This is a genomic window from Vibrio sp. VB16, assembly GCF_015594925.2.
GTDB lineage: Bacteria > Pseudomonadota > Gammaproteobacteria > Enterobacterales > Vibrionaceae > Vibrio.
The window spans coordinates 2,591,321-2,706,663 of sequence record NZ_CP087590.1 but is presented as its reverse complement, the minus strand read 5'-3'; the positions used below and the strand labels follow the sequence as shown (position 1 = coordinate 2,706,663).

Annotated in this window: 107 protein-coding genes, 1 tRNA gene and 2 pseudogenes (2 of these 110 running past the window's edge); 92 read left to right on the top strand and 18 right to left on the bottom strand. The window is 42.8% G+C overall.

Annotation, left to right across the window (positions count from 1 at the left end):
• Positions 1–79: the 5' end (the start) of a PTS sugar transporter subunit IIA gene (locus tag IUZ65_RS12255; RefSeq protein WP_195704002.1), read on the bottom strand. The gene continues 353 nt to the left of window position 1, outside the view; only the first 79 of its 432 coding nucleotides appear in the window; it begins with the start codon at positions 77–79; the stop codon falls past the left edge of the window.
• Positions 80–83: 4 nt separating this feature from the next.
• Entirely contained in the window at positions 84–1,958 is a 1,875-nt protein-coding gene (locus IUZ65_RS12250; RefSeq protein WP_229638048.1) for a class I mannose-6-phosphate isomerase, read from the bottom strand.
• A gap of 90 nt (positions 1,959–2,048) precedes the next feature.
• Between IUZ65_RS12250 and IUZ65_RS12245 the strand changes: the two genes are divergently transcribed.
• The gene (locus tag IUZ65_RS12245) at positions 2,049–2,933 is read left to right on the top strand and encodes a D-hexose-6-phosphate mutarotase (protein ID WP_195704001.1); all 885 of its coding nucleotides are present in this window, start codon (positions 2,049–2,051) and stop codon (positions 2,931–2,933) included.
• Between the two features lie 124 nt (positions 2,934–3,057).
• Here IUZ65_RS12245 and IUZ65_RS12240 read toward each other — a convergent pair whose 3' ends face one another.
• From IUZ65_RS12240 to IUZ65_RS12230, 3 genes are all read right to left on the bottom strand, one after another.
• On the bottom strand, positions 3,058–4,068 hold the full coding sequence (locus IUZ65_RS12240) for a LacI family DNA-binding transcriptional regulator (protein ID WP_195704000.1): 1,011 nt from the start codon (positions 4,066–4,068) through the stop codon (positions 3,058–3,060).
• A gap of 546 nt (positions 4,069–4,614) precedes the next feature.
• Positions 4,615–4,690, bottom strand: a tRNA-Arg gene (locus IUZ65_RS12235).
• Between the two features lie 120 nt (positions 4,691–4,810).
• Complete coding sequence (locus IUZ65_RS12230; RefSeq protein ID WP_195703999.1) at positions 4,811–5,782, bottom strand: KpsF/GutQ family sugar-phosphate isomerase; 972 nt, start codon at positions 5,780–5,782, stop codon at positions 4,811–4,813.
• A gap of 275 nt (positions 5,783–6,057) precedes the next feature.
• Between IUZ65_RS12230 and srlA (IUZ65_RS12225) the strand changes: the two genes are divergently transcribed.
• The 9 genes from srlA (IUZ65_RS12225) to IUZ65_RS12185 all read left to right on the top strand — a co-directional run bounded on the left by srlA (IUZ65_RS12225) (position 6,058) and on the right by IUZ65_RS12185 (position 12,263).
• Positions 6,058–6,606: a PTS glucitol/sorbitol transporter subunit IIC gene (srlA, locus tag IUZ65_RS12225; RefSeq protein WP_195703998.1), complete on the top strand. Its 549-nt coding sequence runs from the start codon at positions 6,058–6,060 to the stop codon at positions 6,604–6,606.
• A gap of 11 nt (positions 6,607–6,617) precedes the next feature.
• On the top strand, positions 6,618–7,619 hold the full coding sequence (gene srlE / locus IUZ65_RS12220; RefSeq protein WP_195703997.1) for a PTS glucitol/sorbitol transporter subunit IIB: 1,002 nt from the start codon (positions 6,618–6,620) through the stop codon (positions 7,617–7,619).
• Positions 7,620–7,629: 10 nt separating this feature from the next.
• Positions 7,630–7,986, top strand: coding sequence for a PTS glucitol/sorbitol transporter subunit IIA (locus IUZ65_RS12215; protein ID WP_195703996.1), 357 nt, complete (start codon positions 7,630–7,632; stop codon positions 7,984–7,986).
• A gap of 58 nt (positions 7,987–8,044) precedes the next feature.
• On the top strand, positions 8,045–8,821 hold the full coding sequence (gene srlD / locus IUZ65_RS12210) for a sorbitol-6-phosphate dehydrogenase (protein ID WP_195703995.1): 777 nt from the start codon (positions 8,045–8,047) through the stop codon (positions 8,819–8,821).
• 157 nt (positions 8,822–8,978) lie between these two features.
• A complete protein-coding gene (locus IUZ65_RS12205; RefSeq protein WP_195703994.1) occupies positions 8,979–9,332 on the top strand; it encodes a transcriptional regulator GutM in 354 nt (117 codons plus the stop codon).
• Positions 9,333–9,410: 78 nt separating this feature from the next.
• On the top strand, positions 9,411–10,181 hold the full coding sequence (gene srlR, locus IUZ65_RS12200) for a glucitol operon DNA-binding transcriptional repressor SrlR (protein ID WP_195703993.1): 771 nt from the start codon (positions 9,411–9,413) through the stop codon (positions 10,179–10,181).
• Positions 10,182–10,356: 175 nt separating this feature from the next.
• Positions 10,357–10,914, top strand: a complete 558-nt coding sequence (gene srlA, locus IUZ65_RS12195; RefSeq protein WP_195703992.1) for a PTS glucitol/sorbitol transporter subunit IIC — start codon at positions 10,357–10,359, stop codon at positions 10,912–10,914.
• A gap of 3 nt (positions 10,915–10,917) precedes the next feature.
• Positions 10,918–11,895, top strand: a complete 978-nt coding sequence (gene srlE, locus IUZ65_RS12190) for a PTS glucitol/sorbitol transporter subunit IIB (protein WP_195703991.1) — start codon at positions 10,918–10,920, stop codon at positions 11,893–11,895.
• An 8-nt stretch (positions 11,896–11,903) separates the two neighbouring features.
• Entirely contained in the window at positions 11,904–12,263 is a 360-nt protein-coding gene (locus tag IUZ65_RS12185) for a PTS glucitol/sorbitol transporter subunit IIA (protein ID WP_195703990.1), read from the top strand.
• A gap of 43 nt (positions 12,264–12,306) precedes the next feature.
• Here the strand turns inward: IUZ65_RS12185 and IUZ65_RS12180 are convergent.
• Positions 12,307–12,642: pseudogene (locus IUZ65_RS12180) on the bottom strand (IS5/IS1182 family transposase); the annotation flags it as partial.
• 675 nt (positions 12,643–13,317) lie between these two features.
• Between IUZ65_RS12180 and IUZ65_RS23505 the strand changes: the two are divergent.
• From IUZ65_RS23505 to IUZ65_RS12170, 3 genes and pseudogenes are all read left to right on the top strand, one after another.
• Positions 13,318–13,572: pseudogene (locus IUZ65_RS23505) on the top strand (methyl-accepting chemotaxis protein); the annotation flags it as partial.
• A 39-nt stretch (positions 13,573–13,611) separates the two neighbouring features.
• Positions 13,612–13,989, top strand: coding sequence for a CZB domain-containing protein (locus IUZ65_RS23500; protein WP_443083742.1), 378 nt, complete (start codon positions 13,612–13,614; stop codon positions 13,987–13,989).
• Positions 13,990–14,335: 346 nt separating this feature from the next.
• Complete coding sequence (locus IUZ65_RS12170; RefSeq protein ID WP_195703988.1) at positions 14,336–16,309, top strand: methyl-accepting chemotaxis protein; 1,974 nt, start codon at positions 14,336–14,338, stop codon at positions 16,307–16,309.
• 95 nt (positions 16,310–16,404) lie between these two features.
• Here IUZ65_RS12170 and IUZ65_RS12165 read toward each other — a convergent pair whose 3' ends face one another.
• The gene (locus tag IUZ65_RS12165) at positions 16,405–17,541 is read right to left on the bottom strand and encodes a flagellar assembly protein FlgT (protein WP_195703987.1); all 1,137 of its coding nucleotides are present in this window, start codon (positions 17,539–17,541) and stop codon (positions 16,405–16,407) included.
• A gap of 171 nt (positions 17,542–17,712) precedes the next feature.
• Here IUZ65_RS12165 and IUZ65_RS12160 point away from each other — a divergent pair, with 171 nt between their 5' ends.
• Both IUZ65_RS12160 and IUZ65_RS12155 read left to right on the top strand, forming a co-directional pair.
• Positions 17,713–18,348 (top strand): FlgO family outer membrane protein, encoded by a 636-nt coding sequence (locus IUZ65_RS12160; RefSeq protein ID WP_195703986.1) that lies wholly within the window; start codon positions 17,713–17,715, stop codon positions 18,346–18,348.
• A 9-nt stretch (positions 18,349–18,357) separates the two neighbouring features.
• Positions 18,358–18,795 carry an LPP20 family lipoprotein gene (locus IUZ65_RS12155; RefSeq protein ID WP_443083711.1) on the top strand — a complete coding sequence of 146 codons (438 nt, stop codon included), beginning with the start codon at positions 18,358–18,360 and terminating at the stop codon, positions 18,793–18,795.
• Positions 18,796–18,869: 74 nt separating this feature from the next.
• Here IUZ65_RS12155 and IUZ65_RS12150 read toward each other — a convergent pair whose 3' ends face one another.
• The 3 genes from IUZ65_RS12150 to flgA all read right to left on the bottom strand — a co-directional run bounded on the left by IUZ65_RS12150 (position 18,870) and on the right by flgA (position 20,484).
• Positions 18,870–19,295 (bottom strand): flagella synthesis protein FlgN, encoded by a 426-nt coding sequence (locus IUZ65_RS12150; protein WP_195703985.1) that lies wholly within the window; start codon positions 19,293–19,295, stop codon positions 18,870–18,872.
• 21 nt (positions 19,296–19,316) lie between these two features.
• The gene (flgM, locus tag IUZ65_RS12145) at positions 19,317–19,625 is read right to left on the bottom strand and encodes a flagellar biosynthesis anti-sigma factor FlgM (protein WP_195703984.1); all 309 of its coding nucleotides are present in this window, start codon (positions 19,623–19,625) and stop codon (positions 19,317–19,319) included.
• Between the two features lie 139 nt (positions 19,626–19,764).
• A complete protein-coding gene (gene flgA, locus IUZ65_RS12140; RefSeq protein WP_195703983.1) occupies positions 19,765–20,484 on the bottom strand; it encodes a flagellar basal body P-ring formation chaperone FlgA in 720 nt (239 codons plus the stop codon).
• A 103-nt stretch (positions 20,485–20,587) separates the two neighbouring features.
• Here flgA and IUZ65_RS12135 point away from each other — a divergent pair, with 103 nt between their 5' ends.
• From IUZ65_RS12135 to IUZ65_RS12070, 14 genes are all read left to right on the top strand, one after another.
• On the top strand, positions 20,588–21,520 hold the full coding sequence (locus IUZ65_RS12135) for a chemotaxis protein CheV (RefSeq protein WP_195703982.1): 933 nt from the start codon (positions 20,588–20,590) through the stop codon (positions 21,518–21,520).
• Between the two features lie 13 nt (positions 21,521–21,533).
• Positions 21,534–22,361 carry a CheR family methyltransferase gene (locus IUZ65_RS12130; RefSeq protein ID WP_195703981.1) on the top strand — a complete coding sequence of 276 codons (828 nt, stop codon included), beginning with the start codon at positions 21,534–21,536 and terminating at the stop codon, positions 22,359–22,361.
• Positions 22,362–22,720: 359 nt separating this feature from the next.
• Complete coding sequence (gene flgB / locus IUZ65_RS12125; protein ID WP_195703980.1) at positions 22,721–23,116, top strand: flagellar basal body rod protein FlgB; 396 nt, start codon at positions 22,721–22,723, stop codon at positions 23,114–23,116.
• 4 nt (positions 23,117–23,120) lie between these two features.
• Complete coding sequence (gene flgC / locus IUZ65_RS12120; protein WP_195703979.1) at positions 23,121–23,537, top strand: flagellar basal body rod protein FlgC; 417 nt, start codon at positions 23,121–23,123, stop codon at positions 23,535–23,537.
• Between the two features lie 18 nt (positions 23,538–23,555).
• Entirely contained in the window at positions 23,556–24,260 is a 705-nt protein-coding gene (locus tag IUZ65_RS12115) for a flagellar hook assembly protein FlgD (RefSeq protein ID WP_195703978.1), read from the top strand.
• A 27-nt stretch (positions 24,261–24,287) separates the two neighbouring features.
• A complete protein-coding gene (gene flgE / locus IUZ65_RS12110) occupies positions 24,288–25,592 on the top strand; it encodes a flagellar hook protein FlgE (RefSeq protein ID WP_195703977.1) in 1,305 nt (434 codons plus the stop codon).
• Between the two features lie 197 nt (positions 25,593–25,789).
• A complete protein-coding gene (locus IUZ65_RS12105) occupies positions 25,790–26,539 on the top strand; it encodes a flagellar basal body rod protein FlgF (protein WP_195703976.1) in 750 nt (249 codons plus the stop codon).
• A gap of 24 nt (positions 26,540–26,563) precedes the next feature.
• Complete coding sequence (gene flgG, locus IUZ65_RS12100; protein WP_195703975.1) at positions 26,564–27,352, top strand: flagellar basal-body rod protein FlgG; 789 nt, start codon at positions 26,564–26,566, stop codon at positions 27,350–27,352.
• A gap of 32 nt (positions 27,353–27,384) precedes the next feature.
• Positions 27,385–28,164 carry a flagellar basal body L-ring protein FlgH gene (gene flgH, locus IUZ65_RS12095; RefSeq protein WP_195703974.1) on the top strand — a complete coding sequence of 260 codons (780 nt, stop codon included), beginning with the start codon at positions 27,385–27,387 and terminating at the stop codon, positions 28,162–28,164.
• 47 nt (positions 28,165–28,211) lie between these two features.
• Positions 28,212–29,303 carry a flagellar basal body P-ring protein FlgI gene (locus IUZ65_RS12090; RefSeq protein ID WP_195703973.1) on the top strand — a complete coding sequence of 364 codons (1,092 nt, stop codon included), beginning with the start codon at positions 28,212–28,214 and terminating at the stop codon, positions 29,301–29,303.
• A 10-nt stretch (positions 29,304–29,313) separates the two neighbouring features.
• On the top strand, positions 29,314–30,237 hold the full coding sequence (flgJ, locus tag IUZ65_RS12085; protein WP_195705098.1) for a flagellar assembly peptidoglycan hydrolase FlgJ: 924 nt from the start codon (positions 29,314–29,316) through the stop codon (positions 30,235–30,237).
• A gap of 186 nt (positions 30,238–30,423) precedes the next feature.
• Entirely contained in the window at positions 30,424–32,298 is a 1,875-nt protein-coding gene (gene flgK, locus IUZ65_RS12080) for a flagellar hook-associated protein FlgK (protein ID WP_195703972.1), read from the top strand.
• A gap of 12 nt (positions 32,299–32,310) precedes the next feature.
• Complete coding sequence (gene flgL / locus IUZ65_RS12075; protein ID WP_195703971.1) at positions 32,311–33,504, top strand: flagellar hook-associated protein FlgL; 1,194 nt, start codon at positions 32,311–32,313, stop codon at positions 33,502–33,504.
• A gap of 387 nt (positions 33,505–33,891) precedes the next feature.
• Positions 33,892–35,046, top strand: coding sequence for a flagellin (locus IUZ65_RS12070; RefSeq protein ID WP_195703970.1), 1,155 nt, complete (start codon positions 33,892–33,894; stop codon positions 35,044–35,046).
• Between the two features lie 426 nt (positions 35,047–35,472).
• Here the strand turns inward: IUZ65_RS12070 and IUZ65_RS12065 are convergent, their stop codons facing one another.
• On the bottom strand, positions 35,473–36,738 hold the full coding sequence (locus tag IUZ65_RS12065; RefSeq protein ID WP_195703969.1) for a RidA family protein: 1,266 nt from the start codon (positions 36,736–36,738) through the stop codon (positions 35,473–35,475).
• Between the two features lie 858 nt (positions 36,739–37,596).
• Between IUZ65_RS12065 and IUZ65_RS12060 the strand changes: the two genes are divergently transcribed.
• The 46 genes from IUZ65_RS12060 (at position 37,597) to IUZ65_RS11835 (ending at position 82,493) form a co-directional block, all read left to right on the top strand.
• Complete coding sequence (locus IUZ65_RS12060) at positions 37,597–38,727, top strand: flagellin (RefSeq protein WP_195703968.1); 1,131 nt, start codon at positions 37,597–37,599, stop codon at positions 38,725–38,727.
• A gap of 439 nt (positions 38,728–39,166) precedes the next feature.
• Positions 39,167–40,303: a flagellin gene (locus IUZ65_RS12055; protein ID WP_195703967.1), complete on the top strand. Its 1,137-nt coding sequence runs from the start codon at positions 39,167–39,169 to the stop codon at positions 40,301–40,303.
• A 77-nt stretch (positions 40,304–40,380) separates the two neighbouring features.
• Positions 40,381–40,839 carry a flagellar protein FlaG gene (locus IUZ65_RS12050; protein WP_195703966.1) on the top strand — a complete coding sequence of 153 codons (459 nt, stop codon included), beginning with the start codon at positions 40,381–40,383 and terminating at the stop codon, positions 40,837–40,839.
• Between the two features lie 20 nt (positions 40,840–40,859).
• A complete protein-coding gene (gene fliD, locus IUZ65_RS12045) occupies positions 40,860–42,881 on the top strand; it encodes a flagellar filament capping protein FliD (protein ID WP_195703965.1) in 2,022 nt (673 codons plus the stop codon).
• A gap of 4 nt (positions 42,882–42,885) precedes the next feature.
• Positions 42,886–43,191 (top strand): flagellar protein FliT, encoded by a 306-nt coding sequence (locus tag IUZ65_RS12040; RefSeq protein WP_195703964.1) that lies wholly within the window; start codon positions 42,886–42,888, stop codon positions 43,189–43,191.
• Positions 43,192–43,204: 13 nt separating this feature from the next.
• On the top strand, positions 43,205–43,615 hold the full coding sequence (gene fliS, locus IUZ65_RS12035) for a flagellar export chaperone FliS (RefSeq protein WP_195703963.1): 411 nt from the start codon (positions 43,205–43,207) through the stop codon (positions 43,613–43,615).
• Positions 43,616–43,844: 229 nt separating this feature from the next.
• A complete protein-coding gene (locus IUZ65_RS12030; protein WP_195703962.1) occupies positions 43,845–45,305 on the top strand; it encodes a sigma-54 dependent transcriptional regulator in 1,461 nt (486 codons plus the stop codon).
• 135 nt (positions 45,306–45,440) lie between these two features.
• Positions 45,441–46,478 (top strand): sensor histidine kinase, encoded by a 1,038-nt coding sequence (locus tag IUZ65_RS12025; RefSeq protein WP_195703961.1) that lies wholly within the window; start codon positions 45,441–45,443, stop codon positions 46,476–46,478.
• Positions 46,478–47,920, top strand: a complete 1,443-nt coding sequence (locus IUZ65_RS12020; protein ID WP_195703960.1) for a sigma-54-dependent transcriptional regulator — start codon at positions 46,478–46,480, stop codon at positions 47,918–47,920. The genes IUZ65_RS12025 and IUZ65_RS12020 overlap by 1 nt, the downstream gene beginning before the upstream one ends.
• 202 nt (positions 47,921–48,122) lie before the next feature.
• Positions 48,123–48,434: a flagellar hook-basal body complex protein FliE gene (fliE, locus tag IUZ65_RS12015; protein WP_195703959.1), complete on the top strand. Its 312-nt coding sequence runs from the start codon at positions 48,123–48,125 to the stop codon at positions 48,432–48,434.
• Positions 48,435–48,449: 15 nt separating this feature from the next.
• Positions 48,450–50,198: a flagellar basal-body MS-ring/collar protein FliF gene (gene fliF, locus IUZ65_RS12010; RefSeq protein WP_195703958.1), complete on the top strand. Its 1,749-nt coding sequence runs from the start codon at positions 48,450–48,452 to the stop codon at positions 50,196–50,198.
• A complete protein-coding gene (gene fliG / locus IUZ65_RS12005; RefSeq protein WP_195703957.1) occupies positions 50,191–51,249 on the top strand; it encodes a flagellar motor switch protein FliG in 1,059 nt (352 codons plus the stop codon). Before fliF ends, fliG begins: the two co-directional genes overlap by 8 nt.
• A gap of 26 nt (positions 51,250–51,275) precedes the next feature.
• Positions 51,276–52,076 carry a flagellar assembly protein FliH gene (fliH, locus tag IUZ65_RS12000; RefSeq protein ID WP_195703956.1) on the top strand — a complete coding sequence of 267 codons (801 nt, stop codon included), beginning with the start codon at positions 51,276–51,278 and terminating at the stop codon, positions 52,074–52,076.
• Positions 52,076–53,407 carry a flagellar protein export ATPase FliI gene (fliI, locus tag IUZ65_RS11995; protein ID WP_195703955.1) on the top strand — a complete coding sequence of 444 codons (1,332 nt, stop codon included), beginning with the start codon at positions 52,076–52,078 and terminating at the stop codon, positions 53,405–53,407. The genes fliH and fliI overlap by 1 nt, the downstream gene beginning before the upstream one ends.
• The gene (fliJ, locus tag IUZ65_RS11990) at positions 53,407–53,850 is read left to right on the top strand and encodes a flagellar export protein FliJ (protein WP_195703954.1); all 444 of its coding nucleotides are present in this window, start codon (positions 53,407–53,409) and stop codon (positions 53,848–53,850) included. Before fliI ends, fliJ begins: the two co-directional genes overlap by 1 nt.
• A 155-nt stretch (positions 53,851–54,005) precedes the next feature.
• A complete protein-coding gene (locus tag IUZ65_RS11985; protein WP_195703953.1) occupies positions 54,006–56,003 on the top strand; it encodes a flagellar hook-length control protein FliK in 1,998 nt (665 codons plus the stop codon).
• Positions 56,004–56,070: 67 nt separating this feature from the next.
• Positions 56,071–56,574, top strand: a complete 504-nt coding sequence (gene fliL / locus IUZ65_RS11980; RefSeq protein WP_195703952.1) for a flagellar basal body-associated protein FliL — start codon at positions 56,071–56,073, stop codon at positions 56,572–56,574.
• Positions 56,575–56,581: 7 nt separating this feature from the next.
• Complete coding sequence (fliM, locus tag IUZ65_RS11975) at positions 56,582–57,634, top strand: flagellar motor switch protein FliM (RefSeq protein ID WP_195703951.1); 1,053 nt, start codon at positions 56,582–56,584, stop codon at positions 57,632–57,634.
• 33 nt (positions 57,635–57,667) lie between these two features.
• Positions 57,668–58,075 carry a flagellar motor switch protein FliN gene (gene fliN, locus IUZ65_RS11970; RefSeq protein WP_195703950.1) on the top strand — a complete coding sequence of 136 codons (408 nt, stop codon included), beginning with the start codon at positions 57,668–57,670 and terminating at the stop codon, positions 58,073–58,075.
• 21 nt (positions 58,076–58,096) lie between these two features.
• On the top strand, positions 58,097–58,489 hold the full coding sequence (gene fliO / locus IUZ65_RS11965; RefSeq protein WP_195703949.1) for a flagellar biosynthetic protein FliO: 393 nt from the start codon (positions 58,097–58,099) through the stop codon (positions 58,487–58,489).
• Positions 58,490–58,517: 28 nt separating this feature from the next.
• On the top strand, positions 58,518–59,348 hold the full coding sequence (gene fliP / locus IUZ65_RS11960; protein ID WP_443083741.1) for a flagellar type III secretion system pore protein FliP: 831 nt from the start codon (positions 58,518–58,520) through the stop codon (positions 59,346–59,348).
• Between the two features lie 12 nt (positions 59,349–59,360).
• Complete coding sequence (gene fliQ, locus IUZ65_RS11955; RefSeq protein WP_195703947.1) at positions 59,361–59,630, top strand: flagellar biosynthesis protein FliQ; 270 nt, start codon at positions 59,361–59,363, stop codon at positions 59,628–59,630.
• An 8-nt stretch (positions 59,631–59,638) separates the two neighbouring features.
• Positions 59,639–60,421 carry a flagellar biosynthetic protein FliR gene (gene fliR, locus IUZ65_RS11950; protein WP_195703946.1) on the top strand — a complete coding sequence of 261 codons (783 nt, stop codon included), beginning with the start codon at positions 59,639–59,641 and terminating at the stop codon, positions 60,419–60,421.
• A gap of 9 nt (positions 60,422–60,430) precedes the next feature.
• On the top strand, positions 60,431–61,561 hold the full coding sequence (flhB, locus tag IUZ65_RS11945; protein WP_195703945.1) for a flagellar biosynthesis protein FlhB: 1,131 nt from the start codon (positions 60,431–60,433) through the stop codon (positions 61,559–61,561).
• Positions 61,562–61,691: 130 nt separating this feature from the next.
• Positions 61,692–63,785, top strand: a complete 2,094-nt coding sequence (gene flhA, locus IUZ65_RS11940; protein ID WP_195703944.1) for a flagellar biosynthesis protein FlhA — start codon at positions 61,692–61,694, stop codon at positions 63,783–63,785.
• Between the two features lie 59 nt (positions 63,786–63,844).
• A complete protein-coding gene (gene flhF, locus IUZ65_RS11935) occupies positions 63,845–65,341 on the top strand; it encodes a flagellar biosynthesis protein FlhF (protein ID WP_195703943.1) in 1,497 nt (498 codons plus the stop codon).
• 13 nt (positions 65,342–65,354) lie between these two features.
• On the top strand, positions 65,355–66,242 hold the full coding sequence (locus IUZ65_RS11930; protein WP_195703942.1) for a MinD/ParA family protein: 888 nt from the start codon (positions 65,355–65,357) through the stop codon (positions 66,240–66,242).
• Complete coding sequence (locus tag IUZ65_RS11925) at positions 66,235–66,969, top strand: RNA polymerase sigma factor FliA (RefSeq protein ID WP_195703941.1); 735 nt, start codon at positions 66,235–66,237, stop codon at positions 66,967–66,969. The genes IUZ65_RS11930 and IUZ65_RS11925 overlap by 8 nt, the downstream gene beginning before the upstream one ends.
• Before the next feature lie 43 nt (positions 66,970–67,012).
• Entirely contained in the window at positions 67,013–67,381 is a 369-nt protein-coding gene (gene cheY / locus IUZ65_RS11920; protein WP_195705097.1) for a chemotaxis response regulator CheY, read from the top strand.
• 51 nt (positions 67,382–67,432) lie between these two features.
• Positions 67,433–68,152: a protein phosphatase CheZ gene (locus IUZ65_RS11915; protein ID WP_195703940.1), complete on the top strand. Its 720-nt coding sequence runs from the start codon at positions 67,433–67,435 to the stop codon at positions 68,150–68,152.
• A 9-nt stretch (positions 68,153–68,161) separates the two neighbouring features.
• Positions 68,162–70,387, top strand: a complete 2,226-nt coding sequence (locus IUZ65_RS11910) for a chemotaxis protein CheA (protein WP_195703939.1) — start codon at positions 68,162–68,164, stop codon at positions 70,385–70,387.
• Positions 70,388–70,397: 10 nt separating this feature from the next.
• Entirely contained in the window at positions 70,398–71,537 is a 1,140-nt protein-coding gene (locus IUZ65_RS11905; protein WP_195703938.1) for a protein-glutamate methylesterase/protein-glutamine glutaminase, read from the top strand.
• A gap of 8 nt (positions 71,538–71,545) precedes the next feature.
• Positions 71,546–72,325 carry a ParA family protein gene (locus IUZ65_RS11900; RefSeq protein WP_195703937.1) on the top strand — a complete coding sequence of 260 codons (780 nt, stop codon included), beginning with the start codon at positions 71,546–71,548 and terminating at the stop codon, positions 72,323–72,325.
• A complete protein-coding gene (locus tag IUZ65_RS11895; protein WP_195703936.1) occupies positions 72,315–73,334 on the top strand; it encodes a chemotaxis protein CheW in 1,020 nt (339 codons plus the stop codon). The genes IUZ65_RS11900 and IUZ65_RS11895 overlap by 11 nt, the downstream gene beginning before the upstream one ends.
• Before the next feature lie 38 nt (positions 73,335–73,372).
• Entirely contained in the window at positions 73,373–73,867 is a 495-nt protein-coding gene (locus IUZ65_RS11890; RefSeq protein ID WP_195703935.1) for a chemotaxis protein CheW, read from the top strand.
• Positions 73,867–74,328 (top strand): DUF2802 domain-containing protein, encoded by a 462-nt coding sequence (locus IUZ65_RS11885; protein WP_269213762.1) that lies wholly within the window; start codon positions 73,867–73,869, stop codon positions 74,326–74,328. The genes IUZ65_RS11890 and IUZ65_RS11885 overlap by 1 nt, the downstream gene beginning before the upstream one ends.
• A 251-nt stretch (positions 74,329–74,579) precedes the next feature.
• Complete coding sequence (gene ccmA / locus IUZ65_RS11880) at positions 74,580–75,197, top strand: cytochrome c biogenesis heme-transporting ATPase CcmA (RefSeq protein WP_195703933.1); 618 nt, start codon at positions 74,580–74,582, stop codon at positions 75,195–75,197.
• Position 75,198: 1 nt separating this feature from the next.
• Entirely contained in the window at positions 75,199–75,867 is a 669-nt protein-coding gene (gene ccmB / locus IUZ65_RS11875) for a heme exporter protein CcmB (protein ID WP_195703932.1), read from the top strand.
• Between the two features lie 131 nt (positions 75,868–75,998).
• Positions 75,999–76,736, top strand: a complete 738-nt coding sequence (locus tag IUZ65_RS11870) for a heme ABC transporter permease (RefSeq protein WP_195703931.1) — start codon at positions 75,999–76,001, stop codon at positions 76,734–76,736.
• 5 nt (positions 76,737–76,741) lie between these two features.
• On the top strand, positions 76,742–76,948 hold the full coding sequence (gene ccmD / locus IUZ65_RS11865) for a heme exporter protein CcmD (protein ID WP_195703930.1): 207 nt from the start codon (positions 76,742–76,744) through the stop codon (positions 76,946–76,948).
• Entirely contained in the window at positions 76,945–77,430 is a 486-nt protein-coding gene (gene ccmE, locus IUZ65_RS11860) for a cytochrome c maturation protein CcmE (RefSeq protein ID WP_195703929.1), read from the top strand. The genes ccmD and ccmE overlap by 4 nt, the downstream gene beginning before the upstream one ends.
• Positions 77,431–79,389 carry a heme lyase CcmF/NrfE family subunit gene (locus IUZ65_RS11855; RefSeq protein ID WP_195703928.1) on the top strand — a complete coding sequence of 653 codons (1,959 nt, stop codon included), beginning with the start codon at positions 77,431–77,433 and terminating at the stop codon, positions 79,387–79,389.
• A 3-nt stretch (positions 79,390–79,392) separates the two neighbouring features.
• Positions 79,393–79,944: a DsbE family thiol:disulfide interchange protein gene (locus tag IUZ65_RS11850; RefSeq protein WP_195703927.1), complete on the top strand. Its 552-nt coding sequence runs from the start codon at positions 79,393–79,395 to the stop codon at positions 79,942–79,944.
• Entirely contained in the window at positions 79,944–80,417 is a 474-nt protein-coding gene (locus IUZ65_RS11845; protein WP_195703926.1) for a cytochrome c-type biogenesis protein, read from the top strand. Before IUZ65_RS11850 ends, IUZ65_RS11845 begins: the two co-directional genes overlap by 1 nt.
• Positions 80,417–81,631 (top strand): c-type cytochrome biogenesis protein CcmI, encoded by a 1,215-nt coding sequence (gene ccmI, locus IUZ65_RS11840; RefSeq protein WP_195703925.1) that lies wholly within the window; start codon positions 80,417–80,419, stop codon positions 81,629–81,631. Before IUZ65_RS11845 ends, ccmI begins: the two co-directional genes overlap by 1 nt.
• 76 nt (positions 81,632–81,707) lie before the next feature.
• The gene (locus IUZ65_RS11835) at positions 81,708–82,493 is read left to right on the top strand and encodes an MlaA family lipoprotein (protein ID WP_195703924.1); all 786 of its coding nucleotides are present in this window, start codon (positions 81,708–81,710) and stop codon (positions 82,491–82,493) included.
• 54 nt (positions 82,494–82,547) lie between these two features.
• Here the strand turns inward: IUZ65_RS11835 and IUZ65_RS11830 are convergent, their stop codons facing one another.
• The 4 genes from IUZ65_RS11830 to IUZ65_RS11815 all read right to left on the bottom strand — a co-directional run bounded on the left by IUZ65_RS11830 (position 82,548) and on the right by IUZ65_RS11815 (position 87,040).
• Complete coding sequence (locus IUZ65_RS11830; RefSeq protein ID WP_195703923.1) at positions 82,548–83,831, bottom strand: outer membrane protein transport protein; 1,284 nt, start codon at positions 83,829–83,831, stop codon at positions 82,548–82,550.
• A gap of 316 nt (positions 83,832–84,147) precedes the next feature.
• On the bottom strand, positions 84,148–85,440 hold the full coding sequence (locus tag IUZ65_RS11825; protein WP_195703922.1) for an outer membrane protein transport protein: 1,293 nt from the start codon (positions 85,438–85,440) through the stop codon (positions 84,148–84,150).
• A 314-nt stretch (positions 85,441–85,754) separates the two neighbouring features.
• The gene (locus IUZ65_RS11820; protein ID WP_195703921.1) at positions 85,755–86,471 is read right to left on the bottom strand and encodes a DUF3379 family protein; all 717 of its coding nucleotides are present in this window, start codon (positions 86,469–86,471) and stop codon (positions 85,755–85,757) included.
• The gene (locus tag IUZ65_RS11815; protein ID WP_231363586.1) at positions 86,471–87,040 is read right to left on the bottom strand and encodes a sigma-70 family RNA polymerase sigma factor; all 570 of its coding nucleotides are present in this window, start codon (positions 87,038–87,040) and stop codon (positions 86,471–86,473) included. Before IUZ65_RS11815 ends, IUZ65_RS11820 begins: the two co-directional genes overlap by 1 nt.
• 642 nt (positions 87,041–87,682) lie before the next feature.
• Here IUZ65_RS11815 and fadI point away from each other — a divergent pair.
• Both fadI and fadJ read left to right on the top strand, forming a co-directional pair.
• The gene (gene fadI / locus IUZ65_RS11810) at positions 87,683–88,990 is read left to right on the top strand and encodes an acetyl-CoA C-acyltransferase FadI (RefSeq protein ID WP_195703920.1); all 1,308 of its coding nucleotides are present in this window, start codon (positions 87,683–87,685) and stop codon (positions 88,988–88,990) included.
• Positions 88,990–91,098: a fatty acid oxidation complex subunit alpha FadJ gene (gene fadJ, locus IUZ65_RS11805; RefSeq protein ID WP_195703919.1), complete on the top strand. Its 2,109-nt coding sequence runs from the start codon at positions 88,990–88,992 to the stop codon at positions 91,096–91,098. The genes fadI and fadJ overlap by 1 nt, the downstream gene beginning before the upstream one ends.
• A gap of 85 nt (positions 91,099–91,183) precedes the next feature.
• On the opposite strand, the gene IUZ65_RS11800 is transcribed toward fadJ, so the two are convergent.
• Entirely contained in the window at positions 91,184–93,964 is a 2,781-nt protein-coding gene (locus tag IUZ65_RS11800; protein WP_195703918.1) for an insulinase family protein, read from the bottom strand.
• A 349-nt stretch (positions 93,965–94,313) separates the two neighbouring features.
• Between IUZ65_RS11800 and sixA the strand changes: the two genes are divergently transcribed.
• The gene (gene sixA, locus IUZ65_RS11795; RefSeq protein WP_195703917.1) at positions 94,314–94,778 is read left to right on the top strand and encodes a phosphohistidine phosphatase SixA; all 465 of its coding nucleotides are present in this window, start codon (positions 94,314–94,316) and stop codon (positions 94,776–94,778) included.
• A gap of 56 nt (positions 94,779–94,834) precedes the next feature.
• Here sixA and smrB read toward each other — a convergent pair whose 3' ends face one another.
• A complete protein-coding gene (gene smrB, locus IUZ65_RS11790) occupies positions 94,835–95,365 on the bottom strand; it encodes an endonuclease SmrB (protein ID WP_195703916.1) in 531 nt (176 codons plus the stop codon).
• A 253-nt stretch (positions 95,366–95,618) separates the two neighbouring features.
• On the opposite strand from smrB, the gene prmB reads away from it, so the two are divergent.
• From prmB to glgA, 5 genes are all read left to right on the top strand, one after another.
• Positions 95,619–96,554: a 50S ribosomal protein L3 N(5)-glutamine methyltransferase gene (gene prmB / locus IUZ65_RS11785; RefSeq protein WP_195703915.1), complete on the top strand. Its 936-nt coding sequence runs from the start codon at positions 95,619–95,621 to the stop codon at positions 96,552–96,554.
• A gap of 179 nt (positions 96,555–96,733) precedes the next feature.
• Positions 96,734–97,819, top strand: a complete 1,086-nt coding sequence (gene aroC / locus IUZ65_RS11780; RefSeq protein ID WP_195703914.1) for a chorismate synthase — start codon at positions 96,734–96,736, stop codon at positions 97,817–97,819.
• 57 nt (positions 97,820–97,876) lie between these two features.
• A complete protein-coding gene (locus tag IUZ65_RS11775; RefSeq protein ID WP_195703913.1) occupies positions 97,877–98,407 on the top strand; it encodes an elongation factor P hydroxylase in 531 nt (176 codons plus the stop codon).
• 45 nt (positions 98,408–98,452) lie between these two features.
• Complete coding sequence (locus tag IUZ65_RS11770; RefSeq protein ID WP_195703912.1) at positions 98,453–98,713, top strand: YfcL family protein; 261 nt, start codon at positions 98,453–98,455, stop codon at positions 98,711–98,713.
• Between the two features lie 210 nt (positions 98,714–98,923).
• Positions 98,924–100,399 carry a glycogen synthase GlgA gene (gene glgA / locus IUZ65_RS11765; protein ID WP_195703911.1) on the top strand — a complete coding sequence of 492 codons (1,476 nt, stop codon included), beginning with the start codon at positions 98,924–98,926 and terminating at the stop codon, positions 100,397–100,399.
• A 57-nt stretch (positions 100,400–100,456) separates the two neighbouring features.
• Here glgA and mnmC read toward each other — a convergent pair whose 3' ends face one another.
• The gene (gene mnmC / locus IUZ65_RS11760; RefSeq protein WP_195703910.1) at positions 100,457–102,463 is read right to left on the bottom strand and encodes a bifunctional tRNA (5-methylaminomethyl-2-thiouridine)(34)-methyltransferase MnmD/FAD-dependent 5-carboxymethylaminomethyl-2-thiouridine(34) oxidoreductase MnmC; all 2,007 of its coding nucleotides are present in this window, start codon (positions 102,461–102,463) and stop codon (positions 100,457–100,459) included.
• Between the two features lie 143 nt (positions 102,464–102,606).
• Between mnmC and fabB the strand changes: the two genes are divergently transcribed.
• The 9 genes from fabB to IUZ65_RS11715 form a co-directional block, all read left to right on the top strand.
• Entirely contained in the window at positions 102,607–103,818 is a 1,212-nt protein-coding gene (fabB, locus tag IUZ65_RS11755) for a beta-ketoacyl-ACP synthase I (RefSeq protein ID WP_195703909.1), read from the top strand.
• 285 nt (positions 103,819–104,103) lie between these two features.
• Positions 104,104–105,258, top strand: coding sequence for a 4-phosphoerythronate dehydrogenase (locus IUZ65_RS11750; protein ID WP_195703908.1), 1,155 nt, complete (start codon positions 104,104–104,106; stop codon positions 105,256–105,258).
• Complete coding sequence (locus IUZ65_RS11745; protein WP_195703907.1) at positions 105,255–106,268, top strand: aspartate-semialdehyde dehydrogenase; 1,014 nt, start codon at positions 105,255–105,257, stop codon at positions 106,266–106,268. Before IUZ65_RS11750 ends, IUZ65_RS11745 begins: the two co-directional genes overlap by 4 nt.
• A 310-nt stretch (positions 106,269–106,578) precedes the next feature.
• A complete protein-coding gene (locus IUZ65_RS11740; RefSeq protein WP_195703906.1) occupies positions 106,579–110,868 on the top strand; it encodes a FimV/HubP family polar landmark protein in 4,290 nt (1,429 codons plus the stop codon).
• Between the two features lie 191 nt (positions 110,869–111,059).
• The gene (gene truA, locus IUZ65_RS11735; RefSeq protein ID WP_195703905.1) at positions 111,060–111,854 is read left to right on the top strand and encodes a tRNA pseudouridine(38-40) synthase TruA; all 795 of its coding nucleotides are present in this window, start codon (positions 111,060–111,062) and stop codon (positions 111,852–111,854) included.
• A 197-nt stretch (positions 111,855–112,051) separates the two neighbouring features.
• Positions 112,052–112,987 carry an acetyl-CoA carboxylase, carboxyltransferase subunit beta gene (accD, locus tag IUZ65_RS11730; protein WP_195703904.1) on the top strand — a complete coding sequence of 312 codons (936 nt, stop codon included), beginning with the start codon at positions 112,052–112,054 and terminating at the stop codon, positions 112,985–112,987.
• Between the two features lie 40 nt (positions 112,988–113,027).
• Positions 113,028–114,302, top strand: coding sequence for a bifunctional tetrahydrofolate synthase/dihydrofolate synthase (gene folC, locus IUZ65_RS11725; RefSeq protein ID WP_195703903.1), 1,275 nt, complete (start codon positions 113,028–113,030; stop codon positions 114,300–114,302).
• The gene (locus IUZ65_RS11720; RefSeq protein WP_195703902.1) at positions 114,292–114,819 is read left to right on the top strand and encodes an SPOR domain-containing protein; all 528 of its coding nucleotides are present in this window, start codon (positions 114,292–114,294) and stop codon (positions 114,817–114,819) included. The genes folC and IUZ65_RS11720 overlap by 11 nt, the downstream gene beginning before the upstream one ends.
• Before the next feature lie 62 nt (positions 114,820–114,881).
• On the top strand, positions 114,882–115,343 hold the 5' portion of the coding sequence (locus IUZ65_RS11715) for a CvpA family protein (RefSeq protein WP_195703901.1). Its footprint extends 30 nt past the window's final position; 462 of the gene's 492 nt are visible here — the first part of the coding sequence; the start codon lies at positions 114,882–114,884; its stop codon lies off the right edge, out of view.

Genomic DNA, 115,343 nt, shown 5'->3' with positions numbered 1-115,343 from the left:
GTTCTCCAAAAACCATGTTTGCACACTGAATTAAGGCAGCTGCTAACGGTCCATGTGTTGCTACTAAAAAATGAAGCATGTTGTTAACCTCTCACATAAGCTTTAATGGTGGCGATTTCTTTACCTTGGCTCGCGCCGTACGGGCGAATGACATATTCGCGAACACCAGCAGGAATAATGAAGGTTTCTGCGTAATGAACTATGTATGGTTTAAATGCATGAGTAGGGCTCTCAATAATGGCTTCTTCTCCTTCAATCAAATTGAGAACATTGAGGTTGCCTTCCGTACTGTGAATCACTGGTTTAGTAAACCAATGGCGACGTGTTTCTATAAATTCACGTTCATGTAGGCCTGTACGCTCTTCACGCCATCCATCACCTTCTGCGATATGAGTGACAGCATTAACGAGGTTTTCTTTCGTCCATTCAGTTGTTCGTTCCCATTGAATCACTTCCTTGCCGTGTTCTAAGTGGACAGGTCGAGGAAGGCCATCAAGACCCATACGATCCCAATCCCACAATTTGAAGGTAAATATATAAGGAGTCGCGCTAATTTCTAATACCATAGCGCCGGAACCTGAACAGTGAACCGTTCCCGCTGGAATAAGGAAATGGTCGTGCTTCTTTGCCGGAAACTTGTTGATGAATTTTTCATCATCAAACGATTTTTCGCCTCTTTGAGCTGCTTGAAGATCTTCAAACATCTCTTCTGCATCAATTCCTGTTTTGGTACCAAGATATACGGTCGCATTTTCAGCAGCGTCTAGCATGTAGTAGCTTTCGTCCTGCGTATAGTGCATACCAAATTCTTGTTGAATATATTCAGTGAGCGGGTGGACCTGAAGACTAAGGTTTTGGCCTTCCATAGTATCTAGGAAATCGAATCTAATCGGGAACTCAGCACCGAACCGAGAGTGAACTTTATCGCCTAATAACTGCTTAGGTTTTTGCAACACCAAGTTCTGTGAGGGTATTTCAACGCGGACATCGCCATATTGAAGATATAGGCTATTTTCTTCGGGTACACAGTCAAAACACCAAGCAAAGTTGTCTTTAGATTTATCGAGGTCACAAACTTCTCTCATCCACTGCCCTCCCCAAACTCCCGGGTCGAAGAATGGTACAACCCGAAATGGTTGAGTAGTCGCAACTTCGAGCCCTTCTAGCAGTGCCTTACCTGTGACAAATTTCGGGTCACCAGCGGTATTTGTATCTAATAAAAAATCCACTTTGGGAAGAATTTTCGTTTTGTAACGATCGAATACACGCCATTCGATAAAGAATGAACGTTTGTATCTGCGCAAAACATCTTCGTTAAAATTGTCAACACCCCAATTGCCTAATTCGCCTCTGCGGAATCGTTGTTGAATTTCCCATCGTGCCAGATCGGCATAAATGGACACATCGCCGTCGTGAATCAATGACGCTCCGGGACCATAGATGACAACTAAACCAGATTTTATTGATTCCACTTCCTCTCTTTGGGCGTGGATATCCGACGCGCTGAAGAACTCTTCCATTTGATGAGGGGCGATAACACCGAAAACGCGGTCACTCGTGATATGACGCTCAAGCATATCGAAGATTTTGCTCTCAGGAAGTTTTGCAACTTCAGAATTAATTGCCGATACATAATCTAAGTGGTCAACAAGTTCGTGCTTTAGCTCATCAATATTGACGCCATGGTACGTATCGATGACAAGAACGACCTTCTTAGCTTCAACTGCGCTGATTGCAGTACTCACCTGTTTGATGATTGCTTTCCAACCTTGCCAAGCGCTATTGTCACATCCCAGTACATGCACGACCGGTTCTTTGTCGTAGTTCGGTGTATGTTTTGCGTAGTTCACTTTTTTATCTCTTAGTTTTAATCTTGACGAGAAGATATAACGATTAACCAATATTGACAATGCGATAGATGAGATGAATGTCACATAAAGGATCGATTGATCCGACATAAGTCACACTGTGGTGCTAAAAAGTGGTTAATCGTTATATCAGCGTTAATTGATGTGATATAGATCTTGTTTTTACTATTAGGAGAGATCATGAACTTACAAAATTGCAACATTACCAAATCATTAACAGGTTCAATATCTATTTGCCAAGTTGATCGTGTAGAGGTTCTTTATATTAAGCACAAAAGTGTTGAAGCTGGGATTTCGCTCTTTGGTGGACATTTATTGTGGTTTAAACCCAAAGGTCAGAATGAGCTATTATGGTTGAGTGATAACGCCATATTCAATGGTGAGAAAGCTATCAGAGGTGGTGTTCCAATTTGTTTTCCATGGTTTGGAAATGCGGGTGGGGAGCAAACTCATGGTTTTGCAAGAAACATAAAGTGGGATCTTATTGACGTTCAAGAATTAGAAGAAGGAGTTCAAGTTGTGTTAGAACTTGTTGATAATGAGGAGACCAGATTAATGTGGCCTCACAAATTCAAAAACACGCTTACATTCGTCCTTACTAATACCGTCACGATAAGCTTGTTAACAGAAAATACGGATGAACACTTGTGGTCATACAGTGGCGCTATTCATACTTATTTTGGTGTCGGAGATATAGCGAATACAAGTATTTCTGGTGTTGGTACCACGTATTTAGATGGAACAGAAAATTACGTGAAAACGAGAGGAGAAAATGTACTATCAATTGACAGGGAAGTTATTCGTGTGTGCACGGCACCAGATGAATCAATTGTCGTTTGTGATTCTAGTAACCAGCGCGATATTGTAGTGAAAAATAATGGCCACAATACTGCTGTTGTGTGGAATCCTTGGAAAGAAATGACCAAGGGCATGACGGACATGCCAGATGAAGATTATAAAAAAATGCTTTGTGTGGAATCGACGATATTCGGCACGGTTCCAGTATCCTTAAAACCTGGGGAATCTCATGCATTAGAGACGACGTTATCGATTATAAATTCATGATGTATATTCATTGAAAGTGGCTAAACTTTAAATGGTTAGAAACGAATAGGTTCGAATAGTGATAAGGGGAAAGGCTTCAGTTCCCCTTAACTGAATAGATGGTTTTGATTTTCGATCTCGGGTATTAGAATTCTGCTTTACCCGCAGATTCCCCAATAATCAATTTAGGTTGAATTATAATATGTTCTAGATCGGTACTGTTACCATCAATTTTATCAAACAGCAATTGGCCTGCCTTTTCGCCCATCTCTTTGGCTGAAAATGAAACTGATGTCAAAGATGGAGATAAGGTCATTGAATCTTCGGTTCCGTCTAAACTAATTATTGATATGTCTTTTCCAGCGATAATGTCATTCGCTTTTAAATACTCCATAGCCCCTATCGCGATAATATCTTGGTAGAAGACACAAGCCGTTACATCCTTATGTTTCTGAAGAATCAATTCGATTGCTGATACACCTGACTCTTTGTCTGCTGGCGTAGGGAAATTAATTGCGTCGTCATAATCAATTTCATGTTTATTCAGAGCTGAGGTATAGCCTGCGATTCTGTGCTCACGGTTTTTTGTTCCAACAGAGCCACCAACAAACGCTATTCTTTTGTGGCCTAATTCTAATAGGAACTCTGTGGCCATCCTTCCACCAACAATATTATCAGTACCAACAAAATTCATCTCTTTATCTGAATGTCTGGTTACCAAAATAACCGGCGTTTTACCCGCTTTCAGACTTTCAAAGTAACTATCTGGAGAGTCGTTGGTTGCGCAAATAATAATCCCAGCAGAACCATTTTGAATCAATGCTTTAGTGAACTTTTCTTGTTTTTCTAACACATCTTCAGTGTTGGACAAGAACAGCATGTTATCGCGTTTATCCAAAACTCTAGCAATACTCGCAGCCATTTCACCATAAAACGGGTTTGAAATGTCATGAACCAAAAAGCCCACCTGATTAGATTTTTTCTGACGTAGGTTTGCAGCGTTTTGATTGTAAACGTAACCTAATTTATCTAGTGCTTCTTTGACTCTTTCGCGCGTAGCATCAGATATTCTCCCTTTATTTGTGAGAACCTGAGACACTGTGGCGTTAGACACACCAGCAAATTTTGCCACATCTTTAATGCCTATGCTCGACAACTTAACATCTCCTAAAAGTAATGAATTAAAATATTCCACATTGATACGAAAGGCTCTTAGGAAACACTATGTTGAGACATTTTTGGTGCAATAACTATTTTACAGAGCCGACTCTGGAATCAAACTGTTGGAGTTGCACTATCATAACCTAAACAGTTAGTTCTTGGTACTTCGTTTAACCAGTTACGTTTTCCTCTTGTTTATTCGAGGTTGCTATCAACTTTAATGTCATTGGGTTCAGATGTTTAAGCGTAAATAAATCCATAAAATTTGGATGATTAATAACTGTAAATAAAAGAGACGTATATTCTTAAGAGGTAACATCGCTCATCCTCATTTAAGAAGGTGGGTTGATAGGTTAACTACGTATAAATCATGAAGCGCGGTTTTCTGATTGAATAAAATGAGAGACATTTATCAATAACCATATAGCAATTTCTTTTTGTCGCATTCAGATGCAGTTTATACAGGGTTGATAGGACTAAAGAGGAAGAGAAAACGCAATAAGAGAGATTTTGTTGATTTTAATAGAATAAACAGAAGAAGTGGTGTCCCCTACAGGATTCGAACCTGTGTCTAAGACTTAGGAGGTCCTTGTTCTATCCAGCTGAACTAAGGGGACTTTTTGTCTGAGGCGTCATTGTATACTAATCACGTTACGCATTAAATACTCACACTGCCGTTCGCTTAAAATATGAACGGCAATAAGAGTCAACAATGCTTTAATACTTCATTTTCTGTTTTATCGAATACCGGCAGCATGAATTTGAGCAACACTCACGATCCCGATCAGGTGATGATTTTGGTGCAGCACAGGTAAGGCAGTAATGTGGTTTGTATTCATAGAGTCTAAGGCGTGTGTGCACATCGCGTTAGCATAGATGTAATGGAAGTTCTTTGACATATATTGATCAACATTTTCGTTGAGATCTGCTTTATTAGCGATAGCTCGCCTAAAATCACCATCAGAAAATACACCAACAACTTGGTTATCATCGATGATTGCAATTAACCCTTTTCCACTGAGGCATAAACAATCCACCGCATCCAATAACGAACTGTATGTAAAACAGTGCATCCCTTCAATTTGATTATCTAATACATCTATTACTGTGGTGAGCAGTTTGGCCCCCAAGCTACCTGCAGGGTGGCTGCGAGCAAAATCATTTTGATTGAATCCTATTTGGCTCATGACGGTTAAAGCCAGTGCGTCACCCATCATCAATGTGCATAGCGCACTGGATGTAGGAGCAAGTCCTAGTGGGCAGGCTTCTTGATTTATTGCCACATTTAATGCCGCGTCTGAACTTATCGAAAGGGTAGAGTTTTTGTTACCAGTAATGCTGATGACTTTATTTCCCTGTGCGGCCAATAGTGGCAATAATATCCTGAACTCGTTGGCCTCTCCGCTGTAACTGATAAGTAACGTGCTGTCATCTTTTCCAACCATGCCCAAATCACCATGTAAAGCCTCTGTGGGATGAATAAAAAATGCTTGGGTACCTGTACTTGCGAATGTCGCCGCGATTTTCTTCCCTATGTGGCCACTTTTTCCTATCCCCATAACCACGACCTTACCTTTGGTCGTTGAAAGTATGCGACAAGCATTCACAAATTCATCATCAATTCTTTCAAGCATATGGTTTGCTTCAATAAGTTCATCTCTAAGGAAGGTAATTCCTAGTTTTTGTATATTTTCACTTTCATTGTTCATTATTACCCCTTCAATACTTTCATTGTGAAAGCTTAGTTTGGTCTTGTATTGTTCAATTAACACGCATTTTCTAATAATTTCTCTTTGAAAGCAAATGCCGCGTCAGTTGAAAGCTTTGTGTCAATTAAATGATGTAAAACTGAGCCGATCGTGTATTTATTCTATCGATATAAAAGCATATTAATCACTAATGATAATTATTGTGAAAGAGATCACTTTCAAACTAAAAGTTGAAGTGCATAATTCAGCCACCAAACAACAAAGAGGTAAAACAAATGGAAACTGTAATTTTCGGGGCTGAATGGTTTATTGGACTGTTCCAAAAAGGGGGAGAGGTCATGCTTGGCATGATGTCTGGTATTTTACCATTACTTATTGCGCTTCTCTGTGCGATGAATGCGTTGATCGCCTTCGTTGGTGAACATCGCGTTGAAAACTTGGCGAGTAAGTGTGCAAGTAATCCTGTGTCTCGTTACCTAATTCTCCCTGTGGTGGGCACATTCATTTTTTGCAACCCTATGACCTTGTCACTTGGGAAGTTTCTACCAGAATGCTACAAACCGAGCTATTACGCAGCAGGCTCATATTCTTGCCATTCGTTGAACGGTCTATTCCCACACGTGAATCCTGGCGAACTGTTTGTTTACCTCGGTATAGCGAGTGGATTGACAACACTTGGTTTGCCGCTCGCTCCACTTGCTGTGTCTTACCTTCTCGTCGGTGCTGTTTCTAATTTCTTCCGTGGTTGGGTGACTGACTTCACCACGATGATGGTTGAAAAGCAGCAAGGTATCACTCTAGAACGTGAAGTTAAATTTGGTTAATCGGGGGATTTATGACAAAGACACTTAAAGTACGCGCTGGAAAAGGCGGTTGGGGTAACGAGTTAGTAATCGACTTCCCTAAACACAAGAAAATCATGTACATGGTTGGCGGAACTCGTCCAGCATTGGTTGATCGCTTGGTGGAATTAACGGGTCTAGAAGCCGTTGATGGATTTAAAGAAAGTTGTGATTACAGCGAAATGGCCTGTGCTGTTATTGACTGTGGTGGTTCGATGCGATGTGGTTTGTATCCAAAGAATAATATCCCAACATTGAATGTCATGCCGACAGGTAAATCTGGAGTAATGGCAAAACATATAAACGAAAGCAATTATATTTCAAATGTTGATGAACACTGCGTCAGTATTGCGGGAGAAGCAGAGGCAGCAACGGTTTATGCGGAGAATATTTCAATAGATGCTGGAGGTGCCGGAACGATGTCTGGTGGATATATTGATACAAGCAAAAAGCTAACTGAGCAATCAGATGGCATGCTTGCACGAATTGGTATGGGCATGGGTAATGTTATGGCCACCTTTTTCCAAGCAGGACGTGACACGATCGATACAGTCATGTCTACAATTATCCCATTTATGGCCTTTGTTTCCATGCTCATCGGGGTCATTTTGGCAAGCGGAATCGGCGACAGTATTGCCCATGTACTTGTCCCTTTAGCAACAAATCCGATTGGTCTTGTTGTACTAGCACTTATCTGTTCATTCCCATTCTTGTCGCCATTTTTAGGCCCTGGTGCGGTTATCGCGCAGGTTATTGGTGTGCTTATTGGTACTCAAATCGGTTTGGGCAATATCCCTCCCCAGTTAGCGTTACCGGCTTTATTTGCAATCAATGCTCAGGCCGCATGTGACTTTATTCCTGTCGGTTTGGGCCTGGCAGAAGCCAAGCCTGAAACGGTTCGCGTAGGTGTTCCTTCCGTATTATATGGACGCTTCTTAACGGGTGCGCCAACCGTATTGTTAGCGTGGTTTGTGTCCATGTTCATCTACAACTAAGGACTGAAAAATGAGTTTGTACAATATTTCGATTATCAAAGTTGGCGAATGTGCATTGGAAGCGCTTAGTGAAGACATGTTGATTCTGTTTAATGAGTCGGTTCCTGAAGATGCTGCTGAGTATTGCTTTATCCATAACCATGACACATTGAAAGGTGACATCGCTGTTGGGGGGAAAGTGGACATTGATGGAGTTAACTATCCCATCACCGCGGTTGGTGATGCGGTTAATCAAAACTTAGGCAACCTTGGCCACATTACACTGCGATTTGATGGTGCGAATACGGCAGATTTTATAGGGAGCCTCCATTTGTCGGGTGCTCAACCAAGAACGCTGGTTACAGGCTCCACCTTTACGTTTAGTTAGTTTTTAAGGGGTTTAACACCTTGTTTAAGCCCCGTTTTATTTTGTAGGAGATATCGTTATGAGAACAGCAGTAGTAATCGGTGGTGGTCAGACACTCGGTGAGTATATTTGTGAAGGGTTGGCTGCTGACGGTTATAACGTTGGCATAGCGGACTTAAATGGTCAAAATGCGGCAAGAGTGGCAGATAAAATCAATACGACATACGGTCGGACACAGGCTTTTGGTACGTCAGTTGATGCCACGGATGAGATGAGTGTAAAAGCATGTTTTGAGGCAATCAATGATAATTTAGGTAGCATCGATGTATTGGTCTATAGCGCGGGCGTCGCGAAAGCCGCAAAAGTGACGGATTTTACTCTAGATGATTTTAATTTTAACGTAGGTGTGAATTTAAATGGCTATTTTTTGTGCGCTAGAGAAGCCGCACGATATATGGTTGCTCAAGGAATCGGTGGTCGCATACTACAGATCAACAGCAAGTCTGGAAAAGTGGGTAGCAAACATAACGCAGGTTATAGTTCAGCCAAGTTTGCAGGCATTGGTCTGACACAATCTATAGCACTAGATTTAGCTGATGATAATATTACTGTTAACAGCTTAATGTTAGGTAATTTACTCGAATCGCCAATGTTTCAAAGTCTTATCCCACAGTATGCTCAAAAGCTGGGCCTTCCGGAAGATCAAGTGATGAAACACTATATAGATAAAGTGCCACTTAAAGCGGGCTGCGGCTATGATGATGTGTTGAACGTACTTAAATTTTATGCGAGTGATGGTGCGAAATATTGCACGGGGCAGTCGATTAATATTACTGGTGGACAAGTAATGTTTTAATGTTAGTAGGGGAGCTAGTCATAGCTCCTTTTTTAATTGGTGATAATATGGATGCGATTTATGTGCTTATCTTCATCTTCGGAATGAGTTGGGCAACTAAAAAATTTCTTGAGTACATGAAAGCAAGAGCTTTTAAACAACGATAAAAAGGTGATGTATGGATTCGATTTCAACTCTGATAGTGATTGCAATTATTGCGTGGGCTTTACAGATCGGGTTTACATTTTTCCAAATCAGAGCATTTAATCATATGTTGCAAGCCATGGCGGTCAAAGGCACAGTTAAAATGGGGAAAACGACAAGTCGCTGGAAGGCCCGTACTATAGTCGTTTTGGTTGAATCCGAAGATAAGCGCATTGTCGATGCTAAAGTATTTAAAGGATGGACTGTTTTTGCTCGACCTAAAGTTTTACCTAATGTTATTGGTGAGCGTTATCCATTTTCACAGCACGTCACTCTAGGTTTTGATAACGGAATTCAAGAAGCGTTAGAGGTTGCATTTTCAAAGTGACTGCCTTAGATTTTTATTTTTTTAATATGAAAGCTTTTTCGTGTATTATAAAAGCTATCGCATAAAAATGAGACAGCAATGAATATTATTGATAGAAGAAATGAGTTGGTTGCTTATTTAAAAGAGAATGGCAAAACGGCTGTAAATGAATTAGCCGACATTTTTGATACCTCTGGTGCCACAATCAGAACGGATTTACGAAAGCTTGAAGAAGATGGTGTTGTGGTTCGCCGTTATGGCAGTGCAGAAGCATGTTTACCACAAGTTGTTGCTGCTGAAGAGTTCGCCATGGATGAAAAAAAGACCATCAATCTTGATAAAAAAATACGAATTGCAAAAAAAGCGGTTCAGCTTGTGAACGATGGGGATTCGATAATACTCGATTGTGGTAGCACGACACTTCAGATGGTGCCCGAGTTGGATAACTTTATGTCATTGACATTAATGACAAATAGCATGGATATTGTTAATACGATGGCAGAACTAGATTCTGATCACACGATTATAATGCCCGGAGGATCATACCGAAAAAAATCAGCTTCATTTCATGGGGGGTTAGCGGAGCGTGCCTTTAGTCAGTTTTCATTTGATAAACTGTTTATTGGTGCTGATGGCTTTGATCTGTCTCAAGGATGTACTACATACAATGAAGCCTATCAGGTTAGTCAAGCTATGTGCCAGTCAGCCAAAAATATTATTGTAGTGATAGATTCATCAAAATTTGGCCGTCGAAGTCCTAATGTTGTGGTTCCTTTGGATCGCATTGATGCTGTCATTACAGACACAGATTTTAGCGAAGAAGAGGCTTTGGGTCTTGAAGATAAAGGTATAAATGTCTACCGAGTATAGTTGATGCCATTATTTTTTGGATGAATTGATACTTAAAATTGTCAATGAGTGGCTAATTTGCATTCACTTTGAAAGTTAATAAGCGTCATTGTTCACAAAATGAAAGTGATGACTATCCAAAGCGAACATTATATTTAATAATCATACGCACTACTCTTTATTTGTTGTGGATGTTATGGATTTTGTTATTTTTGGGGCTGAGTGGTTTATAGGGTTGTTTGAAAAAGGCGGCGAAATTTTTGTCGGAATGGTTACCGGTATTCTGCCTTTATTAATCTGCTTACTGGTCGCTATGAATGCGACTATCCGCTTTATAGGACAAAAGAGAATAGAAGCTATTGCACAAAAATGCGGTAGCAATCCTGTTTCTCGATATCTTATTTTACCCTTCATTGGAACGTTCATATTTTGTAACCCTATGACATTAAGTTTAGGGAAGTTTTTGCCTGAGCGTTATAAACCATCCTACTACGCTTCGGCTTCCTATAGTTGCCATTCAATGAATGGATTGTTCCCTCATGTGAACCCCGGTGAACTGTTTATTTACTTAGGCATAGCCAGTGGCATAACTCAGCTAGGTTTACCATTAGGTCCTTTAGCCGTTAGTTATCTATTGGTCGGTTTAGTGACAAATTTTTTCAGAGGGTGGGTGACAGATTTTACCACTGTATTGGTTAGTAAGCAGCAGGGTAAAGCACTGTCCAAAGTCGTTAATTTTTCGGAGAAGGAGTAGTTGATGAGTCAGTTGCTATATGTAACCTCCGGTGATGGTGGTTGGGGAGGGCCGTTGTCTATTCCCGTCGAATCTGGAAAGAAAATACTCTATATCACAGCAGGAATCAGACCAAGTCTGGTTGATCACATCTGTACATTAACGAGATTAGAAGCCGTCGATGGTTTTAAGACAGTAGTGCCAGATGAAGACGTAGCATTAGTCATCATCGACTGTGGAGGGACACTACGTTGTGGTTTATATCCGAAGAAAAATATTTTCACGTTGAACATACATGCGACTGGGAAAAGTGGCCCATTGGCTGAATTTATCCATGAAGATATATATGTTTCATCAGTAAAAATAAGCGGTATCCAAATTATTAATGACGACGTGAGCTCTACAACTTCACATAGGACTACAAATTCAACAATACCAAAGTATGATGAGACAAAAAAAATAAGTCAGCAAAGTACGGGGATGGTTGCAAAAGTCGGTGTCGGTATGGGCAGTGTTATGGCTACTTTTTATCAAGCTGGACGCGACACCATCGACACAGTATTAAAAACTATTCTGCCATTCATGGCATTTGTGGCTATGTTAATTGGTGTCATTATGGCTTCTGGTATCGGAGATTGGATTGCGCATGCGCTTACACCGTTGGCACAAAACCCCCTTGGCTTAATGACCTTAGCATTAATTTGTTCCTTTCCTCTTCTCTCCCCTTTTCTTGGACCTGGTGCCGTTATTGCACAAGTCATTGGTGTTTTAATCGGAGTTCAAATTGGCGTTGGAAATATCCCCCCACATTTGGCGCTGCCTGCTTTATTTGCGATCAACGCCCAAGCGGCGTGCGATTTCATTCCCGTCGGATTGGGGCTTGCGGAAGCAAAACAAGAGACGATCGAGATCGGTGTGCCATCGGTTCTCTATTCTCGTTTTCTCACGGGAGCACCAACCGTATTAGTTGCGTGGTTTGTGTCGATGTTTATTTACCAATAAGAATTAATATGGCATTTCAGTTTAGAGCGACTATCACTCAAATAGGTAAATATGCAGAAAGTGCTTTGGAGGATAATATGCTGATATTATTCAATAAAAGTGCACCTGAAGATGTGGCAGAGTACTGTATTATTCACGATCAAGGCAAGGATGTTGGATTGATTACGACAGAAAGCACATTGCTACTTGCGGGTAAGGACTACATAGTGACGGCGGTGGGTTCGGTAGCAAACCAAAACCTTGAGATGTTAGGGCATATTACCATTAAATTTGATGCTCAGTCGGTCGCTGAGTATCCTGGGACCATACATGTAATAGGCCGTCAGCCAACTTCATTAAAATGTGGTGACTGTATTTTATTTGGTTGAATACTATTGAGGTAATTATTAGCAGATTGGGAGCAAGTGCGGTTCAAGTGGACCGAAGTCCTGTGAGCTGATTCAATGCTTTGATCATGGCGTAAATTTCACCAGCCTGAACATTATAATTTCTTAAGCTTAATCTCCCACCAAACAATGTATTTTCGCTGAACATCGCCGCCTCTGAGAGCGAGCGTTTATGGTCATCATACTTTTTTCCAATGTTTATTTAAACCGTATAACTCCTGGTAAGTGGTCGCCAAATTACGAGGATGACCCTCCCTCAAAAAGCAGCCCATTCTCTTGGTGGAATAAGTGGAACGGCTCGTTTAATACATATGGCTTCGTAGTATGATCTTGTGTCGTAAGCACCATTCGCAGATATCTCATCAACCCATAATGTCAGTGAACCACGATTGATTAGAGCTTGATTATATTGTTTCCAGTTCGTTGTTTTATAGCGAAGCTTTGCATTGGTCTGAGCATGTGAGTATGCCATTGACTAAAATGCGTGAATATTTGGTAAATATGAAGTAGGTCAATAAGAAAAACACGCTCGCCTGTATAGGTCACTGAATTCATATGATTGGCGTGTTAAGTTGCATAGATATAATAACAATGCAGAATGGCTTAGAGTGGGCGAATTATGTTTATATCAAGAAAACTAAAACTTGAAAATGACGTTTTGAGGCAAGAATTAGCATCGTTAAAAACTCAATATCAAGATGAGGTCGAATCCTTACAAAAACAACTGAAAACGTCGTCATTAGAAGTGACCGTTGCTAAGGGAAAATGTGATTTAGGAACGGAGTTGATGCTAAGCAGCTTGAAAGGCGGCGCCATGCTTGAAGCCATCCGAGCAGGAATGGCGACAAGTGCCGAATCGCTTGAACAGGAAAACCATGAGCTTACATTACTTGATGACATGTTTAGCCAAACTCATCAGGCGCTAGCTCGACTAGAGAATCGATCGGAAAAAATAAGTAGTCAAGCCAGCAGCAGTATGGAAGCCGTGACAGTCTTGGACGATACTGCAAACTCGATTGGACACCTTGTATCGGCAATACAAGAAATATCAGATCAAACGAATTTGCTTGCACTTAATGCCGCCATAGAAGCGGCAAGGGCAGGAGAAGCGGGCAGAGGATTTGCAGTAGTCGCGGATGAAGTTAGGACGTTAGCAGGGAAAGCCCATGATGCGAGCAAGCAGATTGATAAGCTCGTTAACCAAGTACTCACTCAGGTAGGTTCAATCAAAAACACTATTGATGAAAACCATGTTTGTGCCGAGGAGGTTTCCGCATCATCTGCCCAAATTGGCTCGATAGTTAATGAGGTCATTTTAAAATCTGAACATATGCAAGATGTGATTCATGTTGCCTCAACAAGGGCGTTTTTAGACACCGTTAAACTTGACCATGCCGTGTGGAAAAGCAATATATACAGTCATCTAGAAAAGAAAGCGTTTAACGAAACGGTAAATACTCACACTGAATGCAGGTTAGGAAAATGGTATTACAACGGTGGTGGTGTCCAATATAAGAACCTTCGCAGTTATTCTTTGCTTGAGGAGCCGCATCGTTTGGTGCACGAACATGGCAGGGAAGCGATGCAATCGGGTAACAAGACGAATATTGGCAAGATAATCAGTTCAGTGCACGCGATGGAAGATGCCAGTACCCAAGTCGTTTATCAACTCGATGGTTTGATGGACGAAATAATCAATTCGAAATAGTATTTGAATGCAGAAATAATAAAACCATTCTTCGACTGCGTGTAAATACACATCTATACCGCAGGGTATCCGGTTCTTGGATATCCTAGTTCAGACGTGTCCGTCTGGATTACTTCCATTAAAACAACCCACTTAAGTCATGATGCTATCGTTATTGAATGCTTAGGTGAGTTAATTACCCGCGACATACGCAAATTTTTCAGATCTAAACTAAAGTGTATTAGCGGATTTGCGCAACGCTAGGCTTTAGTAAAAAATCATAAGTAAATCCCACTTTATATATAGCTATTAATGGAATAAAAAATTCGGTCGCTAATAGATTGAATGAACAACAACGGAAAATTACATGCACTTCAACGTCAAACAAAAGCTCATGCTGGTCATTCTGCCTTTACTGGTAACTTTATGCTATTTTTCAGGTACAAAAATAGTCGTCACCAATCATTCTAAAAACTCCGCTTCAGAGATTTATAACTTCGTAGAGCTATCAGCCTTCAACAGTCGGCTTGTTCATGAGCTGCAAAAAGAGAGAGGAATGTCTGCAGGATACTTAGGTTCGAAAGGCAATAAGTTTGTTTCAAAACTACCCATTCAGAGACAGGAGACCGACAAACGCCTCTTGGATTTACAAGGATACCTTAACGAAAATGAAGTAAACCTAAAGCGCCATCCAGAGCTTTGGTCCGTTGTTGAAAAAGCAAATGGAATGATTGCTGATATCCAGTCGATGAGAAGCGGCATTACAGCGTTATCAACACCACTTGGAGACGCACTTAAGTATTACACTACATTGAATGCGAGGTTGCTATCTGTGCCTGGGTTGGCAGTACGGATATCACATGTCGCAGATATTAGTCGGTCACTCGCTGCCTATTACGAGTTTCTTCAAGGAAAAGAGCGGGCTGGCATCGAGAGAGCAGTATTAAGTAATACCTTTGGACAAGGACAGTTTTCTCCGGGAATGTTTAAAAAATTTGTTCAGTTAGTTAGTGAGCAAAATAGCTATTTAAGCACTTTTCAAATTTACGCGACTGACGATCATATCACCTCTTTCAAGCAGTTAGAAAAACAACAACCATTTGGTGAGGTTGACGAATATCGGGCCAAAGCCTATGCGAATGAACTGAACCAAAATGCAGAGTCATGGTTTGCCGCTTCAACCAACAGAATAAATTTACTGAAAGAGCAAGAAGAGAAGTTAACCTCTGAAATACTGTATTTTTCTGAAAATATAGTGAGTAATGAAACGAAAGCATTCTGGTTTTATCTTATTTTCTCTTCGGTATTAGTGTTATTGACAAGTTACTTTAGCCTGTTATTAATGAGAAGCCTTTCAAAGCAGGTGTTAGATTTGAATAGCACTATGGCCTATGCCGCTGAAAAAAACTTGGTGTTACGTTGTGAGGTTACGGGGAACGATGAGTTAAGTACTATCGCTAAAAACCTAAATGTGATGCTGGATTCTTTAACGGATGCGGTACATGTAATTGCGAGCTCTAGTGATCAATTAGCGACGGCAGCAGAAGAGTCGGAAGTGATTGTAAATGAGAGTGCATCTATTCTTAAAGATGAACAAAAACAAGTTTTGCAGGTGGTCAGTGCGATAGAAGAGATGAGTGTATCGGTAAAAGAGGTGGCGTTAAATATTCACGCAGCATCAGATGAAGCGAATCTTGCCAATAATTTAATATCTGAAAGTAGCCGGATTGTCGAAGAATCATCAGGGTCGATCAATCAGGTATCGTTAAAAATTGATCGTATTTCCTCTACCATTAACCAACTGCATGAAAGTAGCAGTAATATATCTAGTGTTGTCGATGTGATTCATGGCATTGCCGAGCAAACGAACTTGCTGGCCTTGAATGCGGCAATTGAAGCGGCACGAGCGGGCGAATATGGCCGGGGATTTGCGGTTGTTGCCGATGAAGTACGTTCTTTGGCTCAGCGTACTCAAGACTCAACTCAAGAGATAGAAGCGATGGTGAAGAAGCTTCAATCAGACAGTGATAGCGCGTTTGAACAAGTGAGTGATACAAAAGAGCTTGCACAGTCTAGCGTAACAAAGTCGTCAGAGGTACAAGAAACGTTAAACGCGGTGGTGGCTTCTATCGACAAAATACGACAAATGGCTACTGGAATAGCAACCGCTGCGGAACAACAAGTTATTGTAAGTACAGATATTTCGTCTAATGCGCAAAGCATAAGTAATAGCGTTCAAATTAGTGTGAAAAGTGGTGAGCAAATCGCTTTGGCCGCCAAAGAACAGACGGTACTTGCAGACAAGTTACAAAGTCTCTCTAATCAATTCAAAACTCAGTAAAATCAAAAAGGCCAAGTGGAGAGAGATCTACTCGGCCTTCTAATTCACCTTATTTACAAGTTGACGCACTTTTTCGCAAAATCATCACAGATAACTCAACGAATTTCTTTGTGCATGACATCCCCAATCTGAATGCTCTGCGCTAACTGTGGTTGATCAATATTGAGCTCCGCTTCTTGATCAAATATTCTTGCAACGGTAAGTGTGATCTCGCTTTGGGATACTCGGTTTCTAGGAAGCCCGGCTTGGTCGATAAACGACCCGGTATGCCATAGCTGCAACTTATCACCTACTTTAACACCATGTATTCTACCCAAATTTATCATGACTTTGTCGCCACGGATGTCGACCACTTCAGGTAGCGTGATTTTACACGAGAGTTCTGATTCTAGGTCAAGCATGATATTGCGACTCACCCTTAAGAGCATTTGACCATATGTTGATGCCCAGAACCGAGCACTCCGCGTATCGACCTGACTGGTTTTGGGAAAACCCCATACCGCCACTTCTCTATAAGCACGGCGATACACCTCTTGTCCGGTCTTACCGTCATAGATCTGCATTTCCAAAGCAAACTGGCGGTTGGTGATGTCATCTTTTAACAACTTCTGATCAACGGTTGCCGTTAAGTCAGTGATTTTTCCACCAATGATATATTGCGCATTGGCGTCTTGAGCAATCATTTGGAGCATTGAAGGATTGCGTTTATCTATTTCGTAATCGGTGGTTCCAACGGAGACAAAGCTGATGGACTCTTGGTCCAACTGCCGGTTGACGACATGGCTAAAGTCGTCACCTATGTCGTAGATCTGCCCCATAACAGCCTGCTGAGGTGAAATAAGATCAATATTACCCACTAGGAACGTCTTTTTGTATTGGTCAACATGGCAACCCGTTGCCGAAGGGTAGATGTCTAATTGAACACGTAACGTCATGTTGCCGTCATTAGATTTCGAATTTAGTACTCGAATGTATCTCACTTCATGGTTAGTAAATTGATATTCGTTTCTTTTCTCTTCCAGAAATGGACGCAACGTACTCAGTGAGCCTATGTCTGCTCCAGAGAATTTCATCGCCTGGTATATGGCATCTTCTAACGCATAGATTCTTGCCGTTTCTTCAGAAGACACATAGGTTGAAGAACCATTGACTTCGTACCACTCTGCGAAGACGAACTTGCTAAACAATAGCGATATTAAAAACAAGAAAGTACTGATTTTTAGTTTTTTCATTTGTGTTTCCCAAGTGGGTATAGTTCTTGCAACTTGTTTGGTTAGTTGATTTAAGATGTCAATTTTCATTATAAGCAAATATTGAAAAGCAAAGATTGTTCCACAATGGTTTATGAGAGTTAAACTTTGTTAAAGAACATACGGCATCAAGTATATCTGGAGATGAAGACAATGAAAAAATGGTTTATTGCAGTAGTGAGTGTGCTTATCGCATCGTGCTCATATGCACCCATTTATAACGGTAAAGAACCCTACGCTGGAAGTCGTTTTATGCTGATGGAGAATCCTCGACATACAATGGACTTTTTTGTAGAAAGCCTGACCGATGAATTAATTGTAACCAATACCAGCATTTCTGCACGAACGCCTATCGCGGTGACATCGTTTGTGGATTTGCAAGAGTTAGATACCTCTAGTTGGCTAGGGAACTCAGTGTCTGAAGCATTTATATACCAGCTTCAACAACGTGGTTTTCAGGTGGTGGATTTCAAAACAACCGGGTCGATAAGAGTTACACAACAAGGCGATTTCGCGTTAAGTCGTGATTGGCAAGATCTAGCTCAAGAACAACAGGTAACCTATGTCTTGACAGGAACGATGTTGCGTCAAGAAGGTGGCGTGTTAGTGAATGCAAGGGTTGTGGCAATGCGTAGCCGTATTGTGGTCGCAACGGCACAAGGTTTCCTACCTGCGGATCGAATTGGCCGTGATTTAGATACCTTGAACACTATTCGAACCGAAGATGGGTTAATTATTCGTTCTGATCCTACTCGTTCATCTAAAAATACCATCATTTTGCGCCCATAGGAGCTTATTATGTATTTGAAAAAGTTTTTGCTGATAGCGTCTGTGTTGATTGCGACAGGATGCCAACCGCTCCAAAAGATGAATGCGGATAATGTATTAACGGCAGTGGGCTACGCCAGTGTTAGTGAGCAGAAGGGCGAAAGTGTCGAAGAGCAACGCATTCGAGCGATGCGAGCCTCCAAAATCGATGCCTATCGAGAACTAGCAGAGCAAATCTACGGTATGCGGGTAAGTGGCCGAGCAAGCCTACAGGATCAAAGGTTAGGCACGGAACTGACAACTGGCTCCGTAGATGGCGTAATCCGTGGTGCTGAAGTTGTGCGTAGTTATCCCGTTGGCGACAGTTATGTCACAGAGCTTGAACTGGACGTGACCAAAATGGACAGATTAAAAGATTACGGTGAAGTGCAACAAGTGCCGTCTAAGCGGCAGCAAACTCTCTTTTAATTATCAACGTCTTCTCCAGATGCAAAAAAACGGCAATATATGCCGTTTTTTTTCGAATTTGATATATTAAAAAACTACGCCTTAATATTGGTTCCGAGAGTAGAGACTGTCGATGTGTGACCATCAGAGGTATAGGTCATTCCTATTTTCCCTCTGCTTTGTTGCATCAAATTATTCAGCTTATTATAGCTTAGTTGCGCGCGCTGAAGCGCTTCGCCATTAACTTCGTTTGCTTGTTGGCAGTCATGTATCACAGAGCGAATTAGTTCAACCTTCGACTTTAATGATTCATCCGTTTGTAACTGCTCGATATCGGTGTGATTAGCAATACGTTGATCGCTTTGTTGAAGTTGAGTAATCAGCTGGAGTTTTTCTTTAGCCAGTACTTCTATATCGGAAGATGTGCGTGAGGTGATCGCCACTTTCTCCTTTTCTAAAAGGATAGAAAGCTGTTGCGCGTTTTCTAATTGGTAATTAACTAAATCAACAAGTTTTGCCATGGGATTATAAGTTGGGCTGAATTACAGCCCACCTAATTCATTTTCAAATTTCATCATATTCTCCGCCAACTTTTCTGGGTCGACACGGTAAGAGCCGTTAGCAATGGCATCTTTTATCGCGGCTACTTTAGCACTATCGAAGCTTGGCTGAGAAGCCATGTCTTGATGAAGTTGTCCGATGGCTTTTCCTTGCTGGCTTAGGGAAACGGAATCTTTACTACTCTTAGGTTCTGTAACAGAACTAGAGCTAGAAGATCCAGATTCAGAGCGAGTCGCACTACGACCAGTTGTCATTGTGTGGCTCGATCGAATATTGTCTATACCTGCCATAATTGAAGCCTTTTCGCGTATTTAGTAAATGTCATGTATGAGATATCGGCCAACTTAGCACGAACTTTAATTATTTGTTGCGTTTTTTCTGACTTTTCTCTCATTATTCTTTGTATCGGCCAGTTTGTTAGAAAGTGAACTAAAAATACACCGTTATTTCTGAAATTCCGGTTACCACACCTTCTATTATACGTTTAGATTTGTCGTTTTTCACTCTTATTTGGTCACCAGTGGAACCATCAGAGAGTGCCGTGCCTTTTGTTGTAATCGTTAGTTCGCCTTTGAAGGCTTTAATGATGACTTTTTCATTTCTGCATACGACACAAATATCATTTCGTTCAATTACTTCACCGATACGAACGTTTTTTTTCATTTTTGCTCCCGCGACGTTTTTTATTGCATCAAAACCTTGTCGGCGATAAGAATTCAGTTCTATCATTGATATGGTGAGATCAAATTTATCGATAATTTCGCCGCGAACCAACGAACGATTTGCCGTCACTAGTGGTAATGATAGTTTGGTGCGAACGGGTACATAAACGCGCCAGTTGTCTTCTTTACACTCAACTAAAACGGTTATATTGCTGGTGGAGTGACCTTTAGAAGTGGAAGAGGTGGTTAAGAGGGTTGGGCAGGTGGTCGCTTTTATTCTAGAATCGATATTCGCCGCGACAACCACTAGGGCACCGTCAGCAGGTACTTGAGTAACCTGAATAACGTGATCTTCCGCTGCTTTTTGAATTAACTCTATCTGTTCAGTGGTGGCGGCATATGAAAAAATGCTAAAGAAAAAGACAAAAAGACCGATAGATTTATCAAGAGAGTTATATAATGCCTTGCATACATAGATAAAATACATATTAGAATTCCCTTATTACAGCATCCATATTGTGCTTTCTTGTAAAATGGCTCAATTAGGTTAACATTTTTTTATTCAGAAGTTTTTAAATGGAGTTGAGTTTATGACCGGTATTATGGATTCAGTGAATCAACGTACACAATTAGTAGGTCAGAATAGATTAGAGCTACTGACATTTCGACTTATGGGACGTCAAAGATACGGTATAAACGTATTTAAAGTGAAAGAAGTGCTCCAATGCCCTAGACTTACATCAATGCCTAACTTGAATCCACTCGTTGTTGGGGTTGCGCATATACGTGGGAATACGATTTCAGTTATAGACTTAAGCTTGGCGATTGGTGGACGACCTACAACCGATCTAGCAAATTGTTTTGTCGTTATTTCTGAGTTTAACAGAACGGTACAGGGTTTCTTGGTCACGTCTGTTGAACGCATTATAAATATGCATTGGGAAGCCATACTTCCTCCACCAGACGGTGCAGGTAGTGCTCATTACCTCACAGCCGTAACCAATATAGACAACGAGCTTGTAGAGATATTAGATGTCGAAAAAATCTTGGCTGAGATCTCGCCAGTAGAAGAAGAAATGAGCACGGATATAGCGCAAGAAATTGCCGACGCAGAACAAAAAGCAGAAAAACAAATTGTTCGCCGTATATTGATAGCGGATGACTCGACCGTTGCACGAAAACAGGTGCAAAGAGCGGTTGAATCTATCGGATTTGAAGCCGTTTTAGTTAAAGATGGTAAAGAAGCGTATGATAAACTCGTGGAAATGGCCTCAGAAGGTAGTATTTACGAACAGATTTCTCTGGTTATCTCTGATATCGAAATGCCTGAAATGGATGGTTATACGTTAACGGCGGAAGTTCGAAGACACCCAGACCTAAAAGATCTACATATCATTTTGCATACCTCTCTGAGTGGTGTATTTAACCAAGCTATGGTAGAACGTGTAGGTGCCAATGAATTTATCGCTAAGTTTAACCCTGATGAGTTGGGTGCAGCAGTAAAAGCAGCAGTAGTAAAATAATAAAGAGAAATTAATGACAGCTATTACGATAAGTGATCAAGAGTACCGTGACTTTAGCCGCTTTCTGGAATCGCAATGCGGCATCGTATTAGGTGACAGCAAGCAATACCTTGTGCGTAGCCGTTTGAGCCCCCTAGTTAATAAGTTTAAGCTCGATTCGTTATCTGATTTATTGAGAAATGTGGTCACAGGTAGAAACCGCGAATTGCGGATTGCAGCAGTAGACGCAATGACAACGAATGAAACGCTATGGTTTCGTGATGGTTATCCTTTTACTGTATTGGCAGAGAAGCTTTTACCAGAAGTCGCTGAGCGTAAAAGACCAATTAAGATCTGGTCAGCAGCGAGCTCTTCTGGCCAAGAAGCGTATTCAATGGCAATGACAATATTGGAGACCCAGCAAAAGAGACCGGGTTTGATTCCAAATGTTTCTATAACTGCGACGGATATTTCCGCCAGTATGCTCGATATGTGCCGTGCTGGTGTCTACGATAGCTTAGCGCTGGGAAGGGGGCTTTCCCCTGAACGTCGACGTACCTATTTTGAAGATGCAGGCGACGGCAGAATGAAGGTCAAAGATAACGTTAAGCGATTCGTTAATTTTCGGCCTCAGAATTTAATGGAAAGCTATGTGTTACTAGGAAAGTTTGACATTGTTTTTTGTCGAAATGTTCTGATCTATTTTTCGCCTGACATGAAGTCTCAAGTTCTTAACTCAATAGCCAACTCGCTGAACCCTGGAGGGTATTTGTTACTGGGTGCTTCAGAATCGTTAACTGGGCTCACTGACCGTTTTGAAATGGTAAGGTGTAATCCGGGTATTATTTATAGACTTAAATAGATTGAAATGTAATAACACTGAAGATTAAAAAGATAGGAGTGGCCATTATGCCACTCCTATCTTTTTTGATCAGTTCGTAGAATCGAATTCATTTTGATCGCATAATTATTGGAATTGATATCATTGGCTACTAAAGCCTAAATACGATTTTGTTAACATTCGCCCTTCTTGCTACATTCCGCTATTCTTAGATCGACATTTCAAATAGAGTTCAATTTCTTGGCTTAATTGTTGCAAATGTTTACTTGCAACAATTCGTTGCATCACTGAGAAAAGAAGAAATTGACGTGTTTTTATTTATTGGCATGAAGATTGCTTTTAATTTCAGTAGTAAGTCATTTTTATGGTAGAGGTACGGCATGGCCATTTCTTTTAACAACGCTTTAGGTATTCACCAACATACTGTTGGTACACGTGAACGCAATGCAGAGATAATCTCTACAAACATTGCGCAAGCGAATACGCCGGGCTATAAGTCAAAAGGAATGGATTTTCAAAGAGCACTTCAGGCGGCAACGTCAGAGGCAAACTTTGGTCTTAACCGTACCAACGAGCGGCATATCGCTGCCTCTTCCAATGTGACTGGGGATGTGAAGTACCGAGTTCCTACACAGCCTGACACTGGTGATGGCAATACTGTAGATGTGGATCTGGAGCGTAACTTGTTTATGCAGAACCAGATCAGACACCAAGCATCACTAGATTTCTTAGGTGGTAAATTTAAGAATTTAACCAAGGCAATAAGAGGGGAGTAATTAGATGAGTTTATTTAACGTATTCAATGTAACGGGTTCTGCGATGAGTGCTGAGTCTGTTCGTCTAAATACAACCTCAAGTAACCTTGCCAATGCAGACAGCATTAGTGGCTCAGCAAAAGAGACATATAGAGCTCGTCATGCTGTATTTGGTGCAGAGTTAAATAAGGCCGGTTTTAACCGTGACCATAATGTTCCGGTTAAGGTGTTAGGAATTGTCGAGAGCGATAAGCCTCTTCAAGCGGAGTATAACCCCGAACATCCACTCGCTAACGATGAAGGCTATATTTACAAGCCAAACGTTAATGTAATGGAAGAAATGGCAAACATGATTTCTGCTTCCCGTTCATATCAAACGAATGTTCAGGTTGCAGATGCAAGTAAACAAATGCTGCTGCGTACGCTGCAGATGGGTCAATAAGGATAAGGAGATAGCGTAATGGCAATCAACGACGTTGGTCAGAGCGGCTTGTCCTATGTAGACCAGCTTAAAGCGCTTCAAGATCAAAAAAAGCCTACTGAGACAACAGGTAAGCAAGAACTCAAACAAGAGGACTTCTTATCACTGCTCACTAAGCAACTTGCTCAACAAGACCCCTTTAAGCCGGTCGGCAATGACCAGATGATTGCGCAAATGGCTTCATTTGCGACCGTTGATGGCATCAATCAGATGAATGGACAGTTTGAAAACTTAAATTCATCGATGACCTCTAATCAAGCATTACAAGCTTCAACGCTAGTAGGGCGTGATGTATTGGTTCCTGGTGTCGCAGGCCTTAAAGCGGAAAACGCTGGCATGGCGGCCATGGTTAAGTTACCTCAGTCTGTCGATAATCTTTTCGTCAGAATCGAGAATGAACTTGGCCAGTTAGTACGAACACTTGATGTTGGTGCTACCCCTGCGGGTGATAGCCGTGTTGAATGGGACGGTAAAGACGAAAACGGTGTTCCGACGCCAGCCGGTAAATATAATGTTAAAGCCGGTGGCCTAATGGAAGGACAAAGCACAGAGTTTCAAGTTTCGACTTATGCGAATGTGAATAGTGTTCTTTTAGGTAAAGGCGATGGGAATGTACTGCTCAATCTGGCTGGCTTTGAATCGCCAGTTAAACTTGCTGAAGTACTAGAAGTTGGCAAAGCGTAAACGCTAGCTAGATAAGAGGAAATTGAAATGTCATATGTAGCTTTAAGCGGTTTATCCGCTGCTCAATTGGATCTAAATACAACCAGTAACAACATTGCTAACGCAAACACTTTTGGCTTTAAAGAGTCACGTGCAGAATTTGGTGATGTGTATTCGAGTTCAGTATTTACTAACGCAAAAACCACGCCTGGTGGTGGTGTTCAACCAAGTAAGGTTGCTCAACAATTCCATGAAGGTTCTAGTGTTTATACTAACAACCCTATGGACTTACGCATTGGTGGTACAGGTTTCTTTGCTGTATCAAAAGATCGTATGGTTCCACAGCAAAATGAAATAACTCGAAATGGCGCTTTTCATCTGAACAAAGATAACTATATGGTCACTTCTGATGAAGAGTTCCTACTCGGTTATCAAGTGAATAAGGATACTGGTGATGTATTGTCCTATGAGCCGTCGCCTCTTCAAGTTCCGCCTGAGTTTGGTAAACCAAAGCAGACGGCGAACGTAGAAGTGGGTGTGAATTTGCCGGCGAATGGTGACTTAAAAGATCCAGCTCTTTTTGATTTTTCAGATAAAGAGACATATAACCGTTCAACTTCTTCAACTATCTATGATTCGATGGGTCAGTCTTACAAATTGTCATCGTATTATTTGAAAGATATGACTCAACCCAACACATGGCAAACGTATTATACGGTCACGGATAAAGTGGGTGAAAAACCGCTGAACATTACCGGTGGTGATGCGCAAAATGCGGCCGGTCATATTGGACATACAGTTAAGTTCAATACAGACGGTACACTTGCTAGTATCAACGGCGGTAATAATATTGTTACTGAACAGCTAGGTGTAGGGCCAAATGCAATAGACTTGAATGGTGCCGATACGACGCAATTAATGTCATTTAAACTGGATGGAGCGACACAGTTTGCTGCCCCATTTGAATTGACCAAATTTGATGAAGATGGCGCAACAACAGGTTTCCTTACTAAGCTAGACTTTGATGAAACTGGCAGTATTTTAGGGACTTATTCTAACGGTGAGAATGTCACGTTAGGCAGAGTCGCACTAGTACGCGTTGCTAACGAACAAGGTCTAGACAAAAAAGGTGGCACTCAGTGGGATTCCACTCAGTTCTCTGGTGACAAAATCTGGGGTGAGTCTAACAAAGGGTCATATGGCACAATTTCTAATGGTACATTAGAGCAGTCAAACATTGATATGACACAAGAGTTAGTGGATTTGATTTCTGCGCAACGTAACTTCCAAGCAAACTCCCGTTCGCTAGAAGTACATAACCAGACTCAACAGACTATCTTACAAATCCGTTAACGCAATCTTCTGAGGCACCCAATCGTTTTATAGCGTTTGGGTGTCGTTGCCGCTCAGGCAGCAAACTTCCCTTCTCATCTGCCATGTTGTGACTCTTTTCTAGTTCCTGTGCTTATCTTGTTGTTTTATAACAGTAAAAATAATTGGCACGTCTATTGCTTTATTAGGTTCAGTAACTGAATTTTTGGAGCAAAATTATGGATCGTGCACTGTTTCTTGCCATGAGTGGCGCTAAGCAAAACATGCAAGAGATGCAATTAAGAGCGAACAACCTAGCAAACGTGAGTACGACAGGTTTTCGTGCCGATCTCGCACAAGCTCGTTCTATGCAAGCCTACGGTGAGGGTTTGCCGTCTCGTGTATTTAGCATGACAGAACGCCCAGGCCAAAATTTTGCTCAAGGTAGTGTTATTACCACAGGCCGTGACCTCGATGTCACGATTGAGGGTGATGGCTGGATATCGGTAATAGATAAAACGGGTAAAGAAGGCTTAACTCGTAACGGCAATCTACATATTGATGAGTCAGGACTGTTGACGAATGGTACGGGTCATCTAGTACTCGGTGAATCTGGCGCGCCAATAACCTTACCGGTTCCAATTGCGAAGATTGAGATTGGTCGTGATGGTACGATTTCTGTATTGCCTAAAGGTGCGCCACCAAATGCAATGGAAGAGGTGGACCGTATTAAGTTGTCACGTCCAAACAACCGCGACCTATTCAAAGATTCTAATGGTTTATTCAAAGCAAAAGATCCAAACCAGTTTTTCGAAGCAGATGCAGGTGTGAGCATTATGACTGGTGCTGTCGAAGGCAGTAACGTAAGCGCCATTGGCGAAATGACAAGTTTGATCGATATACAGCGTCAGTTTGAGATGCAAGTAAAACTGATGAGCAGCGCAGAAGAGATGGATAAAGCATCTGACTCTCTGCTACGTATGAGCTAACGGATTGAGTGAAGGGGATTAGTTATGCATCCGGCATTATGGGTAAGTAAAACAGGTTTAGATGCTCAACAAACGAACATCTCGACCATATCAAACAACTTGGCTAACGCCTCAACCATTGGCTACAAAAAGAGCCGACCTGTTTTTGAGGATCTCTTTTACCAGAATATTAATCAGCCCGGTGGCCAATCATCACAAAACACTGAGTTGCCGAGTGGCCTCATGTTAGGTGCAGGTTCTAAAGTCGTCGCAACGCAAAAAATACATACCAATGGTAATGCGCAAACCACGACAAACTCGCTGGATATGATGATAGAAGGGGATGGTTTCTTCCAAATCGTCTTGCCAGACGGCAACATGGGTTATAGCCGAAATGGTCAGTTCACACTCAATGACGAAGGGGCGATTGTCACCTCAGGGTCTGGCTATTCGTTGGATCCAGAAATTATCATTCCCGATGACTCTATCTCTATCACTATCGGTAATGACGGTGAAGTGTCTGTTCGACTTAGAGGGCAGCAAGATAACCAAGTCGTTGGTCAAATAACAACGGTCGATTTTATTAACCCAGGTGGTTTAGAGCCGATTGGTCAGAACCTTTATTTACCGACCGGAGCAAGTGGTGAGCCAACCGAGGGTGTACCCGGACTAGATGGTTTAGGCTCAGTTCGTCAATCGATGCTAGAGACCTCCAACGTGAATGTGACGGAAGAGTTGGTGAACATGATTGAGGCTCAACGCGTTTACGAAATGAATTCAAAAGTCATCTCTGCGGTAGATAAGATGCAAAGCTTTGTGAATCAACAGTTATAACGTAAGTCATAAATTGAGATGAGTAAGTCGCTATGAAACGTATATTTGGGTTAGTTTTGATCATGACAATGTCGGGTTGCACTATGTTATCGCCAACTGACGAAGGCACCGACGTAGAACAGAGTACAACCTTAGTTGACGCCGTTGAAGGTGATCAATCAGAAGCAGAAGACTCTGGTCTTATTGATGTATTGAGAACTCGAGATGACCCTATTGCGGGTGATCCTGCTTGGGCTCCTATTCATCCAAAAGATAAGCCTGAACACTATGCAGCGGCGACGGGATCGCTTTTTAATACCGGTTTTGCTACCAATCTATACGATGATTCTAAACCTCGCGGTATTGGCGATATTGTCACGGTTATGATGGAAGAACAGACCAAAGCGGCGAAAAGTGCCGATGCGGATCTTACCAAGAGCAATGACTCGTCAATGGACCCACTTTCGGTTGGTGGCAAGCCGCTGACGATTGGCGACTATGATTTTTCCTATGAGTTAAGCAACGACAATAATTTCAGTGGTGAGGCGACAGCCAATCAAAGTAACAGCTTAAGTGGCTCGATTACGGTAGAAGTTATTGAGGTATTGGCCAACGGCAACTTGGTTATTCGCGGAGAAAAATGGTTAACATTGAACGCTGGAGATGAATACATTCGCTTAAGTGGCACCATTCGACCGGATGATATTAGCTTTGACAATACCATTGCATCAAATCGAATTTCTAACGCTCGAATTCGTTATTCTGGTACCGGAACACAACAAGATATGCAAGAACCTGGCTTCTTGGCACGATTCTTTAATGTCTCTCTATAATAGAGCAACATAGTCGAAGAATTGACGGTTAACATAAGGCTTATGCGATGAACAAATTAGTGGTAATGGTAGTAGGTATAGCAATGATGGCAACATCTGCTTATGCCGCACGAATTAAAGATGTCGCAGAGGTAGCGGGGGTTCGTAGTAACCAATTAGTCGGTTATGGTTTGGTCACTGGTTTACCGGGTACGGGTGAGTCTACACCGTTTACCGACCAGAGCTTCAACGCGATGCTGCAAAATTTTGGCATACAATTGCCACCCGGCACCAAGCCTAAAACGAAGAATGTGGCCGCCGTTATCGTGACGGCTGAATTACCTGCCTTTTCAAAGCAAGGTCAAAAAGTGGATGTCACGGTATCGTCTATCGGCTCCGCAAAAAGTTTACGCGGTGGAACACTAATCCAAACCTTCCTAAAAGGTCTGGATGGTGAAGTCTATGCGATTGCTCAAGGTAATCTTGTGGTCAGTGGATTCAGTGCGGAAGGCGCTGATGGTTCAAAATTGGTGGGGAATAACCCAACGGTTGGTCTGATATCCAGTGGCGCAAGTGTGGAACGTGAAATTCCAAGCCCATTTGGCCGTGGTGACTTTATAACGTTTAATTTGGTTGAGTCAGATTTTACTACGGCTCAACGTTTGGCGGATGCCGTGAATAGTTTCCTTGGCCCGCAAATGGCGTCGGCTATTGATTCTACGTCTGTTCGTGTTAGAGCACCTCGTGATGTAAGTCAGCGTGTCGCATTTCTTTCTGCTATCGAGAATCTTGAATTTAACCCAGCAGACGGTGCCGCCAAGATCATTGTTAATTCAAGAACAGGAACGATCGTTGTCGGGCAGCACGTAAGGCTAAAAGCCGCTGCCGTTACGCATGGTGGCATGACGGTTGCGATCAAAGAGAATCTAAATGTGAGTCAACCGAACGCATTCGCTGGCGGTCAAACGGTGGTTACACCGGACTCAACGATTGAAGTGACAGAGAAGCAAGGCAAGATGTTTAATTTTCAGCCGGGGCTAACACTGGATGATTTGGTGAGAGCGGTGAATGAAGTGGGTGCGGCACCGTCTGATTTAATGGCCATTTTACAGGCATTGAAGCAAGCGGGTGCGATCGAAGGTCAGCTCATTATTATTTAAGGATAACATGATGATAAATAATGCAAATGACATCGGTTTTATTCACGATATTGCAAGCTTAGACAAGCTTCGTCAAGACGCAGTGAGCAGCGATGATGGTGATAAGAAAGAGGCGCTAAAAGCGGCGGCAAAACAGTTTGAATCCATTTTTACCGCTATGCTTTTCAAGTCAATGCGTGACGCTAACTCTGCTTTTGAATCTGATTTGATGAAAAGCCAAAACCAAGATTTCTATCGTCAAATGCAAGATGAACAGATGGCCAGTGAGCTCAGTTCCACAGGTTCTTTGGGGCTTGCGGATATGATTGTCGCTCAATTAAGTTCTGGTGCAAAAACCGATGATAGTGAATTGGTTATGCGTAATGCCGCTCTTGATACGTCGTTACGCTTGCCGGTAGACCAATCAAAAGCAGGTGAAGTGGCAGATGAAGCACTTTCCGTTATGGCGGCTAAAAAGGTTCAATCCAATGGTCGTTTTGATAGCCCAGAGCATTTTGTGCAGTCTCTGCAACCTTACGCTGATAGAGCAGCCAAAGCGCTTGGCGTCGATCCTTCTATCCTTATCGCTCAAGCCGCGTTGGAAACCGGTTGGGGTAATAAAGTGATTCAAAACTCCCTTGGTAGTAGTAACAATCTTTTTAATATCAAAGCGGATAGAAGCTGGAAAGGCAATAAAATTGCAACTCAAACCTTAGAGTTTCATGACAATGTACCAGTGAAAGAGAAAGCGGCGTTCCGATCTTACGATACCTACGAAGAGAGTTTTAACGATTTCGTACGTTTTCTTAACCAGAATCCACGATACGAAACAACGCTTTCACAGAATAATAACTCTGAGTCGTTTATCAGAGGCTTGCATCAAGCGGGTTATGCAACGGATCCGGCGTATGCGGACAAAGTTCTGCAGGTTAAAGAACGAATCGACAAGATGTAACGAAAAGAAGCGGCAACGCTTCTTTTTTTATTGTATTGCTCTTCCTCTGATTTTACAGATTCCGATGTTTATTTCCTCCTTAAATTGATGCAACGACCGCAAATTAAGAACTTGGCACACACCTTGCTACATACTCATTAAGTTAATCAAAAACATCCATTTTAAGTAGTTTCACTTGGGGGCATTATGGCGTCGGACTTGTTGAATGTTGGTACTCAGAGCGTATTAACCGCTCAGAGACAACTCAACACCACTGGTCATAACATATCGAATGCGAATACCGAAGGCTATAGTCGACAATCGGTAATCCAGGGGACAAATTCGCCTCGCCAATATGGTGGTGAAACTTATGGTATGGGTGTACATGTGGAAAATGTTCGCCGCTCTTGGGATCAATTTGCCGTCAACGAACTTAATGTTTCGACAACAAGCAAAGCGTTACGTGAAGACGATGAAGAAAACTTGGGCATGTTGACGAGTATGCTCTCTTCGCTTGCTTCGAAAAAAATACCAGAAAATATTAATGAGTGGTTCGATTCAGTCAAAACGCTAGCCGATTCCCCTAATGACATGGGTGCACGTAAAGTGGTGTTAGATAAGGCAGGGCTGGTCAGCCAAAACCTTAATACGTTTTACGAAACGGTGCGCCAGCAGTCTTCAAATATTAATAAAAAACTTGACCTATCTGTTGAAAGAATAAATCAAATAGGCAGTGATATCAAAGATCTACATAGGTTAATGATGCGCACTCCTGGCCCGCACAATGACCTGATGGATAAGCATGAAAAGTTAGTAAAAGAGCTATCTGAATACACAAAAGTAACGGTTACGCCGCGCAACAATAACGAAGGTTTCAATATACATATTGGTAGCGGACATAATCTCGTTTCTGGGGTGGAATCGAGTCGGTTGACCATGATTGATGGTTCACCCGATCCACAGCAGCGCGAACTCGCGTTAATCGAAGGCAAGGGAATAAAAGCAATAAATCACAAAGGCATAGACGGCAAACTAGAGTCTCTTTTTAGAGTGAGAGATGAGTTTATTCCTTATGTGCAGGATGAATTAGGCCGTGTTGCTACCTCTATTTCTTATGCCGTTAATGAGCTACAAGCTCAAGGCCTAGATTTAAAAGGCGATATCGGTTCTCTTGTGTTTACCGATGTGAACTCCGAACGTGTCGCAAAATCTCGAGTTACGTTAGAGAAAGACTCAAAAGCCGATTTGGCTGTTTATATTGATGATATTTCGAAGATAAATCCAGGTGATTACCATCTTAGATATGACGGTAGTGACTACACCGTGATTAAGCCAACCGGAGAGGTTGTTCAGGTAGAGCCTAAAGATTCTGCGCTGTATATCGATGGTATGAGAGTTGAAATGAATAACTCTCCTCGTGCAGGTGAAAAAATAATTTTGCGTCCGGTAAGATTTGGCGCGGAGCAGATGAAAGTCGTCATGAATGATCCGGCAACCATTGCCGCTCAAAGTTACGAGAGTTCGGTGACTTTTGAACAAGGTGATGCCGACTTCCACGTGTTAGTTGCTGGCGAACTAAAAGAATTTCAAGTGGTGATATCTCCAAAAGGTGATCAGTTTGCCGTATTGGATATGGATGGAAAGGTATTGCTAAAACCACAAGATTACCCATCTTCTGGGCCTGTTACCGTTCAGGGGACAACCTTTGAACTAACAAAAGGTGCTATTGCAAATGATAGATTTGCGGCAAACCTTACTGCTTCAGAAGGTGATAACGGCAATCTACGCAAAATGCAGGATCTTCAGACAGCAAAAAACTTGAACGACAATAACTCTACGATTTTACAGCTCTATCATGACCTCAATACCAATATGGGATTGAAGATGTCTACCGCCTCTAGACTGTCAGATGTGGCACGTCTAGAAAACGAATCGGCCCAAGAACGTGTTGCCGAAATCTCCGGTGTAAATTTAGATGAAGAAGCGGCCAATATGATGAAATTTCAGCAATCGTATATGGCTTCATCTCGTATCATGCAAGCAGCAAACGATACGTTTAACACCATTTTGGCATTGCGGTAGGAGGGTAATTAGATGGTAGGAAGAATATCAAGTTTTCATAATTACCAAGCGGTTCAAAACGATCTCCGTAGGCAAGAGGCAAAGATTGTCCACAACCAAGCGCAATTAGCCTCAGGTAAGAAACTACTCAACGCAAGTGATGACCCACTTGCCACGCACTATATTCAAAATCTTGGGCAGCAATCAGAACAGCTTCGCCAATATATGGATGCGATCGTACTTACCCGCAACCGCCTTGAACACCATGAAGTATTGGTAGCGAACTCTGAAGAGTACGCGGATCAGGCAAAAAGAACGGTTATGGAGATGATCAATGGTTCGCATTCAAAGGAAGATCGATTAGCGAAAACCCGAGAGATACAAGAAACATTTAGCAATCTGCTTAACCTAGCGAATAGCCAAGATGAGTCAGGTAACTATATTTTTGCAGGTACGAAACCTAAAAATCAGCCTTTCTTTCGAGACAATGAAAACAATGTCACTTATTCCGGTGATGATTATCAGCGCAAGATGAGAATTTCGAATCAATTGGAAATGGCATTGAATGACCCTGGTAGTAAGTTGTATATGGAGGTGGATAATCCATTTGGTGATTACAAACCGAGTTACCAGTTACAACCTGCATCAGAATTGTTGCTCGAGCGCGCGACCAATCTAGACAGTACGGATGATGCCCAATATACGATTACCTTTGTTGATATGGGTACGGGGAAATACGGTTACCAACTAGACAAAGATGGTAGCGCGGTACAAACAGAAGAGTTTGACCCGAGAAAAGGGATCAAATATGAAGGTTTATCGATCCTGATTCGTGGGCAGATAACGGCGGGTGATTCTTTTACATTAGAACCCAAAGAAACCGTGAACCTTTTTGATAGCTTCAAACAAGTTATCGAACTGTCGGATGCCTCCGTATCCGATGCGTCGGCAACGGCTGAATTGCATAGATTGACCAAAGAATTTGACGCCGCATTTATTCATCTTGGCAAAGCTAGGACGGATGTTGGTGCGCGTCTGAATACGCTCGATATTCAAACGGATTTGCACGAAGATTTTAAGCTAACACTCGCAAAGTCAAAAAGTGCGTTTGAAGATCTCGATTATTCACAAGCGGTGATCGAATTTAACGAAAACTCGCTTGCACTGGAAGCATCACAAAAAGCCTTTGGTAAAACGAAAGACCTGACGTTATTTAACTATATCTAATTTCCTTTGCCATATGTGCTAGAGCCATATGTGCGGAATAATGAGCAGTTATTTGGCAATAAGCTAAAGAGGCAATAATTGTCATGGTATGAAAAGACAGCAAATTATTGCCGTTTTATAAAGTGCCACCATGAATAAATAGAGGTAAATTTCAAGTAGTGCCTGATGTAACTGTATGAAAATAAATAATAAATTTAATTTTTCAGATAAATCAAGAAAAGTGGCACACTACTTGAATATATACAAGTATACAAAACAATTGGTAATGGATTAAGTGAGAACTGTGGCACTTAGTTCAGCAAGTTAATATACGGTCAGTGCTTATCCAAATGAGACTAAAGCTGACCGCTTCGCAGAAATCTTGCGAACTCAATAGGAGAGCATAAAATGGCTGTAACAGTAAGTACTAACGTCGCGGCGATGACGACTCAGCGCTATTTAAATAAGGCGACTGAAAACCTAAACACGTCAATGGAACGTTTGTCATCTGGTCACAAAATAAATAGTGCTAAAGATGATGCAGCGGGCCTACAAATTTCGAATCGATTGAATTCGCAATCTCGCGGTCTTGATGTTGCTATGCGTAATGCCAACGATGGTATTTCCATTGCACAAACGGCAGAAGGTGCGATGAATGAGTCATCGGCAATTCTAACCCGTATGCGTGATTTGTCACTTCAATCGGCTAACGGTTCTAACTCTTTGTCTGAACGCGTTGCGATAAACGAAGAAGTGACCGCTCTGCAAGATGAACTTAACCGTATTGCAGAAACCACCTCGTTTGGTGGCCGTCGACTTCTGAATGGTTCCTTCGGTGAAGCGGCATTCCAGATAGGCGCTAACTCGGGTGAAGCTATGATCATGGGATTGACCAGCATTCGTGCTGATGATTTCCGCATGGGTGGCGAGACATTCAATGCTGAACTTCCTGAAGGGAAGATCATCGGCAGCGATTGGGGTGTACCGGCTGATAAACTTGATATCAAGTTTACCTTCGCGGCTGACGCCAATAATGAAGAGTTGGTAATAGATATCCAAGCGAAAGCGGGTGATGATATCGAAGAGCTTGCGACCTACATAAATGGTCAGACAGACAAATTGTCGGCATCCGTTGGAGAGGGAGGTAACTTGCAGCTCTTTGTGGCGAATCCGAAAATTGCGGGTGGTCTTGATATTTCAGGCTCACTAGCTTCAGAGATTGGTATCGCTGGCTCAGAAGCGCGCGTTACCACTGCACAAGATATTGATGTGACAAGCGTTAAGGGTTCACAAAATGCAGTTGGTGTCATTGATGCCGCCCTCACCTATGTTGACAGCCAGCGTGCTGATCTAGGTGCACAACAAAACAGGCTTAGTCACAGCATTAATAACTTGTCCAATATTCAAGAAAACGTGGAATCGTCGAAGAGCCGGATCAAAGATACTGATTTTGCTAAAGAAACGACGGAACTTACGAAAAACCAAATTTTGCAACAGGCAGGTACTTCCATACTTGCTCAAGCAAAACAATTGCCAAACTCTGCATTGTCGCTGCTTCAGTAGTCGATATTACAGATTTAGCATTACTCTGCATTAGTTGGCGCAGACGTGAACCGACGTTGAGTAAAGTTATATTGGCAATGGCATTTTAAAAAGAAGTCTGGCGGCTCTCTCACTCTCACTGCCAAAGGACAGAAAGTTAAAATGTTATCGTTAAGCCAGTTATGTGTTATTTCTCTCGATCTCCACATAGGCAATCTGGCTTGCGACCTGACCGGCCCCAGTTCTCTCAAAGGAAATGGGGCTTTTCTCTACCTGAAATTCAAGCTCGATTTACGAATTTGTTTGAGAAAAGCGCGGTGTTAGGTTTTCTCACATTTTAAACAACAAAGCCTCGACAAATGTCGAGGCTTTGTTGTTTCTACAATAATCTAAAATTTAATTCAACTTATTGCCATGGAGAACGATTCAGTGGCAATTAAATGCTGATTATACCTGCGGCGGTGTTCCTTCACAGTTAGAAACCACGGCATCAACCTGAATCAAAGCATCCATTGGGATAGCGGAAACACCAACGGTTGTTCTTGCTGGAAGGTCACCATTGAAGAATGTGGTGTACACCTCGTCGACGGTATCAATATCGGTGACATCTTTAAGCTGAATATTAATTTTCACAATGTCATCCATCACGTGATCGACACTTTCCACAATGGCCTTGATATTTTCTAGGCATTGTCTTGCCTGGTCATTCACATCACCCGAAACTATCTCACTGTTTTTTACATCTAAAGGCAACTGGCCTGAAATATGATTGTAATGAGAAAAAGCGACCGTTTGCGTATGTAGAGTGCTTTTTGGTGCATTTTCCGTATTGTGTGCTCTGATAATTAGACCATGCCTGTCTTCAACCGCTTGAGGAGGAGTCCCATCTCCGTGAGACACAACGGCATCAATTTGTATCAACGCACCCATCGGTAAAGCGGACGCGGCAACCGTTGTTCGCGCAGGCACATAGGCTACGCTCCGAGCGATTGACGAGTCGGGGAAAAATGTGGAATAGACGTCGTTTACCGCATCCATATCCGAAAGGTCTTTAAGAAAGAGATTGATTTTGACAATGTCGTCAAAAGGAACATCGATACTGGTTAAGACTTCCTTGATATTTTGTAGACACTGCTTAGTCTGAGCTTTTATACCACCTCCAACAATTTCGCCCGTTTTAGGGTCCACAGGTAGCTGCGCTGAAATATTGTTGTAATGAGAAAAAGCGACGGTTTGCGTCGATACAGAGCTTATTGGTGCATTCTCAGTGTTGTTTGATAGTTTAATAAGGTCGCAAGGATCTTGTGGTGCTGTGCCTTCGCCGTTCGAAATTAGGGCGTCCATTTGCACTAAAGCATCACTCATAGGCAAAGCCGCAACCGCGACCGTGGTACGGGTAGGGAAATCGTCTTGGAAGAAAGTGGCGTAGACATCGTTTACAGCGTCAGTATCTGAGATGTTTTTAAGGAATACATTGATTTTAACAACGTCGCCCATCACGTGATCGATGCTTTCTACAATGGCTTTAATATTCGCTAAACATTGCCTTGCCTGATCTTTTACACTCCCCGTGACAAGTTCTCCTGTTTCAGGGTCGACAGGTAATTGCGCTGAAATATTGTTGTAATGAGAGAAAGCGACGGTTTGTGTAGAGGCACTACGCTTCGGTGCATTGTCTGTGTTTCTTGAAACTTTTATGATATTTCCACTCATATCTATATTTCTCCTATTTGATATAAAATGTTCACGTGAATGTCAGTTCGACTGTGTGTTAAATGAATAGTAAATTGAATAATCAAAATCTTTTAAATAAGAATTGATGTGTTGCAAGTCTTTGCGGTCTAAATTAGGAGGCCATAAATATCAAATTAACATTTCAAATAAAACAATTAAAAAAAATAAATCAAAGTGAGTTGATTAAAAGCAAATATCGGCACTTTGGTAGAAATGTCGTATATAAATCAGATGTTTATACAAGAAGGCCATTACTTTTGTTTATTCTTTTCAATAAGTGGTTCTGATCTCGGAATAAGTCAAAAATATCGCTAAACTGAAGTAGTGTCAGGTTGATTCTTGATGGTATTGAATTTAAAGTGATTTTCAATATAGGCCCAAAAAATCCGTTCGGTGTTGCTAATTGTATTCATTATATTAAGTCTATTTACTCCTTCCTCAAATTAAATATATTCAAAGGTTGCTGAGTCTACCTTCTGTTGAGCCGTCAAGAATGCTACTCAGTGTTCGTTATCTACCTATCTATTGAAGAGACAAAGACACAAACTTAATGCATTAGGACTGCTGATTTGTGGCGCTATCTTATCCCAATATTTTTTTTAAAACCCCTTCGTCTCGGCAATTTAAATAAAATCTTTAGCTCTATCGGTAGGCTTTATTTGATTTTTATGAGTAAGGTCACATTTATAGGTGGATAGAAATAATTAGTAAAAAAAAATGAATTTTTTTCTAAAGGATTCTACATATGAGCCGTTAATGAAAGTAACTTTGAGAGAACTACTTGGTTTTCTGAGACGTCGGAAACCGCTTTAACGGAAAATCAATTGGAGAATCACCATGGCAGTAAATGTAAATACAAACGTAGCCGCAATGACAGCACAACGTCACTTGTCTGGCGCCGCGAGCGACCTAAACAGCTCAATGGAACGCCTATCTTCTGGCTTTAAAATTAACAACGCAAAAGACGATGCCGCGGGTCTACAAATCTCGAATCGTTTGAATGCACAAAGCCGTGGCTTAGACGTAGCAGTACGAAATGCAAACGACGGTATTTCGATTGCCCAAACCGCTGAAGGTGCGATGAAAGAAACATCGAACATCCTTCAACGTGTTCGTGACTTGTCACTTCAATCTGCCAACGGCTCTAACTCAAAACAAGAGCGTGTTGCGATTCAAGAAGAAGTAACGGCACTGAACGACGAATTAAACCGAATAGCGGAAACCACATCATTTGGTGGTAACAAACTGCTTAACGGCACGCACGGAACGAAATCTTTCCAAATCGGTTCGGATAATGGTGAAGCGGTCATGCTTAGCCTAAAAGACATGCGTTCAGACAATGCGATGATGGGCGGTACCGCTTACAAAGCAGAGAATGGTCAAGGTAAAGACTGGGCTGTATCTAAAGATGCAACGATGGTTATCGGCTTGACGAACAAATCTGGCGATGTACAAGAATTTACTGTTAATGCGAAAGCTGGCGATGATATTGAAGAACTAGCCACGTACATCAATGGTCAGCAAGATGCCGTGAGCGCTTCTGTTGATGAAGAAGGTCGTCTACAAGTTTTTGCTGGTAACAACAATGTTGAAGGCGCAGTGTCATTCAGTGGAACCTTAGCGGGTGAGCTTGGTATGGGGCCAGCAACAGCGGTAACAGTTGATACTCTTGACGTAACTTCTGTCGGTGGAGCGCAAGAAGCGGTCGCCGTTGTTGATGCTGCGATGAAGTATGTGGACAGCCATCGAAGTGAGCTTGGTGCATTCCAAAACCGTTTCGACCACGCAATCAATAACCTAGACAATATTAACGAGAATGTTAACGCGTCTAACAGCCGAATCAAGGACACGGACTTCGCGAAAGAAACCACCGCGATGACTAAGTCTCAAATTCTGCAACAGGCGTCAACGTCTATACTTGCTCAAGCGAAGCAAGCACCACAGACAGCACTTAGCCTACTCGGTTAATTCTGACAGCAACATCCGTTGTCATCTCTTTGAACCCGGCCTATATGGCTGGGTTTTGTTGTTTTAGGAGCACAAGAAAGTGACCTGAGCGTTGAATCGAGGTAGGGGTATCATCCCAATGAAAATTGGCCTATTTTCACGAAAACCGACGTCATCCCCATGAAAATGGGGATCTAATATCACCAAGATTCCCGTTTGCACGGAAATGACGATGAATACATTTTCTTAAATGATCGGCATTACTTATAAGGGTGGTTACTTTTTATACATATTGTGATCAAATTCACACCATTGTTTATTTCAGAAGAAATTTAAATAATTTCCTAAAGGTATTTCTTGTTCCGCCGTTACAAGGGACGAGAGAAATAAAACTAGATGTGCCTAAGCGAGGTGAGAGACGCGACGGCCCATCACCCTATTATGCCTAAGGAGATCAATTATGGCTATGAATGTGAACACTAACGTGTCTGCAATGACCGCTCAACGACACCTGTCGGGTGCTGCTGACGGACTCAATAAATCGATGGAACGCCTGTCTTCAGGCTATAAGATTAATGGCGCGAAAGATGATGCCGCTGGTCTACAGATTTCCAACCGACTTACCGCTCAAAGCCGTGGCTTAGACATGGCTGTCCGTAATGCAAATGATGGTATTTCTATTGCTCAAACCGCTGAAGGTGCGATGAAAGAAACGACCAATATTATGCAACGTATGCGTGACCTTTCCTTACAATCGTCTAATGGTTCGAATTCTCGTTCTGAACGTGTTGCGATTCAAGAAGAGATCTCTGCGCTTAACGACGAACTTAATCGTATTGCGGAAACAACGTCATTTGGTGGTAACAAACTGCTGAATGGCTCTTACGGAACCAAATCATTCCAAATTGGTGCTGATTCCGGTGAAGCTGTCATTTTATCTATGGGTAATATGCGCTCGGATGATTCGGCTATGGCTGGGAAGAGCTATACTGCGACCGAAGGTAAAGATGAAAATTGGGCTGTGCAAGCGGGTTCCAACGACCTTATTATCTCCTATAATGATGAGTCAGGCGAAGCGAAAGAGATAACCGTTAATGCAAAAGCCGGAAATGATTTGGAAGAACTAGCCACGTACATTAATGGTCAAAATAACGACGTTAAAGCCTCGGTTGGTGAAGAAGGAAAGCTTCAAGTGTTTGCTTCCAATCAAAGTGTCCAGAATGGTGATGTGAGCTTTAGTGGCGCATTAGCCGGTGAACTTAACATAGGGGCGGGTACTGAACAGAGCGTCGATGATATCGATGTAACAACCGTTGCTGGGTCTCAGCAAGCCGTTGCTATATTAGATGGTGCATTGAAAAATGTAGACAGTCATCGTGCGGGTCTTGGTGCATTCCAGAATCGTTTTAATCATGCGATCAGCAATTTGGATAACATTAACGAAAATGTTAATGCTTCCAGAAGTCGGATTATGGATACCGATTTTGCTAAAGAGACGACCCAGATGACGAAATCTCAAATTCTTCAGAATGCGAGTACATCGGTGCTAGCTCAGGCGAAGCAAGCACCATCAGCCGCGCTAAGTTTGTTGGGATAAGTAAGTGTAGGCTTCGAGCCTGTGCTTACCGTCAATAGTGATTAATCGCTTACCAACTAGGTGGAAGGGAGATCGGTATGGATATATCCACATACACATCGAACATCCAATCGTATGGCGAACCAAACGGGAAGTTTGGTAACGCCAGCGGTAATAATGGTGGCATAAATCTTGCTTTGGATAGTGATAGCGCGACTAATAAATCAGTGTCTACTCAAAAGGATGTCGGTAAAGCAGTGAGCGAAACTGACATGGCAGAAAAAACGAAAGCAGTTGAAGAATTGGTTCAAAAAAGAATTGATATCAACAAAGTACAACTTGAAATGATGGTAGAGAAGATGGATGAATTTGTTAACTCTATCAATAAAGGGCTTTCGTTTCGAGTCGATGAGGAGTTAGGAAGAAATGTTGTGACGATTTATGAAGCCAGTACTGGCGACATAATACGACAGATCCCTGACGAAGAGATGTTAATTATACTTAGGCGCTTAGCTGCTGCTTCTTCTTCTGGATTTATTATAGAAGAATCAGTTTAACTGTCTTATAGGTGAGTTGAATGAGTTTAGGCCCTTTGGGTATGTCATCTGGTATGGATATCAATTCCATGGTCAGCAAAATTGTTGATTCCGAGCGCGTGCCTAAGCAAGCTCGGATCGATAATGATCGTGCGCAAATTGGTACCGATATTAGTGCATACGGCCGGCTCAGAGAGTCACTGGATACGATGAAAAGTCTGATGGCAAACTTTCGTCAGGAAAAAGCTTTTGCGGTACGAACCGTAGAGTCTACCGATGATGATGTTGTGTCTGCCTCAGCGACAACAGAAGCAATTGCTGGCCGATATGCTATCGATGTGCTGCAGCTTGCTCAGAGCCATAAAGTCGCCTCAGAAGCTATTTCTGAGGATACGGAATTTGGTCCGGGTAAGCTGCAAATTGCTCTAGGTAATGACAATTTTACGGTTGATGTAAAAGACCGTTCAAGCATGATAGATGTTGTACGTGGCATCAATGGAGCAGGGAACAACCCTGGAGTCAGAGCCTCAATCATAAATGATGCGAATGGCAAACGTTTAATCGTTGCGTCAGATCGGTCAGGTGTAGACAACGACATTAAATTGTCGGTTGAATCAAAATCAGGTAATCCACTCAAAAAATTTGAATTTAAAACACTTGAAGAGCGAATCAGCGCGCTTGAAGTGGCAAAAACTGCGGCGGCAAATGCGCTTGCCGCACCTATTCTCGGGCAAGAAATTGCCAATCAAATTGGCACGGCTTTACAGCAAGACGAAAATGGCCAACTCGATCAAGCAGCGTCTAATGAGATGACACCAGACGAGGCGAGGGGTAAGGCCGCAGCAGAAGCCTTAGTCACGACACGAGATGCAGACGGAAATATCGTTCCGTCTTTTGTTAAACCAGAAGACTCTATTCCCGGATGGTCAGAAACTGCCTCGGGAACGTTGCTCGACTCCTATGAACCCCCCGTGCCTGAACTGGACGAGAAAGCATTGAGCAAAATGGGTGATGTTCCAGGTTGGAATAACACAGCATCGGGTACATTGACCGACTCTTACCTCACACCCGAAGAAGCACTGATTGCAGAGAATTTGAGAATCAGTCAAATGGATGCAGACACGGTGGCCGAGAAAGCGGAACAAGATGCAAAACTTGCTGAGCAAAGAACGAAAATTGATGACTCTGTAATAATGGGAACGATGACAGAGGAGCAAGCCTATCAAGCAAAGCTTGACTTGTTGCCACCAGAAGAACGTGCACGACAAGTCAAGATTGATGATACGCAATCGGCGCTACAAAGTGCGCTAGATTCAATGGCAGGTTATGTTGGCATGACTGAGGTTCAATCGGCGCAAGACTCCGTCGTCATGCTTGATGGTATTGCCCAATTAAGCAGTGAAAACAATGTGATTGAAAATGCCATTGATGGCATCGATATTACCGTGAAAGGGGTAACTGACCCGACGGAAAAGAGAACCGAGATTGGTGTTGAATATGACCGGCAAAGTGTGCGAGAAGATATCGAACAGTTTGTTAATGCCTATAATCAGTTTCATCAAATCTCAAGTGATTTAGCGGCGGTTGACCCACAAACTGGTGCCGCTGGCCCATTGGCGGGCGACAGTATAGTTCGCTCAGCACAATCACGCCTGAAAACGGCATTTTCGACCGCAGTAGAAAATGCCCCGGAAGATCTGAAAACATTGACGGAGTTCGGGATCACGAGTACGAGACAAGGTACACTAGAGATTAATGATAAGATGCTCGATAGGCAACTTAACAAGAATTTTACTAAGCTAGAGGCATTCTTTGGTGGTAACCAAGGGTTTGCAAAAAAAGTAGAAGATGCTATCCAGTCAATGACGGGGGTAACGGGAACCATAAGAACCCGAGAAAACTCATTACGAGAACAAAATTTCAGATTAAGCGATCAACAAACACAACTCGATCGTAGGATGGTTAGCTTAGAAGACAGAACCAAAAATAAATTTATGGCCATGCAAGACGCTACGACTAAAATGCAAGGGCAACTTTCGGGCATGATGAACGCGTTGGGATAATAAATTGACTCAATTATTAGACAACTTAAAAGCCTTAGATTTCAGCTTGATCGCTTTACTCCAAGAAAATGAGATAGATAGCGATGAAATCCTTTCACTGATAAATGAAAGGGAACATATTTTGCAAGAGATTATGTCAACGTTTAAGTCTGTTCCAGATGGTGAGAATTCACAAGATTGGCAAGACGCGATTTCGCGGACGAAACAAATTGTCGGATTGGTTCAAACGGAAACCACCCAGTTAGGTGAGCAGCTTAAGAAGTATCGTCACGGTAACAAATCGGTTCAACGTTACCAACAGTTTTTATAAGAAGAGGAATACCATGCGCGGTTCATTACAAGCATATAAAAAGGTATCTGTAGATAGTCAATTGAGTGCGGCTTCTCCACACAAAGTGATTCAGATGCTGATGGCAGGTGCAATTGAACGCTTGGTGCAGGGCAAAGCCGCGATGGCTCAAGGCAATATCGCCGTTAAAGGTGAGCGCTTGGGTAAGGCACTTGATATTGTTATTAGCCTACGCACCTGTCTTTCTATGGATGAAGGTGGTGATGTGGCCCAAAACCTGGACCAGCTATATGAATTCATGATTACTCAGATAGCATTAGCCAATGTGGAGAGCAATCCTCAAGCTATTGATGACGTGGTTGATATCCTTAGAGAGATAAAATCCGCGTGGGATCAGATACCAAATGAATATCATAACCTGACGGCTGCGGAACTAGGACAGTGATGATTTAATGAATATTAGGTTAAAATACAGCCAATACTGACATTTAGTTTGTTGCCTTATTTCACAGATACCATAAAATAACGCCCATTAGAGCAGAGTTCACTCATCTAGTGGGCTTTTTTTGTTACTGTTCTCACTCAATTGGCTATCGTTAGAAGAAACTTTGTCTAGATTACTCAGCCGATAAGACATCACATTGGAAAATAGATAAAGGCACTTTATTAACGCTATGGATAGATTAGCTAAACTTTTGGTAATTGAAGATGATGAAAAGTTGCAGCTTCAGCTAGCCACAATTCTGGAATTCATCGGAGAGCAAGCTCATATTGTCAAATCGAATCAACTCGATTCTGTCAAATGGTCAACTGAATGGTCTGCCTGTATCTTGGGTTCTATAAACGACAAAAAAGCGGAGATGATCGTTGCTGGAAAGATTCAAAAATCAATCCATATCCCAACCCTTACTCTAGGGAAAAAAATAGATTCTATGTGTGAGTACCCACATTTTATTGGTGAACTTTTTTCTCCCCTCAATTACACACAACTTACCGATGCTCTTCACCACTGCGCCATATTTTCAGGCAAACAGAGCAGTGAGTTTGTCAGTGGGCGTAAAAGCACGCTATTTAGAAGCTTAGTGGGTGAAAGCGCAGGAATAAAAGAAGTCCGCCATCTGATTGAGCAAGTCGCCATCACAGATGCAAACGTTCTTATTCTTGGCGAGTCAGGAACCGGTAAAGAAGTTGTCGCAAGAAATGTTCATTACCATTCATCAAGACGAAAAGGACCATTTGTGCCGATTAACTGTGGTGCAATCCCCGCCGATCTTTTGGAAAGTGAACTTTTTGGCCATGAAAAAGGCGCATTTACTGGTGCGATCACCGCTAGAAAGGGACGATTCGAACTAGCAGAAGGCGGTACTATATTTCTTGACGAAATTGGTGATATGCCAATGTCAATGCAGGTAAAGTTACTGCGTGTTTTACAAGAGCGATGTTTTGAGCGTGTTGGTGGTAATAGCACCATTAAGGTAAACGTTAGAATTGTTGCAGCGACCCATCGAAATTTGGATGAGATGATCAACGACGGTGGATTTAGAGAGGATCTTTATTACCGTTTAAACGTATTTCCAATCGAAATGCCCGCATTGCGAGAACGAAGCGAAGATATACCATTGTTGCTGTCTGAGCTCATGTCGAGAATGGAAGCGGAAGGGAGTCAAGCGATCAGGTTTGCCCCAAGAGCCGTTGACTCACTTATGGATCATACTTGGCCGGGAAATGTTCGTGAGTTGGCAAATTTGGTTGAACGTATGGTTATCTTGTATCCGAATAAATTGGTTGATGTGACCAACTTACCAACCAAATATCGCTATAGTGATATTCCGGAATTTCAACCAGAATACAGTTCAAATTCAGAGAGTATTGAAGAACAAGAGCGTGATGTATTGAGCAGCATTTTCTCACCCAATTTTTCATCACAAGAACTTAGTGATGACAACTGCTCGGATGCCTACAGTTTGCCTACAGAAGGGCTAAATCTTAAAGAATACCTTGCTGATCTTGAAGTAGACTTGATCAACCAAGCATTGAATATGCAAGATGGTGTGGTAGCAAGAGCGGCTGATATGTTAGAAATCAGACGAACTACCTTGGTTGAAAAAATGAAGAAGTACAATCTCCAAAGATAATCTGTCAAAAACCCACTTTCTTTTGTCAATAAAATGACGCTCGATAATATATGTAACCATTTGATATATAACAAATAATGGCTTGGCCTGCTAATTGCATGCTAAGCCATTGTTCTATTTATCAGAGATATCGACATGGCATCACTTTCCGTTGGGGAAAATCAAACTCACTTAGGTTCGCTTGAAGAACAGGTGGCAAGGTATAAGCAAGTCTTAGATGTCATGCCTGCTGGAGTGATTTTGTTAGATACTCAAGGCGAAGTGAAAGAGGCCAATCCAGAAGCGCAAAAATTACTGGAAGTCCCGTTAGTAGGGCAGAAATGGTACGCGGTCATTCAAAGCGCTTTCTCTCCCAAAGATGATGATGGTCACGAGATCTCATTAAGAAACGGTCGAAAAGTTAGGTTGGCCATTTCAGCCTCATCAACAGGACAACTTATCCTCATCACCGACCTAACGGAAACGCGTTTATTGCAATCTCGAGTGGGTGATTTACAAAGATTGTCATCGCTTGGTCGAATGGTAGCTTCATTGGCTCATCAAGTTCGTACCCCACTTTCCAGTGCAATGTTATACGCGTCAAATCTTGGTGCTGCCAACCTTCCCATTCCAACAAGGGAAAGGTTTCAGACCAAATTGATGGACCGTTTACATGACCTAGAAAAACAAGTCAATGACATGTTGTTGTTTGCCAAAGGTGGTGATAATAAAGTCGTTAATGCGTTTACGGTGAGTGAACTCGTCTCTGAGTTTCAACCAATGATAGAAACTGCGGTAAAAAACAATCAGATAGATTACTTTCTGGAAGTAGAAAAAGAAGACTTACAGTTACTGGGTAATGCGAATGCGATTGCGTCTGCGCTGAGTAATTTGGTCATAAATGCGATACAAATTGCGGGCAAAGAATCGCAAGTAGATGTGTTTCTTAGACCAGTAAATAATGAACTGAAAATCTCTGTTCAAGATAGTGGACCAGGTGTACCTCAAGAGCTACAAGCTAAAATTATGGAACCCTTCTTTACTACTCGGTCTCAAGGCACTGGCTTAGGTTTAGCGGTGGTTCAGATGGTTTGTCGTGCTCATAAAGGCCGCTTAGAATTAATATCAGAAGAAGGGGATGGTGCATGCTTCACTATGTGCCTTCCTATCGAAACTCACTCTGGAGAAGAATAATGGCTCAAAGCAAAGTGTTAATCGTTGAAGACGACGAGGGTCTACGCGAAGCGTTGGTGGATACTTTAGCCTTAGCTGGTTACGAGTGGATCGAAGCCGATTGTGCTGAAGATGCACTTGTGAAACTAAAATCTCAAGAGGTTGATATTGTCGTTTCAGATGTGCAAATGGCTGGTATGGGTGGTTTAGCTCTGTTAAGAAATATCAAGCAGCATCGACCAAATCTCCCCGTTCTTCTTATGACAGCGTACGCAAATATTGAAGATGCAGTCGCCGCGATGAAAGAGGGCGCTATTGATTATATGGCCAAACCATTCGCACCTGAAGTGCTCTTAAATATGGTTTCGCGATACGCACCAGTTAAAAACGACGATAATGGTGACGCGATTGTCGCCGATGAAAAAAGTTTAAAACTGCTGTTATTGGCAGATAAGGTCGCAAAAACAGACGCAAACGTGATGATATTAGGCCCAAGTGGCTCAGGAAAAGAAGTGATGTCACGTTATATTCATAATGCTTCAAATCGAAAAAATGGTCCATTTGTTGCCATTAACTGTGCCGCTATTCCAGACAACATGTTAGAAGCCACCTTGTTTGGTTATGAAAAAGGGGCGTTTACTGGCGCGATTCAAGCCTGTCCGGGTAAATTTGAACAAGCTCAAGGTGGTACGATACTACTCGACGAAATCAGCGAGATGGATTTGAGCCTACAAGCGAAACTCTTACGCGTTCTGCAAGAGCGAGAAGTGGAACGCCTTGGCAGTAGAAAAAGCATCAAGCTTGATGTTCGTGTGCTTGCAACGAGTAACCGAGATTTGAAGCAGTATGTATCGGAAGGTAATTTTCGGGAAGACTTATATTATCGCCTGAACGTATTTCCAATTTCTTGGCCTCCTCTGACACAACGAAAAGACGACATAGAACCGCTTGCCAAACATTTGGCGGAACGACACTGCCAAAAATTAGGATCGCCTGTCCCTTCTATTTCAATTAGCGCCATGGCTAAGTTATTAAGCTATCCGTGGCCGGGTAATGTGCGTGAACTAGACAACGTCATTCAGCGTGCACTTATTCTAAGTGAATATGGTGATATTCAAGGTGACCACATTCTACTAGAGGGGGTTGATTGGCACGACGCTAGCAGCCTACAAAGTGTTGTGGAAGCAAGTGGTGTTAATGCAAATGGTGTGGCTCCGACGGTTCGTCCTATCGCCGAAGTAAACCCCGATGTTCCAGTGTCGGTACCTTTTACTAAAAGTACTTTGTCTGGTGAAGGATTAGGCACTGAGCTAAGGGATCAAGAATTTGCCATCATACTTGAGACCTTAGTTGAGTGTAATGGGCGACGAAAAGAGATAGCCGAAAAGCTGGGCGTCAGTCCTAGAACTTTGCGTTATAAATTGGCTAAAATGCGTGATGCAGGTATAGAACTTCCTAGCTGATCAACCATCGCCCTTTGGTGTCTGATCCCTACTTCTGGATTGCTGGTTCGTTCATTTTACCGCTGGCTATAGCCTTGAATTTTCACAAGGAATGCAAAAGGGTTTGTTAGCATTATTGCTTGCATCTAGTTGCTGGCATGCTAATTGCAAATTTGATCTCAGATCAGAATGAAAAGTCAAAAAATTGGCTGGTGGAGATGAAATGAATATTAGTGGAATTCAAGGCGAAATGCAGGCGATGATGCTAGAAGCATCGAATAGTAATCCATTAGCGACAAGTCAGACAGTCAGCGCTGATTTTGGAAAACTACTTAACTCTGCCATTAACAACGTAAACTCTCTGCAAAAAGCATCTAGTGACGTTCAAATGCGTTTCGATAGAGGAGACGAAAATGTGTCTCTCTCGGACGTCATGATCGCAAAAAATAAATCAAGCGTCGCTTTTGACGCAACCATCCAAGTTAGAAATAAGCTTGTCGAATCTTATAAACAATTAATGAACATGCCAGTTTAGGTTGGGTGAAAAATAGTGGCTGACGAAAAACAATCAACAGATTTGGCAGTAAGTGATTCAAGTGGTAGCGCATTATTGGCTGGCGCAGGTGGCATGGATAGCTCAATACAAGACCCAGATTTGCATGAAAAAAGTTCCTCAAAGGCCGATTTGGCAATGGGTGATTTAGATCTGCTTCGTCAGGTGGTATTGGTGTTATCCATTTCTATCTGTGTTGCTCTCATTGTCATGCTTTTTTTCTGGGTCAAAGAGCCAGAATTGCGTCCTCTCGGGTCATACGAAACCGAAGAATTGATTCCAATTCTTGATTATCTCGATCAGCAAAAGCAAGATTACAAACTGGATGGCAACACCATTTCCATACCAGCAGCTGAATATAGTCAGTTAAAATTGAACTTGGCACGAGCTGGTCTGAATCAGAGCAGTGATGCGGGGGACGACATTCTTCTTAATGATATGGGGTTTGGTGTTTCTCAGCGCCTTGAAAAAGAAAGGTTAAAACTCAGCCGAGAGAGACAATTAGCCGAAGCGATTGAACAGATGCGTCAGATCCGAAAGGCTTCGGTTCTACTTGCATTGCCTCAACAAAGTGTTTTTGTGCGCCACAATCAGGATGCGTCTGCAACGGTATTTGTTACTTTAGCGACAGGCTCTAGCCTGAAGCAGGAAGAGGTCGACTCTATCGTTGATATGGTAGGGAGTGCCGTTCCTGGCATGAAGCCGACACGAGTTACAGTAACCGATCAACATGGACGACTCTTGAGTTCAGGTTCTCAAGACCCTTTAGCGACAGCGCGACGTAAAGAACAAGATATAGAAAGAAAACAAGAACAGGCATTAAGAGACAAAATTGATTCTGTTTTAATGCCCATTTTAGGCATTGGAAATTATACCGCTCAAGTGGATGTTCAACTCAATTTTAGTGCGATTGAACAGACGCGTAGACAATATGACCCACAAACTCCAGCAACGCGAAGTGAGTACACATTAGAAGATTACAATAACGGCAATGTTGTTGCTGGTGTACCGGGGGCGTTGAGCAATCAACCGCCTGCGGATGCTTCCATACCACAAGATGTTGCCCAGATGAAAGACGGATCTATGCTTGGTCAAGGATCTGTCCATAAAGAAGCGACGCGTAATTTCGAATTAGATACCACCATCAGCCATGAGCGACGTCAGACGGGTGTCATTGACCGTCAAACGGTTTCGGTTGCAATTAAAAATCGCGCGATTACAAACCCTGATACCGGTGAGGTGACTTATCAGCCATTATCAGGGGGTGAAATCAACGCGATTAAGCAAGTGATTATTGGCGCGGTAGGGTTTAGTGAGCAACGTGGTGATCTACTGAATGTACTGAGTGTTAAGTTTGCTGAACCTGAATTTGCTGAAGTAGCAGAATCTGCCATCTGGGATCACCCTAACTTTAATGAGTGGGTCCGTTGGGCAGCAAGTGCTTTGGTTATCATTATTGTTGTTATCGTGTTAATTCGTCCAGCAATGAAGAAATTACTTAATCCACATGATGATGACGAGGCTGTGCAATATGGCCCTGATGGATTGCCAATCAATGCAGACGGTGAAACCAGCTTAATCGGCAGTGATATTGAAAGTGGTGAAGCGTTTGAATTTGGGTCTGGTATTGATTTACCAAACCTACATAAAGATGAAGATGTGCTCAAAGCCGTTCGAGCATTGGTCGCAAATGAACCTGAGTTAGCGGCTCAGGTCGTTAAAAATTGGTTAATAGCAGATGCCTGATGAAATTGTAAAACGTGAAGAGGGTGGACCTCTAGCGACAACAGAACCCGTTGATATAGCCAATATACTTGGTGATGAACGAGCGGCAATACTACTACTGAGCTTAAGTGAGGAGGATGCCGCTGGCATCATTCGTCACTTAGAACCAAAGCAGGTTCAGCGCGTAGGTAGTGCGATGGCACGAGCAAGTGACCTAAATAACGATAAAGTTACAGCCGTACACAGAGCCTTTTTAGAAGATATCCAGAAGTACACCAATATCGGTATGGGTAGTGAAGACTTTATGCGGAAAGCGCTGGTTGCTGCTCTTGGTGAAGACAAAGCAGGTAACCTAGTCGATCAAATCCTATTGGGAACCGGCTCTAAAGGTTTGGATTCATTAAAATGGATGGACCCACGACAGGTTGCCACCATTATTATTAATGAGCACCCACAGATTCAAACGATCGTTCTGTCTTACTTGGATGCTGATCAGTCCGCCGAAATTTTATCTCAGTTCCCAGAACGAGTCAGGCTAGATCTTATGATGCGTATTGCTAATTTAGAGGAAGTCCAACCATCTGCGTTAGCCGAATTGAACGAGATCATGGAGAAACAATTTGCTGGTCAAGCTGGTGCTCAAGCTGCGAAAATTGGTGGCCTGAAAGCCGCGGCAGAAATCATGAACTATATGGACAATAGCGTTGAAGGTGTCTTAATCGACCAGATTAGAGACCAAGATGAAGATATGGCCACTCAAATTCAAGACCTGATGTTCGTATTCGAAAACTTAATCGAAGTGGACGATCAAGGCGTACAGAAACTATTGCGCGACGTACCGCAAGATGTTCTCCAAAAAGCACTAAAAGGTGCCGACGAAGGGCTACGCGAGAAGATATTCAAGAACATGTCCAAGCGTGCAGCAGAGATGATGCGCGACGATATAGAAGCGATGCCTCCAGTGCGGGTTGCCGATGTAGAATCCGCTCAGAAAGAGATCTTGAGCGTGGCAAGAAAGCTGGCCGACAGCGGCGAGATTATGCTGTCTGGCGGTGCCGACGAGTTCTTATAATGGTCATTAAACAAAGCAGGTAATGTATGTCTCTTGAACGGAAAAGAGGATTTCTGCGTCCGGATGAAGACGGCGCATCGGTTAAGCCTGAAAAATGGGGTCTGCCAGATTACACCTCAGAGACGCATAAAAACGCTAAAGAGACGGCGTTTAATTACGATCCAGGTTGGATACCCGATTTCGATGAACCAGTAACAGCAATACCCGTTGAATTGACCGAATCTGCCATTGAAGAGATAAAGAAAGACGCGCATCAAGAAGGCTATCATCAAGGGCAAGAAGCGGGATTTAACGCCGGGTATGAGAAAGGCAAAGAACAAGGTGTACAAGAAGGCCAAATAGAAGGGCTAGAACTTGGTAAAGCAGAAGGTATTCAAGAAGGACAAGCATTTATAAAGCAACAAGTTGACCACTTCATGGACCTAGCAAATCAGTTTGCTCAACCACTAGAGTTGATGAATGCCCAAGTAGAAAAACAGTTGGTTGACATGGTGCTGACATTAACCAAAGAGGTGGTGCGTATTGAAGTGCAAACCAACCCTCAAGTTATCTTAGACACCATTAAAGAATCGGTAGAAGCATTACCGATTTCGGGGCACGCCATAACTTTTAAGCTTAACCCAGAGGACGTCTCTATCGTTCAATCGGCCTACGGTGACGAAGAGCTTAATTGTCGCAATTGGACTTTAGCGAGCGAACCTTCGCTCAACCGAGGTGATGTCCAAATAGAAGCGGGTGAATCCAGTGTAAGTTTTAAAATGGAAGAGCGTATTCGTTCTGTTATTCACTCTTTCTGCAGTGCAAATCGCTTTCAGGGAAATGAGTAATGTTAGCGCTTGCTGAACGACTATCTAACTATAAAACTCAAGGTTTAACCACGCGAGCCATTGCCTCAGGAAAACTGGTACGAGTTGTCGGATTAACCCTAGAGGCTACCGGTTGTCGGGCACCGATAGGCAGTTTGTGTCAGGTAGAAACATTGAATGGCGTAATGGAAGCCGAAGTGGTTGGTTTTTCAGGCGAAAATCTATATTTAATGCCTAGTGAACAGATCGCCGGTATCTTACCCGGAGCCAAAGTGACCCCAATTACAACTGAAGGCGGGTTAGCGGTAGGAATGGAGTTGCTGGGTCGTGTTCTTGACGGTGTTGGCAATCCGATTGATGGGCTAGGAGAAATCTACACAGAACAGCGCGCCTCATTTACCTCTGAACCTATTAACCCACTGCTGCGAAAACCGATCACGGAACCTTTGGATGTAGGTTTAAAAGCAATAAACGGCTTATTGACGGTGGGCAAAGGGCAGCGAATTGGGCTTTTTGCCGGTTCTGGTGTGGGTAAATCTGTCACGTTAGGAATGATGACCAGAGGCACCACTGCACAGGTTGTAGTGGTTGGATTGATTGGTGAACGTGGCCGAGAAGTTAAAGAGTTTATAGAAGAAATACTTGGTGAAGATGGCCGAAGGCGTTCAGTTGTTGTCGCCGCTCCAGCTGATTCCTCACCGCTGATGCGCCTAAAAGGCTGTCAAACTGCGCTCACAATAGCGGAATACTTTCGTGATCAAGGCCTCGATGTCCTGCTCTTGATGGATTCATTGACTCGTTTTGCTCAAGCTCAAAGGGAGATCGCCCTATCTGTTGGCGAGCCGCCAGCCACAAAGGGTTACCCACCTTCTGTATTTGCTAAGTTACCTGCCTTGGTCGAAAGAGCAGGAAATGGTAGCCCTGAACAGGGTTCCATCACCGCATTCTTTACTGTTTTAACCGAAGGTGATGACCTTCAAGACCCTATTGCTGATGCCTCAAGGGCGATACTCGATGGGCATATTGTGCTGTCTAGAGAGATGGCCGACGCTGGTCATTATCCCGCTATTGATGTCGAAAAATCAGTAAGTCGTGTCATGCCTCAGATTACTGATGATGAACATATGTTGATGTCGAAAACCGTTCGCCAAATACTCTCTATTTGTCGCAAAAACCAAGATTTGGTTTCTATCGGTGCTTATAAACCAGGGACCAATCCTGCGATAGATAGCGCGTTTACTATTAAGCCGACGCTAGATCAGTATCTACAACAGAGTATGAAAGAGTCTGTCCCTTACGGTATGTGCGTGCATATGTTGCGCAACATCTTGCAATCATCGGACAATAACTGATGGAAAATGCATTAGATTTTTTGTTAGAGCAGGCCAGCGAACGCGAAAATAACGCGGTACTTGCACTCAATAAAGCGCGCTCAGAATTAGAAGACTATTACAAACAAGTTGCTCAGATCGAACGCTACCGTTTGGATTATTGCCACCAGTTGATTGACCGTGGAAAAAATGGCCTATCGGCGAGTGAATACGGGCATCTCAACCGCTTTTTGACTCAGTTGGATAACACACTTAAAAAACAACGTGAGGCAGAAGGCCACTTCAAATCTCAAGTCGATAACTGCCAAGAGCATTGGCTAGAGACAAGAAAACAGAAGCGCTCGTATGACTGGATGATAGAGAAAAAGCGCAAAGAGAAACAGAAAATAGAAAACTATCTCGAACAGAAACAGATGGACGAATTTACGACACTGCAGTATGCCCGTGGAAAGACACATTTATAAATCATAAACCAGCCATCTAAGTGGTTCTCTATTGCTTGGTCTGATTTTTGCATTTCTACTCTGTTAAGAGTGACAAGCGGCAACAAGACGTTTTGGCCATAAGTTGGAACCGAGTAACCGTTCCTTTGTAGAAAAACGCGTAAGAGACTGTTTATATGAATCAAACCTCCTTATCTGTAAGTGATGTCGGAAAAACCAGCACACGCCCGCAATCAGGCGCAAGTGACGCAATTACATCTTCTGATTCTGCTGAATCAGGAAGTTTTTTGAGTGCTCTAGGTGCTATTTTTCAATCTGAAACGGAATCGACCGAGGAAACTCAGTCGCCGAAGACTGATGCGTCAGAAGCGGAAGTGAGTGTGCAGAGTGTTGATGCGCTTATTGACGGTGACGTCGCCATTGAAGGCGAGGGTGAGGAAAGCACAAAAGCAAAGCCTGACTCAGAGAGTTCTCAATTATTATCCTCTGCTGAGAGTGATGAAGCCGTAAACAAATTGCCGCTTAGCGACACCTCGCCTGATCAAGAAAAAGTAGCAAAGACAATGAGCGAAGGCAATGAGCTTCTAGAAAGACTTGACGATTCTAGTCAGGCACTTAAAAATGAAGACGGCAAACTTTTTCCTCAGGGATCTAAAAGTGCGGAAGAAGCCCTCCATAAACCAGAAGAAGATCCGGCCTTAAGCCAATTTATAGAGAAATCGGCACCCAAAAATCAAGACGCAAAAGTGACCGGTCAATTACCGGAAAAACCATTGGTTCAGAGTGGCTCACTCGACTCGTCGTCTCAATCTATTCCCTCTCTAGAACATAACAGTCAAGAAGATAATTTGGAACGAGATCAAGTGGTCTTGATGAGCAAACAGTATCAACAGAAAGATGAAAATGCCTCTACGGATGAGGTGGTTGGTGCGAGTGGGAATCAAGGCATATCAAGTGAATTACAAAAAGAGCTTGTTCTACAAAATGAAAAGGATGCTAATCAACAACTGAAACATGGTGCAACTCAGCAATCCTTAAAGGAACAAATGGTACCTGTTGAAGGGGCAGCCGCATCTGAAGGAAAACCAATACCACAATCCACAGAAGAACTGATCTGGGGTAATACTCAAACGGATGTCGAAAAAGAAGAGGGACTTGCCACTATCGGTGTCGCTTCAGTAGGAACCGTATTGGCGAAAGCAGATAAAGCGCAAATAGAAGCTACGATGGCTCAGTTGAATCTGAGCGATGCAGATATAGAAGCGTTATCGCCAGAAGAGTTAGAATATTTAATTCAGGTAACCAATTCTAACGTGCAACCGGAGCATCTAAAAGCGTCCGCAGAGTTAGCCAAGCCAACGGCTGTTGCAACGGCCGCAGCGCAGCAGTTACATACACCACAGTATTTACAACAACATGCTGTTCAAGCACAAGCCCTAGACAAGGCACCTTTGCTCGCTCAAACACCGGTGACCGCTGCGGAGCTTAACAACGCTCAGTTGCACCAAACACAACCTTTTAATCCAACTCAGGTTATGGTTGCAAATAATGCAAACTCTCAGCAACACATGATGAAGACCGTATTGGCTACTGCCGGCGTTGCAGGAGCGATGAAATCTGGCAGCAAGAGCGACGATAAAGAGAGTGGACTGTCTCAACAACTCTCTGGGCTGGCGGCACAACAAGGATTACAACAGGCACAGCTTAAGACCGGTATTCAACAAGCGGTACAACAATCGCCATTACAACTCTCTCGTGAAGTCGCCGGAGAGAAGCTGTCAGATCAAGTGCAAATGATGCTGTCTAAAAATCTTAAAAACATTGATATTCGCCTCGACCCACCGGAATTGGGTAGAATGCAGATTAGAATGACGATGAACGGAGATGCAGCCTCAGTTCAATTTACTGTTGCAAACCAACAAGCCAGAGATATGGTGGAACAAGCGATGCCACGGTTAAGAGAGATGCTTGCTCAACAAGGTTTGCAATTGTCTGATTCATCCGTTCACCAACAAAATTCTGGTCAGCAGCAAGGGCAATATGCGTCAAATGAGTCGAATAATTCGAACGGTACGAATGGATTATTGGGAGAGAGTGGTGCAAATGTTGACGAAAGCATCAATCTTGACGTGAATATTAAATCAAAAGATGATGGAATCAGTTTTTACGCTTAATATTTTGGTATCCCCTATGGATTTATCAGTGTATAAGTCTTTGAAAATGGAATAATTTGAGATTGTTATGGCAGATGCGCAACAAGTAAACGGTGGAGATGCACCGAAAGGTAAAAGCAAAATGATGATTATCATCATTGCTGTAGTGGTATTGATTGCCGTTGGTGGAGGTGCCGCGTTCTTTTTTCTAGGCTCCGATAGTTCTGATTCGTCGAATGCTCAACTCAGCGCAAGCCAAATGGGACTACCAGAACCCGCATCTTATGTGAATATTCCGCAGGCTTTCCTCTTTAGTGCACCCGGAAAACAGCGAGATAGGTTAGTACAGATTAAAGTTCAAGTAATGGTACGTGGTATAAAAAATGAAGATCTCGCAAGACATCATTCGCCATTAATTGAAAGCACAATTTTAAACTCCTTGGCCGCAACGACAGTTGAGCAGCTTAGAACGCCGACAGGTCGAACTGAGCTACGTAACCAAGCGACGGAAAATATTCGAGCAACCATGACGGAATTAGTTGGGCAACCTGTTATCGAAAAGGTGCTATTCACTGATTTTGTAATTCAATAGGTTTCAAGTGACAGACTTATTATCCCAAGACGAAATTGATGCGCTACTGCACGGCGTTGACGATGTAGATGACGCAGAAGACGAACTGGATACGGACGTTGAAGGAACAGTCAGTTTCGACTTTTCTTCACAAGACAGAATCGTTCGTGGTCGAATGCCGACCCTGGAGCTTATCAATGAACGTTTTGCTCGCCACATGCGGGTCAGCTTATTCAATATGTTACGAAAAACGGCGGAGGTTTCGATCAACGGCGTTCAAATGATGAAGTTTGGTGAATACCAAAACACATTATACGTACCAACGAGTCTTAATATGGTTCGATTTAGACCATTAAAAGGGACGGCGTTGGTTACCATGGAAGCGCGCTTGGTTTTCATCTTGGTAGAGAACTTTTTTGGTGGCGATGGCCGGTTTCACGCTAAGATTGAAGGGCGGGAATTCACACCAACGGAACGACGAATTATTCAACTGCTGTTAAAGGTTGTCTTTGAGGACTACAAAGAGGCTTGGTCTCCAGTCATGGGGGTTGAATTTGAATACCTAGATTCCGAAGTTAACCCAAGTATGGCAAACATTGTTAGTCCGACAGAAGTTATTGTCGTCAGTTCGTTCCATATTGAAGTTGATGGTGGTGGCGGTGATTTTCATGTCGTGATGCCTTACTCTATGGTCGAGCCTATACGTGAATTACTCGATGCGGGTGTTCAGTCCGATAAGATGGAAACGGATATTCGTTGGAGCTCTGCGCTTCGAGATGAAATTATGGATGTGCCGGTTAATTTTAGGGTTAATCTGCTTGAAAAGGATATTTCATTGAGAGATCTCATGGAGTTGAGGCCTGGCGATGTTATTCCCATCGACATGCCTGAAAATGCAACTATGTTCGTGGAAGAACTGCCTACCTATCGAGTGAAGATGGGGCGTTCAAGCGAGAAACTGGCTGTACAGGTATCTGAAAAGATAAAACGACCGGATGTTGTTAAGACGGATATTGCTTTCTTAGGAAAAGATATCATGTCAGAAATTGGTAGTGCTTCGTCTGATTCGGACGACGATTAGAAAATAAGTAAATAAAATAATAGGTAGATGACAATGGAACCGAGTGACGACCAAAAACTAGCAGACGAATGGGCAGCCGCACTGGGTGAAGACCCCGCAGCGATGGGCGGTTCAAATGAAGCGGAACTCGCTCCGTTAGAAGAGCTGTCTGACCAATCAACGCCAATTTCAGAAGATGAGCGTCGTAAACTTGATACGATAATGGATATTCCGGTGACGATTTCTATGGAAGTAGGTCGCTCACAAATTAGTATCCGTAACCTTCTTCAATTGAACCAAGGCTCAGTGGTAGAGCTAGACAGAATCGCGGGAGAGTCGCTAGACGTAATGGTCAACGGTACTTTGATTGCCCATGGAGAAGTCGTCGTCGTCAATGATAAATTTGGTATTCGGTTAACCGATGTAATCAGTCAAACTGAACGAATCAAGAAACTTAGATAGTATTGTGATGAAACGAATATTATGACAATAAACAGAACGCTGGCCAGTACATTATTTTTTCTACCTTTTCCTGTACTGGCGGCGGGAGCACCACAGCTGGATTTACTAACGACATTTGGTTCTCTTGCTGTCGTTATCGCGATTATTTTTGCGTTGGCGTGGTTACTAAAAAAAATGCGTTTACCTACAATGGGAAATCAAAAAGGACTTTCCGTTGTCAGGCAAATTTCAGTAGGGACGCGGGAACGTATTGCGGTCATAAAAGTTGGGGAAGAACAGTTTCTTGTTGGTATTACCTCACAAGCCATCAATCTGATTTCTCGATTGGATAAACCCATTGATGATGAGCAAATAGAAACAAGTCAATTTGCCAGTCAATTTAGCCAGTTATTAAAAAAAAATGATAAAAAATAACGTTGTCGCTGCTGCTATAGCAGCGTTTATGTTTCTTCTATACGCACCGATTTCCGTGGCTCAAGAAGAACTTGAAACGCCCATATCAGCGAATGCTTTGGGTGCTGAGAACATCCTTGTGACTGCGCTTGAGCAAAGTAGTGGCGGGTCCAGTACGAGTGCCTCTGGTAGTGTGTCTGGCGGAACGGGTATCCCAGCGTTTACCATGACAACGAACCCTGACGGCAGTGAAGATTATTCCGTTAATCTTCAGATACTGGCGCTGATGACTATGCTCGGTTTCTTGCCGGCGATGGTCATTTTGATGACCTCATTTACCCGAATTGTCGTGGTCATGTCAATCCTTCGGCAAGCGATGGGATTGCAGCAAACTCCCTCTAATCAAGTTATCGTTGGCATCGCTATCTTTTTGACCTTTTTCATCATGTCTCCCGTTATCGACGAGGTAAATAAAACGGCGGTTCAACCTTATTTGAACGAACAAATTTCAGCACGAGAGGCATTTGATTCCGCACAGGAACCAATGAGATCTTTCATGCTTAAACAGACTCGACTCAAGGACCTTGAAACGTTCGTTAATATCTCAGGTTCTCAAGCCGAGAACCCGGAAGATGTTTCGTTGGCAGTTCTTATCCCTGCGTTTATTACTTCTGAGCTCAAGACCGCTTTCCAGATTGGCTTTATGCTATTTCTGCCATTTTTGATTATTGATTTAGTGGTTGCTTCGATACTGATGGCAATGGGTATGATGATGTTGTCACCCATGATTGTTTCATTGCCATTCAAATTGATGCTCTTTGTCTTGGTCGATGGGTGGAACCTAATTCTTTCTACCCTAGCGGGCAGTTTTGCGTTATAGCGAGGGTAACCGATGACGCCTGAAATTTTTGTTGAGATATTTCGCAGTGCATTATGGATAGTCATAATGCTTGTGTGCGCGATAATTATTCCGAGCTTGTTGATTGGTCTTATTGTGGCCGTTTTCCAAGCGGCGACCTCTATCAACGAACAGACCTTAAGCTTCCTTCCGCGCTTAATTGTTACATTGCTTGCACTGATGTTTGGTGCGCACTGGATGACACAGACCATGATTGAATTTTTCTATGAAATGGTCGAACGATTACCACAAGTGTTGTATTAGGTAACGTGATGGAATTTCCTACGGGCATAATATTAGAGTGGATAGCCAACTATTTCTGGCCTTTTAGCCGTATATCCGCGATGTTTATGGTCATGACGGTTACCGGTGCTCGTTTTGTGTCGACTCGAATTCGATTGTACCTTGCATTAGCGGTAACCCTAGCCGTGTCGCCAGCCATACCGGCGGTGACGGACACAATAGCGCTTTTTTCGCTCGAAGGTTTCCTTACCACGCTAGAACAGATCATCATTGGTGTTGCCATGGGGATGGTGACACAATTTGTCGTGCAAACATTTGTCATGCTGGGACAGATCTTAGGTATGCAATCAAGTTTGGGCTTCGCGTCAATGGTAGACCCTGCCAATGGACAGAATACCCCCGTGCTTGGTCAGATCTTTATGTTTCTTGCCATTATGTTTTTTTTAGCAACAGACGGTCATCTTAAGATGATTAATCTGGTTGTAATCAGCTTTAAAACGTTGCCAATTGGCAGTGGGTCACTGACCACGACCGATTTCAGAGAGCTTTCACTTTGGTTAGGAACGATGTTTAAGACCGCGCTTAGTATGTCGTTATCTGGCATCATCGCATTGCTTACTGTGAATCTTTCTTTCGGGGTGATGACGCGAGCAGCACCGCAGCTTAATATATTCTCATTAGGATTCGCCTTCGCTCTTATGGTCGGTCTGTTATTGTGTTGGTACATCATGCTTGGATTATATGGACATTACGAGCTTTACTGGGTAGAAGGTGAGCAACAAGTGTGTCGAATAATTCGACTAGATTGCTAAAGGAATTCAATGGCAGATTCAGACGGACAAGAAAGAACCGAAGACGCCACGCCCAAACGGCTACAACAGGCGCGTGAAAAGGGACAGATTGCACGCTCAAAAGAACTGGCTTCTGTCTCTGTGCTTGTTGTCGGTTCGGTATCTTTAATGATATTTGGTAAAACATTAGCGAAGAGCTTGTGGGCCGCGATGTCGCGTTTTTTTACACTAAGTCGCGATGAAATATTCGATGTTAGTAAGTTATTTGATATCGCTTCTGGCGCCATTGGCCAATTAATTCTTCCTCTTTTGATGATTCTGATTACTCTTTTTGTTGCGGCTGTAGTGGGTACAACAGGTATTGGTGGGATAAACTTCTCGGTAGAAGCTGCGATGCCTAAAATGTCTAAGATGAATCCATTAAGTGGTATCAAGCGTATGTTCGGCTTGCAAAGTTGGGTTGAGCTGCTTAAATCCATCTTGAAAGTGGCACTAGTAGCAGGCATGGCTTTTTACCTCATCAATGCATCTAAGGTCGATCTTTTTCAATTAAGTACCGATGTTTATCCACAAAACATCTATCACTCGTTAGAGACTCTTCTTAACTTCGTTTTGTTAATAAGTTGCACGTTGCTCATTGTCGTCGCTATTGATATTCCTTTTCAGATCTGGCAACACGCGAATCAATTGAAAATGACAAAACAGGAGATCAAAGACGAGTATAAAGAAACGGAGGGGAAACCCGAGGTCAAAGGTCGTATTAGAATGCTGCAAAGAGAAGCGGCACAGCGTCGAATGATGTCTGATGTACCTACCGCCGATGTTATTGTGACCAATCCAGAGCACTTTTCAGTCGCACTTAGGTACAACACGACAACAGATAAAGCCCCTATCGTCGTGGCGAAAGGGATAGATCATATGGCTCTCAAAATCAGAGAGGTAGCACGTGAGCATGATATCTACATTATTCCTGCACCACCTTTAGCTCGAGCGCTCTATCATTCAACCGAACTGGAACAGCAGATCCCCGATGGGTTGTTTACTGCAGTAGCCCAAGTCTTAGCCTATGTATTTCAATTGAAACAGTTTAGGAAACGCGGTGGACAAAAACCGACACTCAAGGGCGAAAATATGCCAATTCCACCGGACTATCGACACTAGATTTTACTCGTGTCTTAGGTTTTATCCTTGGAGTCAGTTTTTTGACTTATTCCCATGGACTAATAATTGCATAGTAACAGCAACATGTTGATTTATTTCCCTTTCAATCAAAATTGAAGCCTTGCTATCTATGAAATTTAACCTGCCATTTTCTGAAAGAATGCCTTCTATCCCGATGAGAGCTATTCCGGCCATTGGGGCGCCGATCATCGTTCTTTCTACGTTGGGAATGGTCGTACTTCCAGTACCGCCATTTTTACTCGATCTGTTTTTTACTTTCAATATCGCGCTGTCTTTGGTGGTTTTACTGGTTACCATTTACACTCGAAGGCCTCTTGATTTTGCTGCCTTCCCAACGGTTTTGTTAGTCGCAACTTTACTTCGCTTAGCACTGAACGTGGCCTCCACCCGAGTGGTTTTACTCTATGGACATGAAGGAGGAGATGCGGCAGGTAGTGTTATCGAAGCCTTTGGTAGTGTCGTTATTGGAGGTAACTATGCGGTTGGTCTCATCGTATTCCTTATCTTAATGATCATTAACTTTATGGTTGTGACAAAAGGTGCAGGACGTATTTCTGAAGTAAGTGCTCGCTTTACCTTGGACGCTTTGCCCGGCAAGCAAATGGCAATCGATGCAGATTTAAATGCAGGCTTGATTGATCAAGAGGCCGCAAGGACTCGTCGTTTTGAAGTGACCAAAGAAGCCGATTTTTACGGTTCGATGGACGGTGCATCCAAATTTGTTAAAGGGGATGCAATAGCCGGTATTTTAATCCTATTTATTAACATCATCGGTGGTCTATTCATCGGTATGTTGCAATTTGATTTGTCTTTCCAAGACGCAATTAAAATCTACACACTGTTAACTATTGGTGATGGCTTGGTTGCTCAAATACCGTCATTATTGTTATCCATTGGTGCTGCTATCATGGTGACTCGTCAAAATACCGATGAGGATATGGGTGAAGTGATGGTGTTCCAGCTGTTTGATAACCCAAAAGCCCTAACCATCACCGCCATCATTATGGGTGTGATGGGCGTGGTTCCAGGCATGCCTCATTTCTCATTTTTACTGTTAAGCTCATTAGCGGTTGGAGCGGTATATTATCAAAAGCGTAAACAGAAAAAAGCAGCAGAGAAGCCTAATTTACCCGTCACTAAAGATCCAGAGAGTACGGCACTTAAAGAGCTGTCTTGGGATGATGTGCAACCTGTAGATATCATTGGGTTAGAGGTTGGATATCGGCTTATTCCCATGGTGGATAAAGAGCAAGGCGGTGAATTACTTGATAGGGTTAAAGGGGTCCGTAAGAAGCTTTCCCAAGACTTTGGTTTCCTTGTCCCCGCAGTACATATACGCGATAACCTTGAATTAACACCAAATAGTTACCGGATCACGTTGATGGGTGTCGCGGTCGGTGAAGCCGAGATTCGTCCTGACCAAGAGCTGGCGATAAATCCAGGTCAAGTCTATGGAATGGTTGAGGGTGAGCCAACAGTGGACCCAGCCTTTGGGTTGGAGGCGGTTTGGATTAAAGATGATCGACGAGAGCATGCTCAAGCACTCGGTTACACAGTGGTTGACTCTGCAACGGTACTGGCGACGCATTTGAGTCAATTATTAACCAATAATGCCTCACAATTAATAGGTCATGAGGAAGTTCAGAACTTGCTTGAGATGCTTGGGCGATCAACACCGAAACTGGTCGAAGGGTTTGTACCTGATCAGCTGCCACTAGGTATTGTTGTGAAGGTGCTCCAGAATCTGCTTAACGAAGCCATCCCTATCAGAGATGTTCGAACTATCGTTCAAACCATGTCTGAGTATGCGAGCAAGAGTCAAGAACCTGACATATTAACGGCCGCGGTTCGGATTGCACTAAAACGACTTATAGTTCAAGAAATCAATGGTATAGAGCCAGAATTACCTGTAATTACCCTTATTCCTGAATTGGAACAAATATTGCATCAAACTATGCAGGCGTCGGGTGGTGAATCCACCGGAATTGAGCCAGGGTTAGCTGAACGGCTTCAGTCCTCGCTAAGTCAAGCAACACAAGAACAAGAATTGAAAGGTGAGCCTGCGGTATTGCTTACATCAGGTGTGTTAAGAACGACATTGGCGAAGTTTGTTAAGAACACTATTCCTAATCTTAGAGTGCTATCGTATCAAGAAATTCCGGATGAGAAGCAGATTAGGATAGTACAAGCAGTGGGTAACTAAAACTGCACAGCCTGACCAAACTACATACGAGCTACGCCAATAAACCTTGGACGAATACATTGAAGATAAAACGATTTTTTGCCAAAGATATGAGACTAGCTCTTCTTCAAGTGAAAGAAGAACTTGGGTCTGAAGCTGTCATCATGTCTAACAAAAAGGTGGCCGGTGGAGTAGAGATCGTTGCCGCTATCGATGGAGAACCCGTTGAAAGAACCACTCATCAAAGTCCTTCCCGTGTTCAGTCACGTTATGATGGGGGCTCAGCTAAGGTAGATGAGCGTCAGTATAGCCGAGACCTACAAGAGGATCGTGTGAGTTTACAGGCCAACACGCATTCAGGTTCGACGACGAAACGTTTCGCCAATATGCTTAAGCAATATAGCAGTAACGAAGAAGAGAGTGGCACCAGAACGACAGAGGCTGATTCGCTCTCTGCCTTATTGAAGCGTCAATCCAATCCACAGCAATCGTCTCAGTCTCAAGCTCACCGAGGCGCAATCTCCTCTTCATTGGCACAAGATTCAGGGTTGGCGAAGCTAATTTCAGATGATACGAGAAACCCTAGACCGACGCCAAAGCTTGATCCTACGCGATATGACCGTAGTCGAGGTCCGTCGGGGCCAGAAGCCGAAACGAATCAAGAACTGAATTTAATGCGTGACGAGATGATGTCCATTCGTCGTCTTTTAGAGCATCAGGTCTCTGGGCTTATGTGGCAAGAAGTTGAGCGAAGAGAACCGCTAAGAGCTATGCTTATTAAACGCCTAGAAAGGATGGGGTTATCCTCTGATTTAGCCGATCAACTTGCTTGCTATATTTCGGAAGATACACCACCAGCTCAAGCATGGAAGGAGCTGCTGTCTCTGGTTTCTGATCAAGTTGTTGTTACAAAAACAGACATACTCAAACGTGGTGGTGTTGTTGCGCTACTCGGTCCTACTGGCGTAGGGAAAACGACCACAATAGCAAAATTGGCAGCAAGAGCCGCAATGGAATACGGAGCAGACAATGTCGCTTTAGTGACAACCGACACTTTTAGGATTGGTGCTCATGAACAGCTTGCTATTTATGGTAGAATTATGGGATGTCCTGTAAAAATAGCTAAAGATTCCGAGGAGTTGGCCGAAGCAATTTATCAATTACGTAATCGTAGATTGGTATTGGTTGATACGGCTGGAATGGGTCAACGAGATGTACGATTGACAGAACAATTGGATACGTTGATGCAGGATAGCGGTTCAGTGATAAATAGTTATTTGGTGCTACCTGCGACTGCACAACGAAGAGTATTACAAGAGACCATTGATCACTTCAAACGTATACCTCTATCCGGGTGTATCCTGACTAAGATCGATGAATCTTTAAGTTTAGGCGAATTTATAAGCGTTATAGTCCAGAACTCACTACCAGTAGCTTATGTGGCTAATGGTCAAAGGGTACCGGAAGACATAGTGATTGCTCAGCCGAAGTATCTGGTTGCAAAAGCCAACGAGTTACTTGAGAAATCAACTGAAGATGAACCCCACTACTGGACCAGTGAAACTGATGGATTCTAAGTGACGATAGATTATGACAGATAATAATATGCACGACCAAGCAAGCGGCTTGCGCAGACTCACTCAGCCAAGTTTAACTAAAGTAATTTCGGTCACAGGCGGTAAAGGTGGGGTCGGTAAGTCAAATGTCACGTTAAGTTTGGCAATATGTATGGCTCGTCAAGGAAAGAAAGTCATGGTTTTAGATGCTGACCTCGGGTTGGCAAATGTCGATATCATGCTTGGACTAAGAGTGAAGCGTAACTTAGGTCATGTTTTGGCGGGTGAATGTGAGCTAAAAGACGCCATGGTTGAAGGTCCCCACGGCATTAAGATAATTCCTGCAACTTCTGGCACACAAAGTATGACTGAATTAAGCCACGCACAACATGCCGGTTTAATACGCGCTTTTGGTTCTTTAGAAGAAGAAGTCGATGTATTATTAGTGGATACTGCCGCCGGTATTTCCGATATGGTGGTTAGTTTTTCGCGTGCGGCTCAAGATGTCCTCGTTGTTGTTTGTGATGAACCGACTTCCATTACCGATGCCTATGCTCTGATCAAATTACTCAGTCGTGAACATGGCGTACAGAGATTTAAAATTGTTGCAAATATGGTCAGGAGCTATCGAGAAGGGCGAGAATTGTTTGCAAAGTTGACCATGGTCACAGAACGCTTCTTGAATGTTAGCATTGAGCTCGTCGCATGTGTTCCTTTAGATGATAAAGTACGACAGTCCGTAAAGAGACAAAGAATTGTTGTTGATGCATATCCGCGCTCGCCAGCTGCTTTAGCATTGAGCTCATTAGCGAATAAAGCATTAACATGGCCGATACCAAAAACACCTAGTGGGCATTTGGAGTTTTTTGTGGAAAGATTATTGAATAAACCAGAACCTTTAGAGGAATCACTTAGTGAATAAGGCGCTAACCTATGACCAATATGCAAATGTAGATAGCCAAAAATCATTTTTGGAGAAGTACTCGAATTTGGTCAAACGTATCGCGCACCACCTTATGGGACGTCTACCACCTAGTGTTCAGGTTGACGACTTAATTCAAGCAGGAATGATTGGCCTTCTAGAAGCTCAGCAAAACTACGATAATTCAAAAGGTGCAAGTTTCGAAACCTACGCCGGAATACGAATTCGTGGCTCTATGCTAGATGAAGTACGCAAAGGAGATTGGGTCCCTCGTTCGGTCCATCGAAATAATCGAACGATTAGCCAAGCAATAAATGAATTAGAGGCTCAACTTTCTCGAGACCCTGCCGATATAGAAATTGCTAAGCACTTAAACATGACGATAGAGCAATATCATTCCGCTCTATCAGACATAAGTTGTTCGCGCTTAGTAGGTATAGAGGATTTAGGTGTTTCAGAAGACGTTATCTCTACTCATGAAGATTCTTACTCGAATACACCGTTTCAAGGTGTTGCCGACGAGCATTTTCGTAATGCTTTGATCGAATCGATCAAAACATTACCCGAAAGAGAAGCATTGGTTCTTTCTCTTTATTATGATGAAGAACTAAACCTAAAAGAAATTGGAGAAGTACTGGGTGTCAGCGAATCTCGCGTCAGTCAAATACATAGCCAATCGATGCAACGTTTACGCGCCAAATTAAGCGAGTGGACACGAGAAGACTAATACACTGAATTGAACCTCAGTGGAGGTAATTTTGAATAAAAACATGAAGATCCTGATTGTTGATGATTTTTCAACAATGCGCCGTATAGTTAAAAACCTTTTACGTGATTTGGGTTTCAATAATACCCAAGAAGCCGATGATGGTTTGACCGCGCTACCAATGCTGAAAAAAGGTGAGTTTGACTTTGTGGTGACTGATTGGAATATGCCAGGCATGCAAGGTATCGATCTGCTTAAGAATATTCGAGCTGATGCGGGACTCAAACATTTACCCGTTTTGATGATCACTGCAGAAGCGAAACGCGAACAGATTATTGAAGCTGCTCAAGCAGGTGTAAATGGTTACATTGTTAAGCCATTTACTGCCGCTACTCTAAAAGAGAAGCTAGATAAAATCTTTGAGCGTTTATAAGTCGTTATACGCAAATAACCAATAATAAATCGCGTAGAAAGGACTTTCACTATGATTTCATTAGAACAAGCACAACAACTCGTTGCTCTACTTGAAGTTGGTAAGCAAGAAGATGCTAACGATATCGTATTGTCGATATTAAAAAGTAGAGATAACCCCATTGTCAATGAGGTTGGCTCTCTGGCCCGTGACCTTCACGATGCACTTGATCAGTTTAAGTTTGATCCAAGAATGAGTGTCATAGCAACTGAAGAGATACCGGACGCACGTGACAGGCTAGAATATGTCATTACGAAGACCGAACTCGCAGCCAATAAAACAATGGATGCCGTTGAACGTTCTCTACCGATTGCAGATAAACTTCATGAAAGCTTGCTTGAAGTCAGGCCAACATGGAATGAACTGATGAAAGGCCGGATTGAACTATCGGAATTTAAATCACTTTGCTTACACATTGATGATTTACTCAGTCAAATCGAGGGCGATAGCACAGAGCTTCGCAGTCAATTAACTGAAATTTTGATGGCACAAGATTTTCAAGATCTTACGGGACAAATAATAAAGCGCGTAATAACGCTGGTTCGTGAGGTTGAAGAAGGATTAGTCGATATTTTAACCGTATTTGGGGTAGAAGAAATCGATGAAGAGCCTGGCGTTACTAAGAAAGCATCTACCAATGCAGAAGGACCAATACTAAATCCTCATGAAAGGGAAGATGCGGTTTCATCTCAGGACGATGTCGACGACCTATTGTCGAGTCTTGGATTCTAAGGGTAAACTATGAGCTATGAATTAGACGAAGAAATTCTACAGGATTTTTTAGTAGAAGCGGGTGAGATACTTGAACTGCTTTCAGAGCAGTTGATTGAACTTGAGAATAACCCCAACGATAAAGAACTGTTAAATGCCATTTTCCGCGGCTTCCATACCGTAAAAGGTGGGGCTGGTTTCCTCTCATTAACAGAACTTGTCGATGCGTGTCACGGTGCAGAAAACGTTTTTGATATTTTAAGAAATGGTCAACGTTCTGTCACCGCAGAGTTGATGGATACGATTTTACAGTCGCTTGACGCCGTAAACGTCATGTTTGTTTCTGTGCAAAACGGCGAAGCCTTGATACCTGCAGATCCTGCAATAATTGCTCAGCTTCATCGTTTGAGTAAGCCTGCTAGCGCGGACGAAGTCACAATAGAGGTTGTTGAAGAGGTTGTTGAAGAGGTTGTTGTTGAAGTTGCATCAGAACCCGTTATCGAAAGTAACTTCGTTGAAAATAGCTCCAACGGCTCCCTAGATGATATTTCTCAAGATGAATTTGAGAAACTCCTTGATGAGTTACATGGTAAAGGTACAGCCCCCAGTGCGAGCACGAGTAAACCAGTCGCGGTAGAAGCACCAATAACGCCTACCTCTATTCCTGAGACTGGTGATATAACAGATGATGAATTCGAAAAACTCCTTGATGAATTACACGGTAAGGGAAGTGCTCCAACAAGCAGCATCGCAGCAACACCGACACCAGCATCGCCAGCAATAAGCAGCTCTTCCATTGAAGAAGATGTCATGTCTGACGTCGAGTTTGAAAAGCTCCTCGACCAGTTACACGGTGCAGGTAAAGGCCCTTCTCCTGAAGAGTTAGACGCTGCCACGAAATCTGCAAATGTGCAGGCACCCGTAGCGCAAGCGAAACCTACTCCTACTACTAAACCTGCTGTTACACTAAAAGCCGTCGCACCCAAAACTCCGGCTAAACCAAGTGAGACGGCAAAACCCGTTGCTGCGGAAAAATCAGCCCCGAAAGTAAATAAACCAGCAGCTCAAAAGCCGCAAGCGGAAGCAACGGTTCGTGTTGATACCTCGACGCTAGATATCATAATGAATATGGTGGGTGAACTGGTATTGGTTCGAAATCGATTGGTGAGCCTCGGGCTAAGCCGCAATGATGAAGAGATGTCTAAAGCGGTCGCGAACTTAGATATTGTTACTGCTGATCTTCAAGGCGCGGTAATGAAAACGCGCATGCAACCTATTAAAAAGGTATTTGGCCGATTCCCTCGTGTTGTACGTGATTTGGCTCGAACACTAAACAAAGATATTGTGCTTGAAATGCGTGGCGAAGACACGGATCTGGATAAGAATCTAGTAGAAGCGTTGGCCGATCCACTTATTCACTTGGTTCGAAATTCCGTAGACCACGGAATTGAAATGCCAGATGATCGTGAAAAGTCGGGTAAGTCCAGAACCGGTAAAGTTATTCTATCTGCCTCTCAAGAAGGTGATCATATTGAGCTTGCTATCGTTGATGATGGCGGTGGTATGGACCCTAATAAGCTTCGAGACATTGCGGTTAATCGTGGATTGATGGATACCGAAGCGGCTTCTCGTTTAACCGATAAAGAGTGCTTCAATCTCATTTTTGCCCCAGGATTTTCTTCAAAAGAAAAAATTTCAGATATCTCAGGTCGTGGTGTTGGCATGGATGTGGTTAAAACCGCTATCAATACTTTGAATGGTTCTGTGGATGTTGACTCTGAATTAGGGAAAGGGACCAAGATAACCATCAAGGTACCACTAACACTCGCTATTTTGCCAACGCTTATGGTTGGTGTTTGTGATCAGCCATTTGCGTTACCACTCGCCAGCGTTAATGAGATATTTAACTTAGATTTAAGTAAGACTAACGTTGTCGATGGTCAGTTAACGATTATCGTTCGAGAGAAGTCGATTCCACTGTTCTACTTGCAAAACTGGCTGGTTCCAAAAGCGGGCTCTGTCGATCAACGTGAAGGTCACGGACATGTTGTTATCGTTCAATTGGGCAGCCAACGAGTTGGTTTCGTTGTGGATAATTTGATTGGTCAAGAAGAAGTGGTCATCAAACCATTAGATAAGCTATTGCAAGGCACACCTGGCATGGCCGGTGCGACGATTACCAGTGATGGACATATCGCACTGATACTGGATGTACCTAACCTATTGAAGCAGTACGCGATGCGTTCGCGTATGTAAGAAGGATGATATGGCTGTAAAAGTATTAGTTGTTGACGATTCAAGTTTTTTTCGCCGGAGAGTGAGTGAGATCATTAATGCTGACCCACGTCTAGAGGTAGTTGATGTCGCAACGAACGGTAAGGAAGCGATAGAAAAAGTCGCTCAAGTTAAACCCGATGTGATTACGATGGATATCGAAATGCCTATTATGGATGGCATTACAGCGGTACGTGAAATCATGAAGGTAAATCCGACGCCTATCTTAATGTTCTCTTCATTAACACATGACGGTGCGCGTGCGACGCTTGATGCCCTTGATGCAGGTGCATTGGATTTCTTACCGAAAAAATTTGAAGATATTGCGCGTAATCGAGATGAAGCAACTCAGCTGTTACAGCAAAGAGTGGTTGAGATTGCCCGTAAGAAAATGCAGGTTCGCCGCAGAGCAACAACCCCTACCACAACACCCACTAGTTCTGGGTTACGTAGGCCAGCGGTGGCTGGAACAACGAGCGCTACATTAGCTACGGGGGCAAATCGCGCGCCAGTAGCGGACAGAAAGCTTGCGGGGAAATTTCGCGCGAGTGGTAAGAAGTATCAATTGACGGCTATTGGTACGTCAACAGGTGGTCCGGTTGCATTGCAAAAAATATTGACTAAATTACCAAAAAATTATCCGCATCCCATTGTCCTCGTTCAACATATGCCCGCCACTTTTACGGCCGCCTTTGCGAGTCGTTTAAATACCCTTTGCCACATTGAAGTCAAAGAAGCAGCGGATGGTGACGTATTGCGTCCAGGTGTTGCTTATTTGGCTCCCGGTGGTATGCAGATGATGATTGAAGGTCGACCAGGTATGGCCAAATTACGCATCGTAGACGGTGGTGATAGGATGAATTATAAACCTTGCGTTGATGTTACATTTGGTTCCGCCGCTAAGGTTTATAGCGATAAAGTGCTATCAATGATATTAACAGGTATGGGCGCAGACGGTCGAGAAGGTGCACGAATGTTGAAAACAGCGGGTGCAACGATATGGGCTCAAGATGAAGATAGCTGTGTGGTTTACGGCATGCCGCAAGCAGTTGCTAAAGCGGCTATCTCAACCGAAGACTTACCATTAGATCGTATCGCTGAGCGTATGCTTGTCGAAGTCGGCCTAGCATAGGGGGCCGTATGATTGTCTGGAGTGTCGCAAACCAAAAAGGTGGCGTAGGTAAAACGACAACGACCATCACTCTTGCTGGCTTACTCGCGAAGAAAGATAAGCGAGTACTGCTAGTGGATACCGATCCACATGGCTCCTTAACAACCTATCTTGGATACGATTCAGATACTGTAGCGAAAAGTTTATTCGATCTATTTCAGTTGTCGGAAATAAATAAAGAATCAGTTAGGCCACTAATATTGGCTTCTGATGTAGACAATATTGATATCATTCCCGCTCACATGTCACTCGCGACCCTTGATCGAGTGATGGGTAATCGAAGTGGTATGGGATTGATCCTTAAGCGCGCTTTACTCGCCTTACATGGTGATTATGATTACGTGCTTATTGATTGCCCGCCTATACTGGGTGTGATGATGGTCAATGCGTTAGCCGCAAGTGATCGTATCCTTATCCCTGTGCAAACCGAATTTCTCGCGATGAAAGGGTTGGAACGCATGGTTCGCACGTTAACCATTATGCAAAAGTCACGTAACAGAGCGTTTAAAACAACGATTGTGCCGACTATGTATGACAAGCGAACTAGAGCATCACTAACGACGTTGAATCAGCTTAAAAAAGACTATCCTGATCACGTGTGGAGTTCCGCAGTACCTATTGATACGAAGTTTAGAGACGCAAGTTTAAAACGTTTGCCAGCTTCTCATTTCGCGGAAGGCAGCCGGGGTGTATTTGCATACAAGCAACTGTTGATCTACCTAGAGAGGTTAGCGTTAGATGATCAGTAAACAAGCACATAAACTGACGGGTGCTGAGGCACTAGATGAATATTTCACGGCACTTCTTGATGAAGAGTGGGATTTTGCAGATACCCCAAGTATTGAATCAACACCTTTAGTGGCGGTTGACTCCGCCCTCATTTCCGAATTAAATGAGCAGAGTCAAGAACCGTCACTCGCGCTTCAACCGCAAACAGATCATGAGTCATCCTATACGACATTGGGATACAATGAGTTTGAGGTTCCAGATTTAGAAGACGTTCAAAAGCTTCTTGATAAAATGGAGAGGACGGATCTTGTCGCCGAACCAGAGATTGTCAGCTTAATTGAACAGAATACGGTCAGCATCAATCAAGTAGAAGATGACGTACTTGTTGCTCCCATGCAAGAGGTTGAAGAGGTTCAGGAATGGGCAGTAGAGACCCAGGTGAATCCTGTTTTTGAAGCCGTTGTTGAAGAACCTGAAGTTTATGTAGAGCAGGAAATAGACCAAGCTGTTGACGTTGAATCGGAAATTGAAACTGCGTATTCTCCATCCGTGTTTGATGACTGGAAAAGTACGGAAAGAAGTGTTGATTTTCAAGTACTCTATTTTGATGTGAATGGCGTACTTTTTGCGGTTCCTTTAGATGAATTAGGCGGTATTCACAAAACGACGGAGATGAGCCACCTGATAGGTCGACCGAATTGGTATCTGGGTCTTCAAACCAATAAAGACAATCAATATGATGTTGTCGATACAGCAAAATGGGTAATGGCTGACAAGTTAAAAGATGAGTCCCATAAAGAGGCTTATCAATATATTGTAATGCTAGGTGACAGTAGTTGGGGCTTAGCAGCAAGCGAACTGAAGGGCACCGAATCGCTTAATGTACGGAGTGTACGTTGGCGAGAGCAAGCAGGCAAAAGGCCTTGGCTTGCAGGTATGGTCAAAGAAAAAATGTGTGCTTTGATTCACGTCGAGGCAATGATAACAATGATAACTGCTGGACTAGACGTAAAGTCTTTAAATAGTTGATAAAAGGTTTGTCGATAGCGACACAAAGAGGATAAGACATGTCTCAAGTGAATGAAGTAGATTTAAAAAAAGATCAAGCAAGTGACGAAGTGCTTCAATGGGTAACTTTCCAGCTCGAAGAAGAAACTTATGGCATTAATGTAATGCAGGTTAGAGAAGTACTTCGCTATTCTGAAATTGCTCCAGTACCGGGCGCACCCGACTATGTCTTGGGTATCATTAATCTGCGTGGCAACGTCGTTACGGTTATCGATACGCGTTCACGATTTGGTTTGATGCAGGGTGAGATCTCTGATAATACTCGTATCATCGTGATTGAATCAGAACGTCAAGTTATCGGTATCCTGGTAGACAGCGTTGCTGAGGTAGTTTACTTACGCTCATCTGAGATCGATACCACACCGAGTGTTGGTACTGATGAAAGCGCCAAGTTTATCCAAGGCGTAAGTAATCGTGAAGGTAAATTATTAATTTTGGTCGACCTTAACAAGCTTCTTTCAGATGATGAATGGAACGAGATGGCACATCTGTAATGATTGAACAGTTCGATTCAATGACGCTGTATGCACTGATAGGTGGGAGTCTGTTTTTGGCTCTTATTCTTGGTGTTATTTTGCTGCGTAATGGCAAGCAAATGCGAGGAAGCCTCGAGCACCATAGACAGGCCGCCAGAAATCTAGAAAAAGAGATCACAAAAGCGAATAATCAATTGCTTGAGGTTCGCTCTGTTGTGATTGGTCTGGGTCAAAAGGTATCGGAACAACAAGAGCTAATTCTACATTTGTCGGAAAGAATTACAGAATTAGAGCATGTTGACTCTGATAGCCGTTTGTATTCTAGAGCAAGTAAAATGGTAGAACTCGGCGCTGGTGTAGATGAATTGATCGAAGAGTGCGAATTGCCCAAAGCAGAAGCGGAGTTGATGATGGCATTACAAAACAAGATTTCTGGAAAGGAAAAAGTTCCCCCTATGAGGCCGAGTAATAAGAAATAGTAAAGCCATAAATAGATGGAACGGAGTTTGTGTTTTGTAAAGTAAAAAAGAGAAGCGTTTCTGCTTCTCTTTTTTTTGTGTCTTACTGATTAATAGATCGAAAAAATAGTGGGTTGTATAAAGAATTTTGTCATTATGTGACGGTACTGAGTCGTCAAATTGAAAAAAGTCAGTTTCTTGTTATTTATGCCCTACGTAGGGTGATAAAGCCTATGCTAATATGGCAGTTAAATTTATAAATAGTAGTAATCATGTTAGAAGTCTCAAATCTTACCGCTATTCGTGACGAAAGAGTTCTTTTTGAAGGGCTGTCGTTCAAGATCGGCAAAGGCGAAATTGTTCAAATTGAAGGCCGTAATGGCACAGGGAAAACGACATTACTGAGAATTATTGCAGGTCTCGGTGACTGTGAAGGTGGTGAAATTCGTTGGAACGACAGCATCACAGTAAGTAATCGAGATCTTTTCCACCAAGATTTACTTTTTTTAGGCCATCAGACGGGTGTAAAAAGAGAGCTCACCGGGTTTGAAAATCTCTCTTTTTATCAATCGATTCATCAATCAGAAATTGATAGAGACAAAATTTGGTCTGTACTTGCTCAAGTTGGCCTTGCAGGGAGAGAAGATGTGCCTGTCGCACAACTGTCCGCAGGTCAACAACGCAGAGTAGCACTAGCAAGGTTATGGCTAAGTACGCAGGTTTTGTGGATTCTAGATGAACCACTTACAGCCATTGATAAACAAGGTGTGAAAGTATTGGAAAATTTGTTTCTCAAGCACGCCGAAGAAGGGGGAATAGTGGTGCTTACGACTCACCAAGATATGTTTATTGATTCACCGAAACTTCGCAAAATTAAGTTGGGTGATTAATATGATCCAACCTATGTTAATGATTGTCCGCCGAGAGCTACTGATTGCCTTCCGTCGTCAAGCCGATATTTTTAACCCACTGTGGTTTTTTATTATCGTCATTACGCTGTTTCCTCTAAGTATTGGCCCTGAGCCAAATTTATTGGCGAGAATAGCCGCAGGTATTATCTGGGTAGCCGCATTGCTCTCTGCTTTACTCTCCTTAGAGAGATTGTTCCGAGACGACTTTCAAGACGGCTCTTTAGAACAAATGATGCTTATGCCCATTCCTTTACAACTCGTGGTCATCTCAAAAGTGGTTGCTCACTGGTTGTTAACGGGGTTGCCATTGATATTGATAAGTCCTCTTTTAGCTGTGTTGTTATCATTAGACTTTTACACGTGGCAAACCGTTGTTCTGACATTGTTAGTCGGGACTCCGACATTAAGCTTCATTGGCGCTATCGGTGTGGCATTAACCGTTGGGTTACAAAAAGGGGGGGTATTACTGAGTCTTCTTGTCCTACCGCTCTATATACCTATATTGATATTTGCGACGTCAGCGATCGATGCAGCAAGTTTAGGCATGCCATATAACGGTCAACTGGCTATAATGGCAGCGATGCTTGCTGGCTCAATGACTTTAACTCCATTTGCAATAAGTGCTGCACTTAGAGTTAGTGTGAATTAGCACGACAAACTACCTCTTTATGGGTATTGTTTTGCAGGTGGCAGAGAATACGATCGTCCCTTGCGCTGTCTTTAGTTTAGCCCAGTATAAAAACATATTATAAAAACACGAATCAAGAGCGAGATATCACCATGTGGAAATGGCTTCATCCCTATTCTAAGCCCGAAGTGACCTATAATTTATGTAATAAATTGTTACCATACTTCGCGCTATTAACAATACTGTTTTTAGGCGCGGGTACGGTGTGGGGGTTAGCTTTTGCGCCTTCTGATTACCAACAAGGGGATAGTTTTAGAATTATCTATATCCATGTTCCTTCCGCTATCTGGTCTATGGGTGCCTATATGTCGATGGCAATCGCTGCGTTTGTTGGTATCGTATGGCAGCATAGATTATCGAATATGGCTGCGGCGGCAATGGCACCAATAGGTGCTGTATTTACATTCATTGCATTGTTCACTGGTGCCGTTTGGGGCAAACCTATGTGGGGCGCTTGGTGGGTATGGGATGCAAGGCTAACATCTGAACTGGTATTACTATTTTTGTACTTAGGTGTGATAGCACTTTATCATGCCTTTGATGACCAAAAAACAGCGGCTAAAGCCGCGGGTATTTTGGCTATTGTCGGTGTTATTAATCTTCCTATTATTCATTTCTCTGTAGAGTGGTGGAATACACTACACCAAGGAGCCAGCATTACTAAATTTGCTAAACCGTCTATTTCGGGCGACATGTTATGGGCACTGCTCTTGAACATATTTGGTTTCTTGTTCTTTTTTGTTACGTTGACTTTAGTACGATTTAAAAATGAGATTTTGTCTAAGGAGAGTCATCGTCCTTGGGTGCAAACGCTCATTTCCGGGAGATAATAGATATGTATTTTGAAAGCTTTAGTGACCTAATCGCTATGGGTGGCTACGGGGCCTATGTATGGGGTGCATTTGGGGTTACGTTTCTGTCACTTTTCATCCTTACAGTGAGCAGTTTAATGACGGGCAAAAAAATCATTCGTGAAGTTAAAAGTAAACAGGAACGCCAAGCCCGAATAGAAGCGGCGAAGCATTTGGAGAATACATTATGACCCCAAGACGCAAAAAAAGAATGGGTCTGTTGCTGGCACTGTTTTTAGGTCTTAGTGCTACGATTGGACTTGTGTTGTACGCACTAAATCAAAACATGGATCTTTTCTATACACCAACAGAACTGGTGTATGGCAAGCCAGATGGTTCAAAACCAGAAGTGGGTCAAAGACTGCGTATAGGTGGCATGGTTGTAAAAGGGTCGGTTAGCCGAGATCCTGAGTCTCTAAAAGTGTCGTTTAAGCTCGCCGATGTTGGTCCTCAGGTGACCATCGAATTTGAAGGAATACTGCCAGACCTTTTCCGTGAAGGACAAGGTATCGTCGCACAAGGTGTCTTAACAACAGCGACATCTATTGAAGCTTTTGAAGTGCTAGCAAAGCATGATGAAGACTATATGCCACCAGAAATAGCTGAAGCGATGGAAAAAGTGCATGAGCCAATGGGTTACACGGAAGAGCAGTTAAAAGGGGGCGACAAGTAAATGGTTGCTGAAATTGGTCATTTTGCGCTTATTGTCTCTCTAGGGTTTGCGGTACTTTTAAGTATTTTGCCTCTGGTTGGTGCTGCAAAGCAGTCTCATATGTTAATGGCAACCGCTCGACCACTCTCGTGGGGCATGTTTTCATTCTTATTACTTTCATTTTGTATTCTACTTTGGGCATTTTATACCAACGATTTTACTATCAGCTATGTCGCGAGTAACTCTAACTCCGCGCTTCCTTGGTATTATCGTCTTACTGCGGTTTGGGGAGCTCACGAAGGTTCGCTACTGCTATGGGTGCTAATTCAAGCGGGTTGGACAGTTGCTGTCGCCTCGTTTAGTCGAGGTATGCCTCCAGAGTCGATCAGTCGTGTGCTTGCGGTGATGGGGATTATTACGATTGGATTCCTTCTGTTTATTATCGTGACTTCGAATCCTTTTTTAAGAACGTTGCCTTTCTTTCCTATCGATGGCCGTGACCTTAACCCGTTATTGCAAGATCCCGGTCTGATTATTCACCCACCTATGTTGTATATGGGATATGTTGGCTTCTCTGTTGCTTTCTCGTTTGCGATAGCATCGTTAATGACGGGTCGTTTAGATACGGCTTGGGCAAGATGGTCTCGTCCTTGGACAACGGCGGCATGGGTATTTTTGACTTTAGGTATCGCACTAGGTTCATGGTGGGCCTATTACGAACTCGGTTGGGGTGGTTGGTGGTTCTGGGACCCGGTAGAAAACGCATCGTTTATGCCTTGGCTAGCGGGTACAGCATTAATGCACTCACTGGCTGTCACAGAGAAGCGTGGTACGTTTAAAGCATGGACCGTTCTATTGGCGATCTCTGCATTCTCGCTCAGTCTGCTCGGAACCTTCCTAGTTCGTTCTGGTATCTTGGTTTCGGTGCATGCATTCGCTTCAGATCCTGCTCGCGGTATGTTTATTCTTGGATTCCTGATCGTTGTTATCGGTGGTTCATTGTTGCTCTTTGCGCTGAAAGGCTCCGCCATCCGTGTTCGCAGCAACGTTGCGCTGTTTTCGCGTGAGAATGGTTTACTTGCCAATAATATTTTACTAATCGCGGCTCTGGTTGTCGTATTAGTGGGTACATTGCTACCACTTGTTCATAAGCAGATTGGTTTAGGTTCGGTTTCCATAGGCGCACCTTTCTTCAATATGTTATTTACTTGGTTGATGATTCCCTTTTCTTTCCTAATTGGCGTTGGTCCACTGATTCGCTGGAAACGAGATGATATCTCCTCGTTGATAAAACCGATGTTGTTCGGCGGCGTTATTTCATTCGTATTTGCTGGCCTGTTTGTGTCAATTCTTGGTGACAAGTTTACTGGAATGGCCTACCTAGGCTGGGTCATGGCGCTTTGGATTATCACGATGCACTGTTATGAAATTCATCAACGTGCAACCCATAGACACCGTTTTTTGGTTGGTATCCGTAAGCTTCAAAGAACCCATTGGTCTATGGTTCTTGGGCATGTAGGTCTTGCCGTTACGGTTATTGGTATCGCGATGACACAGAACTATAGTGTTGAGCGTGATGTGCGTTTAGCACCAGGTGAAAACTTTGAGATTGAAGGCTATAACTTTTACTTCAAAGGCCTAAGAGACAAAAATGGCCCCAACTATGATGGCTATGTAGCAGATTTCGAAATTACAGAAGATGGTAAATACGTCAATACGCTGCATGCGGAAAAACGATTCTACACTACGTCTGGATCGATGATGACGGAAGCGGCGCTGGATGTTGGTGTGACACGCGATCTTTATATCGCAATGGGCGAGCAACTCGGTGACGATGGTTCGTGGGCGGTTAGGTTGTATTACAAACCGTTTATACGTTGGATCTGGGCGGGGAGTATCTTTATGGCGCTAGGTGGACTTCTTGCGATGAGTGATAAACGCTATCGTTTCAGAAGCAAGTCTAAAGAAGTGAAGGCCTAAAATATGAATAAGAAAATTCTGTTTATACCATTCGCTATGTTTCTTGTACTTGTGGCTGTTTTTGTGGTGCAACTGTCTCGTAATGCAGAAGGCGAAGACCCGACAAAGCTAGAATCAGTACTAGTTGGCAAACCCGTACCTGAGTTCCGTTTGGAAGACTTGGCCGAGCCCGGTAAGTTGCACGATCAAGCGATCTTTAGAGGTGAACCTTTACTGCTGAATGTTTGGGCCACATGGTGTCCTACCTGTTATGCCGAACATCAAACGTTAAATGAGCTCGCAGCCAAGGGTGTAAAAATCATTGGTTTAAACTATAAAGATGACCGTGCTAAAGCGACGGGTTGGCTAAATGACTTAGGTAATCCTTATCTTATCAGCCTGTTTGACGGTGACGGAATGCTAGGGCTGGATCTAGGCGTTTACGGCGCACCAGAAACCTACTTAATCGACGCAAAAGGCATTATTCGTTATCGCCATGTAGGCAATGTCACTTTAGGGAACTGGGCAGAAGTACTAGAGCCTATGTACTTGCAGATGATTGAGGAAGCTAAATAATGAAAAAATTATTTGTGATTTTATTTAGCGCTTTATTAATGTCATTCACCGCATATGCGGCGATTGATGTTTTCGAGTTTGATAATGAACAGCAAGAAGAGCAGTTTAAAGAATTAAGCCACACGTTACGCTGCCCTAAATGTCAGAATAATACCATTAGTGATTCAAACGCTGAGCTTGCAAAAGACCTTAGAGTAAAAGTGTATGAGATGACAAAAGCTGGCAAATCTAAGGACGAAATTGTCGACTACATGATTGCGCGTTATGGCAATTTTGTAACCTACAAACCGCCGTTCACCATAGCGACATCTGTTCTTTGGCTTGGGCCTTTATTTGTTGTTCTACTTGGATTCAGTATCATTGTATTTAATAGCAAGAAAAAAGCGCAGAAAGTGAATCAATCAAAAGAATGGGATGCAGAAAAAGAAGCCCGCTTAAAAGCAATATTAGAAGAAAATGGAGATAAACAATAATGGCAATTTTTTGGTTATCTACCGTCGTTTTGACCTTGGCGGGTATTGTTTTTATTGCACTACCGCTTTTTAGAAAACAACGATTTGATGATGAAGCGCGTCGAGATGAACTTAACAAAGCTTTTTACAAAGATCGATTAGAAGAACTTGAAGTTGAAGCAGAAGCGGGCGTGGTCACCGATCAAGAGGATTTGATTGTCGATTTGAAGCAACTGCTGCTAGAAGACATCCCGGCTGAAGAGAACAAGGCAAAGTCATTCTCTATCTCTCCAATGGCCGTGTTTATTCCATCAGCCTTGGTTTTGGTCGTTATTTCTTATGCGGTCTACTCAATTTTTGGCAGTTTAGATAAAGTGTCGCATTGGCAAAGCATTAACGACCAATTGCCCGCTTTGACACAAAAACTTATGTCACCTGAGCAAGAGTCGCTAACTGAAGACGAGCTGAAAGATCTCAAACTTGCCTTGCGTACAAGATTACATTATCAACCAGATGATGCTCAAGGTTGGCTGCTGTTGGGCCGGATAGCGATGGCAGATAGAGACGCGGATACGGCGACAGGTGCGATGAAAAAAGCGCACAAGCTCGACGCAGATGACCCGGATGTGAGATTAGGTTACGCGCAATCACTAATGATGTCAGAAGATGAAAGGCAGCAACAACTTGCTCGCTCGATTCTAATCGGTTTACTACAGGATGATTATGTTGATCTACGTGTTTATTCATTGTTAGCGTTTAACGCTTATCAAAGAGGAGAATACGAAGAATCGATTCGATTCTGGCGTACCATGCAGAAACTCATTGGCCCTGATGACAACCGCTATTCAATGCTTGATCGAAGTATTGAAAATGCGGAAAAAATGTTAGGTAAAGCCGTCACTACAAGCAGTGTTCCGATTACTATTACGGTGGGTCAGGATATTCAGTTACCTGAGCAGGGATTGCTGATTGTATCGATTCATGATGGAAATGGGTCACCAGTGCCCGTTGCCGCAGCACGTTACCCGATTGGTGCTTTTCCACGAACCGTCGTACTTGATGATGCGAATGTAATGATGCAAGGGCAAAGTATCACTCAACTAGAAAGTTTACTTGTCAAAGCACGAATTGATACTGATGGTAATGTCAGTACCAAAGAAGGTGACTGGTATGGTGAGAGCCAAGTTGTGAAAATGGGTGATCAGGTTGCAATAATGATTGATAAACAGTATTAATATGTCCTTCGTTAAATAGTTAGGGGTTGACGCTGGTCAACCTCTTTTTTTTAAACTTAAGGATAAGTATTTCATTATGTTAGTAACACGCTTTAAAGGTGTGTTGGTTATTTTAATCACCTTATTGGCTGTTGGTTGTTCTTCTACTCCCGAACAAACCGCACAAGACGCAGAAATTAATCAGCAGGTGTTAGGCAGCGAATCTCATCCTAATGACCCCTTAGAAGGCTTTAACCGGGCGATGTGGTCATTTAACTATGATTTCGTTGACCCGTATTTATTTCGGCCAGTCGCGCTCGCATACGTCGGTTACACGCCAGCGCCTTTGCGCAAAGGTATCGCTAACTTTTTGTCTAACCTCGACGAGCCTTCAAGCATGATCAATGACCTTATTATGGGGAATGGCGAAGAGGCGGTGAATCATTTTAACCGATTTTGGATCAACTCCACATTCGGTATCCTAGGGTTATTCGATATTGCAGGCGCGGCAGGTATTGTTGAAGACGATAGAGCATTTAGTGATGCCCTCGGCCACTATGGCGTTGGTAACGGTCCCTATTTCATGGTTCCAGCGTACGGTCCAGTGACGACCCGTGAGGTAACCGATTTAGTTGATGGTATGTACTCACCGCTTTCCTATTTGAACATCTGGGGATCTTTGGGCAAATGGGCACTTGAAGGGTTAGAGAGCCGAGCGGCGTTGGTTTCGCAAGAGCCGATGTTGGAAGCATCACCAGACCCATATGCATTTACGCGAGATATCTATCTACAGCGTCGTGACTATAAAGCGCAAGTTGAACCAGAAGAGGTCAATGAGCAAGAAGAAGACTACCTTGATGACTATCTGGATGAAGAGTTCTAACTAAAAATGCCCCGTTAAAGCGGGGCATTTTTTTGTCAGCAATAATTACTGTAATTAGAAGCGGTAGTTAGCCTGAACACCGAGCAACCAAACGTTGCCTGATGTTTCGCCTTCGAATTTCCCTCCAATTGCTTCAGCTTCTCTATCGCCGGTGTAAGAGCCCCGAGGTTCACTAATGGTGGCATCTTTTGCAATAATATAGGTAAACCCAGCATCAAAAGTTAACTGCGGTGACCACGTGTAACCAGCCCCTATGCTAAGCCATGTCCGATCGGTTTCCGGGATAGTCGCAGAACGGTTTTTATCACTTACCGCAGACGTATCATAAGCAATACCTGTTCTGACTAACCATTCAGCATCTATTTGATATTCTGCGCCGACTGCGAAACGGTAGTTGTCTTCCCAATTTTCATCTTTTACGTTTGATGTACCTGAGGCACCTAGATCCGCCTCTAGCTTTTCAAAGCTGCTCCAGTCAGTCCAGTTGACGCTTGCGGTTATTGTCGTCTGTTCTGAAAGCTGATACATACTGGCTAACTCAGCCGTCGCAGGAAGTGTTAATGCTAACGAACCAGGAGCGGATGTGCCTGGAACCAACCCAAAACCAACGCCTTTAACTGTGCCTTCAAGGTTGAGTTCGACTTCAGATTTGTAGGCAAATCCAACGCGATGATGGTCATTAATTTGCCATGCTGCACCAAGCTGCCAAGCCCATTCAGTGGTATCACCTTCCATATATTTCAATGTTTGTTTTGGATAGGCTAAGCCGTGCGCAGGAGATGTTGCACCAAAATGGCCTTCTGCCATCACGTATCGTACACCACCACCCATACTCAACGCTTCGGTTAACTGATAAGCGATATTTAGGTTCGCTTCCTGAGTCATTACTTCGGCACTGTCACCATAGTGGCTGGCCGCATAATCATTACCTAGATCGGTACTCATGCCGTAGTTTGTACCAAGAGCAAAACCCAAGCCGACTTTTTCATTTAATTTATGCGAAAGATAAAAGTTGGGAATAATGGCGTCATCCGCATAGTCTTTGGTATTGACGTCATATTTGCTTCCATAAGAGGAAACATTGCCCGTTACATCAATGTTAGGGTTGGCGTAAATAGCGCCACCAGAAACCTGTGTACCTTCAAGATAAGTCAGTAAGGCAGGGTTGCGCCACTGAGATCCTGCATTGTCGGCTATTGCTGCCTCGCCGGCATACGCTCGACCAAGTCCTGTTGCGGAATACTCCGCTAACTGAAAGCCGGCCGCTAGCGTGCTGCTGCTGTATGTTGCTATGCTACTCAGAATAGCGATGGAGAGAAGGTTTTTATTTGTTTTCATTAATTTATTCGCTGAATTAGTTAAACCGGATATGTCTACAGTGAGGTATTTTACGAATAGAGTATTTACTTTAATAATAAAAATTGCAAAATTGTTACAATTTGAATTAATACTCTATTATTCGAAAAATTAGAGAGTATTATCTTGGTATTGTGGTCTGACCATTGCGTTTTTCAGCGTACAAGTGTGGTGTGAAAGGGGCTTAAATCGATATGGGAGTGCACTGGATTACGTGAGTGATTAATAACAGAAATAGAAAAAGGGCCGGAGAATCCGACCCTTTTTGAAAGGTTATTTTTAAGTGTTTACACGACGTTTAGAAAGTACGGCTGTATTGTAAACCAACTAAGATAGCATCCGCGTGTGTGGTGCCTGTCATCGATGAAATATATTCAGGTTGTCCCGGTTGGCCGAAGTTAGGGTTAGCGGTTTTCTCTGTTACATCAACATCCGAACCAATCAAGTATGTGAAACCAAAGTCAATATTGGATTTAGGAGACATGTGATAAGTAAAGCCCGTAGATAACCAATTTCGGTCTGAATCTGGGACCGAGAACGATGTCGTCTTATCCTGAGCGGATTCGTCAAACATATAACCAGCACGAAGTGTCCAATCTTGGTTTAAGTAATACGTACCACCTAATGAGATGTGATATGTGTTTTTCCAATTGTATTCTTTTATGGCTACATTATTAAGCTTAAGGTCCTCGAAGGCCTTCCAACCGATCCATTGAGCACTATAGTGTACTGCAAATTTTGAATTTTCTAGACGGTGGTAGCCAGAAAACTCAGCCATATCAGGTAGCGGTAATTTAATTTTTTGATCACCGTCTTCAGCTGTAATTTCAGGGCTGTAACGATAAGCTAAACCAAATCTATTATTTTCATCTAGTTCATAAACAGTACCGATGTTGAACCCTACGCCCCAACCATCGGCGCTGTCAACATCCAATCGACTTGAACCATTTTGACTATCTAAGTAAGAGGTTTGACCGCCATCAATATTTGCTGGGTATACTGGCCCGTCGTAAAAACTATCACTAAGTGATCTTTTTAACGTACCTTGACCATAAATAAAATCTAGCCCGGCACCCACACTCCATTGTTTATCAATACGGTATGAACCAGCAAGTCCAAAGTTCACACTCAGGATCTCAGTTTGTCCTCCGTACTCTGAACCGACAAATGAGTCGCCGAAGTCGGTTTTTGTACCAAAGTTTGAATAGGCATTAACACCCCAGGCAAACTTGTCATTTACAGGTACGATGATGTGTAGGTTTGGCACTATAGATGTTGCTCCAGCATCATCATAGTTTGATGAGAGCTGTGAACCATTAATATTATTATAAGTTGCATCTTTCACTTCGATCATAGAAGTAATAGAAACAAAACCCAACGACATAGCGGTTTCATCAAAAAGCGCCATGGTTGCAGGGTTACGAGCCATTGAAGAAGCGTTATCTGCTATAACAGCATCACCGGCAAATGCTCGGCCTAGGCCAGTAGCAGATTGTGCATTTAATTGAAAACCGGCAGCTACTGCTTGTTGAGAAGCAAGCGCTATAGTTGCTGCGATTATCGTTTTTTTAAACAGACGCGTTTTATTCATTAGTAATTCCTTTTGTAAAAAATCGCCTCTTAAAATGGGCGTTATGCCAGAGTGGAGACTCTGTTTTGGTTTTTAATGAGAGCAATTGCTCAGTTTGTTGGCTGATAATAGAGGTTATTATATAGAGTAGAAATCCGACCATTGGCTAATTTGACGGGAAAATACTAAAAGTGGCGGGTAACTAACGTGAAATGGTAACAAAACGCCATATTTTAGAGTTTGTACTCTAAACGCTTGTTTGAAAGTTAATGTTATGTTAATGCATTGTTAATTGTCGAGTATAAAAGCCCTCATTGCTGAGGACTTTTATTAGACTAAAGTGTAGGTTTGATGATAGAGGTTAGATTTGCAGCGATTTTCTGGATGTCTTCACCTTCCTCGCCAACAAGGATGACACTTGAACCCTCAATTGGAACGACGATACCAGACATGCCATCTTTATTAAAATCAATAGCTTGTTCTGTACCAATGTTGGTAACAAACAGTGTTATTCGCCCTTGCTCGCCTTGAAAAACCATATGTAATGCGTTTGAGTTTCCAAAACCACAGTGATTTAAGTAATAAACGTGATAGGGGAATGTTTCGCTAAATTGATAAGCAAACGGTCGCAATTTTGCGTTTATCTGCGTCGAATTTACCTTTTCATCTAGGTTATTTACAAATGGTGATTCATGAATAACATGCTCTACGGCCGTGTCTGCCAAACTGGCGTGGGCTGAGCCGATGAGCAGCGGAGTCCAATTTACTTGGCCGATAATCAGCCCAGCAGCGAAAGCGGCAGAAGCGGCCATCGCTAACATCTGTTTAGTGAAACTCTTCTTTTCAGAACGTGTACTGTGATTAAACAAGATGCGGTCAGCAAGATCATCTGGCACATCCACTTTCATGGCCTGTTCTATTTTGTTGTCGAAGCTCAGTATATCATCAGCAAACAATTGATTTGCCTCTGAGTTTTGTATGGCTTCATTTATTTCTTTATTACGGAGCTTGGGCTCTGAAAGTAGCATTCGACGAAATTCTAAATCATCCATTATTCAGCCCCCCTTATATTTGTGACTTTATTGTCTGATTCGTCAATCATGTCTTTAAGTTGGTTTCTGGCTCTAAAGAGCCGAGTCATAACGGTGTTCTTATTGAGATCAAGTATATTACCTATCTCTTCACCGCTAAACCCACCAACAACCTGCAGAAAAAGAGGTTCTCGATACTCTGCGTCGAGTTTCATTATCTGCGCCTGCATCCATTCTTGCTGATGATGATGATCATCACTGACCTTTGCTTCATGGCCGTAATCATCTATATCAACCAGCTCCAATCTTTTACGCTCGAAGCGTCTTGCATTTTCTCGCCGAAGAATGGTGATCAGCCAAGATTTTGCTGCTTTTTCATCGAGTAGACTATCCAAGGATTTCCAAGCCCTTAGGCATGTTTCCTGAACGAGATCTTCTGCTACCGTCCTATCTTTGCATAGCCAATAAGCGTAGCGAAATAGGTCTTTATGATAAGCGCGCACAAGTGCTTCGTATTTTCTTTGTTTATCCATATCCAAGTTGACCGTGGAAGTCGGCTTTTTCTTTCCAAAAATATTAGATATCGACACATGAGCCTCCGGTTTGCTCTTTGTCGTTTGTAAATTTCTATATGACAAATCGCTAAAAAATGAGATATAGACTGGTTTATGCTTACGTCGCTTTAACGATCTTTGTTGTTTTTTTATTTTGCAGCACTGGGCTGTTGTCTTAATTAACAATAAATTGATCTACTTCAAAACCTCACCTTCATAACGGGTTATAGTGGCATCTGTTATCTAGCTAACCCTTGTGGTTAGTGTGTTGAGCAAGATAACACTTCCTTTTGAAGGCTGACTTTACTTTCTCCTAATCAGGAAACTGATTATTTCAATTGGCGCAAGTTAATTGTTTTTTATATGAACATTCCAACCACACCATATCGTGTGGTTTTTTTTTACCTGCTATTTTAGATTAAAGCTTAACCGTATTCGTTTAACTATTTATCTAAAACTATTCTCTTATTACCTATCATTCTATCCGCCTTTGAAACGCTTTAGTAGTAACAAATAACTGGTTGGTTCTCTTGTTTGTCTCCAATGCAGCTGATTTCCTTGTTCACCGCTTAAGGGCTATTTGTTAATGCGCTTCACGTTTATTTAAACGGTTGTTTGAATTATTTAACATTTTCGTTACAATGCACTCAGGTCAGACCTCATGGTGAAGGAGAAAAAATGAGCCGACAAGATGTCAAAACGCGTTCAGGCGAAAGAATCGCGATAGTCGCGGGACTTCGAACCCCTTTCGCTCGACAAAGTACAGAATTTGCAAAAGTGCCCGCCGTCGATTTGGGCAAGATAGTTGTAAGTGAAATGCTTGCGCGTACCGAAATCGATCCAAAGCTGATAGAGCAAGTCGTTTACGGACAAGTAGTACAAATGCCAACCGCCCCTAATATTGCTCGAGAAATTGTTTTGGGCACTGGGATGAATGTTGCTACGGATGCTTACAGTGTAACAAGAGCGTGTGCCACCAGTTTTCAAGCCTCTGTGAATGTAGCGGAAAGCATCATGGCTGGCAGCATTGATATTGGTATCGCGGGTGGTGCTGATTCTTCATCCGTATTGCCTATTGGTGTGTCCAAAAAGCTGGCGGCGAGTTTACTTGCACTCAGTAAAGCAAGAACATTTAGCCAAAAAGTGAATATTGCACGTCAACTTTCTCTTAAAGATCTTGCTCCTGTTCCCCCAGCCGTTGCTGAATATTCGACGGGAATATCGATGGGTCAAACCGCGGAGCAGATGGCGAAAACTTATGGAATATCTCGTGCAGACCAAGATGCATTGGCCCATCGTTCTCACTCATTAGCATCTCAGGCATGGAAAGAAGGCAAAATTCGTGACGAGGTGATGACGGTATTTCCTGAACCATATAAAAAATGGATCGATCAGGATAATAATATCCGTCACGACTCAACCCTAGAAGGTTACGCCAAATTACGTCCTGCATTTGACCGCAAGTTTGGTACCGTAACTGCGGCAAACAGTACCCCGTTAACCGATGGTGGCGCAGCAGTAATGCTGATGCGAGAAGGGCGCGCAAAAGAGCTTGGCTTGGAGATCATGGGCTACATTCGCTCCTATGCCTTTTCTGCGATTCAGGTTGAATACGATATGCTCATGGGGCCTTCTTACGCCACACCGATGGCCTTAGACAAAGCGGGACTTACTTTGGGTGATATTGATGTTATTGAAATGCATGAAGCGTTTGCAGCTCAGACATTAGCGAACGTAAAAATGTTCTCGAGTGATAAATTTGCACAGGATAAGCTGGGTCGTTCAAAGGCGATCGGTGAAATAGACATGGACAAGTTCAATGTCCTCGGCAGTTCGATTGCCTATGGACATCCTTTTGCCGCAACGGGCGCAAGAATGATGGTGCAAACATTGCGAGAGCTAAAAAGAAGAGGCGGTGGATTCGGTCTTAATACAGCATGTGCCGCTGGCGGTCTTGGCGCTGCGATGATTTTGGAGGTTGAATAATGAGCGAGAATAAATCCTTTCAGTTGACGATCGATGATGACAAGATCGCGTGGCTTGCCATCGATGTTGCTAACGAAACCATGAACGTGCTCAAATCGGATCTCATAGAGGATATTGAGTTTCTATTGACCGATTTTGAAGCCAACGTCGAAGGTATCCAAGGCGTAGTGATTTGTTCAGGTAAGCCAGACAGCTTTATCGCTGGTGCTGACGTTAAGATGTTAGATGCATGCCAGTCAGAAAGTGAAGCACAAGCGCTTGCGCAGAAAGGGCAAGCGGTATTCAATCGACTGTCAGCCCTTAAATTCCCGGTGGTTTCAGCCATTCATGGTGTCTGTCTAGGAGGTGGTTTAGAGCTATCTTTAGCTTGTGATTATCGTGTGTGTTCCGATGACGACAAAACGCGTCTCGGTCTACCAGAAGTACAACTAGGGCTACTACCAGGCTCAGGTGGCACACAACGTTTACCTCGATTGATTGGTTTGCTCCCATCTTTAGACATTATCTTAACGGGTAAGCAGGTGAGGGCGAAAAAAGCACTGAAGCTTGGGATGGTTGATGCATGTGTACCTAACACTATTTTATTCGATGTCGCGAAAACCTATGCGCAAAAAAATAAGCGCAAAATAAAAACCGCAGGTAAAGAAAAATTACTCTCTAGGAATAGCCTAGGAAGGATGATCATTTTTGACCAAGCGAGTAAGAAAGCGAAGCAAAAGACACGTGGAAACTACCCAGCAGCCGACGCCATTCTAAATGTGATTAAGGTTGGATTAGAGAAGGGATTGAAAAAGGGCTTAGAATTTGAAGCTCAGGAATTTGCTAAGCTTGTTATGACGAGCGAATCTAAGGCGCTTCGTTCTATTTTCTTCGCTACGACAGAAATGAAGAAAGACAATGGCTCAGATGCCACTCCTCGTAATGTTGCTAAGGTTGGGGTGTTAGGTGGGGGACTGATGGGAGCGGGTATAAGCCATGTTAGCGTTGCGAAGGCTAAGGTTCCTGTTCGCATTAAAGATGTGTCCAATGATGGCGTGCTTCACGCGTTGAATTACAACTTCAAACTATTTTCAAAGCAACGTAAACGCCGCATCTTATCTAATGCACAACTGCAAGCTAAGATGTTACAGCTATCAGGCGGAACGGATTTTTTGACCTTTAATCAGGCTGATGTGGTAATAGAAGCTGTTTTTGAAGATCTTAACCTAAAGCAACAGATGGTCAGTGATATAGAAGAGAACGCGAAATCTGATACTATTTTTGCAACGAATACCTCTTCTCTACCGATACATAAAATAGCAGAGAAAGCGACACGACCAGAAAATGTGGTTGGACTTCACTATTTTAGCCCAGCAGAAAAAATGCCTTTGGTTGAGGTTATTCCTCATGAAACAACATCAGATGAAACCATTGCGACCGTGGTTGACTTTGCTCGCAAACAAGGCAAAACACCGATTGTAGTAAAAGACAGAGCCGGGTTTTATGTGAATAGGATTTTGGCCCCGTATATGAATGAAGCTGCGCATGTATTAATGAGTGGTGAGCCGATAGAATCTTTAGATAATGCCTTGCTCGATTTTGGCTTCCCGGTAGGCCCAATTACGTTATTAGATGAGGTTGGTGTAGATGTCGGTGCGAAGATAATGCCTATTTTGGTTGGTGAATTAGGGGCACGATTCCAAGGGCCGGATGTGTTTGATACCCTTTTGAATGACAATCGAAAAGGTCGTAAAAGCGGTAAAGGTTTTTATACCTACAAAGGCAAAAAGAAAGAAGTCGATAAGTCGGTATATAAGCTGCTTAAAGTGACGCCTGAAGCCAAAATGGCAGAAGCCGACATCGCGCTACGCTGCGTATTGCCTATGTTAAATGAAGCCGTACGTTGTTTGGATGACGGAATAATTCGTAGCGCCAGAGATGGCGATATCGGTGCTATTTTCGGTATCGGTTTCTCTCCATTCTTGGGTGGACCATTTCGCTATATGGACCAATTTGGGATTAAAGAATTGGTTGAGAAGATGAATGAGTTTGCTCAGAAATATGGTGACCGGTTTGCACCTTGTGATGGACTGGTTAACCGTGCGGGTAGCGGTGAAGGTTTTTACTAACTAGCGAGTTTTTCTAATAAAAGCGGTACAAAATCGGATGAATGTAGATTTTGCACCGTTTTTTTAGTTTTTGATAAGCGTGTATTTACCCCAAATCCAAATCTTTCGTTCTTAGCTGAAACTCATCAATACTGTCAATTTCATGACCAATGCTCAGAGAGTTGGCTTCTTGGTGCTTATTGCCTTTCGAGTGTAATATTAGTCGCGTTGAGGTTCTGGGTTTTAATATGTTAATTACAAACCGAATCATGTCGACTCTGGACACGTCTTTAAGTTCTTCAAGAACTTTGTCTCTTTGGTCAAAGGTTAAGTCTTTATTGCCTATGGCAACCCAAAATCGTTGTGCTCGGCTTCTGAGATTGTTATCTGGTGTTGAGATTTGATTCCAAAGTCCTTTCTTACTGCTCTGCCATTGGCCTTCATTTAATTCAAGTAGAACCATGTAAAAAGCATTTAAGAAGTCATCGATAGCAGAAAGTAGATCTTTCGGCGAGAATTTCGGTGACTGAACATATAAAACTAAGCCGGGGTGGCGGTTAAGGGGCATATTACCGGTACCAACCATGTAACCCATCTGCTGTTTGGTTCTAATGTCATTAAAAAATGCAGCAGACATTAAATGGTTAGCCAGGGTATATATGGCAATGTTTTTTGGCGAAATATCCTGAGACTGATAGTAGACAACGATAGCGGAGTCTTCTTGATCGCAAGAAACACTTCGGTGGAATGTACCAGAGCTTTCACCAAGCATAATAAGAGGTCGAAGGGACTCTTCATATTGTTGATTCTGCATGTGCATGGCCGATTTTACGGTCTCGGCTACCGTAATCGCTTGATCTCGTTTCCAATCCCCATAAACAAACATTTCGATATGCAGTTCAGCAAGCAATGCCTCTACAAAATTGGACAGTTCATCAACTTCAATGCTTTCCAATGCCTCAATTAATGCCAAATAAGGTGGATTGTTGGGTTGTAATATTCCTGTCATCGCGTTGAATAGCTGAGAGATAGGGCGGTCTTTGGCCGCATTACGCCAGTTGCGTAACATCTGTTTTTTGATCAATTTGAAACGGTCAGGTTTGAAATCACGTTTGGCAAATTGCGCCAGAATCATCTTGAGCAATTCAGGCTGTTTTTGACTGAACCCTGAAATGGAAAGTGTGACACCACCCTGATGCGCGTAAATGTTGTAGCCCATGCCCGCTATCTCAGCAGGGTAGGTTCGTTTCGCTAACGAATCTAAAAACATCTCTACACATAAACGCATTTTGACGATTTTTCTTGAGGTAGAGACGGCGTGTGGACTATCGATAGCGATGTAAATAACGCCTTTAGGCACTCTAAATTCGGTTTCTTGCAAGTGCCACAATCTAAAACCAGGTTGTGCATCAATGAGTGCTGGCTCTTTTGTCTTGTTTTCAAGTTTTTGGGGATCTAATTCATAGCAAACAAACGGATTGATTTCTGGCAGACTTAATTCTGAATTTAAGGCTGGTTGAGTCCAATTATTGAGTTGTTGTTGTGATAATTTGGCTACCGAGTAAGGGGTAAAATACCATTTTGCCTCTCGGTCGAAGTCGTCTCCTTTGGCTATCAAGGTAACGCGTAAGTTATCGGGTGTTAGACAATCGAGCAAGGTCGTGAGTAGCGATTCGTCATAATGCGACATCTTGTAATCACCATAGATGACATCCTCCTCAGGGTAATGCTGGAGATTCATGACTAAATGGCTGACCATATCGAGTGGACGCGTTTTTTCTTGGTATCGAAATGCGGATTCGAGTACCGCTTGTTTTTCATCAAAGCGCCATTTCGCAATGCCATCTTGTTTAATAAGCTCGATAAATTCAAATATGGTTTGGATTATTTCATCGTGGTGTCTTAACCCGCGACCTGTCAGATTAACGCTGACAGTAAATTCTCTGAAATTACTTCCACTAACCCCCCCTCCTGCGGCTAAAGAGGTGACCCATTTCTTCTCTTTTAGAAAGAGCATTAGACTGCCTTCACCTTCAAACCCTAGGAGGTGTGCAAAGTAAGAAAGAGGTTTGGTGCTGTAGTGCCCTGACATACTTGGAAAGTTGAAGGACAGGATGAGCTTTTTGGAATCTTTGATCGGCTTAACTTTGACAAAGATCCCCTTGTCTTGTTCTCGAACTATCTCTTGTGGTAAAGATTTTGTGGCGAGGTTCTTATTTTTGATTGGGGAGAATTTTTGTCTAATCCACGCTTCGATTTCGTTGAGTTCTGAAGGCGCGACAATGGTCAACGTCATTAGATCCGCGGAATACTGTTGTTCATAAAATGCGACAATTTCGTCACGAATGGATTGACCGTCTCTATCACCGAGAGTTTCAGTATTACCAACAGAAAATTTGGCGAACGGATGCGCTGGATTGATGACTTCTTTGTGAACCTGGTATAGACGACGCATGTCATCTTTGAGTTTCATCTGATATTCAGAATCAACGGCTTGCAGTTCTTTGCCCAAAGCCTCGGGATTGAATAAAGGGGCGATAAAAAATTGGCTAAAACGATTTAACGCCTTTTCCATTAACGCGGGGGAGATATCAAAGAAGAAACAAGTGTGTTCCGTTCCAGTCCAGGCGTTATTGCTCCCACCATGTTGGCTTATAAAACTTTGAAAACCACCAATCTTAGGAAATGGTTCAGTGCCGAGAAACAGCATGTGCTCTAGGTAATGAGCAAGACCTTCACGTTCGCTAGGATCATCATAATGGCCCACATTGACCGCGAGGGCTGCTGCCGCTTTTGTTGCAGAAAGATCTTCAATGAGAAGTGCGCGTAACCCATTATCTAATGTCACATAGCGGTATTTATTGCTGTCATTTGGGCTTAAATGCACAAGCGGTCTCCAAGTAGAGCGTGTAGGTTAATTATGGTGTGGATATGAATAGGTGCAAACGTCGCACTTACAATTTGTTGTTTATTTGCAATGGTGCAAGCTATTCTAGAAGAGAAGTACGAAAAACGGTCTTTTTTCACACTTCTCACTTAATTTTGATTTGCTTCAACTATAATGCCAGACTTTTTGTGCAAGGTAATTGATATATTTATAATAATTTGCTTTGCTAAACAGTAGACTGTTGTTCTGATTTGGGTTTGCGTTAATCATCCTATTCAAGAAAATTAACCATTACGTTTAAATAACAACACTCTTGAGCCTAGACGAAACTGCAATAAAGGACCAGAAAATGAAAGTATTCATAATGCGCCATGGTGAAGCTGAACACTATGCTGCAAGTGATGCAGAACGAGAGCTAACAAATCATGGCCGTTCTCAATCTACCGCTGTGGCTATAGCATGTAAAAAACAAGGGTTTGAGGATTTTGATTTGGTGTTGGTTAGCCCCTACATAAGAGCGCAGCAAACTTGGGAAACAATCTCATCACTATTTTCTGCAAAAGAGATTCAAACCTATGAGGAAATCACACCCTATGGTGATTCTGAAGAAGCGTCGTCATATGTTGCTGCGGTAGCACAGGTCAAGAAATTAGAGTCCATATTAATGGTGTCTCATCTTCCTTTGGTGGGGTATTTAACCGCAGAATTTGTTACAGATTTGGTTCCGCCAATGTTCCCAACATCAGGCTTAGTTTGTGTGGATTTTGACCCTCAGAATCAAAAGGGTGAACTGCTCTGGCATATTCACCCTTAAGAAATACGGGTTGATTAAAGTCTCGTTGATTAAGAAAAAGATAAACTAAGATCAGTTTATCTTTCAGGAATGCTGAGAAGAATTAATAGGGCACCATTGCCACCAAACTCTAGAGGTGCTTGGTGGAATGCCATTACATCAGGATGTTGTGCCAACCAAATTGGGGCTTTCTGCTTAAGGATGTGCTTGCCTATGCCATGCATCACGCAAGCGCAGTGTACGCTCTCTTTAATGCAGTACGCTATCATTGCACCGAGCTCTGCTTTGGCTTCTTGTTGCGTCATTCCATGCATATCTAAATAGACATCAGGCACATAGACTCCGCGGCGTAACCGTTTTACTTCATATTTTGAAACATCATTGCGCGCATAGCGCGTTGGCCCGTCGTCTTCCAAGTGTGGGACAAATTCATCAGAAAAGAAAAACTCGTTGTCTTTGGCGTCTCTAAAAGAGCGCTTGGACTCTTTCTGTTTTGTTTCTCTGTTTGGTTTTTGAAGTACGGTATCTTGTGCCAACTTCTTGATGCCCTTTACTTCATTTTGAAAAAGGGAGAAGTCATCGTTATCGCTTTCGTCTTTGTTACTCATAATATTTGGATTGATGGACAATAGCGGTATTGTAGCGTTAAACCATGCATTCACATAACGGATTTATTGGTTTCATTTTCAATTATTTTTTGTGCTACAGCCTTATAAAAAAACAAGGCATTATTTCTCTGTGAAAGATTAGAGTAGCTTTACGTTACGGCACAGATATAATTGGCCGCTGAGACCCCTAAGAACAAATAGAGTGTTGTTTATGTGTGACACTAATTTTAATGGGGATAATTTGGAGGTAATTTTGGATAAGATTTTTGTGGAGGAAGTGGTATCAGAGCTGTATACCCTTCAAGACATGCTTCGTTGGACAGTAAGCCGTTTCAATGCTGCCGGGATTTTTTATGGTCACGGTACCGATAACTCATGGGATGAAGCGATTCAACTAATCCTACCAACACTCTATCTTCCTATCGATGTGCCACCACATATTCTAAATTCCAGACTCACTTCAACCGAGCGTAGTCGTATTGTTAATCGTGTAGTAAAACGTATTAATGATCGTACCCCAACGGCTTACTTAACCAACAAAGCGTATTTTTGTGGCTTGGAGTTTTATGTTGATGAGCGTGTGCTTGTTCCTCGTTCTCCAATTGGTGAATTGATAGAATCTGAATTCCAGCCGTGGCTGTTAGATCAGCCTCATAGAATTATGGATTTATGTACGGGCAGTGGCTGTATTGCTATTGCTTGCGGCTATGCATTTCCTGATGCTGAAATCGATGCTATTGATATCTCCGCTGATGCTCTAGAGGTTGCTGAGAAAAATATTCAAGAGCACGGTATGGAGCAACAAGTGTTCCCAATTCGTTCAGACCTGTTCCGTGACCTGCCGGACTTAGATAAATACGATTTGATCGTGTCTAATCCACCCTATGTAGACGCGGAAGACATGAATAGTTTACCGGATGAGTTCACTCATGAGCCTGAATTGGGTTTAGCGGCGGGTACCGATGGCCTGAAATTGGTACGCAGAATTTTGGCCAATGCACCCGATTACTTAAATGAAAATGGAGTTTTGGTTTGTGAAGTTGGCAACTCAATGGTTCACATGATGGAACAATACCCTGAGCTCCCTTTCACTTGGATTGAATTTGCAAATGGTGGACACGGTGTCTTTACGTTGACCCGTGAACAACTGGTAGAATGCGCAGACGAATTTTCTCTCTATAAAGACTAAACCGCCATTCAATTCTAAAAACGCCAGTCTCTACTGGCGTTTTTTCTGTCTAAAGGGTTTACATCTACTGCGTATCAAGCGAACATGAAAGTATGAAGAATAAGTACTCAACAGCAAATATCAGTCTAACTAGATGGGTAAATTAGCCAAAACATTGAGTTAAGAATTGTGAGGATATTATGGCAGGAAATAGTATTGGTCAGCACTTTCGAGTCACCACATTTGGAGAGAGTCACGGTATAGCGTTAGGCTGTATTGTTGATGGATGCCCTCCTGGACTTGAGATAACCGAGGCTGATTTACAAAAGGATTTGGACCGCCGTAGACCTGGGACCTCTAAGTACACAACGGCACGTCGTGAACCAGATGAAGTGAAAATACTTTCTGGTGTGTTTGAAGGTCAATCCACAGGGACGTCAATTGGACTGTTGATAGAAAATACCGATCAGCGTTCAAAAGATTACTCTGAAATAAAAGATAAATTCCGCCCTGGACATGCGGATTACACCTACCATCAAAAATATGGGGTTCGTGATTATCGTGGTGGTGGCCGTTCGTCTGCACGTGAAACAGCAATGCGAGTGGCGGCGGGTGCAATTGCAAAAAAATATCTTCAAAAAGAATTTGGTGTAGAAGTCCGTGCTTATTTGTCTCAAATGGGCGATGTGTCAATAGATAAAGTTGATTGGGACGAGATAGAAAATAATGCTTTTTTCTGCCCTGATGTAGATAAAGTAGACGATTTAGACCAATTGATCCGTGACCTTAAAAAGCAAGGCGATTCGATTGGAGCGAAGCTTCAGGTTGTTGCCACCAATGTTCCTGTTGGTTTAGGTGAGCCTATTTTTGATCGACTAGACGCCGACATTGCACATTGTCTAATGAGTATTAATGCCGTAAAAGGTGTTGAAATTGGTGATGGCTTTGATGTCGTTCGTCAAAAAGGAAGTCAGCATAGAGACCCACTGACGCCAAACGGGTTCAAGACCAATCATGCTGGTGGCATACTGGGTGGCATTTCTACAGGGCAAGATATCGTCGCTAATATAGCGCTTAAGCCGACGTCTAGTATTACCGTTCCGGGGGAAACCATTACGAGAACGGGTGAGTCAACACAACTTATCACAAAAGGTCGTCATGACCCGTGTGTCGGAATTCGAGCAGTACCCATTGCCGAAGCAATGTTGGCGATAGTATTAATGGATCATTTATTGCGCCACCGTGGACAAAACTTTGGTGTGACAACAGAAACGCCAAAGATTTAACCTTAATGTCGCCACCCATTTGGGTGGCCTCTTTTTATAACCAGAATTGTCATTATCATGCAGCATCATTATCAAGATTTAGTCACCCTATTCAATCAAACTTTTTACCAAGCGTTCAACACCAAACTTGAGCTTGGTGGGGATGAACCTGTCTATCTGCCCGCAGACAAAAAAGTACCATTTCATCGAATCGTTTTTGCGCGTGGTTTTTATGCCTCTGCACTACACGAAGTTGCCCATTGGTGTGTCGCTGGGTCGGAGCGTCGATTACTTGAAGATTTCGGTTATTGGTATGAACCTGATGGGCGGACGGCAGAAGTACAGGCTGAATTTGAGAAAGTAGAGGTGAGGCCGCAAGCTTACGAGTGGATTTTGGCAGTAAGTGCTGGGTTCCCATTTAATGTCAGCTGTGACAACCTGCAAGGTGATGTGGAACCGGATAGATTGGCATTTATGAATATCGTACATCAACAGGTAAAAGACATTTTAGAGAAAGGGATTCCATATAGAGTACAATTGCTTTCGGAAGCATTACGTGATTTTTACCATACGCCAGAACTAGAAATACATCAGTTTGAAGTAAAATAATGTTTAAAGTGACATAGTGTTTAAAGTGAAATATAGAGAATATTAATGATTATTGAACATGAAGAAAAATGGTTAGAAATGATTGACGCATCGGTAGAGAGTGCATCGGATGATGAACTGTTTGCAGGCGGTTATCTAAGAGGGCATATCTCTCTTTCTGCAGCGGACTGCGAAGCAGAAGGTATCGAGGACGTTGAGTCATTTAAAAAGAAGGTGGATCAAAGCCTGGAAGATGCGCGTTCAGAGTTAACACCCGCCGATCGAACGATAGTGGCCGATCTATGGGCTGCACTTATAAAAGCATAATTGTTGGCAAAAAACCTAACGAAATTCAAGGTTTTCATAAGTAAATATAACTCTTTTCTATTTTGGCGGGCTCGCAGTGGAGTCGGTAAAATCTTTATGTTACAAAAGACTATTTGGTGAGTATATTATTGTGTTTGGGTTTACAAACTCTTTGTTGTTCGAATTGAACCGCTTTACTCAACGCATATTTAGTCTTTGAGGTAATAGATAATGAATATAGTCTGGGCTACAAGTGAAGCTGCCCCTTATGCAAAAACCGGTGGGTTAGCTGATGTGTCGTATTCGCTTCCCTATGCAATGGCGGAAAATGGACACAATGTATCGGTCATCATGCCCTATTATCCCCAAGTCATGGGAGAAAGGTGCGAACAAACAGAACGTGTTTATGAAATGTTAGGCGTTCCATTTGGGGAAGGGAATGAAGAGTGGGCGTCAATAAGACAACACAAAATCAGCGAAAATCTCTCATTTTATTTTATCGAGTACGATAAGTTTTATGACCGTCCTAAATTGTATGACTGGGATGGAAGTGAGTATGTAGATAATGCAGAACGCTTTATATTTCTTTCTAGAGCCATTATGCAGGCCGTTCTTGCGTTAGATATCAAAGTCGATGTTTTGCACAGTAATGATTGGCACGTCGCATTGTGTAACGTGTATGTGAAAAGTGATCTGTATAACGCCTACAGTAACTTCTCAGAAACAAAGTCTATTATGACGATCCACAATATCGGTTACCAAGGTGTATTCAACAAGTCTAATCTTCCTTTGACAGGGCTTCCTTGGGATTACTTTAACTTCCAATGCTTAGAGTTCTATGACCAACTCAACTTCCTAAAAGCGGGCGTATTGTCGGCGGATATGGTAACCACCGTAAGCCCAACCTATGCCGAAGAAATATTGACAGCAGAATATGGCTTCAGTCTGGAGAATGCGCTTCAGCACAAAGCAGTAAAAGGCAAACTGCGTGGCATCATTAATGGGATTGATATTCAAGAATGGGACCCAGAATCAGATACCTTGTTGCCTCACAACTATTCACACAATGACTTGTCAGGAAAAGCGTTGTGTAAAGCAGAGCTGCAGAAAGAATTTGGTTTAGAAGTGAGACCTGATGTCGCTATTTATGGCGTGGTTTCAAGGCTTGCGACGCAGAAAGGACTTGATGTATTTATTGAATGCATTCATGAGATGCTTGAGCAAGATGATGTTCAATTTGTCATTGTTGGCTCTGGTGAGAGTTGGCAAGAGTCGGCATTAACCGATTATGCTAAACGATATCCTCATAAATTCGGCGCATATATTGGATACAGCAACAAGCTCGCGCATTTGGTCGAAGCTGGTGCGGATTTCTTTGTTATGCCATCACGATATGAGCCATGTGGTCTTAATCAAATGTACAGTATGAAATACGGAACAGTGCCGATTGTAAGATCAACCGGCGGTCTTGAAGATACCGTACATAATTATTCGGCAGGCAATCTTGAACATGCGACTGGATTTAAGTTTTATGATCTTTACCCAGCCGCGTTGAGAGATACGATGCGTTGGGCGGCGTCTATTTATCGTAATGATAAACCTGCCTTCGAGAGAATGATGGTTAATGGAATGACGACAGATTTTTCTTGGCAGCTTACCGCAACAGAGTATGAAGAGTTGTATGAACATGCGAATACTCGATACTAGGGTCGAGTATTAATTAAAAGAACGCCTCTGAGATCTGCGGATCTTTCGAGGCGTTTTTTATTGGCCGATAGGCCGTCCTTTCAATAGCTTACGAACCCACATTCTCGCTGGGTGGATACCTTCTAAACAATCGACTGGCAATGGTATGGGGTCATTGCACATTTGAGAGGCCAAAACCTCCGCCATTAAAGGAGCAGAGCAGAGCCCACGCCCTCCTAACGCCATGAAGCAATAGAGGTTGTTGTAGTCCGTGATCGGGCCGACATTTTTATCCTGGAGTAAATTGGCGTATTCATTTTTTACGGATTCAAAATCACACACATTGCCAACAAAAGGCAAATGGTCTCGGCTCGTACTGCGAATACCTTGTTTTGCGAGATTATCGCCAATATTCACCTCTTTCACCCAGGTTTTATTGGGTAATGTTCTAACCAATTTATAGGCGTTTTCTTTCTGCGCTAGAACATCGAAGTTGTGGTCAATATTGTCACGGTCGTGACTTGCTCCGATACAATGATATTGATCGCTGGGATTGTGTGGTGTCATATAACCGTTATAACACAGTACTGTTTTTAACCGTTTCAGTGTAGGCGTTGTGGGAACGTGGCTTACTTGTCCCTTTACGGCTGACTGGGGTATGGTTGAGGTTTGGTTAAATTGACCAGCATCATGGCCATTTGCCACCACCACAACATCATGCTGAAAGCTCGATTTTTCGCTATGCAGTGTCCAGTGGTTATCTTGATTTTGTTCCAGTGTTTTAATATGGGTATGACTAATGAGAGTCAGTCGACCGCTATTAATCTGCTCTTGGATAAGTTTTTGAGTGAGCTCACTTGGAGAAAGCCACCCACCCATAGGGTAGGTAATACCTGCTAATTCTGTCGATAAACCGACCAATTGATCCATCTGTTCTGCAGAAACAGGGGCAACTAAGTCAGTTACATGGCCACCTAAAAGTATGTTGTCGAGTTTTTGACTCGCTTTGTCATTCCAAGCAAGGTGAGTGACACCACACCAGTCGTGATCATAATTAAACCGCTTTGCGGCTTGATCAAAAAACTGTCTGGCGAATAAAAATGCAGGGGCGTAAACCCGTGAGGCGCCACTATGGTTGCTATTCAGTAATGGATAGAGTGCACCTTGCTTGTTTCCGGATGCATTGAGAGCGGGTTGCGAGTCTTTGCAGTACAGGGTTACGTTTACTCCCCTTTGACATAAGCTTGCTGCCAATGCCGCGCTGGCGATACCTCCGCCTATGATAGCGACATCTATTATGGGTGACTGATCAGGTCGCGCATACCAAGGTTGGATATTAGAAAATGGTTTTTTATGTGCCAATGTGCCTGCAATCATCTCCCTTTTGATTCCAAAGCCTTTGACTTTTCTCATTGCGAACCCAGCTTCTATAAGCCCCCTTCGAACAAAGCCTGCGGCGGTAAAGGTTGCACAAGTACAGTCCTGCCTAGCCAATTTAGCCATACCTTCAAATAGGTTTTGGTTCCACATTTCAGGGTTCTTGCTGGGTGCAAAACCATCGAGAAACCAAGCGTCAACAATACCTGACTCATTTGTTGGCACGAGAGGCATGCATTCTTTGATGTCTCCAAACCAGAGATCTAAAGTTATAGCGCCACCAGCTAATATAATTCGATGACATTCAGGAACACTAATTGGATAGGCTTCTTGCAACTGCTTTGCGTATTGTGCCAGCTCAGGCCAAGCTTGATGTGCTTTTTCTAAATCCGTAATACCTAAGGGAAACTTCTCGAAGCTAATGAAATGGAGCTCTTTTAGTGGTGCATTTGGAAATTCCGCTCGATATTTCTCAAACCACTGCCATACTGCTAGGAAGTTCAGGCCAGTGCCAAAACCTGTTTCAGCCACAACAAAACGGCGTTGGTCATATGAATGCCATCTATTGGGTAGATTATTTTGCTTTAGAAATACGTAGCGTGTCTCTTCTAAACCGTTTACGTTAGAGAAGTATACATCACCAAATTGTTCGGAAACAGGTATCCCGGCTTCATCCCATTCGAGGGTTGCGTTTGTAATTGACGTCATGGTTTTTGAACTGTTTGGCTTATAGTTAGTCGTAGAGTAGACTAAATTGTACGTTTTTATGGGAAAGCTGACCACTTTTGATGGTTAACTTGGGTATCATCGTGCAGTAATCTTAAAGATTTTATTATTTATAGGAATGTAAAATGAAACGCGCTGTCATCACTGGTATGGGTATTGTGTCTAGTATCGGTAATAACGTTGAAGAAGTACTAGAGTCTCTTAAAGCAGGCAAATCAGGTATCAACGAATCTGAACAGTTCAAAGAAATGGGCTTACGCTCTCAAGTTTGGGGTGATCTTAAGATCAAACCAGCCGATCATATTGACCGCAAAAAAATGCGCTTTATGGGAGATGCAGCTGCTTATGCTTACCTTTCTATGGAACAAGCCGTTGAAGATTCAGCTCTAGCTGAAGATCAAGTGTCTAATATTCGTACCGGTATCGTTGTTGGGTCTGGTGGTGCATCCGCGCTAAACCAAACTTTAGCTGTGGATACGCTTCGTGAAAAAGGCGTGCGTCGTGTAGGCCCTTATATGGTCACTCGTACCATGTCATCGACGGTATCGGCTTGTTTGGCTACACCATTTAAAATTCTTGGTGTTAACTATTCGATGAGTTCGGCGTGTGCAACATCGGCACACTGTATTGGTCATGCGGTAGAGCTTATCCAACTGGGCAAACAAGATGTTATTTTTGCTGGTGGTGGTGAAGAGCTAGATTGGAGTCAAACAATGATGTTTGACGCAATGGGCGCACTATCAACTAAATATAATGAAACACCAGAAAAAGCATCACGTACTTATGATGCTAACCGAGACGGCTTCGTTATCTCAGGCGGCGGCGGTATTGTGGTCGTTGAAGAGCTAGAACATGCTCTTGCTCGTGGTGCGAAAATTTATGGTGAGATTGTTGGTTATGGTGCGACATCTGATGGCTACGACATGACGGCACCTTCAGGTGAAGGCGCGGCTCGTTGCATGAGAGACGCGATGCAAAATGTTGACAGCATCGATTATGTAAACACTCATGGTACATCAACACCGATTGGCGATGGCAAAGAACTTGAGGCTATCCAAGATGTCTTTGGTGGTAATAGCCCTGCGATTTCTGCGACAAAAGCAATGACAGGCCACGCTCTTGGTGCGGCAGGTGTTCATGAAGCTATCTATTCAACATTGATGCTAGAGAACAGCTTTATTGCACCAAGCATCAATATCGATGAGTTAGATGCAGCAGCAGCAGGTTTGGATATCGTAACTGAAAGACGTGATCAAGAAATAAATACAGTTATGTCAAATAGCTTTGGCTTTGGTGGCACGAACGCGACCTTGGTCATTAAAAAATATAAAGCGTAATTCGTTTTAGAACCCTATCTGAAACGGAAGACGGAAAAGGTTTCCAGAATCGGTCAGCTTGACTGATCAGACAGACGCAAACATGTTCCTTTGAGAGCGGAACGTGATCCTTTTGTTCTGGATTTAGCCCGGTTATCAATTTATTTGGTGACCGGGCATTTTTATTTTCAGTCATCTGAGGATGTTGGTCGACCAAATAGTGTCGCGTCAAGTGAAAATATACTGGCGAATAATATTGTATTGCGCCACAATCCCCCCTCCTAGCAACCTAGAAAAAACGTGTTTATGAAAATTCTTATCGATGAGGCCATGCCTTATGCGGACGCTCTGTTTAGTCAACTTGGCGAAGTGACATTTAAATCTGGCCGCGAGATTCAAGCAGAAGATCTGATTGATGTTGATGCACTTATGATTCGTTCGGTCACTAAAGTGAATTCGGCCCTTCTTAAACATGCAAATCGACTAAAATTTGTAGGGACAGCAACGGCGGGAAAGGATCACGTCGATCAGTCGCTACTTAAAGAAAAAGGCATTTTCTTTACCGCAGCACCAGGCTGCAATAAAGTTGGTGTCGCGGAATATGTCTTTAGCGTATTGATGGTACTGGCTCAACAAAAAGGATTTTCTGTTTTAGAAAAAACCGTCGGGATTATAGGTGCGGGTCAAGTTGGAAGTTATCTATCTGAGGCGTTACAGGGTATAGGTATAAAAGTACTACTTAATGATCCGATAAAACAAGCGGAAGGTGATAACAGAAAGTTTGTAGAATTGGATTTTTTGCTTGAACAATCGGATGTTATTACGCTGCATACACCGATCACAAAAGTAGGCAAACACCCTACGCATCATTTGATTGATGCAAATAGACTCGACAATATGAGAGCGAATCAAATATTGATAAATGCGGCCAGAGGGCCGGTCGTCGATAATCTGGCGCTGAAACAACGCTTGATGAAGCAAGATGGATTTAGCGCGAGTTTAGACGTGTTCGAACACGAACCCGCTGTAGATCTTGAACTTTTGCCTTTTCTCGATTTTGCCACCCCCCATGTAGCGGGCTACGGTTTAGAAGGTAAAGCGCGTGGGACAACGATGATTTTTAACTTTTATTGCGAGTTTTTAAAAAGAGATGAACGAGCGAATGCTTCAGATTTATTGCCAATAGCGCCAATTCCTCAGGTTTTTGTTGACCGAGAATGGAACGAAGCTGTGCTGCACAGTCTTATTCAATTAACATATGATGTACGACATGATGACGCCATATTCCGTCGCGAAATCTCCCGTGATCAAACAGAAGCAGAGAATAAAAGCGCATTTGATGCGATGCGTAAAAATTATTGGGATAGAAGAGAATATAGTGCTATTCGCTTAGTTGGTGACAAAACATGCCAGCTAGAGCCATTGAGACAATTAGGTTTCCAAATAAAGGTGGAAAAATGAGCCAAGAATTTAATGTAGCAGTATTTGGTGCCACGGGCGCTGTTGGTGAAGCCATACTGGACGTTCTAAAAGAACGTGACTTTCCTGTAGGGAATTTGTACCTGTTGGCGAGTGAACGCAGTGAAGGTAAAAGTTATCGCTTTAATGGTAAGTCAATTTTGGTTGAAAATGTAGAGAACTTTGATTGGTCTCAGGTGCATATTGCGCTATTTTCTGCCGGTGCTGAACTGTCCGAAAAATGGGCACCTATCGCCGCTGATGAGGGTGTGGTTGTTATCGATAATACCTCTCAATTTAGATACGATTATGATATCCCTCTCGTTGTTCCTGAAGTTAACCCAGAGGCAATAGCGGACTTTCGCAATCGCAACATTATCGCGAATCCAAATTGCTCAACTATTCAAATGTTGGTTGCCCTTAAGCCGATTCATGATGAAGTAGGGATTGAAAGAATTAATGTATCTACCTATCAATCCGTGTCTGGAGCGGGGAAGTCAGGCATTGATGAGCTAGCAGGTCAAACGGCAAAACTATTGAGTGGCGTGCCCGCTGAACCTGAAGCCTTTAGTCAACAAATCGCATTTAACTGTATTCCTCAAATCGATGCTTTTATGGAGAATGGCTATACCAAAGAAGAGATGAAGATGGTTTGGGAAACACAGAAAATCTTCAATGATACCTCTATAATGGTGAACCCTACTTGTGTTCGAGTTCCCGTATTTTATGGTCATGCAGAAGCGATTCATATTGAAACTCGTTTGCCAATTGATGCTGAGCAAGTGATTCAAATGCTTGAGGATACAGATGGTGTCGAAGTATTCCAAGGGCAAGACTTCCCAACTCAAGTGCGTGATAGCGGCGGTAAAGACCATGTTATGGTAGGCCGTATTAGAAATGATATTAGTCACCACAGTGGTATCAATATGTGGGTGGTCGCTGACAATGTGCGTAAAGGCGCAGCAACCAATGCAGTACAGATTGCTGAATTACTTATTCGAGACTATTTTTAGTCACGACTTTTAAGCTGTTCGATGAAAAAGCCCTAGTGATTGCTAGGGCTTTTTTTTTGAATATGCCCAGTTTTGGTTGACTGCAAAGCATACTATGGACTTGCCTGAAATGTAGGCCACCCCTTAATTTAGTAATAAAAATTGATATTTTGATGATTTATCGACTTTTTTTTGTAGAGACCTATAGTTTTCCATCTGATATCCGATATATTTAGAAGCTGTCCCCTTTTTAGAGATATAAGTTCATTTACCCATGGGTATTTGCTCTATATTAATTAATTAAGTTTTAACGCAGAAAGACGAGCCTTATATGCATCCAATCCTAAAGCGTCTCATTACGCCTTTAGCGTTACTTTTAACAGTTTCAGCCGATCTCGCTGTTGCTGAATCTATTCGCCTAATTGGGCCTGATGGTGAAGTTAAGTCTTCAGTTCAGGCTACGCAACAGAGCACTCAGCCTTCCAACGCTACCGTTTCAAACGCCATCGGAAATAGCGCGAATTCTTATGGGCCAACGGCAAATAACGAAACCCTTTGGTCAATAGCGACCAAACTACGACCCTCACGACGATACTCTGTACAGCAGACTTTACTTGCGATCTATAAATTGAATCCGCAAGCATTTGACCAACAAAATATCCATGAGCTGAGACCAGGTAGTCGATTGAGAGTGCCATCTCTAGAGCAAGTTCAGGCAGAGAATACCAATGAAGCGGTTCGTATTATGCAAGCGCATAATAAGCAGCAAAAAGGGACAACGGTCGTCTCTAGCCCAGTTACAAAACCAGCACCGATAACAGAGACAGACCTCACTCCACCGCAAGCGCCTAAACAACCAAAGCCTATTGAAGTCGCAGCTGTTGAGAATAACGAGGTCAAAGCTGATTCTAAACAACGTGAGCATGTCACTAAGTTAAAACAAGATCTCACTACTACAGAAGGCGAGTTGGCCGCTTTAGAAGAAAAGAATCATAAGCTTCGTCTCATGTTGACGGATGTTCAAGATGAAGTGGGGAATCTAAAAGATGAACTTGGTGACGAAAGCCGAATTCGCGATGAGGTAGAGAAACTGCTAGGAGAAGAGCGTAAAAAAGCGCTTGAAACGGCTCAAATAGAACCAAGTCAACTCGATATGCTTTTGGCCAATACTTGGTTTGTTGTATTGCTAGCCTTAATCCCAGGGTTGTTGTTTGTGCTTATTATCGTTCTTTTATTGACTCGTAAAGGCGGAGCAGAACAACCTCAAGAGCAGTTAATCCCCGAAGGGCCAGAAGTCATCTCGTTGATGGATGATGATTCAGATGACGTGCCAGAGATAAATTTAGATGAAGATATTGATGAAGATGTCGGTATCGATGATGATCTGTTCGGAGAGCTTTCAGACGAGAATATCTTTGATATAGATGATGAAGATGAACAATTATCTGAAGACGATGTCTTTGCTAACCTCGACGACAGTGATTTGGACTTTAACCTAGATGATGGAGAGGATGACCCATTTGCAAGCATTGCAGATAATGGTGATTTCGATACAGAATTAGATAAGATCGAACAGAGCGCAAACGGGATAAGTGTAGACGGTGAAGAAGAAGCGCTCAGTCTAGAAGATATGGAAAGAGCGTTAGATAACGAATCTTCCGGGGACGAGAATGAATTTGAAAGTGAGTTTGATCTATCTGACGAAAGTGGGATGTCACAAGATGATCTGGACGAGCTATTGGCCGGTGAAGATGACACAGAAGCACTAGCTGCAGATGAAATTGACCAGTCAGCACTCGATGATCTATTCAATAGCGTCAAAGAAGAAAATAGTAATGAGAGTGACCTTGACGACTTTGACCTCGACAGTGGTGATGATAAAAATAATAGCGATTCTGATGATATCGACGATATATTGTCCAGTTATCAACCGGCGGCAGCGCAGATCGACGCGGCGGAATCTGATGACATCGACGATATATTGTCCAGTTATCAACCGGCGGCAGCGCAGAGCGACGCGGCGGAATCTGATGACATCGACGATATATTGTCCAGTTATCAACCGGCGGCAGCGCAGAGCGACGCGGCGGAATCCGATGACATCGACGATATACTTGCTAATTATCAAATGGAAACTGAGTCAGTTGATGCGGACTCAATTGATGATCTGCTTGCAGAAAATAGCACCGATCTGCTCGATGACGTAATAGAGCAAGAAGACGCCGCCGCTGAGCTTTCAGAGGATAGTACGGCGTTATTAGATGATTTACTTGATGACGAAGAGTCAAACGACGACGATATACCTGAATTATCAGAAAACAGCACCGAGCTGCTGGATGAGCTTTTTGATGCATCTGGAAGTTCCGACGAATCGGAATTAGATCTAGAAGACAACACAGCATTGTTAGACGAGTTGATCTCTGATGATGGTGATGATGTTGCCAATGCGGATGTCTCCGATGATATTGAAGTCAGCGAAGACAGCACAGCACTTCTGGATGAGTTGCTTGAGGATGCTGAGAAAGAATTTGGCGAGATGAGTACGGATCCTGATGACCTTTTAGCCGAGTTTGGTATAGAGCCACAATCGGGAGAAGGATCAATTGGAGATGAACCTGAGTTAGATGAAAATAGCACGGATTTATTGGATGAATTGTTATCGGAAGATGAACCTTTTGATGGGTCTCTTGAACGAGAAATATCATCACTCACAGAGAGTGATGTCGCACAAAAAGGTCGCTTCGATTTTACGCCGCATATCGATGGCTCTGAGCATGCCGACAAAATTGAAGCGCTAGATGATATAGACAGCTATATGTCTGAAATCGAAGATTTTGATATAGAGGAATCTGATGAGGGAAAGCAAGACGCTGATTATGAGTCGCCTTCCCAGTCTATTGATGACGACATTGTTAATCCAGATGAAAAACTCTCTGATATTAAAGATGAAGCGATAACGAATGAATTTGGAACCCCTCAAGATGAAGATTGGGACCTCGAAACTGATGAAAAACCAGTAGCAGGTAATGAATCAACATTGGTTGAAAACCTTGAGCTTGAGGCGTTAGAAGAAATCGAGCCGGACGCCATTGAAGAGCCAACAGAGACATTGGAACTCAACGATGATGAGCTTGGTGAATATGATGAAGCTAGTGCGCATAACGATGCTTTACAAGAGCCAGATCTTGAAACGCTTCCAGAGATCGAGCCTGCGTCACTTGAAGAGCCAACAGAGACACTGGAACTCAACGATGATGAGCTTGGTGAATATGATGAAGCTAGTGCGCATAACGATGCTTTACAAGAGCCAGATCTTGAAACGCTTCCAGAGATCGAGCCTGCGTCACTTGAAGAGCCAACAGAGACACTGGAACTCAACGATGATGAGCTTGGTGAATATGATGAAGCTAGTGCGCTGAGTGATGTATTACAAGAATCCGACCTTGAAATACTACCCGAGATCGATCCTGAATCACTTAAAGAACAAACAAAGACATTGGAACTCAACGATGACGAGCTTGGCGAATATGACGAAGCTAGCGCGCTGAGCGATGTTTTACATGAACCTGATCTGGAAACCATCCCAGAGAACCAATCTGAATTACTTGAAGAACCAGCAGAAATACTTGGACTCAGCGGTGACGGGCTTGATGACGACAATAATGAGCTAAGTGCTCTTCTGAACGACATCAACGATGACGCTTCGTCTATTGAACCTTTATCTGAAGAGCGGGCTGAGTTAGAGAAAACACTAAACTTTGTTTCTGAAGGAAAAGAGACGACACCAGAAGAACATTCAGCGCTGGATGCAATATTCAGTGATACAGGCAGCGAACAACAAGAAAAGGAAGAAATTCAAGCATTTAACGAAGCGGTTCTATCAGAGAAAGAAGAGTCGCTAGATGAGTTTGACAGTTTCTTTGCTGAAATGGACGACTCCGACACGGTTGCTAAAGGTGTTGATGACAGTGTCAGTGAAGTCGGCGATAAGAAAAAACTTGATCAGTATGATGAGTCAGCCACGCTAGCGGAACTACTCAGTGATGATGAATCCCCAGCGTTGAGAAATGATGTAGCTTTAGATGAAAAAACGATCGCGAGTGCAGGCATGGATATCGATACCATGCTGGATGTTGGCGGTGAGGACTGGAATGGCTTTGCGCTATCTAAAGAGCAGCAAGCAAATATATCAACAGACATTCCTGAAGACGAACTGGATGTATGGGGCTCTCAGACAGAGGAACCGGTTGCGCAAGAAGAAGATTGGGGTGAGCAATCCGAAATTGATGCTAAGTCTTTAGAAAATGAACAGACCTATATGAGTGTCGATGAGTTGATGGCGCAAGCGGATGTCGTGGATGACAATGAAATCGACCCTGACGAAGAAGAATTAAAATTAGATGTGGGTTTAAACGAGTTTCCTGACGTTATTGGGAATGTTGAACAGTTTGATGTTGACGCCAACGCTGAAGCGGCAGGAAAACTAGACTTGGCGAAGATCTACATCGAAATGAACGATACGGAAGGCGCCACACGACTGCTTGAAGAAGCGCTGTTGTATGGCGAAGAAGGCATCCGTCAGCAAGCTAGAGAGTTACTTGATAAAATAGAAAATCAATAGCAAGCAAACTGTAAATGACAGTAGTCACTCAAGTAACCTTATATGTCGCTCCAGCCATGTAGGTTACTTGAGCTTCAATTACATCACGGTAGAGTCAGGTCTGGACAATCGTTAATCTGACCCCTAAAATCCACCTCCCATATTAGTAATGCACTTTAGATGTGACATATTGAAAGCCCCTAGGAATTAACATGCGTATAGCTTTATGTGTTGAATATCACGGTACGAAATACTCTGGTTGGCAAAGACAAAAACATGTCAACAGTGTGCAGCAAGAATTAGAAAAAGCGTTATCGATTGTTGCCGCACATCCCGTTGAGGTTCAATGTGCTGGACGCACTGATGCTGGCGTTCATGGCACAGGGCAAATCGTTCATTTTGATACAAGTTCGACGAGAAAACTGGTTGCGTGGGTAATGGGTACCAACACCAATATGCCCAAGGACATCGCGGTTCGTTGGGCGAAAGAGGTTCCAGATGCATTCCATGCTCGATTTACCGCTACTGCTCGACGTTATCGCTATATCATTTTTAATAATGCGTTTCGTCCCGCCATTCTCTCTTCCGGAGTCAGTCACTACCACGGGGAGTTAGATGCGGAGAAGATGCATGAAGCGGGACAATTTCTTTTGGGTGAGAATGACTTTAGTTCGTTTCGCGCGGCCCATTGTCAATCTAACAGCCCATGGCGAAACATCCATCATTTGAACGTATCGCGTAATGGTAATTACATTGTTATCGATATCAAAGCGAATGCATTTGTACATCATATGGTTCGAAATATTACGGGTAGCTTAATTGAGGTTGGCCGCGGCGAACAGAATACAGAATGGATAAAATGGTTACTTGCAGAGAAAAATCGGTCTTTAGCCGGTGCAACGGCAAAGCCAAGCGGACTGTATTTGGTCGATGTGGATTATCCAGCTGAGTTTGAACTTCCTAGAGTTGCCATTGGGCCACTTTTTTTGCCTGATACATCACTATAAAATGAAGCAGCGATGGAACTATTTACCGCTAACACACTCAAATTATAGTGATTTATTAAAACTTGTTGCTACGCTATAAATAGGTACAACCAGTTTTTTGTCTACAGCGTTAAAGATCTGTGGTTTAATCTGTCCGCAGATTATTGAATTATAACTCTTTCGCCATTTGGTGGAAGAAATAAAAGAAAAGGTCTTCCATGAGTTGGCTTGAAAAAATATTAACGAAAAGTAACATTGTAAGCTCTCGTAAAGCTTCTATCCCTGAAGGTGTATGGACCAAATGTACATCTTGTGAACAAGTTCTATATCACGCAGAACTAGAGCGCAATTTGGAAGTATGCCCAAAATGTGATCATCATATGCGTATGAAAGCACGCCGTCGTTTAGAAACGTTTCTAGATGAGAATAACCGTGTAGAACTAGCCAACGATCTAGAACCTCAAGATAAATTGAAGTTTAAAGATTCGAAGCGCTATAAAGACCGTATCGTTGCTGCTCAAAAGAACAGTGGTGAAAAAGACGCGATGGTTGTTATGCAAGGGGAAGTACTAGGCTTACCCATTGTTGCATGCGCCTTTGAGTTCTCCTTTATGGGGGGGTCGATGGGCTCCGTTGTTGGTGCTCGCTTTGTTAAAGCCGTTGAAGCCGCAATGGAAGCAGAATGCGGATTGGTTTGTTTTTCTGCAAGTGGTGGTGCTCGCATGCAAGAGGCATTGATGTCTTTAATGCAAATGGCGAAAACCAGTGCTGCATTGGAACGCTTATCAAATAAAGGACTGCCTTTTATCTCCGTTATGACTGACCCTACAATGGGTGGTGTTTCTGCGAGTTTGGCGATGTTGGGCGATGTAAATATCGGCGAACCTAAGGCGCTTATTGGTTTTGCAGGTCGTCGGGTTATTGAACAAACAGTACGTGAAGATTTGCCAGAAGGCTTCCAACGTAGTGAGTTTTTACTCGAACACGGTGCAATAGATATGATCGTTGATCGTCGTGAAATGCGTCAACGAGTGGCGAGTTTGGTTGCCAAAATGACCAATCACGGTTCACCATTGGTTGTTTCGGTTGATGACGCTCCAGAAGTACCGGAAGAAGCTGAATATAAAGTTCCAGTACCGGAAGAAAAAGAGTAAAGTATTGACTAACCTAAACGTCTAATCGTGATGTAAGTTAATGAGTCTAAGCAAGATACCTCAAGCCACATCGTCCTTATCGATGTGGCTTGATTATTTAGAAAATATTCATACCAGCGCTATCGATCTTGGATTAGAGCGCGTTCAAATTGTTGCTGAAAGTGCAAACCTCACAAAACCTGCCAATAAAGTGATCACTGTTGCTGGAACAAATGGTAAGGGTTCAACTTGTGCCATCCTTGAAGCAATCCTCTTAGATGCAGGATATTCTGTTGGCGTCTATAGTTCCCCACATCTTATTCGCTATAACGAACGAGTAAGAATTAATGGCGCAATATTACCCGACGCAAAACACGCCGAGGCCTTCTCATTTGTCGATACACAACGTGGCGAAACCAGCTTAAGTTTTTTTGAGTTTGGTACGCTTGCGGCGTTACGCTTGTTTCAACAAGAAGCTGTGGATGTCGTTGTATTAGAAGTGGGTCTTGGGGGGCGTTTAGACGCGACTAATATTGTTGACCATGATGTTAGCGTGATTACTAGCTTAGCGATTGACCATGTTGACTGGTTGGGTGATGACATTAATGTTATCGCACAAGAAAAAGCAGGAATATTTAGAAGCGGTAAACCTGCAATATGTGGGCAACCGAATGCTCCGTACACGGTTGCGGCCTACGCGGACGAGATTGGCGCTGAGCTTCATCAAGTTGGTATACAGTATAAGTATGTGGAAGAAGCAGAACATTGGGATTGGTGTAGCGGTGCCTTTGATCTTACTCAGCTTCCTAAGCCCAGTTTGCCCTTGCCTAATGCGGCCACGGCTATAATGGCTCTAGGCGCTGCTGACTTTGATATTACAGACGTCAATATTGTCAACGGATTACAGCGCGCGAAATTGTCAGGACGGATGCAAAAAGTTAACAATGCACCTATTGTTATCTTGGATGTGGCACATAATCCTCACTCTGCGGAATACTTAGCACAGCAAATACAACAACGCTATGCTGGTAAAACGATTCATTGTGTACTTGGTATGCTTCATGATAAAGATATTGCTCAAACCATAAAGGTATTAGAGCCTATCGTAACAACGTGGTATCCAAGCTCATTAGATGGCCCTAGAGCGGCGAGTGCCGATGAATTGATTGGACATATTCAGACATCGTGTAATCGGTATTCGTCTCCTACATTCGCCTATCAAGCTGCATTGTCACAGGCTCGAAAGGAAGATGTTATTCTCATCGCGGGCTCGTTTAGAACGGTCGCCGAAGTATTAGTCTATTTACAGTTGCAAAGGAGTACAAATGGCAAGTAAATTCCAAAGCCGTTTGGTTGGAACCATCATTTTAGTCGCTGTCGGGGTCATAGTATTACCGGATGTCTTAGATGGTAAAAAAAAGCACTATAAAGAAGATCTTGCGGCTATCCCTCTTAAGCCAGATGTTGGAACGGAGGTGGAATCGTTCGAAGTATTGCAACCTATTGCCGTACAAACGGCTTTGCCAGAAAGTCCCGTTAAGGCGACGACCTCTATACCTGATGTTGAGGAAGTTGTGGTGGTGGTCAATGATGTGGTTGAAAAGAATGAATACCAAGAGAGTGCTTGGATTATTCAATTGATGGCGTTAAAAAACGCCGATAATGCAAAAACTCTGGTAAAAGATCTGCAGAAACGTGGATATCAAGCGAATATTAAGCAAGAAAAAGCATTTACTCGTATTATCATTGGACCAGACACTTCCAAAAGTAAATTGGAAAGACAAATCAAAGAACTTCAAAAAGTTACCGGCTCAAAAGGTCAATTGTTGAAATTTAAGCCCCTAAACCCATAAGAAAACGTTTGCGTCGCGAATTTTTCTGTTAAAATGCGCGCCAACTTAAAGATGTAAAACAAATGAATTGGATAGATTTTATAATTTTAGGTGTGATCGGGCTTTCCGCTTTGATCAGTTTAGTAAGAGGCTTTGTTAAAGAAGCATTGTCATTAGTTATCTGGTTTGGTGCGTTTTTCATAGCAAGTCAATATTATGAAAGACTCTCCGTTTATTTTTCCGGAATAGAAGATGACATGTTTCGCAGAGGAAGTGCGATAGCGGCTCTCTTTGTGGCTACGTTAGTTGTCGGCGCCATCGTCAACTACGTTATAGCTCAGCTGGTACAAAAAACAGGTTTATCAGGCACTGATAGGGTACTTGGTGTGGTTTTTGGCACACTAAGAGGTGTACTTATCATTGCTGCCACCCTGTTTTTTATGGATGCGTTTACTGCATTGTCAAATTCAGAGTGGTGGAAAGAATCGGTGTTAATACCTGAATTTAGTCGTATTATCGCACCATTTTTTGACCATTTGAAACAA

Bases quoted from the DNA above. Each gene is read 5' to 3' on its own strand.
- IUZ65_RS11985 (WP_195703953.1), top strand. From the start codon at position 54,006: ATGAATCAAACCTCCTTATCTGTAAGTGATGTCGGAAAAACCAGCACA.
- flgL (WP_195703971.1), top strand. From the start codon at position 32,311: ATGGTAGGAAGAATATCAAGTTTTCATAATTACCAAGCGGTTCAAAAC.
- IUZ65_RS12155 (WP_443083711.1), top strand. From the start codon at position 18,358: ATGTATTTGAAAAAGTTTTTGCTGATAGCGTCTGTGTTGATTGCGACA.
- IUZ65_RS11835 (WP_195703924.1), top strand. From the start codon at position 81,708: ATGTTAGTAACACGCTTTAAAGGTGTGTTGGTTATTTTAATCACCTTA.
- IUZ65_RS12030 (WP_195703962.1), top strand. From the start codon at position 43,845: ATGGATAGATTAGCTAAACTTTTGGTAATTGAAGATGATGAAAAGTTG.
- IUZ65_RS12070 (WP_195703970.1), top strand. From the start codon at position 33,892: ATGGCTGTAACAGTAAGTACTAACGTCGCGGCGATGACGACTCAGCGC.
- fliN (WP_195703950.1), top strand. From the start codon at position 57,668: ATGGAACCGAGTGACGACCAAAAACTAGCAGACGAATGGGCAGCCGCA.
- IUZ65_RS12205 (WP_195703994.1), top strand. From the start codon at position 8,979: ATGGATTCGATTTCAACTCTGATAGTGATTGCAATTATTGCGTGGGCT.
- fliI (WP_195703955.1), top strand. From the start codon at position 52,076: ATGTTAGCGCTTGCTGAACGACTATCTAACTATAAAACTCAAGGTTTA.
- IUZ65_RS11750 (WP_195703908.1), top strand. From the start codon at position 104,104: ATGAAAATTCTTATCGATGAGGCCATGCCTTATGCGGACGCTCTGTTT.
- folC (WP_195703903.1), top strand. From the start codon at position 113,028: ATGAGTCTAAGCAAGATACCTCAAGCCACATCGTCCTTATCGATGTGG.
- ccmA (WP_195703933.1), top strand. From the start codon at position 74,580: ATGTTAGAAGTCTCAAATCTTACCGCTATTCGTGACGAAAGAGTTCTT.
- fliR (WP_195703946.1), top strand. From the start codon at position 59,639: ATGGAATTTCCTACGGGCATAATATTAGAGTGGATAGCCAACTATTTC.
- srlD (WP_195703995.1), top strand. From the start codon at position 8,045: ATGAGAACAGCAGTAGTAATCGGTGGTGGTCAGACACTCGGTGAGTAT.
- IUZ65_RS11885 (WP_269213762.1), top strand. From the start codon at position 73,867: ATGATTGAACAGTTCGATTCAATGACGCTGTATGCACTGATAGGTGGG.
- IUZ65_RS11845 (WP_195703926.1), top strand. From the start codon at position 79,944: ATGAAAAAATTATTTGTGATTTTATTTAGCGCTTTATTAATGTCATTC.
- IUZ65_RS11915 (WP_195703940.1), top strand. From the start codon at position 67,433: ATGATTTCATTAGAACAAGCACAACAACTCGTTGCTCTACTTGAAGTT.
- ccmB (WP_195703932.1), top strand. From the start codon at position 75,199: ATGATCCAACCTATGTTAATGATTGTCCGCCGAGAGCTACTGATTGCC.
- flhB (WP_195703945.1), top strand. From the start codon at position 60,431: ATGGCAGATTCAGACGGACAAGAAAGAACCGAAGACGCCACGCCCAAA.
- truA (WP_195703905.1), top strand. From the start codon at position 111,060: ATGCGTATAGCTTTATGTGTTGAATATCACGGTACGAAATACTCTGGT.
- fliP (WP_443083741.1), top strand. From the start codon at position 58,518: ATGTTTCTTCTATACGCACCGATTTCCGTGGCTCAAGAAGAACTTGAA.
- IUZ65_RS11775 (WP_195703913.1), top strand. From the start codon at position 97,877: ATGCAGCATCATTATCAAGATTTAGTCACCCTATTCAATCAAACTTTT.
- flgC (WP_195703979.1), top strand. From the start codon at position 23,121: ATGAGTTTATTTAACGTATTCAATGTAACGGGTTCTGCGATGAGTGCT.
- fliJ (WP_195703954.1), top strand. From the start codon at position 53,407: ATGGAAAATGCATTAGATTTTTTGTTAGAGCAGGCCAGCGAACGCGAA.
- flgM (WP_195703984.1), bottom strand. From the start codon at position 19,625: ATGGCAGGTATAGACAATATTCGATCGAGCCACACAATGACAACTGGT.
- IUZ65_RS11870 (WP_195703931.1), top strand. From the start codon at position 75,999: ATGTGGAAATGGCTTCATCCCTATTCTAAGCCCGAAGTGACCTATAAT.
- fabB (WP_195703909.1), top strand. From the start codon at position 102,607: ATGAAACGCGCTGTCATCACTGGTATGGGTATTGTGTCTAGTATCGGT.
- fliD (WP_195703965.1), top strand. From the start codon at position 40,860: ATGAGTTTAGGCCCTTTGGGTATGTCATCTGGTATGGATATCAATTCC.
- fliG (WP_195703957.1), top strand. From the start codon at position 50,191: ATGCCTGATGAAATTGTAAAACGTGAAGAGGGTGGACCTCTAGCGACA.
- flgH (WP_195703974.1), top strand. From the start codon at position 27,385: ATGAAACGTATATTTGGGTTAGTTTTGATCATGACAATGTCGGGTTGC.
- IUZ65_RS12065 (WP_195703969.1), bottom strand. From the start codon at position 36,738: ATGAGTGGAAATATCATAAAAGTTTCAAGAAACACAGACAATGCACCG.
- fliL (WP_195703952.1), top strand. From the start codon at position 56,071: ATGGCAGATGCGCAACAAGTAAACGGTGGAGATGCACCGAAAGGTAAA.
- fliH (WP_195703956.1), top strand. From the start codon at position 51,276: ATGTCTCTTGAACGGAAAAGAGGATTTCTGCGTCCGGATGAAGACGGC.
- IUZ65_RS11890 (WP_195703935.1), top strand. From the start codon at position 73,373: ATGTCTCAAGTGAATGAAGTAGATTTAAAAAAAGATCAAGCAAGTGAC.
- IUZ65_RS11905 (WP_195703938.1), top strand. From the start codon at position 70,398: ATGGCTGTAAAAGTATTAGTTGTTGACGATTCAAGTTTTTTTCGCCGG.
- cheY (WP_195705097.1), top strand. From the start codon at position 67,013: ATGAAGATCCTGATTGTTGATGATTTTTCAACAATGCGCCGTATAGTT.
- IUZ65_RS12160 (WP_195703986.1), top strand. From the start codon at position 17,713: ATGAAAAAATGGTTTATTGCAGTAGTGAGTGTGCTTATCGCATCGTGC.
- IUZ65_RS12245 (WP_195704001.1), top strand. From the start codon at position 2,049: ATGAACTTACAAAATTGCAACATTACCAAATCATTAACAGGTTCAATA.
- IUZ65_RS12230 (WP_195703999.1), bottom strand. From the start codon at position 5,782: ATGAACAATGAAAGTGAAAATATACAAAAACTAGGAATTACCTTCCTT.
- IUZ65_RS11745 (WP_195703907.1), top strand. From the start codon at position 105,255: ATGAGCCAAGAATTTAATGTAGCAGTATTTGGTGCCACGGGCGCTGTT.
- IUZ65_RS12020 (WP_195703960.1), top strand. From the start codon at position 46,478: ATGGCTCAAAGCAAAGTGTTAATCGTTGAAGACGACGAGGGTCTACGC.
- IUZ65_RS12215 (WP_195703996.1), top strand. From the start codon at position 7,630: ATGAGTTTGTACAATATTTCGATTATCAAAGTTGGCGAATGTGCATTG.
- IUZ65_RS12060 (WP_195703968.1), top strand. From the start codon at position 37,597: ATGGCAGTAAATGTAAATACAAACGTAGCCGCAATGACAGCACAACGT.
- IUZ65_RS12025 (WP_195703961.1), top strand. From the start codon at position 45,441: ATGGCATCACTTTCCGTTGGGGAAAATCAAACTCACTTAGGTTCGCTT.
- fadJ (WP_195703919.1), top strand. From the start codon at position 88,990: ATGAGCGAGAATAAATCCTTTCAGTTGACGATCGATGATGACAAGATC.
- IUZ65_RS12150 (WP_195703985.1), bottom strand. From the start codon at position 19,295: ATGGCAAAACTTGTTGATTTAGTTAATTACCAATTAGAAAACGCGCAA.
- flgK (WP_195703972.1), top strand. From the start codon at position 30,424: ATGGCGTCGGACTTGTTGAATGTTGGTACTCAGAGCGTATTAACCGCT.
- IUZ65_RS12165 (WP_195703987.1), bottom strand. From the start codon at position 17,541: ATGAAAAAACTAAAAATCAGTACTTTCTTGTTTTTAATATCGCTATTG.
- IUZ65_RS12055 (WP_195703967.1), top strand. From the start codon at position 39,167: ATGGCTATGAATGTGAACACTAACGTGTCTGCAATGACCGCTCAACGA.
- IUZ65_RS12050 (WP_195703966.1), top strand. From the start codon at position 40,381: ATGGATATATCCACATACACATCGAACATCCAATCGTATGGCGAACCA.
- IUZ65_RS11930 (WP_195703942.1), top strand. From the start codon at position 65,355: ATGACAGATAATAATATGCACGACCAAGCAAGCGGCTTGCGCAGACTC.
- IUZ65_RS11825 (WP_195703922.1), bottom strand. From the start codon at position 85,440: ATGAATAAAACGCGTCTGTTTAAAAAAACGATAATCGCAGCAACTATA.
- IUZ65_RS12090 (WP_195703973.1), top strand. From the start codon at position 28,212: ATGAACAAATTAGTGGTAATGGTAGTAGGTATAGCAATGATGGCAACA.
- mnmC (WP_195703910.1), bottom strand. From the start codon at position 102,463: ATGACGTCAATTACAAACGCAACCCTCGAATGGGATGAAGCCGGGATA.
- flgG (WP_195703975.1), top strand. From the start codon at position 26,564: ATGCATCCGGCATTATGGGTAAGTAAAACAGGTTTAGATGCTCAACAA.
- flhA (WP_195703944.1), top strand. From the start codon at position 61,692: ATGAAATTTAACCTGCCATTTTCTGAAAGAATGCCTTCTATCCCGATG.
- fadI (WP_195703920.1), top strand. From the start codon at position 87,683: ATGAGCCGACAAGATGTCAAAACGCGTTCAGGCGAAAGAATCGCGATA.
- srlA (WP_195703992.1), top strand. From the start codon at position 10,357: ATGGATTTTGTTATTTTTGGGGCTGAGTGGTTTATAGGGTTGTTTGAA.
- fliE (WP_195703959.1), top strand. From the start codon at position 48,123: ATGAATATTAGTGGAATTCAAGGCGAAATGCAGGCGATGATGCTAGAA.
- IUZ65_RS11910 (WP_195703939.1), top strand. From the start codon at position 68,162: ATGAGCTATGAATTAGACGAAGAAATTCTACAGGATTTTTTAGTAGAA.
- ccmE (WP_195703929.1), top strand. From the start codon at position 76,945: ATGACCCCAAGACGCAAAAAAAGAATGGGTCTGTTGCTGGCACTGTTT.
- IUZ65_RS11820 (WP_195703921.1), bottom strand. From the start codon at position 86,471: ATGGATGATTTAGAATTTCGTCGAATGCTACTTTCAGAGCCCAAGCTC.
- ccmI (WP_195703925.1), top strand. From the start codon at position 80,417: ATGGCAATTTTTTGGTTATCTACCGTCGTTTTGACCTTGGCGGGTATT.
- ccmD (WP_195703930.1), top strand. From the start codon at position 76,742: ATGTATTTTGAAAGCTTTAGTGACCTAATCGCTATGGGTGGCTACGGG.
- IUZ65_RS11830 (WP_195703923.1), bottom strand. From the start codon at position 83,831: ATGAAAACAAATAAAAACCTTCTCTCCATCGCTATTCTGAGTAGCATA.
- smrB (WP_195703916.1), bottom strand. From the start codon at position 95,365: ATGAGTAACAAAGACGAAAGCGATAACGATGACTTCTCCCTTTTTCAA.
- flgA (WP_195703983.1), bottom strand. From the start codon at position 20,484: ATGTATTTTATCTATGTATGCAAGGCATTATATAACTCTCTTGATAAA.
- flgB (WP_195703980.1), top strand. From the start codon at position 22,721: ATGGCCATTTCTTTTAACAACGCTTTAGGTATTCACCAACATACTGTT.
- fliQ (WP_195703947.1), top strand. From the start codon at position 59,361: ATGACGCCTGAAATTTTTGTTGAGATATTTCGCAGTGCATTATGGATA.
- IUZ65_RS12130 (WP_195703981.1), top strand. From the start codon at position 21,534: ATGACAGCTATTACGATAAGTGATCAAGAGTACCGTGACTTTAGCCGC.
- IUZ65_RS11740 (WP_195703906.1), top strand. From the start codon at position 106,579: ATGCATCCAATCCTAAAGCGTCTCATTACGCCTTTAGCGTTACTTTTA.
- flgE (WP_195703977.1), top strand. From the start codon at position 24,288: ATGTCATATGTAGCTTTAAGCGGTTTATCCGCTGCTCAATTGGATCTA.
- IUZ65_RS11855 (WP_195703928.1), top strand. From the start codon at position 77,431: ATGGTTGCTGAAATTGGTCATTTTGCGCTTATTGTCTCTCTAGGGTTT.
- IUZ65_RS11720 (WP_195703902.1), top strand. From the start codon at position 114,292: ATGGCAAGTAAATTCCAAAGCCGTTTGGTTGGAACCATCATTTTAGTC.
- flgJ (WP_195705098.1), top strand. From the start codon at position 29,314: ATGATAAATAATGCAAATGACATCGGTTTTATTCACGATATTGCAAGC.
- IUZ65_RS11900 (WP_195703937.1), top strand. From the start codon at position 71,546: ATGATTGTCTGGAGTGTCGCAAACCAAAAAGGTGGCGTAGGTAAAACG.
- srlA (WP_195703998.1), top strand. From the start codon at position 6,058: ATGGAAACTGTAATTTTCGGGGCTGAATGGTTTATTGGACTGTTCCAA.
- IUZ65_RS11895 (WP_195703936.1), top strand. From the start codon at position 72,315: ATGATCAGTAAACAAGCACATAAACTGACGGGTGCTGAGGCACTAGAT.
- IUZ65_RS12185 (WP_195703990.1), top strand. From the start codon at position 11,904: ATGGCATTTCAGTTTAGAGCGACTATCACTCAAATAGGTAAATATGCA.
- srlE (WP_195703997.1), top strand. From the start codon at position 6,618: ATGACAAAGACACTTAAAGTACGCGCTGGAAAAGGCGGTTGGGGTAAC.
- fliS (WP_195703963.1), top strand. From the start codon at position 43,205: ATGCGCGGTTCATTACAAGCATATAAAAAGGTATCTGTAGATAGTCAA.
- fliO (WP_195703949.1), top strand. From the start codon at position 58,097: ATGACAATAAACAGAACGCTGGCCAGTACATTATTTTTTCTACCTTTT.
- IUZ65_RS12135 (WP_195703982.1), top strand. From the start codon at position 20,588: ATGACCGGTATTATGGATTCAGTGAATCAACGTACACAATTAGTAGGT.
- IUZ65_RS23500 (WP_443083742.1), top strand. From the start codon at position 13,612: ATGCAAGATGTGATTCATGTTGCCTCAACAAGGGCGTTTTTAGACACC.
- IUZ65_RS11770 (WP_195703912.1), top strand. From the start codon at position 98,453: ATGATTATTGAACATGAAGAAAAATGGTTAGAAATGATTGACGCATCG.
- IUZ65_RS12115 (WP_195703978.1), top strand. From the start codon at position 23,556: ATGGCAATCAACGACGTTGGTCAGAGCGGCTTGTCCTATGTAGACCAG.
- glgA (WP_195703911.1), top strand. From the start codon at position 98,924: ATGAATATAGTCTGGGCTACAAGTGAAGCTGCCCCTTATGCAAAAACC.
- srlR (WP_195703993.1), top strand. From the start codon at position 9,411: ATGAATATTATTGATAGAAGAAATGAGTTGGTTGCTTATTTAAAAGAG.
- srlE (WP_195703991.1), top strand. From the start codon at position 10,918: ATGAGTCAGTTGCTATATGTAACCTCCGGTGATGGTGGTTGGGGAGGG.
- accD (WP_195703904.1), top strand. From the start codon at position 112,052: ATGAGTTGGCTTGAAAAAATATTAACGAAAAGTAACATTGTAAGCTCT.
- aroC (WP_195703914.1), top strand. From the start codon at position 96,734: ATGGCAGGAAATAGTATTGGTCAGCACTTTCGAGTCACCACATTTGGA.
- sixA (WP_195703917.1), top strand. From the start codon at position 94,314: ATGAAAGTATTCATAATGCGCCATGGTGAAGCTGAACACTATGCTGCA.
- IUZ65_RS12250 (WP_229638048.1), bottom strand. From the start codon at position 1,958: ATGTCGGATCAATCGATCCTTTATGTGACATTCATCTCATCTATCGCA.
- IUZ65_RS12105 (WP_195703976.1), top strand. From the start codon at position 25,790: ATGGATCGTGCACTGTTTCTTGCCATGAGTGGCGCTAAGCAAAACATG.
- IUZ65_RS12170 (WP_195703988.1), top strand. From the start codon at position 14,336: ATGCACTTCAACGTCAAACAAAAGCTCATGCTGGTCATTCTGCCTTTA.
- IUZ65_RS11850 (WP_195703927.1), top strand. From the start codon at position 79,393: ATGAATAAGAAAATTCTGTTTATACCATTCGCTATGTTTCTTGTACTT.